Below are 110,897 nucleotides of genomic sequence, written 5' to 3' on the forward strand. Positions count from 1 at the left end.
CCTGGAAAACCCCAGCGGCGGCAGGATCATCGTCGACAACGAGGAAATCACCGCGCTGGACGCCGGCGGCCTGCGCCGCTTCCGCCAGCAGGTCGGGATGATCTTCCAGCACTTCAACCTGCTGGCCTCCAAGACCGTGGCCGATAACGTGGCCCTGCCGCTGCAGCTCTCCGGCGAGCTGTCGCGGACCGAGATCGACCAGCGCGTCACCGAACTGCTGGCCCGCGTGGGCCTGGCCGACCATGCACGCAAGTACCCGGCGCAGTTGTCCGGCGGCCAGAAGCAGCGCGTCGGCATCGCCCGCGCCCTGGCCACCAAGCCCAAGATCCTGCTGTGCGACGAGGCCACCAGCGCCCTGGACCCACAGACCACGGCCTCGGTCCTGCAACTGCTGGCCGAGATCAACCGCGAGCTGAAGCTGACCATCGTCCTGATCACCCACGAGATGGACGTGATCCGTCGCGTCTGCGACCAGGTGGCGGTGATGGACGCCGGCACGATCGTCGAGCAAGGCGATGTGGCCCAGGTGTTCCTGCATCCCAAGCACCCGACCACCAAGCGCTTCGTCCAGGAAGACGAGCAGGTCGACGAGAACGAACAGCGCGATGACTTCGCCCATGTACCGGGACGCATCGTGCGCCTGACCTTCCAGGGCGAGTCCACCTATGCACCGCTGCTGGGCACCGTGGCCCGGGAGACGGGGGTCGACTACAGCATCCTTGCCGGACGCATCGACCGCATCAAGAACACCCCTTACGGGCAACTGACCCTGGCCATCACCGGCGGCGACATGGAAGCGGCCTTCGCCCGCTTCACCGCGGCGGATGTCCACATGGAGGTGCTGCGCTGATGCAAGGCCTACTGAGTTACTTCGACAACATCGACTGGGTCGACATCGGCATCGCCACCAGCGACACCATGATCATGCTCAGCACATCCCTGTTTTTCACCGTACTGGTGGGCTTGCCGCTGGGAGTCCTGCTGTTCCTGTGCAGCCCCAAGCAGCTACTGGAGCAGAAAGGCGTGTATTCGGTGCTGGGCTTCGTGGTCAACGCCATCCGCTCATTGCCATTCATCATCCTGCTGATCGTGATGATCCCCACCACCATCCTGATCACCGGCACCTCCCTGGGAGTGGCTGGCGCGATCCCGCCGCTGGTGGTGGGAGCCTCGACCTTCTTCGCCCGCCTTGTGGAAACCGCACTGCGCGAAGTGGACCGGGGCATCATCGAGGCGACCCAGGCCATGGGCGCCACGACCCGGCAGATCATCATGAACGCCCTGCTGCCAGAAGCCCGTCCGGGCATCATCGCGGCCATCACCGTCACCGCCATCGCCCTGGTCGGCTATACCGCCATGGCCGGCGTGGTGGGTGCGGGGGGCCTGGGCGACCTGGCCATTCGTTATGGCTACCAGCGTTTCCAGGATGATGTGATGTCGGTCACCGTGGTGCTGCTGATCGTGCTGGTTCAGGTTCTGCAGATCATCGGCGATAAGCTGGTAGTGCACTTTTCCCGTAAATAAACGCAATCGCCGGCTGGCCGGCAGGCGCCCGGGGTCGGGCGACTTACAAGGAGCTTGTTCGATGAAAAAACTACTCGTCGCTTTCGCAGCCGTGGCCGCGTTCTCCGCGCATGCCGCCCAAACCCTGACCGTGGCTGCCACGCCAGTGCCCCACGCCGAGATCCTGGAGTTCGTCAAACCGGCCCTGGCCAAGGAAGGCGTGGACCTGAAGGTCAAGGTCTTCACCGACTACGTACAGCCCAACGTGCAGGTAGCCGAAAAGCGCCTGGATGCCAACTTCTTCCAGCACCAGCCGTACCTGGATGAGTTCAACAAGGCCAAGGGCACCCAGCTGGTGAGCGTCGCCGGCGTGCACGTCGAGCCCCTGGGCGCCTACTCGAGCAAATACAAGCAACTGTCGGAGCTGCCCAACGGCGCCACCGTGGTCGTGCCCAACGACGCCACCAACGGCGGCCGCGCCCTGTTGCTGCTGGACAAGGCCGGCGTGATCAAGCTCAAGGACGCCAACAACATCCTGGCCACCGTCAAGGACATCAGCGAGAACACCAAGGGCCTGAAATTCCGCGAGCTGGAAGCCGCCACCATCCCGCGCGTGCTGACCCAGGTCGACCTGGCCCTGATCAACACCAACTACGCCCTGGAAGCCAAGCTGGATCCGGCCAAGGACGCCCTGGTGATCGAAGGCAAGGACTCGCCTTACGTGAACATCCTGGTGGCCCGTGCTGACGACAAGGACTCGGACGCCATGAAGAAGCTGGTTGCCGCCCTGCACAGCCCAGAGGTGAAGAAGTTCATCGAAGAGAAGTACAAGGGCGCGATCGTGCCGGCGTTCTGATCGACTCGCAGAAACAGCAACGGGGCGCCTTGGGGCGCCCCGTTGCGTTTCAGGCATTGCACCGGCGGCGTGTAGCCGCATCCTGAAGTCCCGGCACGCTTCGTGTAGCCGCTGCCGAAGGCTGCGCACGGCCTCGCAGAGGACGCGACCTGGGGATCCTGAAGGCGCTGCACGCCTTGGCACAGCCTGCGGCAGCGGCTACAGGGCAAGCATTACTTGCGTTGCACCATCGCCGGTAGTTGGGCCACCAGCTTCTGGTTGTTCAATGGCGCGCGGATGAAGCCACGCTGGTTGCCGTCCGGGCCGATCACCGCCAGGTTGCCGCTGTGGTCCACGGTGTAGTTGGGCTTGCTGGTGTCGGCGGGGATGAAGGGAATGCTCACGGCATTGGCGAGCTTCTGCAGGTCTTCCACCGAAGAGGCGGTCAGGCCCTTGAAGTCCTTGTCGAAGTAACCCAGGTACTGCTTGAGCTGCTGTGGGGTATCGCGGTTGGGGTCGACGCTGACCAGCACCACCTGCATCTGGTCCACCACCTCCTTGGGCAGTTCGCTCTTGATCTGGCGCAGCTGGGCCAGGGTGGTGGGGCAGATGTCCGGGCAGAAGGTGTAGCCGAAGAACAGCAGCGACCACTTGCCCTTGAGCTCGTCCACCACTACTGGCTGGCCATCCTGGTCGAGCATCTTCACCGCAGGCAGGGTGCGGCTCTGGGGCAGCATGATGATACCGGCGTCGATCAGCGCGGTAGGGTCGCCCTGGCCTTTGCCGGACAGGACTTTGTTGACGGTCAGGCCCAGGATCAGGGCTACCACGGCAACGAGGATGAAGACGGTTTTCTGGGTTCTGGTCATAGGTTCAACAGTAGGTAGTGGTCTACGAGCAAGGCGATGAACAGCAGGAACAAGTAATAGATAGAGTACTTGAAGGTATCGATCGCCGCGTGTGGTCGAGTGCCACGGTACAGCACCCACGCCCATTGCAGGAAGCGTCCGCCCAGGATCAGGGCACAGGCCAGGTACAGCACGCCGCTCATGTGGATCACGAAGGGCAGCAGGCTCACCGCCAGCAGGGCGAAGGTGTAGAGCAGGATATGCACCTTGGTGTACTGCTCGCCGTGGGTCACCGGCAGCATCGGGATATCGGCCTTGGCGTATTCCTCCTTGCGATGGATGGCCAGGGCCCAGAAATGCGGTGGGGTCCAGGCGAAGATGATCAGCACCAGCAACAGCGGCTCGGCGCTCAGGTGGCCAGTGGCGGCGACCCAGCCCAACAGCGGCGGGGCGGCGCCCGCCAAACCGCCGATGACGATGTTCTGCGGCGTCGCGCGCTTGAGAAAGCCGGTGTAGACCACTGCATAACCCAGCAGCGAAGCCAGGGTCAGCCAGGCCGTGAGCGGGTTGGTGAAGGCCAGCAGCAACGCCTGCCCGGCCAGGGCCAAAAGCAGGGCGAAGGCCAGGGCGGCCCGGGGCGAGACCCGGCCCTCGGCCAGTGGACGCTTGTGGGTGCGGGCCATCTGCGCATCGATGCGCCGATCCACCACATGGTTGACTGCCGCCGCGCCTCCCGCGCACAGGCCGATGCCCAGGTTGCCGAACACCAGCACGGTCCAGGGCACCCCGGCCCGGGTGGCGAGGAACATGCCCACCAGGGAGGTGATCAGCATCAGCACCACCACCTTGGGCTTGGTCAGTTCCAGGTAATCGCGCCATAGCGCCTGGGGGTGCTGGCGGGTGCCGATCAGAGTCGCCATGGCATCTCTCCTTTGATAGTGACAAGACCAGACACCGGCTTGCGTGGGCTGAGCCGCCAGCCCAGGGGCCGGCGCTCGCGGACCTGCACCAGGCTGGTCCGGGCGTGATAGTTGACCAGTACCAGGGTCAGCAACAAGGCAGCGCCGCCGGCGTTGTGAGCCACGGCCACCGGCAGCGGCAAGTGCAGCAGGACGTTGCTCACGCCCAGGCCGACCTGGGTCGCCAGCGCCACCAGTACCAAGGCGGCCAGGCGGCTCATGCCCACCTGGCGCAACTGCCAGGCCAGCCCCAGCAGCACCAGGCTCACCAGTACCGCGCCCAGGCGGTGGGTCATGTGGATCGCGGTACGGGCGTCGCTATCCAGCTGCCCGCCCAGGTAATTGGGGCCAATGTGCTGGGTCAGGTGGAAGCCATTGGCGAAATCCATCTGCGGCCACCATTGCCCATGGCAAGTGGGCAGGTCGATACAAGCCACCGCCGCATAGTTGGAGCTGACCCAGCCACCCAGGGCGATCTGTCCGATCACCAGCACCAGGGCGGCCGTGGCCCAGTGCTGCAGGCGCCGCGGCACGATCAGCGCCGGCAGCACCCCGGACAAGCGCAGGGTCAGCAGGAACAGCAGGCTCAGGGTGGCGAAGCCGCCGAGCAAATGCGCGGTCACCACCTGGGGCCAGAGCTTGAGGGTCACGGTCCACATGCCGAAGGCGGCCTGGGCGAACACCACCGCCAGAAGGAACAGCGGCAGCTTCAGCGGCTGCCCGGGATAACGCCGATGGGTCCAGGAACGCGCGGCCAGGAGCACGATCAACAGCCCCAGGGTGCCGGCGAAATAACGGTGGATCATCTCGTTCCAGCCCTTGTGCGCCTCCACCGGCGCCTCGGGAAAGTGCAGCTCGGCATGGGCCAGCTGGGCCTCGCTCTTCGGCACGCTGATGAAGCCGTAGCAACCGGGCCAGTCGGGACAACCGAGGCCGGCATGGGTCAGCCGGGTATAGGCCCCCAGCAGCACCACGATCAACGCCAGCAGGGTGGCGAACAAGGCAAGGCGAAATCCAGGTTTGGCCATGTCGCTGCCCTCATCCGATGTTCGACAGTTTCAGCAGGTGGCGCAGGTCGTCGAGCAGGTCCTTGCCCTTGACCCCGGCGTCATAGCGCAGCACCAGGTTGCTGTGGGGATCGACGATCCACAGCTGCGGCGCCTGGGAGTCCCTGGCGCCCTTGGCGAAGGTCGCCAGGTCCAGCGGATAGCGCTGCAGTTGCGGGTACTCGCGCTGCAACCTGGCCTCGAACCCGGCGTCCAGTGGCTGGGCACTGGCCAGGGCATGGCTGGCTCGCGAGGCATCGCGGCCCAGGGCCACCTGGAGCTGGCGCGCCAGGTACACCAGTTGCTGGCAATCCTCGAGGCAGCCCCGGGGCGCGGTGACCAGGATCTGCCACCGGTTGTCCTCGGCGAAAACCCCGATCTGCGCGCGAGTCTGGCCATTGCCGATCAGCTCGCCGTGGTAGCTGCGGCTGTCCGGCACCCAGAACTGCAGCTTGTACATGCAGGTGGCGAGGATCATCGGGCCGATCACCATCAGCACGATCAGCACCAGTTGCCAGCGACCACGCCGCCGGCTGGGCATCCGGGTTTCAGAGATGTTGGGTGGATTCATGGCCGTTCCCATGGCGTTTCTCCCTTGCGTTGTGCCAGCCGAAGTAGCCGTAGAGGAGCAGCAGCGCCACGGCCATGGCGAACCATTGCGCCGCGTAGGCCTGGTGCTTTTCCGGGCCCATGGCGACCACGGGCCACTGTGTGAGATAGGCGCCGGGGCCGGATTCCTGGCGTACCTCATGGGCAAAACCTGTGCGGCCCAGCTCAGCCCACAGCTTGTCCGGCGCCACCGCCGTCACCAGTCGCGGCCAGCGGGCCCCGTCCGGATCGGCATGCAACTGGAACGCCGCCCCCGGTGCGACATAGACCCAGGCCTCGAGGTCCAGGCTCTGCGAAGGGGTGTCGAAACGCGGTGGCGTGCGCCGGTCGGGCCAAGGCAGCCAACCACGGTTGACCAGCAACCAGCGGCCGCTGGCCTGGTCCAGGAAGGGTTGCAGCAGCTCGACCCCGACCTTGCCCTCGTGCATGCGGTTATCCAGCAGCAGGCTGTGCTCGCCATCAAAATGCCCGTGCAAGCGCACGCGCGCGAAGGCCGGGTCCGGCGCCTCCAGCAGCTCGAACAACGGCACCGGCGCCGCCGTCCGGCGTTCGGCATAGCTGTCCAGCAACTGGCGCTTCTGCTCGCCACGCCCCAGTTGCCAGAACCCCAGCCAGACCAGCACCGGCAGCAACGCAAGCACCACCAGCGTCGGCACCAGGCCCGGGCGAAAGCCCTTCATGGCCGCGCCGCAAGCTTGAGAAATCCACTCGCTATACTGACTTGCATCGCGCTTCCCCCCGGAGTCCACCATGCTCAAAGCAGCCATCGTCCTGATGCTGATTGCCACGGTTATCAGCCTGTTCAGCGGCCTGTTCTTTCTGGTCAAGGACGACAGTCAATCCAAGCGCCTGCTGACCTCGCTGAGTATTCGGGTGTGCCTGGCCGTGATCACCGTCGGCTTGATCGCCTGGGGTTTCTTCAGCGGCCAGCTGGTGTCCCATTCCCCCTGGTAAGGCTGTTCAGAGCACGTAGACGAAAACGAACAGGCCGATCCACACCACGTCGACGAAGTGCCAGTACCAGCTGGCGGCCTCGAAGCCGAACTGGTGCTCGGCATCGAAATGCCCACGCATCACCCGCATCAGCATCACGAACAGGATCAGCGTGCCGATGGTCACGTGGGCGCCGTGAAAGCCGGTGAGCATGAAGAAGGTCGCGCCGTAGATCCCCGAGCCCAGGGTCAGGCCCAGCTCGTGGTAGGCATGGATGTACTCCTGGGCCTGGAAGCCCAGGAAGGCGCAGCCCAGCACCACGGTCAGCGCCAGCCACAACTTCAGCGCCCCGCGATGGCCCTTCTTCAGGGCGTGGTGGGCAATGGTCACGGTGACGCTGGAACTCACCAGCAGCACGGTGTTGAGCAGTGGCAGGCCCCAGGGACTGATGGTCCCCTTGGGCGATGGGAACAGCTTCGGATCGGGGTTCTCGAGCAGCGGCCAGACGAACTGGAAATTCGGCCACAAGGTGTGGGCGATGCCCTTGTGCCCCTCGCCGCCAAGCCAGGGCCCGGACAGGTGCCGCACATAGAACAGGGCGCCGAAGAAGGCCAGGAAGAACATCACCTCGGAAAAGATGAACCAGCTCATGCCCCAGCGAAACGAGCGATCGAGCTGGGCACTGTACAGGCCTGCGCGGCTCTCCTTGATCACCGCGCCGAACCAGCCGAACAGCATGTAGGCCAGTAGCAGGCCGCCGACGAAGAAGATCAGCGGGCCGTGGGATTCCGGGCGCGCCGCCTTGAGGTCGTTGAACCAGGTCGCAAGGCCGGCCACGGTGATGAACATGCCCAGCGTGGCGACGATCGGCCACTTGCTCTGGGCGGGAACGTAATAGTGCTCATGAGTCGCCATTGATTGTTCTCCTTATCGGGCACGCCAGGGCGCCTAGCCGCCAGTCTTGGCGGCGACCGCCACCGGGGGATGACGCGCGGTGATATCGAACAGCGTGTAAGCCAGCGTCAGGTGCTTCACATCCTTGGGCATGTCGCGATCGACGATGAAACGCACCGGCATCTCGATCTGCTCACCGGGCTGCAGTACCTGCTGGGTAAAGCAGAAGCACTCGGTCTTGTGGAAATACACCGCCGCGCTGCTGGGCGAGATGCTCGGGATCGCCTGGGCGCTCATCGGGTGGTCGCTGGGGTTGCGGGCGATGAAGATCATCTCGTTCACCGCTCCCGGGTGGACCACGATGTCATCGGACTTGGGGTAGAAATCCCACACCATGTCGATGGCGTTGGTGGACAGGAACTGCACCCGCACCTGGCGCGAGGCATCGACCTGCTGCTGTTGCGCATCCTGGTACTGCCCGCCGGTCTTGCCATTGATCCCCAGGGCCTTGCACATCACGTCGTAGATTGGCACCAGGGCGAAACCGAAGACGAACATCGCCACCACCACCAGCAACAGGCGCGTGACCAGCTTCTTCAACGAGATCTCAGCCATCCCGATACCCTCCTGCAACAAGTCGGGCGGCGCGCGGCGCCGCCCTGGAGAACAGGCCCGCGCCCGCGCGGGTCATTTCACTTCCGGCGGTGTGACGAAGGTGTGGTAGGGCGCTGGCGACGGAATGCTCCACTCCAGCCCCTCGGCGCCTTCCCAGGGCTTGGCCGGGGCCGGCGCGCCGCCGCGAATGCACTTGATGACGATGAACAGGAAGAAGATCTGCGTCGCGCCGAAGGTGAAGGCACCGATGGACGACACCATGTTGAAATCGGCGAACTGCAGGTTGTAGTCCGGGATCCGGCGCGGCATGCCGGCCAGGCCGACGAAGTGCATGGGGAAGAACGCCATGTTCATGCCGATGAAGGACAGCCAGAAATGCAACTTGCCCAGGGTCTCGTCGTACATGTGCCCGGTCCACTTGGGCAGCCAGTAGTAGGCCGAGGCGAAGATGCCGAAGATCGCCCCGGGCACCAGTACGTAGTGGAAGTGCGCCACCACGAAGTAGGTGTCCTGGTACTGGAAGTCCGCCGGGGCGATGGCCAGCATCAACCCGGAGAAACCGCCGATGGTGAACAGGATGACGAAGGCCACGGCGAACAGCATCGGCGTCTCGAAGGTCAGCGCGCCTTGCCACATGGTGCTCACCCAGTTGAACACCTTGACCCCCGTGGGCACGGCGATCAGCAAGGTGGCGTACATGAAGAACAGCTCGCCCACCAGCGGGATGCCCACCACGAACATGTGGTGCGCCCAGACGATGAACGACAGGAAGGCGATGGCTCCGGTGGCGTAGACCATCGAGGTGTAGCCGAACAGCGGCTTGCGGCTGAAGGTGGGGATGATCGAGCTGACCGCGCCGAAGGCCGGCAGGATCATGATGTACACCTCGGGATGGCCGAAGAACCAGAACACGTGCTGGAACAGGACCGGATCGCCACCGCCGGCGGCGCTGAAGAAGCTGGTGCCGAAGTGGATGTCCATCAGCATCATGGTCACCACGCCCGCCAGCACCGGCATCACCGCGATCAGCAGGAACGCGGTGATCAGCCAGGTCCAGACGAACAGCGGCATTTTCATCAGGGTCATGCCCGGGGCGCGCAGGTTGAGGATGGTGGCGATCACGTTGATCGCCCCCATGATCGAGCTGATGCCCATCAGGTGGATGGCGAAGATGAAGAAGGTCACGCTTTCCGGCGCGTAGGTGGTCGACAGCGGCGCGTAGAAGGTCCAGCCGAAGTTCGGTCCGCCCCCGGCCATGAACAGGGTCGAGAGCAGCAGCAGGAAGGCCGCCGGCAGCAGCCAGAAGCTGAAGTTGTTCATCCGCGGCAGGGCCATGTCCGGCGCGCCGATCATCAGCGGGATCATCCAGTTGGCCAGGCCGACGAAGGCCGGCATCACCGCGCCGAAGACCATCACCAGGCCATGCATGGTGGTCATCTGGTTGAAGAACGCCGGCTCGACGATCTGCAGGCCAGGCTGGAACAGCTCGGCGCGGATCACCATGGCGAAGGTGCCGCCCACCAGGAACATGGTGAAGCTGAACCACAGGTAGAGGGTGCCGATGTCCTTGTGGTTGGTGGTCAGCACCCAGCGCATCAGGCCCTTGGCCGGCCCGTGGGCATGGTCATCATGGCCGGCATGGCCGTGGTCATCGATCACAGCACTCATGTCCTGTCTCCTGCACGCGAATGGACTGGACGATCGGCGGCGGCGCGCCGCGACCGGTTGCGCAGATACCCAAGAAGCCGGCTCATTTGCTTTCCGCCTGTTTCAGCGCCAGGACATCCTTGGGCGTCACCATGTCGCCCTTGTTGTTGCCCCAGGCGTTGCGTTCGTAGGTGACCACGGCGGCGATATCGACTTCCGACAGCTGCTTGCCGAAGGCGGCCATGGCGGTGCCCGGCTTGCCGTGGAACACCAGGCTCAGGTGGGCCTCCTTGGGTCCGGTGGCGATCTTCGAGCCCTTGAGCGCCGGGAACATCGGCGGCAGGCCCTGGCCCTCGGCCTGGTGACAGGCCACGCAGGTGGTGTGGTAGATCTTGTCGCCACGGGCCACCAGTTCGTCGAGGGTCCATTCCTTGCTGGTCAGCTCCTTGAGCTTGGCGGCCTCGGCCTTGCGCTCGCCCATCCAGGCGTCGTAGTCGGCCTGGGACTTGACCTCCACCACGATCGGCATGAAGCCGTGGTCCTTGCCGCACAGCTCGGCGCACTGGCCACGGTAGATGCCGGGCTTGTCGACCCGGGTCCAGGCTTCGTTGACGAAGCCGGGGATGGCGTCGCGCTTGACCGCGAAGGCCGGCACCCACCAGGAATGGATGACGTCGGCGGCGGTCACCAGGAACCGCACCTTGGCGCCCACTGGCAGGACCAGCGGCTGGTCGACCTCCAGCAGGTAGTGCTCGCCCTTGGCGCTCTTGTTGTGGATCTGCTCGGCGGGGGTGGCCAGGTTGCTGAAGAACTCCACATCCTGGCCCAGGTATTTGTAGTGCCACTTCCACTGGTAGCCGGTGATCTGCACGTCCACGTCCGGCTCGCTGGTGTCGTACATCTTGATCAGGGTCGCGGTGGCCGGCACGGCCATGGCCACCAGGATCAGGAAAGGGATGATGGTCCAGAGGATTTCCACCGTGGTGCTTTCGTGGAACCTGGCCGGGACCTGGCCGGTAGAACGACGGTGAACGATCATCGACCAGAACATCGCGCCGAAGACGATGACGCCGATCACCACACAGATCCAGAAGATGGTCATGTGCAGGTCGAATACCGCGTGGCTTATCTCGGTAGCCCCAGGCGCCATATTCACCGTCCAGGCGGCTTGCGCCTGGCTGAATATCGTCCACAACAGGAGGCCCATCCAGACTTGTGGATGTCGCTTCATTGCGGGTTCCCCTTATCGTTCTTGTTATCCCGCCGGCTATACACCTGCGGCAAGGGAGCGACTGCCTAGACTACGAACTTAGACCGTCGAGCCTCGCTGCAATTGCAGTCGGGCATCATCAGCTAACTTCATACATTGGCGAGTATAGCCAGCGACTCCCACCTCGCAACGCAATGGCGTAAACCTGCTGAAACACCCCAGGGAGGCTTTGCAGGCCACGGGAATCAAGGGATTGACGAAAAAGAGGGGGTGCGACGATATAACGCACCCGACTAAGTAATAAGTGAATATTACAAATATGTCTTAAACACTTTGATGAGCAGGCTAACTTATGTTCTCCCCCGAGGGATGGTCGCTAATGGGCGGCAGACCGTCATCCCACCTCGGTTGTCCCGATCGACCGCCCTTGTCCCTGGAGCTTTCATGAACACCGCCGCATTACGCGAGCAGATCCTATTGGCTCAACAGCACGAAGCCAGCACGGGCCACCTGGCCCGCCAACTGGAAGCGCAGCTCCCTCACCTGCACCCCGCCATCCTGCTGCCCGAAGTCGACGCACAAGGCGTCATGACCCGTTTCGTCAGCGCATACATCGATCAGGTGCCAGACCTTCTGGACGCCGCCAACGCCGTTGCCCGTGAAGCGGGCATCGAATCGCAGATCAAGCCGGTGCTCAAGATCGCCGAGCAGTTCTTCCTCCAGCCGCCGGCCATCATGGCCGGGCATGTCGGCCTCGACGGCCTGCTGGACGAAGCCTACCTGGCCCTGCGCCTGGTAGAGGAAGTCAACGACCTGTACATCAAGCATTTCGGCCGTCCACTGATCCCCCTGGACATGACGGTCGCCAATCTCATCGCCCATCAGCTGATCGGCGAGACCTTTGCCAACCAACTGGACGAAGCCGTGCATCACGCAGTCGACGCCATGCTCGACGAAGACAGCTTCGCCCTGGAGTCCGTGGAAACCTACCGCGACCGCCTCGGCAGCCCCGACACCGAGGCAGCCTGGAAACGCTGGCCGTGCCTGTCGCGCCAGCTGGGCGTGGAACTGGAACTCGACCAGCCCGCCGCCTGACCCACTCCTCGCCGGCAAGGCCCACCGTGGGCCTTGTGGCGAAGGGCCTGGCGCCAGGCCCATGCCTCACTCGCGTACCGCCACGCCCATCCCGCCGACACCGCTCAAGCGTCCCTCCAGGCGCCGTTTCAGGCCCCGGGACTCGATCACCAGCCGCGAGCCCTTGGCAGCGCTGGCCCGCTCCCATTCCTCCAGCAATTCCAGGCAAGCATGGTCGATGTAGCCCAGGTGGCTGAGCGGCACATGCAAGGTCGTCCCCGCCGGCACCGTGGCCAGGACCTGGCTCAACGCGGGCACCTTGAGGAAGGTCGCCGTCCCCACCAGGCGCAGTTCCATCTGTCCCGCCTGGGGCAGGTCGACCAGGCTGATCTTCAGGCGCGCGGCCTGGAACGCCAGCTTGAGCAAGGTCAGGGCGAAACCCACCAGCACACCAGTCAGCAGGTCGCTGAAGACGATCGCCAGGGCCGTCACCGCATAGGTGAACATCGGCATCCGCCCGTAGCGTCCCAAACCACGGAAGGCCTTGAGATCCACCAGCTTGAAGCCGGTGTAGACCAGCACGCCGGCCAGGCTCGCCACCGGGATGCGCTGCAGTACGCTGGACAGCAGCAGGACGAACCCCAACAGCCACAGGCCGTGGAAGATGGTCGAGTAGCGCGTGCGGGCACCGGCCTGGACGTTGGCCGAACTGCGCACTATCACCCCGGTCATCGGCAAGGCGCCCAGCAGGCCGCAGAGCATGTTGCCGGTGCCCTGGGCCGACAGCTCGCGGTCGAAATCCGAGCGCTGGCCGTTGTGCATGCGATCCACAGCAGCAGCCGAGAGCAGCGTCTCGGCACTGGCGATGAAGGCCAGGGCCACGGCCGCTACCAGCAGGGCCGGGTCCGCCAGGTGCAGCAGGTCGCCAGGACGCAACCAGTCGATGGCCTCGGCCATGCTGGCCGGCACCTCGACCCGGTTCACCGGCAGCGCCAGCAGCAGGCTGGCCAGGGTCGCCAAGCCCACCCCGAGCAGCGCCCCGGGGACGAATCGCAGCGCCCGGGGCCGCCACTTGTCCCAGCCCCACATCACCGCAATGGTCGCCAGCCCCAGCAGCCCGGCCTGCCAGCCCAGGCCATCGAGGGCCCGGGACAGCGCGGCGGGAAAGCCGGCGAGGTTATCCAGCCCCGAGGCCTGGGGCGCGGCATCCACCAGCACATGGACCTGGGACAACACGATCAGCACCCCGATACCCGCCAGCATGCCGTATACCACTGCCGGCGCCGTGACCCGGAACCAGCACCCCAGGCGCAGGCGCCCGGCCAACCATTGCAACAGCCCGGCCAGCAACAGGACCGGCCCGAGCATGGCTACCCCATGCAGGCGCACCAACTCGAAGACCAGCACCGCCAGCCCCGCGGCCGGGCCGCTGACCTGCAATGGCGATCCTGCCAGCCAACCCACCACCAGGCCGCCGATGATCCCGGTGATCAGGCCCTTGGCCGGCGGCAGGCCCGAGGCGATGGCGATCCCCATGCACAGGGGCAGGGCCACCAGAAACACCACCACCGAAGCCAACAGCTCCCGTGGCAGGACACTTTTAAGCTGTGCTGCACGCATGACAACTCTCCCGACATTTTCTTCAGGCGTGGCAAGGCCGGACTGCTCCCAAGCAGTCCAGGCCAAGACCTCACAAGGAATTGAGGTGGATTCAGAAACGCGCTTTGGGCGTCGCCACGGGAATCGGATGGCTACCGTCGAGCGGCAGGAAACAGCTCTTGTCCGCGTCGTAGGCCTTGATCGAGCTGGTCTCGATGTCATAGACCCAGCCGTGGATGAACAACTGGCCGTTGGCCATGCGCGAGGCAACGGAAGGATGGGTACGCAAGTGCTGCAACTGGGCGATGACGTTCTCTTCGGTCAGGACATGCATGCTCGAAGGCTCGTCGGCGCACGAGCAATTGTCCTGGACCATGGTCCGGGCCACTTCGGCGTGGCGCAGCCAGGCCCTGACCGTGGGCATCTTTTCCAGGCTCTGCGGGTTGAGCACGGCGCGCATGGCCCCGCAGTCCGAATGCCCGCAAACGATGATGTGGTGCACGCCCAGGGCCATTACCGCGTATTCGATCGCCGTGGACACACCACCGTTCATCTGCCCATAGGGCGGCACCACGTTGCCCACGTTGCGGGTCACGAACAGGTCGCCAGGGGAACTTTGGGTGATGAGTTCGGGAACGATCCGCGAATCGGCACAGGCGATGAACATCGCCCTTGGCCGCTGGGCCGTGGCGAGTTTCTTGAACAACTCTTGCTGCTGCGGAAAGACTTCATGATGAAAATGCAAAAAACCGTCGACGATATGCTGCAGCGCTGCATCGGCGGTCTCGGCGGAACCATTGGTAGGGGCTGGAGCCGACGCAGCCAGCGGCTGTTTATCCTTGTCACTCATGATTGATTCCCTCTGTCGGATTTGGTGAATGTCCCAGACATGATCCGGCACGACGCCAACGGCTGATCAAAAAACGACCGAACCGTCGGAAGTGACATCCAGGTCACTTGATGAGCAAGGTAGCCGTGAAAACTTAACTCAAACTGAATGCAGCGCTCTAGAACGCCACTATGGGCCGCGAAACGATGGGCGGCACATCCGTTCGCAAAAGCCGCGGGCCTAAAGCAACGACATCTGCCTGCCCGGCGGACAGAATGCCGAGCAGTCCAGGTCGAAACCGCCACGACGATCGAGCCCCAGGCGCTTGAGTGCCTTGGCGAAACGCTGGGCCAGCAGGTCGGCGAACGGGCCCTCGCCGCGCATGCGGCTGCCGAAACGACTGTCGTAGAGCTCGCCCCCGCGGCTCTGGCGGATCAGGCTCAGCACATGGGCTGCGCGTTGCGGATAGTGGGCCGCCAGCCACTCCTCGAACAACGGCGCCACCTCCAGCGGCAGGCGCAGCATCATGTAGGCCGCGCTTTGCGCGCCGGCGGCCTGGGCCTCGGCCAGCAGGGCCTCCAGCTCGCTGTCGTTGATCATCGGGATCATCGGCGAGCACAACACCCCCACCGGCACGCCCACCCCACGCAGTACCCGGATCGCCCGCAGGCGGGCCTTGGGCGCTGCGGCCCGGGGCTCGAGGATGCGCTTGAGTTCATCGTCCAGGGTGGTGAGGCTGATCATCACCGCCACCAGCCGCTGCCGGGCGAGCTCGGCCAGCAGGTCAAGATCACGCAGGATCAGCGAACCCTTGGTGACGATGGTCACCGGGTGCCGGTAGCGCAGCAGCACCTCCAGGGTGCTCCGGGTCAGCCGTTGTTCACGCTCGATGGGTTGGTAGGGATCGGTATTGGAACCCAGGTTGATCGGCGCGCACTGGTAGCCGGGTTTGGACAGCTGCTGCTCCAGCAGGGTGGCGGTATTACTCTTGGCGATCAGCCGGGTTTCGAAGTCCAGCCCCGGCGACATGTCCCAGTAGGCATGGCTGGGCCGCGCATAGCAGTAGATGCAGCCGTGCTCGCAACCGCGATAGGGATTGATCGAGCGATCGAAGGGCAGGTCCGGCGAATGGTTGCGGGTGATGATCGACTTGGCGGTTTCCAAGCGCACCTCGGTGCCCTGGGTCAGCGGCACTTCCTGGTGCCAGCCATCATCCTCGGCCACCGAGCGGTTGGGGGCGAAACGGTTGTGCGGGTTGCTCGCGGTGCCGCGACCGCGGGGCGGCAAGGGGCTGGACATGGGGACGCTCCATTACTGTATGCACATACAGTAATGGAGCTACGACGAGCTGCCTAGCGCCGTCGAGCAGAACGCTGGCGAGCTTGGTCAGCGAACGGGTCAGTAGCGCCCATCCATCCTTGATGGTTTCCAGCTCCTGGCAACTCCCGCCAAAGCTCGACTTCACCTTCGAATCGAGATCAGGGCCGGTCTGGTCCTTGAGCTCGCAGAAGGCCGACAGGCGCAAAGGCCTGCGAAGGATTCGCGACAACGACGCTGCCTGCGCTATAACGCGGGCGACCATCAAAGGAGTACGGCAATGCCCAGGACACCCGGCACACTGGAAAAGATCTTCTATGCGGCGCACGCCTACCTGCCGAGCTACGGGCAAGGCGCCGACCTGATCATCGTCAGGGCCGCGGATGGCCAGCTCTGGGGCCTGGCCTGCGAGTTCGACCTGTGCACCCGGGACATCCGGCAAGCCGCGGTGAGCGGCCTGCAGCCCTTCGATGCAGCCGAGGCGAAGTTCGCCGAGGCGCACTGGCGCCCTCACCACGACGACATCGGCCTGCTGCCCGCGAGCTGGGAAGACCTGATGAACGCTGGATTGGCGGACTGCATCGCCGGCTACCAGTTGCAAAGCCAGCTGGGGATCCAGCCATTCCCCGGGGGCTGAAGGCCCACGTCGAACCGGCGCCCGTTGCGGGCGCCGGTCCTGCCACTAGTGCCGTGGAATCACGTTGCCCAGGTCGTCGTTGGAGGTGCTCTGCAGGCGCCCGTCACGCAGCCCGGCCACGTCCGCGGCCTTCACCGGCGCGCCCTGGTTGCCCCAGCTGCTGCGGATGAAGCTGACCACGTCGGCCACCTCCTGGTCCGACAACCGCCAGGCGAAGGGCGGCATGGTGAGGGTCGACGGCGCGCTGTGGGTGGCGGGCAGGGTGCCGCCCTTGAGCACGATGTTGATCAGCGAGGTGGCGTCCTCCGATTGCAGCACCGGGTTGCCGGCCAGCGCCGGGAACACCCGGGTGTAGCCATGGCCATCGGTACGGTGGCAGGCGGCGCAGTTGTCGATGTACACCGAGGCACCCGGCTTGCTGTCGTCGCCTTTCCACAGGGCGTCGGCCACTTGCTTGTCGTACTGGTGCGGCTGGTCGGCGGGATCGTTGGCCGGCAGCGACTTGAGATAGCGGGCGATGGCCGTCAGGTCCTGGTCGCTCATGTACTGCATGCTGTGGACCACCACATCGCCCATGCCACCGAACACCGCGCTGCGATCGCTGCGACCGGTCTTGAGGAACTGCACCAGTTGCTCTTCGCTCCAGCTGCCCAGGCCGTCCTTGTGATCGCCACGCAGGCTCTTGGCGATCCAGCCCTCCAGCGGTGCGCTGCCGGACAGGAAGGCACTGCCTTCACTGGCGCTCAGGGCCTTCTCCTGCATGGTCAGCGCCCGTGGCGTATGGCAGGCGCCACAGTGCCCCAGGCCTTCCACCAGGTAGGCGCCACGACTGATCAGCGGGTCGCTGTCGGCAGCCACGGCGGCTGGCGCCACGCTCGGGGCGAACATCCAGCGCCAGATCGACAACGGCCAGCGCATGCTCAGGGGCCAGGGAATGTCGCTGTCCTGGTTGTCCCGCACCACCGGCGCCACGCCGTGCATGAAGTAGGCGTAGAGCGCCTGCATGTCGGCGTCGTTGACCCGGGCGTAGGACGGGAAGGGCATGGCCGGGTACAGCGTGCTGCCGTTCTTGGCCACGCCATGGCGCACGGCCAGGTCGAAGTCCTCGAAGCTGTAGTCGCCGATACCGGTCTTGTCCGGAGTGATGTTGGTGGAATAGATCACCCCGATCGGGGTTTCCATCGGCAGGCCGCCGGCGAACGGCTTGCCGTCCTTGGCGGTGTGGCAGGCGACGCAGTCACCGGCACGGGCCAGGTATTCGCCCTGCTTGACCAGGGCCTGGTCGACCTCGGCGGCCTGGAGGGAGGCGCTGCCCAACAGCGCCAGGCTGGCGATAACGAGTGCTTTCATGGTCATCGCTCCTTATGCCTGGACCAGCGGGCCGGGGTTCTTCAGGTACTGCTCGCGGATCGCCCGCGCCGACCAGTAGGTCAGCGCCGCCACCAGCCCGGTGGGGTTGTAGCCCAGGCCCTGGGGAAAGGCCGAGGCTCCAGGCACGAACACGTTATGCACGTCCCAACTCTGCAAGTAGCGGTTCAAGGCGCTGGTCTTGGGATCGGTGCCCATGATCGCGCCACCGTTCAAGTGAGTGGTCTGGTAGGAGGCGGTGTTGAAGTGCTCACCGACCTGCTTGCCCAGCAGGGCGATGGCCTTGGGGTTCATCGCCTGGGCGATCTTGCCCATCTTCTCGACCATGAAGCGGTTCATCTTGATGTCGTTTTCCTGCCAGTCGAAGGTCATCCGCAGCAGGGGCAAGCCGTAGGCATCGCGGTAGACCGGGTCCAGGTCGAGGTAGTTGCCCCGGTAGGACTGGTGCGCACCGTGGGCGTCCATGGACACCTGGTGGGTGTAGTAGTCGGCCGTGGCCTTCTTCCAGGCGCTGCCCCAGGCCGGGGTGCCTGGCGGGTTGGACGTCCCGGCGATCGGCCGGCTGCCGGCCTGGTTGACCCAGAATGGCGAACCACCGACGAAACCATGGGGGCCGTGGTCGAAGTTGTCGGCGTTGAAGTCGTCCACCGCCACGCCGTTGCCACCGGCGCCGATGAAGTTGTTGGTGTGCACGTCCTTGTCGAAGTAGGCCTTGATGGTGGCCATGTTCTGGTAGGCGAAGTTCTTGCCCACCACGCCTTCGCCGGTGATCGGGTCGTAGGGCTTGCCGATGCCCGAGAGCAGCATCAGGCGCACGTTGTGGAACTGGAAGGCGCCGAGGATCACCAGGTCCGCCGGTTGCTCGATCTCGCGCCCCTGGGCGTCGACGTAGGTGACGCCGGTGGCCAGGGTCTTGCTGCTGTCCAGGTTGACCTTGAGCACATGGGAATTGGCCCGCAACTCGAAATTCGGCAGCGGCTTGAGGGCCGGCAGGATGTTCACGTTGGGCGAGGCCTTGGAATACATGTAGCAAACGTAGCCACTGCAGAAACCGCAGAAGTTGCACGGCCCCATCTGCGCACCATAGGGGTTGGTGTAGGGCCCCGAGGTATTGGCCGACGGCAGGTTGTAGGGCTTGTAGCCCACTTCATTGGCAGCTTTCTGGAACAGCTGGGCGGAATAGGTGTTCTTCTGCGATTCCAGCGGGAAGTGGTCCGAGCGATCCGGCGCGTAGGGGTTGCCGCCCTTGCCTTCGCCTACCAGCTGGCCCTTCACGGTCCAGGCCTGGCCCGAGGTGCCGAAGACCTTTTCCGCATAGTCGAAGAACGGCTCCAGCTCTTCGTACGTGACGCCGAAGTCCTGGATGGTCATGTCCTTGGGGATGAAGTTCTTGCCGTAGCGTTCTTCATAGTGGCTGCGCATGCGCAACTCGATGGGGTCGGCGCGAAAGTGCACGCCAGACCAGTGCAGCCCGGCGCCGCCCACGCCATTGCCCGGCAGGAACGCGCCCAGCTGGCGGTTGGGCAGGGCCACGTCGTTGACGCTGTGGCGGATGGTCACGGTTTCCTTGGAAATGTCCTGGAAGAGCTTCTTGCGCACGCTGTAGGTGAGCTCGTCGATCACCTGGGGATAGCTGCCGTCCGGGTAGGTGTCCTGCATCGGCCCGCGCTCCAGCGCCAGCACGTTGAGCCCCGCCTCGGTCAGTTCCTTGGCCATGATGGCGCCGGTCCAGCCAAACCCGACGATCACTGCGTCGACCTTCTTCATCACTGTCGCCATGCTCAAGCCCTCTCGCCGCGAATCGATACTGCCGGGAAGGGGTACTGCTCGTTACGCTCCACCCAATCCATGAAATCGGCGCGCGCGCCGGGGAAGCCGATCAGGGTCCAGCCCACCAGGCCCTTGTTGCCACCGTGGATCGGGTCGCTGAAGAAACCCTCCTTGGTGTTCTGCAACAGCAGGTTGAAGAACAGCTTGGCCGGAACCGTGTCGAACTGCGGCGTACCCGCCTCCAACTGCTTGAGCAGATCGTCTCGGGTAGCGCTGTCTTGAGCAGCAAATGCTTGGCCCTTGAGCTGCTTGCACCAGGCGTCCGTGGCGGCGATGCCCAGGCGATAGATCTCCTTGGGCACCAGCTTGCTCTGCCAGCCCATCTCTGGCGCGGCATCGGCCTTGAACGGGCCTTGCATGTACCACAGGGCACCGGCGGCGTAGGAGGTGTTCATCTGCCGGTCGATGTATTCCGGCACGCCGGCTTCCAGGGCGCCCGGGCCCAGGTCGTCCGCCGGGATCAGGCGTTCCACCGCCGCCTTGATGAAGGCCCATTCCTCGGCGCTGAAGTAGCTGGGCTCATAGTGGCTGCCACTCGCCTGCTTGCTCGGCGCAGCGGGCTTGTCGGCGGCGACAGCCTCGGGAGCCACGGCCAGCATGCTGCTGCCCAGGCCGGTGCTGGCCACGGTGACTACCGGGATCAAGGTCAGGGATTTACGCAAAAACTCACGCCGCGGGTTGTCTCGATCTTGATCGGACATGGATGCACCTCATCAGGCATTGATGGATTTCAGCCGCGTCATGGCGCGACTTTGTGTTTTGGCAACGCAAAAAGCCGGGCAAAACCCGGTTTTATGAACACATCAGCAAACAATAGTTACAAATGATAGCAGCCTAAGTATCGAGGTGAATCGTTTCAGTTCCAAAAAAAAGATCAGCTGCCTCAAAAAAGACAGGATCAGACCAGCTTCACGATTCTTTGACACAGGCCTCACGGGGCATTGACCGGCACAGACCGACACTGCCGGCCATCGATCCCTCACCCGTGACCGTCCATGTCGAGAACTCGCTTGCTTCCCGCTCTTTGCCTGGCATTGCTGGCCCTGCTCGCTCCTTTGGCGCAGGCCGCCGACCGCCCCGAGCATTGGGCCCAACCGGTGGAAAAACAGTACAACCTGTACCAGATGTCACCGACCCTGTATCGCAGCGCCCTGCCGGACCAAGACGCCGTGCCGTTGCTGGAAAAGCTCAAGGTGGGGACGGTGATCAACTTCCTGCCCGAATCGGATAGCAGTTGGCTGGCGGCGCCAGGCATCCATCAGGTACAGCTGCCTTATCGCACCAACCACGTGGATGACGCCGATGTGCTCAAGGCCTTGCGCGCGATCCAGAGCGCCGAAGCCCAGGGCCCGGTGCTGATGCACTGCAAGCATGGCTCGGACCGTACCGGACTGATGTCGGCGATGTACCGGGTGGTGGTCCAGGGCTGGAGCAAAGAGGAAGCCTTGAGTGAAATGACCCAGGGCGGATTCGGCGACAGCGCCCACTTCAAGGACGGCATTCGCTACATGATGCAGGCCGATGTGGAGAAGCTGCGCACGGCACTGGCCAACGGCGACTGCAGCACCAGCGTGTTCGCCACCTGTTCGGTGAAGAGCTGGTTCGAGACGGTCAGCGCCGGCAAGCCGGCGAACTGATTGCGAGGCGGGAGAGGGCTTTGCTGCAGGAGCCAAGCTTGCTGGCGATGAAGGCGCCGCGATGTGTCTGACACACCGCTATCGCGCGCAAGCTGCACTCCTACAGGGGTTCCCGGTTACTGGGGTTCGTCGGTTTTCTTCTTCAACTTGGGGTTGGGGAAGAACTGCACCGACTGCACCTTGGCATCCGCCACCTTGAGGGCCGCGGTATTCACCCGCGTGCTCAATTCCTTGGGTACCGACAGTCCCTGCTCGTTCAAGGTGTCGGAGTAACCGCAGGCCACGCATTCGCGATGGGGCACGTCGTCTTCGCTCCACATCATCAGCTTGTCCTGCTCACTGCACGCCGGGCAAACCGCACCGGCGATAAAGCGTTTCTTGGTCTTCACGGGGGCTTCACTCATGCTGCCGCGTCCTCGCTGAGGCCGCTGTGGCGCAAGAGTGCGTCAATCGACGGGGCCCGTCCGCGGAAATCGACGAACAGCACCATCGGCTCCTGGGAACCGCCACGGGCCAGGATCGCCTCGCGGAAAGCGCGACCGGTCGCGGCATTGAGCACACCCTCTTCCTCGAAACGCGAGAAGGCGTCGGCCGACAGCACTTCGGCCCACTTGTAGCTGTAGTAACCGGCGGCATAACCACCAGCGAAGATGTGGGCGAAGCTGTTGGCGAAGCGGTTGTAGGCCGGCGGACGCATCACCGAGACCTCGTCGCGCACAGACTCCAGCACCTGCAGCACGCTGCGGCCATCGCCGTGGGTGGCGTGCAGTTCGAAGTCGAACAGCGAGAACTCCAGCTGGCGCACCATCATCATCCCGGACTGGAAGTTCTTGGCCGCCAGCATCTTGTCCAGCAGGTCCTGGGGCAGGGCTTCGCCGGTTTCGTAGTGACCGGAGATCAGCGCCAGGCCCTCGGGCTCCCAGCACCAGTTCTCCATGAACTGGCTCGGCAGCTCCACGGCATCCCAGGCCACGCCGTTGATCCCGGAGACGCCGGCATGCTCGATGCGGGTCAGCAAATGGTGCAGGCCGTGGCCGAACTCGTGGAACAAGGTGGTGACTTCATCGTGGGTCAGCAGCGCAGGCTTGCCAGGCGCGGCCGGAGTGAAGTTGCACACCAGGTTGGCCACCGGGCTCTGCAGGGTACCGCCGGCGGTGCGCCGACGGTCGCGGGCGCCATCCATCCAGGCACCGCCACGCTTGTTGGCGCGGGCGTAGAGGTCGAAGAAGAAACGCCCGACGTGCTGGCCGTTCTCCTTGATCTCGAACAGGCGTACATCCGGGTGCCAGGCATCGAAGCCCTTCTGCTCCGCGATCTCGATGCCGTACAGGCGCTGGACGATGGCGAACAGGCCGGACAGCACCTTGTCGATGGGGAAGTAGGCGCGCAGGGCTTCCTGGGACACGCTGTAGCGCTGCTCACGCAGCTTCTCGCCATAGAAGCCGCTGTCCCAGCTTTGCAGGTCAGGGCAACCTTGCTCGGCGGCATAGGCCTTGAGCTGTACCAGGTCCTGGGCGGCGAACGGCTTGCTGCGCTTGGCCAGGTCCCGCAGGAAACCCAGCACCTGGTCGCTGGACTCGGCCATCTTGGTGGCCAGGCTCAGCTCGGCGAAGCTGGCGAAACCCAGCAGCTTGGCCAGTTCCTGGCGCAAGTCGAGGATCTCCTGCATCACCGGGCCGTTGTCGTGCTGGCCGGCGTTGGGGCCCTGGTCGGAGGCCCGGGTGCAGTAGGCGGCGTAGACCTCTTCACGCAGGGCGCGGTCCTGGGCGTAGGTCATGACTGCGTAGTAGCTGGGGAACTCCAGGGTGATCAGCCAGCCGTCCAGGTCCTTGGCCTGGGCCGCGGCGGCCATCTGCGCCTTGGCCGAGTCGGTGAGGCCAGCCAGCGCCGCTTCGTCGGTGATGTGCTTGGTCCAGGCCTGGGTGGCATCGAGCAACTGGTTGGAGAAGCGGCTGCCCAGCTCGGACAGCTTGCTCTGCACTTGCGCGTAGCGCTTCTGCTGCTCCGGCGGCAAGTCGATGCCCGACAGGCGGAAATCGCGCAGGGAGTGTTCGAGGATAGTCTTTTGCGCCACGTCGAAACCCGCCGCCTCCGGGCTCTTGGCCAGGGCGTCGAAGGCCTGGAACAGCTCGCGGTTCTGGCCCATTTCGGTGGAGTAGGCGCTCAATGCCGGCAGGCAGGCCTCATAGGCCTCGCGCAGTTCGGCGCTGTTGCACACGGCATTGAGATGGCTGACCGGGCTCCAGGCGGCGCCCAGGCGATCGTTGAGCTCGTCCATGGCCAGCACCAGGCCGGCCCAGGTCGGCGCAGTGGCCTGGGTCTTGAGGATCTCGGCGATGGCGGCGCGGTTGTCAGCCAGGATCTGTTCGATGGCCGGCTGTACGTGTTCGGCACGGATCGCCGAGAACGGCGGCAGGTCATAGGGCTGCAGAAGAGGGTTGTTCACACTCACGGTGGGCACCTTGGCTGGAAGAAACATGCTTGGGAAACGTAGCACCATCTTAATTACAATCGACAGCCATGGCAGCTATAGCCCCTATTAATAATCCTAGAGAGGGACCCGCACTTGGCCATCCGCACCTATCAGGACCACAGGCCGAAACTCGGCGAACGGGCCTTCGTCGACCACTCGGCGGTGGTCATCGGCGACGTCGAGATCGGCGCCGACAGCTCGGTCTGGCCCCTGACCGTGATCCGCGGCGACATGCACCGCATCCGCATCGGCGCCCGCACCAGCGTGCAAGATGCCAGCGTGCTGCACATCACCCACGCCGGCCCCTTCAACCCCGAGGGTTTCCCGCTGTTGATCGGCGATGACGTGACCATCGCCCACAAGGTCATGCTCCATGGTTGCAGCATCGGCAGCCGGGTGCTGATCGGCATGGGCAGCATCGTCATGGACGGCGCGGTGGTGGAGGATGACGTGATGGTCGGCGCCGGCAGTCTGGTGCCGCCGGGCAAGCGGCTGGCCAGCGGCTTCCTCTATGTCGGCAGCCCGGTGAAGCAGGTCCGCGCCCTGACCGACAAGGAACGTGCGTTCTTCACCTACAGCGCCGGCAACTACGTGAAGCTCAAGGACCAGTACCTGGCCGAAGGCTACGACCGGCCCTGATCAACCGTTGCACAGCCCAGGAATTCCCATGCATTACCAAACCGTATTGTTCGACCTCGACGGCACTCTCACCGACCCTCGCGAAGGCATCACCCGCTCGATCCAGTTCGCCCTGGGCAAGCTGGGCATCGACGAGCCGGACCTTGCCAAGCTCGAACACTTCATCGGCCCGCCGCTGCTGCAGGCCTTCATGCAGTTCTATGGCTTCGACGAAGCCCGGGCCTGGGACGCGGTGAATTTCTATCGCGAACGCTTCAAGGTCACCGGCCTGTACGAGAACCGTGTCTTCGACGGCGTCATGCCGCTGCTCGAGACCCTCGGCGGCCAGGGCCGGCAGCTGTACATCGCCACCTCCAAGCCCTGGGTGTTCGCCCGGGAGATCGCCCGCCACTTCGACTTCGCCAAGCACTTCAAGGTGATCTACGGCAGCGAGCTGGATGGCACCCGTACCGACAAGGTGGAGTTGATTGCCCACCTGCTGGAACAGGAACGCCTGGATCCGGCCGACACCCTGATGATCGGCGACCGCAAGCACGACCTGATCGGCGCGAGGCGCAATGGCCTGGACGCAGCGGCGGTGGGTTACGGCTTCGGCAGCCACGAGGAACTGAGCGCCGAAGCACCGGCCTATCACTTCCAGACCCTGGAGCAACTGCACCAGGCCTTCCTGCCGCGCTGAGCCACCCCATCGCGGGCCAGCACGCCTACCCGTGGCCAACCCGTTACGCGCGGGGCTGGTGAAGCGGGTTGGCGACTACGCGCTTTGGGATGCGATCTGGATTTGACGATCCGGCCTCATCGCGGGCAAGCCTCGCTCCTACGAAAGCAAGCGTATTCCTTGGCGTGTTTCTAGAGGCCACCCATCAAGGCTGTCAGCGCCGCCTTGCGTTTATCGACCGGCTGGCGGCCGAGCTTTTCAACCGCCCCATAGAAGGCCGGCCAGTCGCCGTGCACTTGCTTGAACAACGCGGCGAAGGCCGGCACCCACTGGTCGTACAGGCCGAAGGGCAAGAGCCGGGCGTTGTTCAACGGGGTGTTGATCCAGGCGTCGTAGCGATTGGAGCCGGCCCATTGGCTGTCCCGTAGCTGACGGTAGTCCTGGCGCATGCGCTCGAACTCCTGGACCTTGCGCTGGCGCATCTGCTCAGCGGGCAAGGGCAGGGCATAGAGCTGTTCCAGGCGCTTGCGAGTGTCGAGCACCAGCTGGGTGAACTGGTCGCGCTGACGCAGCTGGCCATCGGTAGCCGGCGGCAAGCCGCGATAGGCCCGCCATTGCCGGGTGCCTTCCTGCTCGACGAAGGTGGCGAAGGACTCGTTGAACTCGGTGTCGTCCTTCACGTAGAAGCGCTGGTGGGCCAGTTCATGGAAGATCAGGGTCGCCAGGCGCTCGTCGCCCCAGTGCAGCATCGAACTGATGATCGGATCGTCGAACCAGCCCAGGGTCGAATAGGCCTCCACCCCGCCAACGGCCACGTCCAGGCCCTTTAGCTGCAACAGTGCGGCCTCGCCCCGGGCCGCGCCCTGGCTGTAGTAGCCGCGATAGGCCACGCAACCGGCAATGGGAAAGCAATGGGTTTGCGGGGCCAGGGAAAACTCCGGCGTGGCGAACACGTTCCACACCACGTAAGGCCGGCCGATATCGACGTACAACCGATAGCTGCGGTTGTCCGGCAGGTGCAGGTGCTCGCTGGCGAAGGTCCGGGCCCGCTGCGACTGGGCCAGGTGGGCACGCAGGGTGGCATCGCGGGATGGATCGGCCAACACCTGGGTTACTGGTGTACGAGCGCGCAACAACTGTAATTGGCCACTGGCCAGCTGGCTGTAATAGCCGGCGCTGCTGCAACCGTTGAGCAGCAAGAGCATCAGGATCGGAAACCAAACGCGCAAAACGCGATCAAGTACCCCATGGCTTGGACACGGCCTAGTCAAATCGAATCATCCACAGAGAGTCTGCCCGCAAGACTATCTCGCCTGCCTGGAGTTTCGCCATGCGCGTGTTGCTACTGACCACCGGATTGCTGGCCCTAAACGGCTGTGCCAGCCTGCCCGACCCCGACCCGGCGCAAGCCTGGATCGACCTCGCCCCATCCCAGGACACCACCTTGCAAGCCGTGGAAGTGGACGCCAAGGGCGCCGGGGACCCGCGCTACTTCCAGGTCCAGCCCGGTACCCATGAATTGACCCTGCGCTACCAGTTCGCCGTGGCCCCGGGCAACATCGGCGCCGATGTGGAGGAGCCGCTGTGGCGCGACTGCCAGTTGAACGTGAAATTCACCGGTTTCAGCGCTGGCCAGCGCTACCAGGTACGGGCCGGCAACATCGGCTTCCATCCCTGGGCCAGGCTCTACGACGAACAGCGCACCCTGCTGGGCAAGGCGCAACCGGCAGGCTGCCAGCGCAGCTGATCGGCGCTATGCTGGAGCCCCTTCGCCGACCTGGCCCCTTGTTCATGCGCCTGCCACTGCTGATCCTCGCCCTTGCCACCCTCACTGCCTGCAGCACGCCACTGCCCAGCGTCGACCCGCAACAGGCCTGGATCGACCTGGCCACCCCAGCGCCAGGAGGCCGGCTGCTGATGGCCGAGCGCCTGGACAACCAGCGCCTGGGCGATGGCCGGTTCTTCCAGGTCACGCCCGGCAGCCACGAGCTGATGGTGCGTTTCGATTTCGAGGTGTTCGCCGGCGGCATGGGCATGACCACCGACCCACAGGAGCGGCTGTGCTACCTGAGCCTGCGCTACGACCACTTCCAGGCCGGCCAGCGCTACCGGCTGGAGGCCCGCAACCTGGGGTTCACCCCCAGCGCCAGGCTGTACAACGCCCAGCGCGAGATCGTCGCCGAAGAGCGGATGATCAACTGCGTACCCTGAGCCGGTTCAGCGATCGTTCTTCTGGTAGATGATCTTCTTGGTGCCGTTCTCGCAGCTGCCGACCACCATGTTGTCGTCGTGGACCTCGTCATTGGTGACGATTTCCAGGGTGTAGGAGGAGACGCCCCGGGCCTGGATCTTGGCTTCGATCTCGGCCTTGAGTTCCTCGCAGGGCTTGGGCGCGGCCAGGGCCGATGTGGCCAGCGCACAACTTGCTACCGCCAAGGCAAAACGTTTCATGATTGCAAACTCCCTTGTTGCGGCGCGTGCGAACGCACACTCAAGCCGCAGTCAGGTATTCGACCACATTTTCCATGACCCGGTTCTGAACTGGCGCACAGCCTGGGCCTGCCGGCTCCCGATGCGCAAGCCGGCAGCCACGTTCAACCGACCAGGGTCGCGTCCAGCGTGATGCTGGCCTTGAGCACCTTGGATACCGGGCAACCTTCCTTGGCCTTGCGGCTCAGTTCGTCGAACTGCTGCTGGCTGGCTCCCGGGATCCTGGCCTTGAGGACCAGGTGCACGGCAGTGATGGCAAAACCATCGTCGACCTGCTCCAGGGTCACTTCGGCCTGGGTATCGATGCTCTCGGCCTTGAGCCCGGCCTCGCCGAGGATCATGGAAAACGCCATGGAGAAGCAGCCGGCATGGGCCGCGCCGATCAACTCCTCGGGGTTGGTGCCCTTGCCGCCTTCGAAGCGCGCCGTGAAGCCGTAGGGGGCGTCGCGCAGGACTCCGGTTTCGGTGGAGATCGATCCCACGCCGGTTTTCAGGTCGCCTTGCCAATGGGCCGAAGCTTTTTTCTTGATAGCCATGTATCTCTCCTCGAGGAAGCGGTGCAGGGGAATTCCCGCGCCTCAAGGGTTCTGAGGACAGATCCGCGGGCAAAGTTCAGCCGGTCTGCAGCGACCATTTACCCGACAAATTCACTCTGGCTATTGAAACTCGGGTATATGCCCACATTGCATAGTCCTGACTGACAGATTTCGGCAGGTTTTGCGCGTGTAAAAGCCTGCACACCCTAAGGAGAAGCAGGCTTATGCAATCGCTGTCCGCTGTGAAGTTCTCGACCCTCGACCTGGTGCCCGTGCGTGAAGACGCCAGCCCGGCCCAATCCCTGCGCAATTCCCTGGACCTGGCCCAGCATGTGGAAAAGTTCGGCTACACCCGATTCTGGGTCGCCGAGCACCACAACATGGACGGCATCGCCAGCTCCGCCACTTCGGTGCTCATCGGCTACCTGGCCGGTGGCACCTCGACCATCCGCGTCGGCTCCGGTGGAGTCATGCTGCCCAACCATGCGCCACTGGTGATCGCCGAGCAGTTCGGCACCCTGGAGAGCCTGTACCCGGGCCGCATCGACCTGGGCCTGGGCCGGGCTCCGGGCTCGGACCAGATGACCGCGCGAGCCCTGCGCCGGGAACGTTCCGGCAGCGCCGACGACTTCCCCGAGGATGTGGCCGAGCTGATGGCCTACCTGGGCCCACGTTCCCCGGAACAGCGGGTGATCGCGATGCCCGGCACCGGCAGCAACGTGCCGGTGTGGCTGCTGGGTTCCAGCCTGTTCAGCGCGCAGTTGGCCGGGGAGCGGGGCCTGCCCTACGCCTTCGCCTCGCACTTCGCGCCGCGCTACATGCATGAGGCGATCCGCGTATATCGCAATCACTTCAAGCCTTCGGCGGTACTCGACAAACCCTACGTGATGCTCGGCGTACCACTGGTGGCCGCCGATACCGACGAACAGGCCGATTACCTGGCGACCTCGGTGTACCAGCGCATCCTCGCCCTGATGCGCGGCCAGAGCCTGGTCCAGCGCAAGCCGGTCAAGAGCATGGACGGCCTGTGGCTGCCCCATGAGAAGGAAGCGGTGGGGAGTTTCCTAGGCTTGGCGATGATCGGCAGCCCGGCGAAGATCCGCGCCAAGCTGGAAGTGCTGGTGGAGCAGACCGGCGCCGACGAGCTGATCTTCACCTGCGACCTCTACGAGCACGCCGACCGCCTGCACTCCTACGAGCTGCTGTCACAGGTGATGAAGGGCTGAGCGGAGCTGGATCCCAGGCACAAAAAAGCCGACGCCTGGCGTCGGCTTGGTTTTTTCCGGAGGCTACAAGGGATCAACCGCGCTTGTAGACGATCTCCTTGGTACCGGCTTCGCAGGAGCCGACCACCTTGCCATCCGCCGCGGCGCCCTTGTCGACCACTTCCAGCGAGTAGTGAGGGACGCCATTGGCATCGATCTTCGCGGCGATTTCGCCCTTGAGCTCCTCGCATGGCTTGCCGGCGGCAAGGGCAGTTCCCGCAAGACTGAACAAAGCAGCAGCTAAAACTAGTTTTTTCATCGGTCACATTCCCTGGTCGGATCAAAAGAGGCGGCGTGGACGCCAGCCTGACAGAGGCTCAAGACAGTTGTAGCGCTTTGCCATTTCCTATGGCACTCGGCCAGCGCACAAGTTCCAGAGCCTAGCTCAAGCCCTCAACTATTGGCAATGCGGAAGCCGACCTTGAGGGTGACCTGGAAATGCGCCGCCTTGCCGTCCTTGATATGGCCACGGGTCTCGGTGACTTCGAACCACTCCAGGTGCTTGATGCTCTTGTGCGCCTCGGCCAGCGCGTTGTTGATCGCGTCTTCGATGCTGTTGGGCGAAGAACCCACCAGTTCGACCTTCTTGTAGGTGTGATGATCACTCATGGCACTCTCCTTTTGCGGTGATGAACTAAAGCCTAGCAGTGATTGCCCGCTGCACTTGTGGCGCCTTGTCTCAGGGGAAGTTCAGATTTTCTGCACTTTCCCAAGGCCGTGCAGTCGGAACCTACACACTTCATCACCACGTTGCAGGAGAGCCCACATGGCCAATTCGTCGTTACGCAAAGCCTCGCTGGAAAGTATGGAAGCCGAGATCGAGAGCCTGCTCAAATCCCTGGAAAGCCTCAAGGATGATGCTTCCGAGGAGTCGCGCAAAACCCTCAAGACGCTCAAGAGCAATGCCGAGAGCGCGCTGAAACATTCGCGCAGCCTGCTCAGCGATGCCTATGAAGAGGTCAAGGTGAAAACCCGTGAAACCGGGATCGCCACCCGCGACTACGCCCAGGAACACCCCTGGACCACCGCCGGTGTCGCCGTCGGGGCCGTCGGCCTGCTGGCCGCCTACCTGTTGTGCAAGCGCAACAACTGAGTCCGGCTCTTTACAGCAGAACTCAAGCCGGCTGGCGCAGCTCGGTCTTCAGCCACTGCGCCAGCTGCCGGGCGCGCCCGTCGGCGGCGCGCTTGGGCGACCATAGCGCCAGCTGCCCCGGGGTGTCGCAAAAGCCCCAGGGCGCCACCAGCCGCCCCGCCAGCAAGTCCTCGGCCACCAAGGGTTCCGGAGCGATCGCCACTCCCAACCCGGCCACCGCCGCTTCCAGCAAGTAATACAGATGCTCGAACCCCTGGCCGTATTTCAGTGCCTCGGGAGCGATGCCGTTGCGCCGTGCCCAACTGGGCCAGGCCTGGGGTCGTGAGGTGGTATGCAGCAACGGCTCGGCCACCAGCGCCGTTGCCAGCGCCTGGTGCAGGCGCGGATAACCGGCGTAGCGCGGGCTGAGCACCGGGCCGATGCGTTCGCTGGCCAGCTCATGCACCTGCATATCCGCCGGCCAGGGCGGCTCGGCGAATACCAGCAGGGCATCCAGCCCAGGCCGTCGTGGGTCCAGATCGCCTTCGCCGGCGGACAGGTGCAGGCGCAGGTCCGGCAGGTCGGCATTCAGCCGGCCCAGGCGCGGAATCAACCAGCGCGCCAACAGGCTGCCGGAGCAACCGAGGACGAAAGGCGCATCGGCGCTGCCTTGAGTGAGCTCGGCACAGACATCCCGCAAGCGTTCGAAGGCCTCGCTGCTGGCGTCCCGCAGGCGGACCCCGGCATCTGTGAGTTTAATGCCGCGCCCATCCTTGCTGAAAAGGCTCAGCCCCAAATGTTCCTCAAGCACCTTCAATTGCCGGCTGACGGCGCCGTGGGTGACATGCAGCTGCTCGGCGGCCTGGCTGACGCTGTTCAACCGGGCGGTGGCTTCGAAGGCCCGCAGGGCATTGAGGGGGGGCAGGTCGCGGCTCATTTGACGTGTGAGTTTTCCTGACAGATTGTGGCGATCTTATCGGTTTTCAGGGCCCGGTGGCAGGGGTAGAGTGAGGTCCATTGTTTCCACGCTTTCTTCCACGAATCCATCCGGGAGCGCTCCAATGACCCAGTCCCAATTGCGTAATGGTCCTGACGAAAACGGCCTGTTCGGCGGGTTCGGCGGCCGTTATGTCGCAGAAACCCTGATGCCGCTGATCCTCGACCTGGCCCGTGAATACGAAAAGGCCAAGCAGGACCCCAAGTTCCTCGAAGAGCTGGCCTATTTCCAGCGCGACTACGTGGGCCGTCCCAGCCCGCTGTACTTCGCCGAGCGCCTGACTGAACACTGCGGCGGCGCCAAGATCTACCTCAAGCGTGAAGAGCTCAACCACACCGGCGCGCACAAGATCAACAACTGCATCGGCCAGATCCTCCTGGCCAAGCGCATGGGCAAGCAGCGCATCATCGCCGAGACCGGCGCCGGCATGCACGGCGTGGCCACCGCCACCGTGGCCGCGCGCTTCGGCCTGCAATGCGTGATCTACATGGGCACCACCGACATCGAGCGCCAGCAGGCCAACGTGTTTCGCATGAAGCTGCTGGGCGCCGAGGTGATCCCGGTCGTGGCCGGCACCGGCACCCTCAAGGATGCGATGAACGAAGCCCTGCGCGACTGGGTGACCAATGTCGACAACACCTTCTACCTGATCGGCACCGTGGCCGGTCCCCACCCTTACCCCGCCATGGTCCGCGACTTCCAGGCAGTGATCGGCAAGGAAACCCGCGAGCAGATGCAGGCCCACGAAGGGCGCCTGCCGGACAGCCTGGTGGCATGCATCGGCGGCGGCTCCAACGCCATGGGCCTGTTCCATCCGTTCCTCGATGACCAGGGCGTGCAGATCATCGGCGTCGAGGCCGCAGGCCACGGCATCGAGACCGGCAAGCACGCCGCCAGCCTCAACGGCGGGGTGCCCGGCGTACTGCACGGCAACCGCACCTTCCTGCTGCAGGACGACGATGGCCAGATCATCGACGCCCACTCGATTTCCGCCGGCCTGGACTATCCCGGCATCGGCCCGGAACACGCCTGGCTGCATGACATCGGCCGGGTCGAGTACACCTCGATCACCGATACCGAGGCCCTCGAGGCATTCCACCAGTGCTGCCGCCTGGAAGGCATCATCCCCGCGCTGGAGTCCTCCCATGCCCTGGCAGAAGTATTCAAGCGCGCACCCAACCTGCCCAAGGACCACCTGATGGTGGTCAACCTCTCGGGCCGTGGCGACAAAGACATGCAGACCGTGATGCACCACATGCAACAGTCCCAGCAGGAGAAACACTGATGAGCCGCCTGCAAACGCGCTTTGCCGAACTCAAGCAGCAGAACCGCGCCGCCCTGGTGACCTTCATCACCGCCGGTGACCCGAACTACGACACGTCCCTGGCGATCCTCAAGGGCCTGCCGGCCGCTGGCGCCGACGTGATCGAACTGGGCATGCCCTTCACCGACCCCATGGCCGACGGCCCGGCGATCCAGCTCGCCAACATCCGAGCCCTGGGGGCCAAGCAAAACCTGGCGAAAACCCTGCAGATGGTCCGCGAGTTCCGCGTGGACAACAGCGACACGCCACTGGTGCTGATGGGCTATTTCAACCCGATCCACCACTACGGCGTACCGCGCTTCATCGCCGATGCCAAGGCCGCCGGGGTCGATGGCCTGATAGTGGTGGACATTCCGCCGGAACATAACAGCGAGCTGTGCGACCCGGCCCAGGCCGCGGGCATCGATTTCATCCGCCTGACCACGCCGACCACCGACGACGCGCGCCTGCCCAAGGTGCTCGATGGCAGCTCGGGGTTCGTCTACTACGTGTCGGTGGCCGGGGTGACCGGCGCCGGCGCCGCGACCCTGGAACATGTGGAGCAAGCCGTGGCCCGCCTGCGCCGGCATACCGACCTGCCCATCAGCATCGGTTTCGGCATCCGCACCCCGGATCAGGCCGCAGCCATCGCCCGCCTGGCCGACGGCGTGGTGGTGGGTTCGGCACTGATCGACCACATCGCCAGCGCCGAATCCCCCGCCCAGGCGGTGGATGGCGTGCTGAGCCTGTGTTCGGCGCTGTCCGAGGGCGTGCGCAAGGCCCGGCTCGGCTAAGACCGGGCCCGCAGCGAAAAAGGGTTCCAGGAGCAGTCCTGGAACCCTTTTTTCATTGCCGGGCGCCTCAGAACACGCTCAGGTCCAGAGGCCGCAGCGCCCCCATCCAGATCGCATGGTCGGTGTGGTCCTGTAGCTCGTCGCCGGTTTCCGGATGCAGGAACACCACCAGTCCCTGGCGATTGAGCGCCAACCAGGGCACCACCTGGCCGAACAGTTCCGGTCCGAAGGCCAGCTGGCAACTCCAGTCCGGATGCGGCCCGACTTGCCGCTCGTGGACCCGGCCCATGCGCAGGTCGAACAACTGCGCCGCCTGCTCGCACAGGGCCCGGGCCTGCTCGATGGTGCTGGCGTCAAAATAGACGTGGGCGTGGTAGCCCTTGATTCGTTGCATGCAAACCCTCGCGATATAAGACGAACCCTCAGGGCCCGCCACAGGTCACAAGCCTACCTGTAGGAAACAAGAGGAGGCCCGGCCATGAAAAATGCCGAAACCCCAGTGGTCAAGCTGGCGCTCTATGGTGCCACGAGCAGCCTGGGCAGTGCGCTGATGGCGGAGAGCCTGAGGCGCCAGCACGAAGTCATCGCCATTCTCGACGATCTTACCGCCCTGGCCCCGCGCCCTGGCTTGCGCACCAAGGGCGGCAACCTGTTCGATGCCGACGGAGTGCAGCAGAGCGTGGCCGGCTGCTCGGCGGTGATCTGCCTGCTGGATGCTCCCGGCCTGCCGGGCAGTGCGATGCCGGGCCGGGTCGCCGATCCGCTGGCGCAGGTGCAGGCGGCCGATGCGCTGGTTGCAGGCCTGCAAGCGGCCAAGGTCCAGCGGCTGGTCCTGGTGGGCAATTTCGCCATTCTCGACGACCCGCCCGTCTACACCAGCCTGCCTCATCACGCTGCCGAGGAGATCCTCGAAGCCCTACGCAGCAGCCCCCTGGACTGGACCCTGGTCAACGCCCCGCGCTCCGTGGCCGGGCTGGGTATCGAACACTTCAACCAGGTGGGCGACAACCTCGAGCCCGGGCTCGCCGAGCCCCTGCGGCGGCTCAATGGCGTGGCCGTGGGCATCAATGACGAACTGCGCCTGAATCTGCACCTGCGCGAGCATGTGGAGTTCGTCGGCATCCACGAAAACGCTTGATCCTCAGGGCTGGCAGGCCAGGGTCGCCGCCACGTCCAGCAACTGCCGGCGCAACCACAGGTGGGCCGGATCGGTGTCGTTGCGCCCATGCCAGATCGCCAGCAGCGGCGATGGCTCGAGCGCCAGCGGCAAGGGCCGCTGGCACAGGCCCAAGCGCTGCTCAAGATCCCGGGCCAGGGGTTGCGGCACGATCGCCACCAACGGCGACTGCTCCAGCAACTGCGGCAGCACCAGGGAGTGGGGCAGGGTGAGCTTGTACCGGGGCCGGCGACCGATCGCCGCCATGGCCTGTTCCAGCTGCTGGCGGTGGAACATCTCCGATTGCCGGGCGATGCCGCGTTCGAGGATGTAGCCGTTGACCGCGCCTTCCTCCTGGCCACCGACCGAGAGGATGACCAAGGGGCAGTCCGCCAGGGCCGGCAGCGTCACCTGCGGCAGGTCGAGCAGCGGGTGACCGGGGCACATCAGCAATACATCGCGCTGCTCCCACAGGCAGGCGCTGTGCACCCGCCGCGGCAACTCGGCGAACATGCCGATGGCGAGGTCGATGCGCCCGACATCGATCTGTTCGGCCAGGTCCAGGCGGGTCGAGGGCCGGACCACCAGGTCCACTCCCGGCGCCTGCCGGGCCAGGCGCTGCAGCAATGGCGCCAGCAGCACCGAACTCAGGTAGTCGTTGCTCGCCAGGGTGAAAGTGCGCACGGCACTGGCCGGGTCGAAGGCCTCCACGCCCACGGTGCGCTGGATGCTCAGCAACGCTTCGCGCAAAGGGCCGGCGATCGCCTCGGCCCGGGCCGAGGGCTGCATGCCCCGGGCAGTCCGGATGAACAGCTCGTCCTGCAGGGATTCGCGCAGCCGGGTCAGGGCATGGCTGACCGCCGATTGGCTCAAATGCAAGCGCTTGCTGGCCAGGAGGATGCTGCGATCCTCGTAGATGGCAGCGAAAACCCGCAGCAGGTTGAGGTCGAAACGCGGGAGACCGGGTACTTCGTCACGGAGCATATTGCATATCCTGCAGGAGGCTATTGCGGATTGTTCGCTTGCCGCCGGAGGCGGGCGCGGGCAACTTTAGCAGCATCCGACCCGCACCCAGAACGCCCGGCGACCACGCCCGGCGATCACGCCGGCGGCTTGCCCGAAGCTCGCTGAAAGCCCCCTGCGCCCCCTGGATTGCAGGGCCCCGCAGCGGCCATGGAAGACCACCCTGGAACCGAACATGAACGCCCCCGATCTCAACGACATCCCGGCCCGGGACTGGGTCGCCACCCGGCTGCCCCGCACCTGGCAACCCTACGCCCGGCTGATGCGCCTGGACCGGCCCATCGGCACCTGGCTGACCCTGCTGCCGGCCCTGGCTTCGCTGGTGCTGTCTGCCGGGCAGGTGCCCCCGGCCTGGCTGGTGCTGGTGTTCTGCCTCGGCGCGCTGCTGATGCGCAGCGCCGGTTGCAGCATCAACGACATCCTCGACCGGCGCTTCGATGCCCAGGTCAACCGCACCCGCCAGCGCCCCCTGGCCAACGGCTCGTTGAGCCTGCATCAAGCCCTGGCCTGCCTCGCGATCCAGCTGTTGTTGGCCGCCGCCTTATTGTTGACCCTGCAGCCGCTGACGGTGCTGCTGGCCCTGTGCTGCGTGCCCCTGACCCTGGTCTATCCGCTGCTCAAGCGCTTCACCCACTGGCCCCAGGCGTTCCTCGGCGCGGTGTTCAATTGGGGCGTGCTGATGGCCAGCGTGGAGACCACCGGCGCCCTGCAACCCGGCGCCCTGGCGTTGTGGCTCGGTTGCCTGTTCTGGCAACTGGGCTACGACACCTTGTATGCCTACAGCGACCGTGAAGACGACCTGAAGATGGGACTGCGCTCCACCGCGACCCTGTTCGCTGGCCAAGGCAAGGCCTGGATCGGCGCTTTCTACACCATGACGCTGTTGTGCTGGGGCGCGGCAGGGTTGCTGGCCGGGGCCAATCCCGGGTTCTTCATCCTGCTGCTGCCGATCGGGCTATCCCTGGCCTATCAGCTCAGCCTGTTCAGCCCCGACGATCCGGGGCCCTGCAACCACCTGTTCCGCAGCAACTGCCATATCGGCGTCCTGCTGCTGGCCGGGGCCTCGGTGGCCATCGTCTAGCCACGGCTTTCGCCATACCCGCACCAACCACGACCTCCAACTACACAAGGATTTGTCATATGCCTGCCCGTTCGTTCGCCCCCGCAATGCCCTCGCCAACCTCCGGCAACCCGCCGCAACAGTGGGCGACCCTGCTGCTGCGCCTGGCCCTGGGGGCCATGTATTGTGCCCACGCGCTGTTCAAGATCCTGGTGCTGGGCTGGCCGGGGACGATCAAGCTGTTCAGCCTCACCGGCATGCCCGAGTGGCTGACCTACCCGGCGGTGGCGGCGGAACTGCTGGGCGGCTTGCTACTGATCCTGGGGATTGGCGTGCGCTGGGTGGCCCTGGCGCTGCTGCCGATGCTGCTGGGAGCCATCGCCTTCGTCCATGGCGCCCACGGCTGGATCTACACCAGCCCGGGCGGTGGCTGGGAATACCTGGCCTTCCTGGCCGTGGTGTCGCTGGCGTTGGTCTGCCTGGGCAACGGCGCGCTGTCCCTGGCCGGATTGTTCAAGGCCCCGGTCAAAGGGCAATGGACGGCAACGCCAGCCCCTTGAGGGTCTGGGCGCTGATGGCTTGCTCGGCCATCAACCAGTCGACGAAACGCTGGATCAATGGCCCCGGCGCTTACGCTGGGGCAGCACCACGTAATAGCCGTAGCTGGAGATCACCGTCTCGGCGATAGGCCGGCACAACAGGCCCTGGGCCAGCAGGTCGTCCACCAGGTGGCGCCAGCCGATGGCCACGCCCTGGCCACCGATCGCCGCCTGGATCAACAGGGTGTAGTTATCGAAGCGCAACTGCCCCGGCGCTGGCGCGGAGGCGATGCCCAGTTCGCGAAACACTCCGCTCCAGTCGAACCAGTGGCTGCTGGCCTCGCCGCGCAAGTGCAGCAATGGCAATTGCAAAAGCGCTTGGGCGGGCAGGGGCAACGTGCGCTCCTTGAGCAATGCCGGGCTGCACACTGCGAACACTTCTTCGTTGAACAGCCAGTGGCTTTGCCCATGCTTGAAGCGCCCATCGCCGAACAGCACCGCCACGTCGATATCGCTGCGCAAGCTGGCGTGGCTGCGTTCGCTGGTCACCAGGCTGACATCCACCTGCGGATTGGCTTCATGGAAACGATGCAGGCGCGGCATCAGCCAGTAGGCGGCGAAGGCAAAGTCCGTCGCCACTTGCAGCACCTCATGCTGGTGCTGCTGGCGCAGGGCGCCCAGGCCGGCGTCGATGCTCTGCAAGCCGGCCTGGACCTGCTCCAGCAGCAGGCTGGCGGAGTCGGTCAGCTCGATGCCACGGTAGATCCGGTCGAACAGCCGCACCCCCAGCTGTTCTTCCAGCCGCTTGACCTGCTGGCTGATGGCCGGCTGGGTGGTACCCAGCTCCAGTGCAGCGGCGGTGAAGCTGCGCAGACGGGCCGCCGCTTCGAACACCCGCAGCAGGTCCAGGGACAGGTCACCCAGGGCTTCATACATAAGCTGTGCTTATCCTAGTCATTGTCGCGCATGGGCTTTACCGCCACCGGCATGGAATCCATCCTCGATCGCAGCACTCTCGCATAACCATCGACTATGGAATGCCGCGATCCCATGAAGCGCAAGAACATTCTTTTCATCATGGCCGACCAGATGGCCGCGCCCTTGCTGCCGTTCTACGGTCCATCGCCGATCCGCCTGCCGCACCTTGCGCGCCTGGCCGCCGAGGGCGTGGTGTTCGAGGCGGCCTACTGCAACAGCCCGTTGTGCGCACCCTCGCGCTTCACCCTGGTCAGCGGGCAGTTGCCGAGCAAGATCGGCGCCTACGACAACGCCGCCGACTTTCCCGCCGATGTACCGACCTACGCCCACTACCTGCGGCGCCTGGGCTACCGCACGGCGCTGTCGGGCAAGATGCACTTTTGCGGCCCGGACCAGCTGCACGGCTATGAAGAGCGCCTGACCAGCGACATCTACCCCGCCGACTACGGCTGGGCGGTGAACTGGGACCAGCCAGGCGTACGCCCCAGTTGGTACCACAACATGTCCTCGGTATTGCAGGCCGGTCCCTGCGTGCGCACCAACCAGCTGGACTTCGACGAGGAGGTGCTGTTCAAGGCCCGGCAGTACCTGTTCGACCATGTCCGCGAGGCCGGCGACCAGCCGTTCTGCCTGACCGTGTCGATGACCCACCCCCACGATCCGTACACCATCGCCAAGGCCTACTGGGGCCTGTATCGCGACGAGCAGATCCCCATGCCCCAGGCGCTGGCCCAGGACCAGCAGGACCCGCATTCCCAACGCCTGCTCAAGGTCTACGACCTGTGGGACAAACCACTGCCCGAGGACAAGATCCGCGATGCCCGGCGGGCCTACTTCGGCGCCTGCAGCTACATCGACGATAACGTTGGCCGGTTGCTGCAGACCCTGGAGGAGACCGGCCTGGCGGACGACACCATCGTGGTGTTCTCCGGCGACCACGGCGACATGCTGGGCGAGCGTGGCCTCTGGTACAAAATGCACTGGTTCGAAATGGCCGCCCGGGTGCCGCTGCTGATCCATGCCCCCGGGCAATTCGCCGCCGGCCGGGTCAGCCAGGCGGTGTCCACCGCCGACCTGCTGCCGACCCTGGTGGAACTGGCCGGTGGTGCCCTTGAACCTGACCTGCCCTTGGACGGGCGCTCGTTGCTGCCGCACCTGCAAGGGCAGGGCGGGCATGACGAGGTATTCGGCGAATACATGGCCGAAGGCACCATCGGCCCGCTGATGATGATCCGCCGTGGCGCCTACAAGTTCATCTACAGCGAGGACGACCCATGCCTGTTGTTCGACGTGGCCAACGACCCACACGAACGCGAGGAACTGTCCCGCTCGGCGGAGCATCGCCAGCTGTTCGCCGACTTCCTCCAGGAGGCCCGCAACCGTTGGGACATGCCTCGGATCCACCAACAAGTGCTCGCCAGCCAGCGGCGCCGGCGTTTCGTCGCCACGGCCCTGGGCATCGGCAAGCTCAAGAGCTGGGACCACCAGCCGCTGGTGGACGCCAGCGCGCAGTACATGCGCAACCATATCGACCTCGATGACCTGGAGCGCAAGGCTCGTTATCCACAACCCTGCCAAGACCAATGACAAAAACCCAAGGGGAAGAGCATGCAGAAGTTATCCACAGCAGCGATCGCCACGCTGGTGCTTTTGACCAGCGCACCGACCTGGGCCGAGCCTGGATGCGAGACGGTGAAGATGGCCGACCCGGGCTGGAGCGACATCGCCGCCACCAACGCCATCACCGGCTTCTTGCTCGAGGGCCTGGGCTACAAACCCAAGGTCGATACCCTGGCGGTGCCGATCATCTTCGGCGGACTCAAGGACGGCCGGGTGGACGTGTTCCTGGGCAACTGGATGCCGGCGCAACAGGGCTTCCATGACAAGTTCGTGGCCAACGGCGATGTCACCCGGCTGGCGCAGAACCTGGAGGGCACCCAGTTCACCCTGGCCGTGCCGGACTATGTATGGGACGCCGGGGTACATGACTTCAACGACCTGAACAGATACGCCGAACAGCATCCCCGGGAAGTCGACAAGAAGCTCTACGGCATCGGCTCCGGAGCTCCGGCCAACCTGTCGTTGCAGGAGATCATCAAGCACGACGACTTCGCCCTCGGCCAGTGGAAGCTGGTGGAATCCAGCGAGCAGGCGATGCTCGCCGAGGTGTCGCGGGCGGTGAAAAAACACAAGTTCGTCACCTTCCTCGGCTGGACGCCGCACCCGATGAACGCGCAACTGAACATGCGCTACCTCACCGGGGGCGAGAAGTACTTCGGCGCCAGCGGCAGCGTCTACACCCTGACCCGCAAGGGGTATGCCCAGGCTTGCCCGAACGTCGGCAAGCTACTGGGCAACCTGCGGTTCACCCAAGACATGGAGAACGGCATCATGGCCGAGGTGGCCAACCGCAAGGTCAGCTATGCCGAGGCCGCCCGGGCCTGGATCAAGGCCAACCCGGCGGTGCTGGGCCAATGGCTGGACGGTGTGACGACCCTCGATGGCAAGGATGCGCTGCCAACCGTGCAAGCCCGCCTCTAGCACCCATCGTAGGAGCGAGGGGTGGGCGCCCCTTGCTCCTACAGGGATGGGGTAAGCCCTGCGGCAATGCTTTACCCTGACGCCTCTGAACACGCTGAACGCGAGGACCCATGGCCTGGCCCGACCGCCATTCACTGCTGCCGTTCCTGAGCTGGCTGCCACGCCAGAGCCGCGCCAGTGTCGGCCGCGACCTGCTGGTGGGCCTGAGCGGGGCGATCCTGGCGCTGCCGCAATCGATCGCCTATGCCCTGATCGCCGGGCTGCCGCCGGAGTACGGGCTGTACGCGGCCATAGTCCCGGTGCTGGTGGCCTGCCTGTGGGGCTCGTCCTGGCACTTGATCTGCGGCCCCACGGCGGCCATTTCCATCGTTCTCTACACCAGCGTCAGCCCCTTGGCGGTGCCGGCTTCGGCGGACTACATCACGCTGATCCTGCTCTTGACCCTGCTGGCCGGGATCTTCCAGTGGCTGCTGGGGATGCTGCGCTTCGGCGCCCTGGTGAACTTCGTCTCGCATTCGGTGGTACTGGGCTTCACCCTCGGCGCGGCGGTGGTCATCGCGCTGGGCCAACTGCCCAACCTGATGGGCCTGGACCTGGCGAACCAGGCCACCGCCCTTGGCAGCCTGGGCCTGCTGTTGCAGCACCTGGGCGACCTCGACCGGCCGTCCCTGCTACTGGGGCTCGGCACCCTGGCGCTGGGGGTCGGCTTCAAGCTGCTGACCCCGCGCTGGCCAGGCCTGCTGCTGAGCCTGGTGCTCAGTGCGCTGGCGGTCTGGCTGCTGCCGGGACTGTTCGGCCAGGTACGGCTGGTGAGCGCCTTCGCCGGCCACTTGCCGCCCCTGAGCCCTCTGCCGCTGGACCTGGAGCTGGTCCTGCGGCTGCTGCCCAGCGCCGTGGCGGTGGGCATGCTGGGGCTGGTGACCAGCCTGTCGATCGCCCGCTCGCTATCGGCCCGCTCGGAGCAGCTGCTCGACGCCAACCAGGAAGTGCGCGCCCAGGGCCTGTCGAACATCGTCGGCGCCTTCTTCTCCGGCTATCTGTCCTCCGGCTCCTTCACCCGCTCGGGGCTGAGCTACGAGGCCGGCGCCCGTTCGCCCCTGGCCGGGGTGTTCTCGGCGCTCTGGGTGGCGCTGTTCGCAGTGGCCGGCGCCGGGCTGATCGCCCATATCCCGATCCCCGCCATGGCCGGCAGCATCCTGCTGATCTGCTGGGGCCTGGTGGACCACCGGGCGATTCGTGCGTTGTTCCGGGTCAGTCGCGCCGAATTCGCCGTGATGAGCCTGACCTTCGTCGCCACCTTGCTCCTGGAATTGCAGACCGCGATCTATGCCGGGGTCCTGGCGTCGCTGTTCTTCTACCTCAAGCGCACCTCGCAACCCCGGGTGCAGTACAGCCGCGAAGGCGACGAGGACATCCTGCGGGTCGGCGGCTCGATCTTCTTCGGCGCCAGCCATTACCTGCAGGTACGCATGCAGCGCTGCCACGGGGCGAAACTGGTGATCGACGCGCGGCAGATCAACTTCATCGACTATTCGGGAGTGGCGATGCTGCACCAGGAGGCGCGCCGGCTCAGGCGCCAGGGTGGCAGCCTGACCCTGCGCCGGGCGCGGGCCTCGGTGATCGAGGAATTGCGCAAGCTCGAAGGCACGGAGCAATGCCCGATCCGCTTTGAGGATTGAGCATGGGTTGCTGTGGGGTCATAGCGACGCGCCCATCGCCAGCCGGCTATCGCTCTGAACGATGAGACGATCGGTCAGAGCGCCAGCTGGCGCCGCAGCTCGGCCAGTACCGGGGCGCTGTCCGGGCGCACGCCACGCCACAGGAAGAAGGCTTCTGCCGCCTGCTCGGCGAGCATGCCCAGGCCATCGAGCACCTGGGCCGCGCCCTGTGCGCTGGCCCAACGGCAGAAGGTGGTCGGCTCCTTGCCGTACATCATGTCGTAGCACACCGTCCTGCCCGGCTCGACCAGGCTGGCGGAGATCGCCGGCAACTCACCCGACAGACTGGCGGAAGTGGCGTTGATGATCAGGTCCACCGACTCTTCCAGCCAGTCGTAACCGCTGGCCGATACCGGCCCCAGGTCGGCGAAGGCCGCGGCCAGTTGCTCGGCCTTCTCCACGGTGCGGTTGGCGATCACCACCGAGGCTGGTTGCTCGGCCAGCAACGGCTCCAGGGCACCACGCACCGCGCCACCGGCGCCCAGCAGCAGGATGCGCTTGCCCTTGAGGCCGACCCCGGCGTTGACCCTGAGGTCGCGCACCAACCCGGCACCGTCGGTGTTGTCTCCCAGCAAGCTGCCATCGGCCTGTTTGCACAGGGTGTTCACTGCGCCGGCGCGCTGCGCTCGACGGGTGAGGCTGTCGCACAGGCGATAGGCTTCCTCCTTGAACGGCACGGTGACGTTGGCCCCGCGTCCGTGGGCGAAGAAGCGCCGGGCGGTGCCGGCGAAATCGTCCAGGGGCGCCAGCAGGGTGGCGTATTCCAGCTGCTGGCCGGTCTGTTCGGCGAACAGCCGGTGGATCAACGGCGACTTGCTGTGGCCGATCGGATTACCGAAGACAACGTACTGGTCCATCTCTTCCCCCTTTGTGCAATGCCGATTCATCCGCCCGGTCCGCTCAGTTGGCGCCGGCCAGCCAGTCGCGATCCTTGAGGAAGTACTCGGTCAGGCGCGCTTCCTCGCTGCCCGGCTCGGCCTTCCAGTCATAACCCCAGCGCACCTGCGGCGGCAGCGACATGAGGATCGACTCGGTGCGGCCGCCCGATTGCAGGCCGAACAGGGTGCCGCGGTCGTAGACCAGGTTGAATTCCACGTAGCGGCCCCGGCGGAACTCCTGGAATTCGCGCTGCTGCTCGGTGTAGGGGGTGGCCTTGCGGCGCTGGATGATGGGCAGGTAGGCCTCGATGTAGGCATCGCCGATGGCGCGCATGAAAGCGAAGCTGGTGTCGAAGTCCCATTCGTTCAGGTCGTCGAAGAACAGGCCGCCGATGCCCCGCGGCTCGTTGCGGTGCTTGATGTGGAAGTAGCTGTCGCACCAGGCCTTGTAGCGTGGATAGACATCGGGGCCGAAGGGCGCGCAGGCGCGTTCGGCGACCCGGTGCCAGTGCACGCAGTCTTCCTCATTGGCGTAGTAGGGGGTCAGGTCGAAGCCGCCGCCGAACCACCAGACCGGTTCCTCGCCTTCTTTCTCGGCGATGAAGAACCGCACGTTGGCGTGGGAAGTCGGTACATGGGGGTTATGCGGATGGATCACCAGGGACACGCCCAGGGCCTCGAAACCGCGACCGGCCAGTTCCGGCCGGTGGGCACTGGCCGATGGCGGCAGGCCGCTGCCGAACACATGGGAAAAGTTGACCCCGCCTTTCTCGATCACCGCGCCATCGCCGATCACCCGGGTACGACCGCCACCGCCGGCAGGGCGGGTCCAGGCGTCCTCGATGAAACGGGCGCCGCCGTCTTCGGTTTCCAGTGCGGCACAGATACGGTCTTGCAGGTCGAGCAGGTAGGCCTTCACGGCCTCGGTGCGGGTAGTCATGGCATCACCTTGGGTCGGGCAAAGCTACGCGGCGCTAGGGATGACGCGCAGGCCGGCGCAAATGGGCGCGTAGCATAACACCGCGCCGGGGCCTGCCGCAGTTGACGAAGGTCAAGCAGAGGAGTCCGATAGGGCACTTTTAACAGGCCGTTCAAAAATGTAGGCGGGCAGCCAGCGCAAGGCGAAAAAAGACGAAAAAAACGCAGTTTACGAGTGTAAATGAGCATTTTGACCGGGCTGGCGCACCAGCCTGTTTTCAACACAGCGATGGCAACGCAGGCAGTTTTTCAACGCCCTGTTCAACATGCGATCGAGGAGAGAGGAAAGATGGCCAAACGTATCCAGTTCCGCGCCCATGGCGGCCCCGAAGTACTTGAGTATGTGGATTACCAGCCGGCCGAGCCGGGCCCGCAGGAAGTGCGGGTCAGCAACCGGGCCATCGGCCTGAACTTCATCGACAACTACTACCGCAGTGGCTTGTATGCGCCACCGGCCTTGCCCTCGGGCATGGGTTTCGAAGGCGCGGGGGTGGTCGAGGCGGTGGGCAGCGCGGTGACCCGCTTCAAGGTCGGCGACCGGGTGGGCTACGGCAGCGGCCCGCTGGGCGCCTACAGCGATGTGCATGTACTGCCCGAAACCAACCTGGTGCTGCTGCCTGAGGGCATCAGTTTCGAACAAGCGGCGGCGGTGATGCTCAAGGGCCTGACCGTGCAGTACCTGCTGCGCCAGACCTACGAACTCAAGGGCGGCGAGACCGTGCTGTTCCACGCGGCGGCAGGTGGCGTCGGCGCCCTGGCCTGCCAGTGGGCCAAGGCCCTGGGGGTGAAGCTGATCGGTACCGTCAGCTCGCCGGAAAAAGCCGCCCTCGCCAAGGGCCTCGGCGCCTGGGAAACCATCGACTACAGCCATGAGAACGTGGCCCAGCGGGTGCTGGAGCTGACCGGCGGACGCAAATGCCCGGTGGTCTACGACGGCGTCGGCAAGGACACCTGGCTGACTTCCCTGGACTGCCTGGCGCCACGCGGCCTGATGGTCAGCTTCGGCAACGCCTCGGGGGCGGTGGAAGGGGTGAATCTGGGAATCCTGGCGGCCAAGGGTTCGCTGTACGTGACCCGGCCGACCCTGGGCAGCTACGCCAACAGCGCCGAGAACCTGCAACGCATGGCCGACGACCTGTTCGGCATGATCACCAGCGGCCACATCAAGGTCGAGATCAACCAGCGTTTCGCCCTGGCGGACGCGGCCAAGGCCCACGTCGAGCTGTCGGCGCGGCGCACCACCGGCTCCACGGTACTGCTGCCCTAGTCAGGGGAAACAGTGGGCGAGGGTGGCGCGCTCCAATCGGCGCCGCAGCCCTCGCCAGCGCGGCTCAGGAAGGCCGGATCACCTTGCCGGTGGCCAGGTCGCGGATCAGGCTGGGGTTCTTGCGTCCACCCAGGCTGCCGCTCAGGACCAGGTCCAGCTGCCCCCGGAAGTACTGTTCGACCCGCAACCGGGTCCGCGCCGCTGGCCGCCCCTGGGGGTTGGCCGAGGTAGAGATCAATGGCCCCACCAGGGCACAGAGCTCACGCACCAACGGATGGTCGCTGACCCGCAGGGCCACGGTGTCGTGGAGCCCGGTGACCCATTCGGGCAACAGGTTCTGATGGGGCACCAGCCAGGTATTGGGACCCGGCCAGGTGCTGGCCATGCGTTCGATCCAAGTGTCGGGGAAATCCTCGAACAGGAAGTCGAACTGGTGGATATTGTCGGCGATCAGGATCAAGCCCTTGTCCACCGACCGCGACTTGATCGCCAACAGGCGATCCACCGCCTCTTCGTTCCACGGATCGCACCCCAGGCCCCAGACCGCTTCGGTTGGATAGGCAATCACCGCCCCTGCGCGAATCTCTCGTGCGGCTTGTTGCACACGCCAACTGCTGACCATTGCCGACTCTCCAGATAAAAGCTGTGCGCAGTTTACCGATCCTGCTTATAAAACCTAGCTCAGGCGCGCAAACCAGCGCCCGTTTTCATTGACCGCGCGACCATCGACCTCCAGCTCGGTCAGGCTCGCCAGCACCCGGGGCAGGGGCCAGCCACTGGCCAGCGCCAGGGCCTCGCTGCCCTGGGGAGCGGCTTGCAGCAGGACCAGCAGCGGATGGGAATCGATGGCGACCGGCTCGACTGACGGCGGCAAGCGTTGCCAGCCCTGTAACGTCTCGAGGATGTGCTGGACGCTTTCCACCAGTACCGCGCCATCGCGGATCAGTTGGTGACAACCGCGGGCTCCGGGGTGATGGATCGAACCGGGAATGGCATACACCTCGCGCCCCTGCTCCGCCGCCAGCCGGGCAGTGATCAGCGAGCCGCTGGCGACACTGGCCTCCACCACCAGCACCCCCAGGGACAGGCCGCTGATGATCCGGTTGCGCCGGGGAAAATGCTCCGGGCGCGGCCCGGTATCCAGGGCGAACTCGGACACCAGCGCACTGCCTTGCTCGACCATCGCCCGGGCCAGCTCCCGGTGACGCTGTGGATAACAATTTTCCAGGCCGGTGCCGAGCACCGCCACGGTGCGTCCGCCGACCTCCAGCGCAGCTCGGTGCGCGGCCCCGTCGATGCCCAGGGCCAGGCCGCTGGTGATGACGAAACCGGCCTCGGCCAGGCTCCTGGAAAACGCCGCCGCAGTATCCAGGCCCGGCCGCGAGGCACGCCGGCTGCCCACCAGCGCCAACTGCGGCGACTCGAGGATCGTCGGATCGCCGGCCACGAACAGCAGGGGCGGGGCATCCTCCAACTGGGCCAGCAACGCCGGGTAGCCAGGCTGGTCCCACATCAGCAAGTGCCTGGCCTGGCCGTCTATCCAGGCCAACGCGCGCCGAGCGCCCTCGCGCACTGTAGCGCTGCGCCGGGCCTCGGCACAGGCCGCCGGCAGCCCCAGGGACTGCCAGGCAGCGGCCGGGGCGCTGAGGGCCTTGGCCGCACCACCGAAAGCCTGGAGCAGGCGCTTGAAACGCATGGGGCCAAGACCAGGCAGTCCATGCAAACGTAGACGAGCCTCCAGTTCCGCTGGGGAAATGGCGCCAATGGTCGGGTGCGACATGGATCATCCTTGATCGTCATGGCTCCGGCGAATACCGGAACAACCTGTGGATAAGTCTGTTGGTAACTTGTTGAGGAACGCCTTCCCTCAAGATCCCGGGCGCTTGCCCTGGCACTCTTGGCCAGGCCAGGCCGGCACGGATGCGCATGGAGGGGGAAAAGCGCCGACGATCCGCCTGCAGCCCAGGGACAGCAAGGCGAACAGTGATTTCCTCAGGGGCTGAATCCCTTTATCATGTGCGTTCGCGTGAAACGCCAGAGCCTGCACGGCTCGCTCCCTTGCAGAGCACGTTTTACATCGGCGGCCCAGGTCCAGGACCTGCCAGGACGCCGGATCCGCCCTCATTTCACACGTGTAGCAATTACGCCTATGGCCATTTTAAACATCCTCGAATTCCCCGATTCGCGCCTGCGCACTATCGCCAAACCCGTGGCCGTAGTGGACGACGAAGTGCGTCAGTTGGTCGACGACATGTTTGAAACAATGTATGAGGCCCCGGGCATCGGCCTGGCGGCGACCCAGGTCAACGTGCACAAGCGCGTCGTGGTCATGGACCTGTCCGAAGACCGCAGCGAGCCCCGGGTCTTCATCAACCCCGAGTTCGAACCCCTGACCGACGAGATGGACCAGTACCAGGAAGGTTGCCTGTCGGTACCCGGCTTCTACGAAAACGTCGACCGCCCGCAGCGGGTCAAGGTCAAGGCCCTGGACCGCGACGGCAAGCCCTACGAGTTGATCGCCGAAGGCCTGCTGGCGGTGTGCATCCAGCACGAGTGCGACCACCTGAACGGCAAGCTGTTCGTCGACTACCTGTCCACGCTCAAGCGCGACCGGATCAAGAAGAAGCTGGAAAAGCAGCATCGCCAGCAGGCTTGATGGCCGTCTTGCAAAGGCTTGCCATGGCAAGCCTTTTTCTTTTTCGCATCTTCAGCAAGCGAGATTCCCCATGACTGAGCCATTGCGCATCGTCTTTGCCGGCACCCCCGAATTCGCCGCCGAACACCTCAAGGCCCTGCTCGCCAGCCCCTACGAGATCGTGGCCGTCTATACCCAGCCCGATCGCCCGGCCGGCCGTGGGCAGAAGCTGATGCCCAGCGCGGTCAAGGCCCTGGCCGTGGAGCATGCGATCCCGGTCTATCAGCCGCAGACCCTGCGCAACGCCGAGGCCCAGGCCGAACTGGCCGCACTCAAGCCGGACCTGATGGTGGTGGTGGCCTACGGCCTGATCCTGCCCCAGGCAGTGCTGGATATCCCTCGCCTGGGCTGCATCAACAGCCATGCCTCGCTGCTGCCACGCTGGCGTGGTGCGGCGCCGATCCAGCGCGCCGTGCAGGCCGGCGACGCCGAGAGCGGCGTGACCGTGATGCGCATGGAAGCGGGCCTGGACACCGGGCCGATGCTGCTCAAGGTAGTCACCCCGATCAACGCCGAAGACACCGGCGGCACCCTGCACGACCGCCTGGCCGCCATGGGCCCGGGCGCCGTGGTGCAAGCCATCGCCGGCCTGGCTGCCGGCACCCTGCAAGGCGAAGTGCAGGACGATAGCCTGGCCACCTACGCCCACAAGCTGAACAAGGATGAAGCACGCATCGACTGGAGCCGTCCCGCCGTGGAACTGGAACGCCTGGTCCGCGCCTTCAACCCATGGCCGGTGTGCCATAGCACCCTTGATGGCGAAAGCGTGAAGGTACTGGCCGCCAACATATCCACAGGCCAGGGCACCCCAGGCGAAGTCCTATCCGCCAGCAAGGACGGCCTGGTCGTCGCTTGCGGTGCCGGCGCCCTGAGCCTGACTCGCCTGCAATTGCCCGGTGGCAAGGCCCTGGCCTTCAGCGACCTGTTCAACAGTCGCCGCGAGAAGTTCGCCAGCGGCAAGGTACTCGGCCAATGAATCCACGCCTGGCCGCCGCCCGTGCCCTGGCCGCCGTACTCAGCGGCAAGGCCTCGCTCAACAGCTCACTGCCCGCGCAGCTGGACAAGGTCGAGGAGCGTGATCGCGGCCTGACCCAGGACCTGGCCTTCGGCACCGCCCGCTGGCAACCGCGCCTCGAGCTGCTGGCCGCGCAATTGCTGCAGAAGCCCTTCAAGGCGGCCGACGCCGATGTCCAGGCGCTGCTGCTGGTGGGCCTGTACCAGCTGTTCTACAGCCGAATCCCGGCCCACGCCGCCATCGGCGAGACCGTCGGTTGTGCCGACAAGCTCAAGAAACCCTGGGCCAAGGGCCTGCTCAATGCCGTGCTGCGCCGCGCCCAGCGTGAGGGTGAGGAACTGCTCGCCGGCATGGAGCGCGACCCGGTGGTGCGTACTGCCCACCCGCGCTGGCTGCAGAAATCGCTCAAGGCCTTCTGGCCCGAGCAGTGGGAAGCCATCTGCGCCGCCAACAACGCCCATCCGCCGATGATCCTGCGGGTCAACCGCCGCCACCACAGCCGCGATGCCTACCTGGCACTGCTGGCCGAAGCGGGCGTTGGCGCCAGCGCCTGCCAGTACAGCCCAGACGGCATCGTGCTGGCCGAAGCCTGCGACGTGCGCGGCCTGCCAGGCTTCGCCGAAGGCTGGGTGAGCGTGCAGGACGAAGCCGCGCAACTGGCCGCCGACCTGCTGGACCTGGCCCCCGGGCAGCGGGTGCTGGACGCCTGCTGCGCCCCTGGCGGCAAGACCTGCCACATCCTCGAAGCCGAGCCGGCCCTGGCCGGCGTGGTGGCCGTGGACCTGGAAGCCAAGCGCCTGGTCCGCGTGCGGGAAAACCTCGAGCGCCTGGGGCTGGACGCGCAATTGATCGCCGCCGACGGCCGCGACACCCAGGCCTGGTGGGACGGCAAGCCGTTCCAGCGCATCCTGCTGGACGCGCCCTGTTCGGCTACCGGGGTGATCCGCCGGCATCCGGACATCAAGCTGACCCGCCAGCCCGACGACATCGCGGCCCTGGCGCAACTGCAAGGCGAGCTGCTGGATACCCTGTGGCAAACCCTCGAGGTGGGCGGCATCCTGCTCTACGCCACCTGCTCGACCCTGCCCACCGAGAACACCGAGGTGATCGGTGCCTTCCTCGCCCGTACCCCGGGCGCCCGGGAGCTGGACCTGGCCACTGAAGCCGGCCTGCGCCAGCCCCACGGCCGCCAGTTGCTGGCCCAGGAGGGCGGCCACGACGGCTTCTACTATGCCAAGCTGATCAAGATCGCCGCATCGCGCGGGTAAGCACAAGAATCTAGGGAGTAGTGGATGAAGATCATCATCCTCGGCGCCGGCCAAGTAGGCGGCACGCTGGCCGAACACCTGGCCAGCGAAGCCAACGACATCACCGTGGTGGACACCGATGGCGAACGCCTGCGCGATCTCGGCGATCGCCTGGACATCCGTACCGTGCAGGGCCGCGGCTCCTTCCCCACGGTGCTGCGCCAGGCCGGGGCGGACGATGCCGACATGCTGGTGGCGGTGACCAACAGCGACGAAACCAACATGGTGGCCTGCCAGGTCGCCCACACCCTGTTCCACACCCCGACCAAGATCGCCCGGGTGCGCGAGGCCGCCTACCTGACCCGTGCCGGCCTGTTCGACAACGATGCCATTCCGGTGGACGTGCTGATCAGCCCGGAACAGGTGGTGACCAACTACATCAAGCGCCTGATCGAGCACCCCGGTTCGCTGCAGGTGATCGACTTCTACGAGGGCAAGGCCCAGCTGGTGGCGGTGAAGGCCTATTACGGCGGCCCGCTGGTCGGCCAGCAACTGCGCCAACTGCGCGAGCACATGCCCAACGTCGACACCCGGGTGGCGGCGATCTTCCGCCGCGACCGGCCGATCATGCCCACCGGCGACACGGTGATCGAGGCCGACGACGAAGTGTTCTTCATCGCCGCCAAGGCCCACATCCGCGCGGTGATGAGCGAGATGCGCCGGCTCGAGGAGTCCTACAAGCGCATAGTCATCGCCGGTGGCGGGCAGATCGGCGAGCGCCTGGCCGAGGCCATCGAAAGCCGCTACCAGGTCAAGATCATCGAGATGAACCCGGCCCGCTGCCGCTATCTCTCCGACACCCTGGACAGCACCGTGGTCCTGCAAGGCAGCGCCTCGGACCGCGACCTGCTGCTGGAAGAGAACATCGCCGACGCCGACATCTTCCTGGCCCTGACCAACGACGACGAGGCCAACATCATGTCCTCGCTGCTGGCCAAGCGCCTGGGGGCGAAGAAGGTCATGACCATCATCAACAACCCGGCCTACGTCGACCTGATCCAGGGTGGCGATATCGACATCGCTATCAGCCCACAACTGGCCACCATCGGCACCCTGCTGGCCCACGTGCGCCGTGGCGATATCGTCAGCGTGCATTCCCTGCGCCGGGGTGCGGCGGAAGCCATCGAGGCCGTCGCCCATGGCGACGCCAAGTCGAGCAAGGTGATCGGGCGGGCCATCGGCGACCTCGGCCTGCCGCCGGGGACCACCATCGGCGCGGTCATCCGTGATGAAGAGGTGCTGATCGCCCACGACGATACGGTGATCGAGGCCGGGGACCACGTGATCCTGTTCCTTGTGGATAAAAAACATATCCGCGATGTGGAGAAGCTGTTCCACGTGGGCCTGAGCTTCTTCTGATCGAACGCTGTCTTGTCCACAGGAGTGACGACAATGCTGGAATCGCTGGAAAAAATGCTCGCCAAGGGTGTGGATAACCCACTGCTGCGCTTCGGCCTGGGCAAGGGTTACCTGGACCAGGGCGAACACGCCCGGGCCGCCACCCACCTGCAACAGTGCGTGACCCTGGACCCGAAGTATTCCGCGGCCTGGAAGCTGTTGGGCAAGGCCTTGCAAGGGCAGGGCGAGCTACAAGCGGCGCGCCAGGCCTGGGAGCAGGGCCTGGAGGCGGCCCGGAGCCAGGGCGACAAGCAGGCGGAAAAGGAAATGACCGTGTTCCTGAAAAAACTCGACCGCCAGTCCCAAGGCTGACCATCACCCTGTAACCGCTGCCGCAGGCTGCGAACGAGCGCAACGCTCGCGAGGCTCTGAAGACCAGCGAGGCTCGACAAGAGACCGCCAAGCGAGGCCCTGTAGTCCTTTTCGCCGCCTCGCGGGATCGGCAGCGGCCACTGGACCGGCTTAGAGATAACGCAGGGCGATGCCCTCGGCGTCCACCTGCACCACTTCCATGCGCACCCGCGGCGCGGCCACCGGCAAGCCCTGCACCTGGCCATAGACCACGGCGCCCTTGGGCAGCCGCGCCAGCTGCGGGCTTTGCACATAGACGCCGCTGGCCGAGAGGTTGCGGGTCTGCCCCAGGCATTCGCCGATGCTCTCGTGGGAAATCTTGATACGGAACGACTTGCGGTGATCGGACATCTTCTGCGCCCTTGTCCAGTGTCCTGTGGATAATCCTCGAGCGAGGTTATCCACAGATCGTGCCAGCTCTGTCAGTACCAGCGCGCCTCGCCAGGAGGGCGCTTCTTGAAACGCTTCATGCTCCACATGTACTGGCTCGGGTAGGCCGCCACGTAACGCTCGACCACCTTGCTCATGGCCGCGCAGGAGACTTCGGTGTCGGTGCTGTACATGTCTTCCGGGGCCGCCTCGAGGATCACCTTGTAGCCCGAGCCGTCGGGCAGGCGCAGGGCATGCAGGAACACGCCAACGGCCTTGCCGCCGGCCAACATGTTGGGCACGAACTTGCTGGTCAGGGCCTGGGTGGCGAAGAAGGGCACGAAGATCCCGGCGGACTCGGCTGGTTCCGGGTCGGCGGGAATGCCCACCGAGCCGCCCTTGCGCACTTCCTTGATGACGCTGAGGATGCCTTCCTTGGTGGAGGCTGCCACGCGGTTGCCCAGTTGCACCCGCTGCTTGCGCAGCAGTTCGTCCACCGCCTTGAGCTTGGGCGGACGATAGAAAATGATCGGTTTGCACTGGCTGCAATAGAAGTGGTTGAGCACTTCCCAGTTGCCCAGGTGGCTGGTGATGCCCACCACGCCCTTGCCCGAGGCCAGGGCCTGCTGGAGCACTTCCAGGCCCTGGACTTCGCGCACCAGGGCAATGGAGCGTTCGGCCGGCCAGATCCAGGCACAGGCGCTTTCGGTCAGGGACTTGCCGATGTCCTTCAGGCTCTGGCCGACCAGACGCTCGCGCTCGGCGGGGTCCATCTGGGGAAAACACTTGGCGAGGTTGATCCGCACCACGTCGCGGGAGCGGTTGGGAGTCTTCCACATGATCCAGCCGATGGCCGCGCCGACCGCCTGCACCGCGCGCCAGGGCAGCAGGGCAAACAACCGCAGAGCTCCCACCAGCAGGGCGCCTTTGAACTTATCCACAGATGACTCCTGATCTCTTGGTCATGGCCTAGTCGCAGCCGGCTATTCTAACCGGCCATCGGCGCCTGTGCGAAAGCGCCTGCCGTGGCGCTCATGGCGCCGGCGAGCCCAGGCTGGAGTAGCGATCGCAGTCGCGGGTGTGGTCCATGACCATGCCCGAAGCCTGCATCAGGGCGTAGCAGATGGTCGGGCCGACGAAGGTGAAACCAGCCTTGCGCAGGCCACGGCTCATGGCCTCGGCCTCGGGCGTCACCGCCGGGACCTCGCTGCGATCGGCGAAATGGTTGATCTTCGGCACACCGCCGACGAAGGACCAGAGGAACGCCACCGGATCGTCCAGCTCCAGCCAGGCCTGGGCATTGCGCCGCGCGGCCTCGAGCTTGAGGCGGTTGCGGATGATGCCCGGATCGAGCATCAGCTCGTCGATCTCGGCATCGCTCATCTGTGCCACCCGCTGCACATCGAAGCCGAACAGCACCTGCCGATAGCGCTCGCGCTTCTTCAGCACGGTGATCCATGACAACCCGGCCTGGAACCCTTCGAGCAATAACAACTCGAACAAGCGCTGCCCATCGCGCAGCGGTACGCCCCATTCCTGGTCGTGATAAGCCATGTACAACGGATCTTCGGTACACCAAAAGCAGCGTGGCATAAGGCTCCAGGGGGCGTGCGCAGGACCGAATCGGGTATACTCCCGCTCCTTAAATCGCAGCCCAAGTAACAGGTGAATTTCGTGAGCCAGCCTACGCCAGCCGTGCGTACCTTCCAAGACTTGATCCTCGCCCTCCAGCAGTACTGGGCCGAGCAAGGTTGTGTGGTACTTCAGCCCTACGATATGGAAGTAGGCGCCGGCACTTTCCACACCGCCACATTCCTGCGGGCCATCGGCCCGGAAACCTGGAACGCCGCCTACGTGCAGCCAAGCCGCCGCCCCACTGACGGCCGCTACGGCGAGAACCCCAACCGCCTGCAGCACTACTACCAGTTCCAGGTGGTCCTCAAGCCCAACCCGGAAAACTTCCAGGAGCTGTACCTGGGCTCGCTCAAGCACGTGGGCCTGGACCCACTGGTGCACGACATCCGTTTCGTCGAGGACAACTGGGAATCGCCGACCCTGGGCGCCTGGGGCCTGGGCTGGGAAGTCTGGCTCAACGGCATGGAAGTGACCCAGTTCACCTACTTCCAGCAGGCCGGCGGCATCGAGTGCTACCCGGTGACCGGCGAAATCACCTATGGCCTGGAACGCCTGGCCATGTACCTGCAGGGCGTGGACTCGGTCTACGACCTGGTCTGGGCCGACGGCCCGTTCGGCAAGGTCACCTATGGCGATGTGTTCCACCAGAACGAGGTGGAGCAATCGACCTACAACTTCGAGCACGCCAACGTCGACAAGCTGTTCGAACTGTTCGATTTCTATGAAAGCGAAGCCAAGCGCCTGATCGAGCTGGACCAGCCGCTGCCGTTGCCGAGCTATGAAATGGTCCTCAAGGCCTCGCACACCTTCAACCTGCTGGATGCACGCCGGGCCATCTCGGTGACCGCGCGCCAGCAGTACATCCTGCGTGTGCGCACCCTGGCGCGTTCCGTCGCGCAAGCCTACCTGCTGGCCCGGGCCAAGCTGGGCTTCCCGATGGCGACCCCGGACCTGCGTGATGAAGTGTTGGCTAAGTTGGAGGCGGCACAATGAGTGCGCAAGATTTTCTGGTTGAACTGGGCACTGAAGAACTGCCACCCAAGGCCCTGGCGACCCTGGCCGAAGCCTTTCTGGCCGGCATCGAAAAAGGCCTGCAGAGCGCTGGCCTGAGCTTTGAAGCCAAGCACGTCTACGCCGCGCCACGGCGCCTGGCGGTACTGATCACCCAGCTGGCCACCCAGCAGCCGGACCGCAGCATCAACCTCGACGGCCCGCCACGCCAGGCGGCCTTCGATGCCGAGGGCAACCCGACCCAGGCCGCCCTGGGCTTCGCCAAGAAGTGCGGCGTGGACCTGAGCGAGATCGACCAGAGCGGTCCGAAACTGCGCTACAGCCAGAGCATCAAGGGCAAGCCTACCGCCAGCCTGCTGCCGACCATCGTCGAGGATTCGCTCAACGACCTGCCGATTCCCAAGCGCATGCGCTGGGCCGCGCGCAAGGAAGAGTTCGTGCGTCCGACCCAGTGGCTGGTCATGCTCCTGGGCGATGAAGTCATCGACTGCACCATCCTGGCCCAGAAGGCCGGCCGCGACTCTCGTGGCCATCGTTTCCACCACCCGGAAAACGTGCGAATCACCGCGCCGGCCAACTACCTGGCCGACCTGCGTGCTGCCTACGTGCTGGCCGATGCCAACGAGCGCCGCGAGCTGATCAGCAAGCGCACCGAAGAGCTGGCGCGCATGCAGGAAGGCACCGCCATCGTCCCGGCCGATCTGCTGGACGAGGTCACCGCCCTGGTGGAATGGCCAGTGCCGCTGGTGTGCTCGTTCGAGGAGCGGTTCCTGGAAGTGCCCCAGGAAGCCCTGATCACCACCATGCAGGACAACCAGAAGTACTTCTGCCTGCTGGACGTGGATGGCAAGCTGCTGCCGCGCTTCATCACCGTGGCCAACATCGAGAGCAAGGACCCGCGCCAGATCATCGAGGGCAACGAGAAAGTCGTGCGCCCACGCCTGACCGACGCCGAGTTCTTCTTCAAGCAAGACAAGAAGCAGAAGCTCGAGGACTTCAACCAGCGCCTGCAGAACGTGGTTTTCCAGGAGAAGCTGGGCAGCGTCTACGACAAGGCCGAGCGCGTTTCCAAGCTGGCCGCCTTCATTGCCCCGCGCATCGGTGGCGACGCCCAGCGCGCAGCCCGTGCCGGCATCCTCTCCAAGTGCGACCTGGCCACCGAGATGGTCGGCGAGTTCCCCGAGATGCAAGGCATCGCCGGCTACTACTACGCCCTCAATGACGGCGAGCCGCAAGACGTGGCCCTGGCCCTCAACGAGCAATACATGCCTCGTGGCGCCGGTGCCGAGCTGCCCAGCACCCTGACCGGTGCCGCCGTGGCCATCGCCGACAAGCTCGATACCCTGGTGGGCATCTTCGGCATCGGCATGCTGCCTACCGGTAGCAAGGACCCTTACGCCCTGCGCCGTGCGGCCCTGGGCGTGCTGCGGATCCTGATCGAGAAGAAGCTCGACCTGGACCTGAACGAAGCGGTGGCCTCTGCCGTCAGCGCCTTCGGCAGCAAGGTCAAGGCCGCCGGCCTGGCCGAGCAGGTGCTGGAGTTCATCTTCGACCGCCTGCGCGCACGCTACGAGGACGAAGGCGTGGACGTGGCCACCTACCTGTCGGTACGGGCCCTGAAACCGGGTTCGGCCCTGGACTTCGACCAGCGCGTACAGGCCGTGCAGGCCTTCCGCAAGCTGCCGGAAGCCGCGGCGCTGGCAGCGGTGAACAAGCGCGTGTCGAACCTGCTGAGCAAGATCGAAGGCAACGTGCCGACCACCATCGAAGCCAAATACTTCGACAATGCCAACGAGTTCTCCCTGTACTCGGCGATCCAGCAGGCGGACCAGGCTGTCCAGCCAATGGCCGCAGCCCGCCAGTACAGCGAGACCCTGGCCCGCCTGGCCGCCCTGCGCGAGCCGGTGGATGCCTTCTTCGAGGCGGTGATGGTCAATGCCGAGGACACCAACGTACGGGCCAACCGCTATGCGCTGCTGGCGCGCCTGCGTGGCCTGTTCCTGGGCGTGGCCGACATTTCGGTACTGAGCTGAGCGGATAGGGAACTGCTGTGAAACTGCTGATACTCGATCGCGACGGCGTGATCAATCACGACTCCGATGCCTATATCAAATCGGTGCAGGAGTGGATACCGATCCCCGGATCGATCGAAGCCATTGCGCAGTTGAGCAAGGCCGGCTGGACGGTGGCGGTGGCCACCAACCAGTCCGGCATTGCCCGCGGCTACTACGACCTGGCCACCCTCGACGCCATGCACGCGCGCCTGCGCGAGCTGGTGGCGGAGCAGGGCGGCGAAGTCGGGCTGATCGTCCATTGTCCCCATGGTCCGGATGAAGGCTGCGACTGCCGCAAGCCCAAGCCGGGAATGCTGCGGACCATCGCCGAACACTACCAGGCCGATCTCGGCCATCTATGGTTCGTAGGTGACAGTCTCAGTGACCTGGAGGCGGCAAGAGCCGTCGACTGTCAGCCCGTATTGGTAAAGACCGGAAAAGGCGAAAAGACCCTGGGGAAAACCCTGCCGGTAGGCACCTTGATTTTTGACGACTTGGCGGCCGTTGCCGCTGAACTTATCCACAATTAGGCCCCTTCTGGCATCCTGACCAAGGACCGTTCGGGAGAGCGCTTTTTAAAGCGGGCACGCCCGCAATGGTAAATGCCGCTATGTCGATCCTGCAGGCCATCAGAACCTTCTTCTTTTACCTGCTGTTGAGCACCAGCGCCTTGCTGTGGTGCTCCCTGAGCTTTTTCATCGCGCCGTTCCTGCCTTTCAAGGCGCGCTATCGCTTTATCAATGTCTACTGGTGTCGCTGTGCCCTGTGGCTGACCAAGGTATTGCTCGACATCCGCGTGGAAGTGAAGGGCGCGGACAATGTTCCGGAACGCCCCTGCGTGATCGTCTCGAACCACCAGAGCACCTGGGAGACCTTCTTCCTCTCGGCCTACTTCCAACCCTTGAGCCAAGTACTCAAGCGTGAACTGCTGTACGTGCCGTTCTTCGGTTGGGCCATGGCCATGCTGCGCCCCATCGCCATCGACCGGGACAACCCCAAGGCCGCCCTCAAGCAAGTGGCGAGCAAGGGCGATGAACTGCTCAAGGACAATGTCTGGGTACTGATCTTCCCCGAAGGCACCCGCGTGCCCTATGGCCAGGTCGGCAAGTTCTCCCGCAGTGGCAGCGCCCTGGCGGTGAACGCCGACTTGCCAGTCCTGCCGGTGGCCCACAATGCCGGCAAGTTCTGGCCCAAGACTGGCTGGAGCAAGCGCCCTGGAACCATCACCGTGACCATTGGCGCGCCCATGTACGCCGAAGGCAGCGGCCCACGGGCCATCGCCGATCTCAACGACCGGGTGGCAGCCTGGAACGAGCAGGCCCAGCGGGAAATGGGTTCATTGCCACCATTGGACTCTGCCACGGATAAGCTTGCTGTATGAACAACTGTGGATAACCTGTGCACGAATTTTCCTGGGACGCTTGAAACAAATATATAACTCACTGATTTATATGCATATTTCAGAAGCTCATAAAATATGGAAAAAGGTGCATAAGTTTTACGCCTAAAGAAAAAAACCGGCTTTTGTGCCGGTTTTTTCGTCTCGTTATTTCCTGCGGTGCTATTCCTCCAGCAGAGGCAGCTCGAGGATGAAGCAGGAGCCTTGGCCCACCACGCTTTGGCAACTGACCCGCCCCTGGTGGCGGTCCATCACCGCCTTGACCATCGACAAGCCCAGGCCCAGCCCATCGATGCCCCGGGCCGAGGCAAAGCGCTGGTACTGGCCGAACAGCTGGGGCAAGTCCGCGGCAGCGATACCCTGGCCTTCATCGCGGACTTCACAACGCAGCCAGCCTTCGGCGCAACTGACCCCGACACTCACGGTGGAACCTTCCGGGCTGTACTTGATGGCGTTCTCCAGCAGGTTGAACAACGCCCGGGTCAACAACGACTGGTCCGCCAGCACCAGGCTTTCGGCCTGCTCGTCCAGGCTATGGCGTAGCTGGATATGCTTGAGCTGGGCCAGGGTATTGGCCTGGTCGAAGGCATCCAGCACCAGCATGGCGAACATGCTCGGCTCGAATTGATAGACCTCCGACTCGGCCTTGGCCAACTGCACGAAAGCCTCGGTCAGGGTCAGGGCCCGGCGCACCTGCTGCTCGATCTGGCCATAGACCTGCTTGGGCAGCGACGGCTGGCGCTGCTGCACATCCAGCAAGGCGAGGATCGCCGAGTGGGGCGCACGCAGGTCATGGGACAGGAACCGTAGCAACACCCCGCGCTGCTGTTCGGCATCGCGTTCGACGCTCAGGTCGGTCAGGCTCAGCAACCAGCCAATGGGGGTTTCGCTGTCCACCGGCAACAACGGCGCCAGTTCCACCCGCAGGCTGCGTTGCTGGATATCGCGGAACTCCACGATGGGCAACTGCCCCAGGCCGGGATACTGCGCCGGCTCGGCCAGCCCCGGATACCCCAGGGCCGCCAGTTGTTCCAGCAACGAATGCCCCACCAGCGAATGCGCGAACACTTCGCGAGCATTGCGGTTGGCCAGCAGGATCCGCCCCTCCGGATCACTGATCAGGGTCGCCACCGGCAGGCATTCCAGGCCGTCGGCGATAAAGCGCCGGGTGTCCCGGGTCCGGCCCAGGGCCTGTTCCAGGGCGACGATCTGGCCTTGCAGCACATCGCCCACCGGTTCCCGGGGGCGCCGGCGTTCGGGCAACACCTTGGGTTCGCTGTCCAGGCGCTGCAGCTCCCAGCCGAAGTAACTCAAGATGACCTGCAGGCGCCGCCAGTTCCAGATCAGGTACGCCAGCAACATGCCCAGCAAGCTGGCCACCGGCGACCACCAGTAGCCCAGGCGCAGCATCGATACCGAGCCCAGCAACGCCAGGCCCATGCAGCCCAGGGTTATCCACAGGGCATGACGCGGGCGCCAAAGCAGCAGGCCGAGCAAGGCGGCGGTCAGGATCACCGACAGCAGCACTCCCGACCACTGCCCCAGCGCCAGCACGGTGCGGTGCTGCAACAGGCCATTGAGCAGGTTGGCCTGGATCTCGACGCCCGGGGTGGTGCCCTGGCTGCCGGATTGCGCGGTCACGTAGCGATCTCCCAAGCCCGGGGCCGTGGACCCCACCAGGATCAGCCGATCCCGCAGCAGCTCCGGCGGGACTTCACCGCGCAACACGCTGACGTAGGGCACGCTGGGAAACCCCGCAGCCTTGGCAATGAAAGGGATGCGCACCGGGTTGGCCCGCAACCAGCCCCGGGTCAGCTCCGGCTCGCCGCTGCCCGGCATCCGTGGCACCAGCGAGTCGGCTTCGGTGAGCTGGTACATCAGCCAGGTCAGTTGCGCCCGGGGCGCCTGTTGCGGTCCTTCGCGCAGGTAGACGCTGCGCACCGTACCGTCGGGGTCGGCCTCGGCGTTGATATGGCCCAGGCCACGGGCACAGTTGCGCAACGGCGCCACCGGCAGCAGCTCGCCCAGGTCCTGGCCATAACGGGCCACGCCTTCGCGCAGTACCGGCAGGAACACGTTGCCGGCACGGCACAGGGCCGCGGCCAGGCGAGTGTCGTTTTCCACGGTGCTGCCAGGTTCGCTGAGGATCACGTCGAACAACACGCCCTTGGCTCCGGCCGTCGTCAGTCGGTCGAGCAACTGGCCATGGATCGCCCTTGGCCAGGGCCAGCGCCCCAACTGCTGGAGGCTGTAGTCGTCGATGGTCACCAAGAGGATCCGCGAATCCACCGCCAGCGGGGTAAAGCGGCGCAACTGATCATAGAACAGGTTGTTCAGCGCCAGCCCATGGCTCAGGGACAGTGCCGCCGTCAGCGGCAACAAGAGCAGGCTGACCCACAGCCACTCGCGCACCAGGCGATGGAACAGCTGCTGGGCCAGGGACAGTTCACGACCGTCGCGACGACGGCTCCACAGGCTCATCGGCAACCCGTTGGCGGGTTACTGGACACGGCTGCTCCTGGGGTAATAGAAAATGTCATAGACCCCGGTTTCTCCTTCCAGGCCATGCTCGTCGAATGCCGAGAGGCGTACATGATAGAAAAACGCCTGCAACCCAGTGAAGTTGACTTGCGGGGTACTGGAGAACTGTTCTTGCTTGATGTTCAGGAAATCCTTGTCGGTAGCCACCTGGGCCCGATAGCGCCGGGCACCGGGCAATGGCTCGAGGATCAGCTGCCAGGCGGGCAGCGCGCCGGTTTGCCCAGCCTGCCCCAGCAGCCGGGGTGCGGCCAGCAATTGCACCGGCTTGAGCTCACCCTCCTTGCGCACCCGCATGCCCTGGCGCGCCATCACCTGCACTTCTCCCGGCTGCGGGCCGGCCGGTTTATCCACAACCCGCTTGCGCGAACGAGGGGAGGGCGGGGTGATGGCTTCCTCGTCCCGGTTCACCGCCACCTGGCCATTGAGCACCTCCACCAGGGATTGCTGGTCGTCGTTGCGCACGCGGAAGTGGGTTCCGCGTACACCCAGCACTCCCACCGGGGTCACGATCTGGAAACGGTCGTGATCGCTATTGCGCTTGATCACGTAGGACTCGATCTGGCCCTGCTCCAATACCAGCTGGGGAATGCCGTACTGCTCGTTCAACCGCAGGGTGACCTGGGAGCTGGATGGCAACACCACCCGCGAGCCATCGCCCAGGGACAGGCTGACGAACGCCGAGGGCGAAGTCTTCACGCTTTCCTTCTCGTCGATATCCATGCCTTCTTCCAGGGCGGTCTCGCGGCCCTTGGCGTCCAGCTTCCAGGCTTCGCCAGTCAGGTGCTCGACCGTCGCCGGCAACGGTTGGCCACGGCACTGCTGGTTATCGTCGATATAGGGCAGGCGCTTGGCTGGAGAAACGGCGGCATTGGCCATCGAGTCGGACAAGGCCAGCACCACGCCGAACAGGAGCGGGACGAACATGGCCCGGTGGCGAATAGGTAAGTACGTCATGAAATCATCGGATCCGTGGTCGCGCTCTGCTGAAGTCCGTGACATTAGAACTAGATTGTTGGCGTGCTGGCCATAGCTCTCGACCGAAACCGGTCTATAGCCATTCATCCCTGTGGGAACGGCACAACCGCTCAAGAGCGGTTGTGCGTGCGTAGCCTTGGGTCACCGGTCGGGCCTGGGGCCCTCCGGCGCTACGGGTCAGTCCCGACCAGTAGCGATCAGACGATAGGCCAGGGCTCCCAGGCTCGCACCCAGCAGCGGAGCGACCCAGAACAGCCAGAGTTGGGACACAGCCCACTCGCCGGCAAAAAATGCCACTGCGGTACTGCGAGCCGGGTTGACCGAAGTATTGGTGACCGGAATGCTGATCAGGTGGATCAGCGTCAGGGTCAGGCCAATGGCGATCGGGGCGAAACCGGGAGCGGCACGCTTGGAGGTGGCGCCCAGGATGACCAGCAGGAACATCGCCGTCAGCACCACTTCACACAGCAGGGCCGCGAGCATCGAGTAACCGCCGGGCGAGTGTTCGCCATAGCCGTTGGCGGCAAAACCGGCCGAAGCGTCGAAGCCAGCCTTGCCCGAAGCGATCAGGAACAATACCGCACCGGCTGCCAGGCCACCGAGCACCTGGGCGACGATGTACGGCAACAGGCGGTTACCAGGGAAGCGGCCGCCCAACCACAGGCCCAGCGACACTGCAGGGTTGAAGTGCGCGCCGGAAATCGGCCCCACGGCATAGGCCATGGTCAAGACGCTGAGGCCAAAGGCCAGGGCGACGCCCAGGTAGCCAATACCCAATTGTGGAACGCCGGCAGCCAATACGGCACTGCCGCAGCCGCCCAGCACCAACCAGAACGTACCAAAGAATTCCGCGCCGAGTGTTTTCATCAGAGGCCTTCACAGATGTTCGAAATGAGAGGGAGAGTGTCAAGATCGCCGACAACCAGCGGAGGAGGGAGACACATCCTTGTGTCGAGCATTACGTCCTGAGGAGGCACTCCCTGTTTTCCCCTGTACGGTGAATCGAAGCGAGCTTCGGTCCGCAGCCGCCAAACCGGCGGATGACACTCCTTGTGTCGGAGCACTTCCGATTGCCCCCGTGTGCCACTCAGCGAGTGCGAATTTACCGGTAGGACGCAGCCTGGTGTCGCTTTGCAATATTTCTTCAGAATGTTCGGCCCCACGGTTAGAACACCCACCGTTGCTGGTCCTGGTACACCACCGATGGCACCGACGGCGCAATGGTCGCGGGGGCGAAGCCCAATGAGTCACTGAAGCCGACCTGATCCACCGAGGGACTGAAATAACGCTGCACCGGAAGGGCGTAGTGCGGGGGTGGCGGAACGACGGCAGCTGTAGAAAAAGCTTCGAAACCCAAGAGCGCAGCAAGAGACAGGGTGACGAACTTCGCCAGATCCGCTCCTTTGGAGATTTTTTTCCACCCCATATCCATCATCCCCGACATGTTGCCCATTGCCCTTTTCCTTGCTCGTTCGAGCCGGTATCGTCCTTCAAGGAGTTCGGCGCTGGGGATGTTCCCAACAGCTACCGGCTATTTGATATCAGCGTACCGAGGGAGCAGCGCCCCTAGAGCAATTCGCCACAATTGTTCAGATTCGCCCCCGGCGCCTAAACTTCTCCCCAGCCCGAGGCTTGCCTCGGACCGCATTCACCCCCCTAAGGACCTGCCTCGCATGCGTGTCGCGATACTGGATGACGAACCCGCAGAACTGGCGCGGGTGGAACAGACACTGCGAGATATACCCGGGCCGGGCGAACAGCCCTGGACCCTGCACCGTTTCGAGCGCGGCGAAGACCTGCTGCGCCAGTTACGGCGGGAAACCTTCGACCTGATGATCCTCGACTGGCAAGTACCGGACCTCAGCGGCCTGTCGCTCTTGCGCTGGACCCGGGAGCACATGGACTCGCCACCGGCCGCCATCATGCTCACCAGCCGCGATGCCGAGAGCGATATCGTCCAGGCCCTCAACACCGGCGCTGACGACTACCTGAGCAAGCCCTTCCGTCCCAACGAGCTCAAGGCCCGGGTCAACGCGGTGCTGCGCCGCCATGGCCTGCAGCGCAGCAACAGCGAGGAAGTGCTGAACTTCAACGACCTTTCATTCGACGACGCCGAGCTGACGGTGACCCGCGCCGGGGTGCCCATCAGCCTCACCGAACGCGAGTACCGCCTGGCCCGTTGCCTGTTCGCCAACCTGGGCCGGCCGCTGTCTCGAGAATACTTGTACGAGCGGTTCTGGACCCATGAGGAAATTCTTTCCTCCAGGCCACTGGATACCCACATCTACCGGTTGCGTAACAAGCTGGGGCTGACTGCGGAACGGGGTTGGCAGTTGTTGACCATCTACGGTTATGGCTACCGCCTGGAAAGCGTCACGTCACCTGGCGAGCAGGACAACTGACGGCGGGCCGCCATAAGCGGCTCGATATCATTCCGGGTTCTGCCAGACATCTTCATAGCCAGCGCGGTCGATGATGAAACGCGTCCCGCTCGGCAAATACAGATAATCGATCACCTCCGGCAACAGCTCGACCAGGTGTTCGGTACACAAGGGTTGGTAGAAATCCACAGCGGTGGAATGTTCGCCGCAGTGGATAAACCAACTGACCGTACCGTTCTGCGGCAACTCGATCCTTGTGCCATAGATGGGCGAGTGCGCAAGGGAGCCGGTGGCCAGTGCAATCATCGGCTCCGGCACCTGGGGAGCGAGGTCGTAGCGTTCACAGATAAGCTGCTGTCTTTCGTTCATTGGCCCAACCATCAAGGGGAAATAGGGGAGGTCCTGCCCAGCGCAAAGACCTGTTCGAGTGTTACCTCGTCGTGGCTGTCACCGTCCTCGAAACATCTGAAACGGTGCCCCTGCATTGCCCGGTCCAGGCACTCGTGCAATGCCGCGGTTCGGAACAGCAGCTCCATCCAGAGCGCCTGGTCGTTCTCGAAGGTCAGGCGCAGATCATAGTCGGCGCTGCTGCCCAGGCCAGGATCCTTGAAGTCGACTACCTGCTCTGCCGCCTGCACACAGTCCGCTCTGCCGCGCAGCTTATCCATGACCTGCCGCGCGCCCAGCGGCTCATCAAACACCAACCGATATTCGTAGCTCATGCTCGCCTGCACTCCGTTCGCGATCAGCTATCCAGCCACCAATTGAGCAACGTCTCGTCATCGCTGTCATCGAGGTTCTTATAGATGTTGGCGTAGTACCACTCGATGCCCGTGACATCACGGAAGCGGTTGAAGAACAGGGCGATCCTATCCATGCCGTTTCGAGCTGGCACCGACAATGTCAGATTGCCCTTGTAGCGCCCGTCGAGCATGCCGCCCAATTCGGTCGCCACATCTGCCTCCAGGGCACTGATGTGTTGTTCCGGAATGTAATCCGAATAAATGTGGATGCAGAAGTTGCCGCCACGCTTGAGTACCACCGCCGGGGCCTGTGGGTCCTTGATCGAAATAATGTCGCCCTTGGCCAGGTTGAGCGTGAGCCCCGGTGAGTAGAGAATCTCGTAACTGTGCTCATCAATCCGCCGTACATGCAGCGGTTCATAGACCGGGCCGCGGTCGTTTTGCCCCGCGACAACCCTGATCGATATTTCCTGGCTTTGATCATCCATAACAAATTTCCGAGCGATTACTGTTTTAAAAAAGGGTGGCAAGGGCCGAGGCAGTACCTGCCGAGGTCGACGTCCATTATCCAATTAGTCTTCCACTTGCCAGGCCAGACCGGGATCAGTCGCGCCACAAGCCGAAAAATAAACCAGGGCCTGTCTCGCCTGCTCTTTAGTCACACACTGATGCCGCGGGTAACTGCCGGATTGGCCGCCCGCGACCAAGTCGACCCACTGGTCGTCGGGGCTGTCTGCGCTGAGCAGGGTCTGCAACGATTGGTCGACATCCTGGGCGATGAAGACCACATACCGATCGGCCGCACCGCCCCCGATATGCATCAGGGTCTCGTCGCTGAAGAAAAAAACCGTCGAGCTGAAAGCTTTTCCGTCGAGGCGGTTGAATGCGGACAGCACCTGCGCCGAGTCGGGATTTAACCATTCATGGGTGTGGCAACGGTTACCGGCATGTTCATCTTCAATGATTTTCTTGAGCATTCGCCATGCCTGCCTTGGCTGGATAAATGGATGAGGGATTGAACAACCTGCCAATAAAAAAGGCCAACGCAAGCGTCGGCCTTTTTTATTTTCAGCTGCGTCCCCTGGTCAGAAGTCCAGGTTGGACACCGCCAGGGCGTTGCTTTCGATGAAGTCGCGACGAGGTTCGACCGCATCACCCATCAGGGTGTTGAAGATCTGGTCGGCGGCGATGGCGTCTTCCACAGTGACCTTGAGCATGCGGCGCATGGTCGGGTCCATGGTGGTTTCCCACAGCTGGTCAGGGTTCATCTCGCCCAGACCTTTGTATCGCTGGATGGTGTGGCGCTTGGTGCTTTCGGCCATCAGCCAGTCCAGGGCTTCCTTGAACTCGGTCACTGGCTTCTTGCGCTCGCCACGCTGCACGTAGGCGCCTTCATCCAGCAAGGTGCTCAGCTGAGCGCCAAGGGATACGACGGTCTTGTAGTCATTGCTACCGAAGAAGTCGCGGTTGAAGGTGACGTAGCTCGACAGGCCGTGGGAAATCAGCTCGACCTCTGGCAGCCAGAGATTACGCTCGCGGTCTTCGCGCAGGCTGGCCTTGTAGACCAGGCCCGACTTCTCGGAACTGCGCAGGCGGGCGTCGTACTTGGCCAGCCATTCCTGCATGGCGGCGTGGTCGGACAGTTGCTCCAGGCTCACCGGCGGCAGGTAGATGAAGTGCTCGGTCAGCTCCTGTGGGTACAGGCGCGACAGGCGCTTGAGGGTCTTCATCACCATGCGGAAGTCGTTGACCAGGCGTTCCAGGGCTTCGCCGGAAATACCAGGGGCGTCTTCGTTCAAGTGCAGGCTGGCATCTTCCAGAGCCGACTGGGTCATGTAGTCTTCCATGGCGTCGTCGTCTTTGATGTATTGCTCTTGCTTGCCTTTCTTGACCTTGTACAGCGGCGGCTGGGCGATATAGATGTAGCCGCGCTCGATCAGCTCCGGCAGCTGGCGGAAGAAGAAGGTCAGCAGCAGGGTACGGATGTGCGAACCGTCGACGTCAGCATCGGTCATGATGATGATGTTGTGATAGCGCAGCTTGTCGATGTTGTACTCTTCACGCCCAATGCCACAGCCCAGGGCGGTGATCAGGGTGCCGACCTCCTGGGAGGAGATCATCTTGTCGAAGCGGGCCTTCTCGACGTTGAGGATCTTGCCCTTGAGCGGCAGGATCGCCTGGGTCTTGCGGTTACGGCCCTGCTTGGCAGAACCGCCCGCGGAGTCACCCTCCACCAGGTAGAGTTCGGACAGCGCTGGATCCTTCTCCTGGCAATCAGCCAGCTTGCCTGGCAGGCCGGCGATATCCAGGGCGCCTTTACGGCGGGTCATTTCACGAGCCTTGCGCGCGGCTTCACGAGCCCGGGCGGCGTCGATCATCTTGCCGACCACCAGCTTGGCTTCGTTGGGGTTTTCCAGCAGGAAGTCGGAGAAGTACTTGCCCATCTCCTGCTCGACCGCGGTCTTCACTTCAGAAGACACCAGCTTGTCCTTGGTCTGGGAGCTGAACTTCGGATCCGGCACCTTCACCGAAATGATCGCGGTCAGACCTTCACGGGCGTCGTCACCGGTGGTGGCGACCTTGTGCTTCTTGGCCAGGCCTTCTTGTTCGATGTAGTTGTTCAGGTTACGGGTCAGGGCCGAACGGAAGCCCACCAGGTGGGTACCGCCGTCGCGCTGGGGAATGTTGTTGGTGAAGCACAGCAGGCTTTCGTTGAAGCTGTCGTTCCACTGCAGGGCGACTTCCACGCCGATGCCGTCGTCACGCTGGACGTTGAAGTGGAATACCTGGTTCACCGCAGTCTTGTTGGTGTTCAGGTATTCGACGAAGGCGCGCAAGCCGCCCTCGTACTTGAACAGCTCTTCCTTGCCGGTGCGCTCGTCCTTGAGGACGATGCCGACGCCGGAGTTGAGGAAGGACAGTTCACGGATCCGCTTGGCCAGGACATCCCAGCTGAAATGAATGTTCTTGAAGGTCTCGGCCGAAGGCTTGAAGTGGATCTGGGTACCGGTGGTCTCGCTGTCGCCAACGATCTTCATCCGCTCCTGGGGTACGCCATGGACATAGGTCTGTTCCCAGATCTTGCCGCTACGACGCACGGTGAGCACCAGCTCCTCGGACAGGGCGTTCACCACCGACACACCCACGCCGTGCAGGCCGCCGGAAACCTTGTAGGAGTTGTCGTCGAACTTACCGCCGGCGTGCAGTACGGTCATGATGACCTCGGCTGCGGAAACGCCTTCTTCCTTGTGCACATCCACCGGGATACCGCGACCGTTGTCGCGTACGGTGATGGATTCGTCCGGGTGGATGATGACGCTGATGTCGTCGCAATGGCCGGCCAAAGCTTCGTCGATCGAGTTGTCGACCACCTCGAACACCATGTGGTGCAGACCGCTGCCGTCATCGGTGTCGCCAATGTACATACCGGGACGTTTGCGTACGGCATCCAAACCTTTCAGCACCTTGATGCTGTTCGAGTCGTACGTATTTTCTTCGCTCATGCCTTCACTCCCGATGGTCGTGGGTCTGGGTGATACGGCCTTGTTCCACGTGGAACAAAGCAACTGGCGTTTCCGTCTGCCAGCCTTCCCTCAATAATTCGTGGTCTACACAGGTGATGAACACCTGGCAGCGTAAGTCTTCCAACAAGCGGCAAAGTGCGCGGCGGTGCTGCTCGTCCAACTCGGACGGCAAGTCGTCCACCAGATAAATACACTGACCGCGGCGGGCCTGGCTGACCAGGTGCCCCTGGGCGATGCGCAAGGCGCAGACCACCAGCTTCTGCTGGCCCCGGGACAAGATGTCCGCGGCGTTATGTCCACCTAGGCGCAAGCGCAAATCAGCGCGTTGCGGGCCGGCCTGGGTATGGCCCATTTGCTGATCACGGTGCAGGGCAGTCGCGAGGACTTCACTCAGCTCGCGGTCCTTGTCCCAGCCACGGTAATAGCTAAGCGTCAGGCCCTCGAGCTCCAGCAGTTCGCTCAAGGTCCGCTCAAAGACTGGTTTCAAGGCTTTGATATAAGCGCGGCGGTATTCATCGATTTCAGCGCTGGCCTGGCACAGTTCCCGGTCCCAGGCCGCTTGCGAAGCGGCGTCAAGTGTACCATGCCGCAGCCATGAGTTCCGCTGCCGCAGGGCCTTCTGCAAGCGCTGCCAGGTGGACATGAAGCGAGGTTCCACATGGAACACTCCCCAATCCAGGAACTGTCGGCGGATCTTCGGCGCCCCTTCCAACAGGCGGAAGCTGTCGGGGTTGATCAACTGCAGTGGCAAGATTTCCGCCAACTGCGCCGCGCTGCGGGCATTCTGGCCGTCGATGCGGATCTGGAATTCCCCTTGGCGGTCGCGGGATATCCCCAGGTTGCTGTGCCCTCCCTCGGATAACTCGACCTGCCCGAATACCGTGCAAGCCAGCTGCTCGTACTGGATTACCGGTAACAGGCGCGCACTGCGAAACGAGCGGGCGAGCCCCAGCAGGTGGATGGCTTCCAGCACGCTGGTCTTGCCACTGCCGTTGGCGCCGTAGAGGAGGTTGATGCGGGGGGAGGGGGAGAAGGTCACCGGGTGCAGATTGCGCACCGCGGTGACCGAGACGCGACTGAGGGACATCTAGCTTCTGCTGAGCATGATTACAGGCGCATCGGCATGACAACGTAAGCCGAGTCGTCGTTGTCGGACTCTTGCAGCAGTGCACTGCTGTTGGAGTCGGACAGGATCAGGCGAACCTGCTCGGTGGTCATCACGCCCAGCACGTCCAGCAGGTAGCTGACGTTGAAGCCGATTTCCAACGAGCCTCCGTTGTACTCCACGCCTACTTCTTCTTCCGCTTCTTCCTGTTCCGGGTTGTTGGCCTGGATCTTCAACTGACCGCTGGCCAGTTGCAGGCGAATACCGCGGTACTTCTCGTTGGAGAGGATCGCGGTACGACTGAAGGCCTCGCGCAGGACCTGGCGGTCACCCAATACCAGCTTGTCGCCGCCTTTGGGCAGCACGCGCTCGTAGTCCGGGAACTTGCCGTCCACCAGCTTGGAGGTGAAGGTGAATTCACCGGTGGTGGCGCGGATGTGATGCTGGCCCAGGACGATACTGACGTTGCCATCCGGCTCGGTGAGCAGCCGGGCCAGCTCCAGGATACCTTTGCGCGGCACGATCACCTGGTGACGATCTTGCTGGCCGATGTCAGCCTGCATCGAGCACATGGCCAGGCGGTGGCCATCGGTGGCCACGGCGCGGATGATCCCGGCGGAGACTTCCAGCAACATGCCATTGAGGTAGTAGCGCACATCCTGCTGGGCCATGGCGAAGCTGGTGCGTTCGATCAAGCGGCGCAGCTTGCTCTGCTCCAGCTGGCAGGTCAGGGAGCCTGGGCCTTCTTCCACGGTAGGGAAGTCGTTGGCCGGCAGGGTCGACAGGGTGAAGCGGCTACGGCCGGCCTTCACCACCAGCTTCTGCTCGTCGACCTTGATGTCGATCAAGGCGTCATTGGGCAGGCTCTTGCAGATGTCCATCAGCTTGCGCGCGGGAACGGTGATTTCCCCTTGCTCGGCTGGTTCTTCAAGTTGCACGCGACCGACCAGTTCGACTTCCAGGTCGGTACCGGTCAGCGACAACTGCTGGCCTTCGACAACCAGCAGCACGTTGGAAAGCACCGGCAAGGTCTGGCGGCGTTCGACGACGCCGGCGACCAGTTGCAGGGGTTTCAACAGGGCTTCGCGTTGAATGGTGAAATGCATGGTCTAGTCCCTTGCCTTAATAAGCTGCGTTGGAATCATCAAGTGGTCAGGGTACGCAGCAGGTTCTTGTAGTCCTCGCGGATGTCCGCGTCGGATTCCTTAAGTTCATTGATCTTGCGGCAGGCGTGCAGGACCGTGGTGTGGTCACGGCCGCCGAACACATCGCCGATTTCCGGCAGGCTGTGGTTGGTCAGTTCCTTGGACAAGGCCATGGCCACCTGGCGCGGGCGGGCGACAGAGCGCGAACGCCGCTTGGACAGCAGATCGGAAATCTTGATCTTGTAGTACTCGGCGACGGTACGCTGGATGTTATCCACGGACACCAGCTTGTCCTGCAATGCCAGCAGGTCCTTCAGGGATTCGCGAATCAGCTCGATGGTGATATCGCGGCCCATGAAGTGCGAGTGGGCAATCACCCGCTTGAGCGCGCCTTCCAGTTCACGGACGTTGGAACGGATCCGCTGGGCGATGAAGAACGCCGCATCGTGAGGCAGCTCGACCTTGGCCTGGTCGGCCTTCTTCATCAGGATCGCCACCCGGGTTTCCAGCTCCGGCGGTTCTACCGCCACCGTCAGGCCCCAGCCGAAGCGGGACTTGAGGCGCTCTTCCAGGCCCTCGATCTCCTTCGGATAACGGTCGCTGGTGAGAATCACCTGCTGGCCGCCTTCAAGAAGGGCGTTGAAAGTGTGGAAGAACTCTTCCTGGGAACGCTCTTTTCGCGCGAAGAACTGGATATCGTCGATCAGCAGTGCGTCCACCGAACGGTAGAAGCGCTTGAATTCGTTGATGGCGTTGAGCTGTAACGCCTTGACCATATCCGCCACGAAGCGCTCGGAATGCAGGTACACGACCTTGGCATTCGGGTTCTTCTTCAGCAGGTGGTTACCCACAGCGTGCATCAAGTGGGTCTTACCCAGGCCGACGCCCCCATAAAGGAAAAGCGGGTTGTAGCCATGCTTGGGGTTGTCCGCTACCTGCCAGGCCGCAGCACGGGCCAGCTGGTTGGACTTGCCCTCGACGAAGTTCTCGAAAGTGAAGGTGCGATTCAGGTAGCTGGTGTGCTTGAGCGCGCCTTCCACCTGAACGGTGCGCTGTTCGGTGCGTACCGGAGCCTGTTGCGAACTAGCCCCCGCCATGGGGTCGAAGCTGTCTCGAGAGGGTTCTTCGCTGGTTTCCTCGACCTTCTGCTCGACGGCCTTCCTGGCCGGGGCAGGAGTCGGTGCCGGCGCTACAGGCTCGGCAGCCGCTTTGGCCGCAGCAGCTGCCTGCAACGCCTGGGAAGCAGCTGCAGCCAACGGCGCATTGGGCGCGGCACGCGGAGCCGAGCTGCGCTTGCTGCCTATTAATAAGGAAAGAACCGGCGCCATACCGTTGCCGTGTTCATCCAGCAACTCGAGCACGCGGCCCAGGTACTTTTCATTGACCCAATCGAGAACGAAACGATTCGGTGCGTAGACACGCAACTCGTCGCCTTCGGCTTCGACCTGTAGCGGACGGATCCAAGTGTTGAATTGTTGGGCAGGCAGCTCATCACGCAGAAGCTCCACGCACTGCTGCCAAAGTTCCACTGACACGGATATCCCCTGAGTTGAAAGCCGGTGAGGCAAAAACAAGCGGCCATTGTAACGGTCGGCCGTCCACTTATCCACATGTAGCGTGTCGCCAGGGGACTAAGAATCAATGCCTTAACCCGAATAAACACGACCAGCGGTATGTGCATAAGCTCTGTGGATAACCAAGCTTGAGATCTATGCACAACTCGGGGTGAAACCCAGTGGATAAATCACCTGTGGATAACAAACCATTCCGCACACAGCTTTTCCGCCCTCGCAGCACAGGTAAAGCACGGTTTCTCAACCGTGTTGTCATTCTCTGTACAGTACGAAATAGAAGGGCTTAAGCTAGTTATCCACAGACAGGGCCTTACTAAGCTTTTATAAGCTCTACAGAAAAGCTTTAAATACTTTCCTTCTCTATTTTTATATCTGGCTGGACCTGGTCCACAAGCCCGAAATCCGGACATACATAGATAAAGGAAAGCTTGGTTGGAAATTGACCTAGAGGCTTGCTTTCTCTAGAATCGCCGATCTCTTAAAACGGGGGCCATTCCGGCCCGTTGTGGACGAACCAGGTAACACGACATGAAACGTACTTTCCAACCAAGCACTATCAAACGCGCTCGTACCCACGGTTTCCGTGCTCGCATGGCCACCAAGAACGGTCGTGCCGTCCTGTCGCGTCGTCGCGCCAAAGGCCGTGCACGTCTGGCAGTTTGATAATCCGGCACTGGAGGTGAGTCAGGACTTCAGTCGGGAAAAGCGTCTGCTTACTCCTCGACACTTCAAGGCAGTCTTTGACTCCCCTACCGGCAAGGTTCCGGGGAAGAATCTCCTGCTCCTTGCTCGCGACAACGATCTTGATCATCCCCGCCTGGGGCTCGTGATCGGAAAGAAGAGCGTAAAGCTCTCCGTTGAACGCAATCGTCTCAAGCGTCTGATGCGCGAATCGTTTCGTCTTCACCAGGATTCACTGGTTGGATGGGACATCGTTATCGTCGCGCGCAAAGGTTTGGGCGACGTAGAAAACCCTGAATTGATCCAGCATTTCGGTAAACTCTGGAAACGCCTGGCCCGTAACAAGCCGGCATCCCCAGTCAAATCCGAAACTGTAGGGGTAGACAGTCCCGATGCGTAAACTGGCACTCGTTCCGATCCAGTTTTACCGCTATGCCATTAGTCCTCTGATGGCCGACCACTGTCGTTTTCACCCCAGTTGTTCCTGCTATGCGTTGGAAGCCATCGAAACCCATGGCCTTCTGCGCGGTGGTTGGCTGACCTTTCGTCGTTTAGGTCGCTGTCATCCATGGAATCCCGGTGGTTATGACCCGGTTCCACCTATTCCCACCTCCCGTTCTTCTTCGATGGCCGAGTAATCATGGATATCAAACGCACGATCCTGATCGTCGCCCTGGCAATCGTGTCCTATGTCATGGTTCTGAAATGGAACCAGGATTATGGCCAGGCTGCCCTGCCGACTCAGAATGTTGCTTCCAGCACGACCACCCCGGGCTTGCCGGACACGCCAACCGGCACTCCAGCCGCCAATGACGACATTCCGCGTGCGGCCAGCGATACCGCTGCCCCTGCCGAAGTGCCAGTGGCTGCAAGCAAAGATCTCATCCAGATCAAAACGGATGTGCTCGACCTCGCCGTCGATCCACAAGGTGGGGATATCGCACAACTGCGCCTGCCTCTGTACCCACGTCGCCAGGACCATCCGGAAATTCCTTTCCAGCTGTTCGACAACGGCAACGAGCGGACCTACCTGGCCCAAAGCGGCCTGATCGGCAGCAACGGCCCGGACGCCAATCCGGCTGGCCGACCGATCTACTCCTCGGAGAAGAAAAGTTATCAACTGGCTGACGGTCAGGACCAACTCGTGGTCGACCTGAAGTTCAGCAAGGACGGCGTCAACTACATCAAGCGTTTCACCCTCAAGCGCGGCCTGTACGACATCACCGTTTCCTACCTGATCGACAACGAAAGTGCACAACCCTGGACTGGTGCGATGTTCGCCCAGCTCAAGCGCGACGCCAGTTCCGATCCATCCTCCAGCACCGCCACCGGCACTGCGACTTACCTGGGCGCCGCCCTGTGGACAAGTTCCGAGCCGTATAAAAAGGTGTCCATGAAAGACATGGACAAGGTGAACGAGGACAAGAGCAAGGCCCCGATCACTGAAAGCGTGCAAGGTGGCTGGGTAGCCTGGCTGCAGCACTACTTCGTGACCGCCTGGATTCCGCCAAAGGGCGAGAACAACCAGGTACTGGCGCGCAAGGACAGCAAAGGCAACTACATCATTGGCTACACCGGTCCTTCGATCACCGTAGCTCCTGGTGCCAAGCTCGAGACCAGCGCCATCCTGTATGCCGGTCCGAAGAGCCAAGCCGTCCTGAAAGAGTTGTCCCCAGGTCTGGAACTGACCGTGGACTACGGTTTCCTGTGGTTCATTGCCCAGCCGATCTTCTGGCTGCTGCAACATATCCACAGCCTGGTGGGTAACTGGGGCTGGTCGATCATCTTCCTGACCATGCTGATCAAGGGCATCTTCTTCCCGCTGTCGGCTGCCAGCTACAAATCCATGGCCCGCATGCGTGCAGTAGCGCCGAAGTTGGCCGCGCTGAAAGAGAAGTTCGGTGACGATCGCCAGAAGATGTCCCAGGCGATGATGGAGCTGTACAAGAAAGAGAAGATCAATCCGCTGGGCGGCTGCTTGCCGATCCTGGTCCAGATGCCGGTCTTCCTGTCCCTGTACTGGGTACTCCTGGAAAGCGTGGAAATGCGCCAGGCGCCGTTCATGCTGTGGATTACCGACCTGTCGATCAAGGATCCGTTCTTCATCCTGCCGATCATCATGGGCGCCACCATGTTCATCCAGCAGCAGCTGAACCCGACTCCGCCGGATCCGATGCAGGCCAAGGTGATGAAAATGATGCCAATCATCTTCACCTTCTTCTTCCTGTGGTTCCCAGCTGGCCTGGTGCTGTACTGGGTAGTGAACAACTGCCTGTCGATCGCCCAACAGTGGTACATCACCCGTAGGATCGAAGCTGCTACCAAGAAAGCAGCGGCCTGACCTACTCTGTGGATAACCACACAAGACGCCCCCTAGTGGGGCGTTTTGCTATCTGTCACTTTTGTCTGGATGTCTGGTTATGAATGTCCCTCGTGAAACCATCGCCGCCATCGCCACCGCCCAGGGACGCGGTGGCGTGGGCATCGTGCGGATCTCCGGGCCGTTGGCGGCAACGGCTGCCGCGGCCATCAGCGGCCGTGAACTCAAGCCGCGGTTTGCCCATTACGGAGCCTTTCTCGGCGGGCAAGGTGAAGTCCTGGACGAGGGCATCGCCCTGTATTTCCCGGGCCCTAACTCCTTCACTGGTGAAGATGTACTGGAATTGCAGGGCCATGGCGGCCCCATCGTCCTCGACATGCTCCTGCAACGTTGCCTGGAACTGGGCTGCCGGCTGGCCAGGCCTGGGGAGTTCAGCGAACGCGCCTTCCTCAACGACAAGCTCGATCTGGCCCAGGCCGAGGCGATCGCCGATCTGATCGAGGCCAGTTCTGCACAGGCGGCCCGCAATGCCCTACGCTCGCTGCAGGGGGCTTTCTCCCAGCGCGTACATCACTTGACCGAACAGCTGATCGCACTGCGCATCTATGTCGAAGCCGCCATCGATTTTCCCGAGGAGGAAATCGACTTCCTTGCCGATGGCCATGTACTCGGCATGCTCGATGCCGTACGCGAGGAGTTGTCCACAGTACTGCGCGAAGCCGGGCAGGGCGCCTTGCTGCGCGATGGCATGACCGTGGTGATTGCCGGTCGTCCGAATGCCGGCAAGTCGAGCCTGCTCAATGCCCTGGCCGGCCGCGAAGCGGCCATCGTCACCGACATCGCCGGTACTACCCGGGACATCCTGCGCGAACATATCCACATCGATGGCATGCCGCTGCATGTAGTGGATACCGCTGGCCTGCGGGATACCGAGGACCAGGTGGAAAAAATCGGTGTCGAACGAGCGCTCAAGGCCATTGGTGAAGCCGACCGAGTATTGCTGGTGGTCGACGCTACTGCCGCCGAGGCGGTCGATCCCTTCGCCTTGTGGCCCGAGTTCCTGCAGCAGCGCCCGGATCCGGCCAAGGTCACTCTGATTCGCAACAAGGCCGACCTGAGTGGCGAACCCATCGCCCTGGAAACCTGTGAAGACGGCCATGTCACCATCAGCCTCAGTGCAATGGCCGCAGGCCCGGGCCTGGAATTGTTGCGCGAGCACCTGAAGGCTTGCATGGGATATGAACAAACTTCCGAAAGCAGCTTCAGTGCACGCCGCCGGCATCTGGAAGCCCTGCGCTACGCCAATGCAGCGCTGGAGCATGGCCGGGCCCAGCTGACCCAGGCTGGTGCGGGCGAATTGTTGGCCGAAGACCTGCGTCAGGCCCAGCAATTCCTCGGAGAAATAACCGGGGCCTTCAGCTCCGATGACTTGCTGGGACGAATCTTCTCCAGCTTCTGCATCGGCAAGTAGTCCTGCCCTTTCCTACCCGGCCAACAGGCCGGGTAGCGCCTGTAGACCGGCACCAGCTGGCCCTGTCTACGGCATTTCCTACCCCTGTGCGGTTATCCCGCTGCCTCCACTCATATGCCAAAGGCATCTGGGTTGCCCTGCAATTTTTCGATCCATACCTCTGGAAAGGCTTGCGCTCTGAGCGCTAGCGCATCGACGAGGCATTTTTCTGTGGATTAAGCCCTGTGAATAACTGCCCTTCAGCACAGTTGATAACCCAGCCTCAAAGCTGAGGAGAATCGGCTCTGTGGATAAGCAGCACATTAATCCACAGGCTTAAACCGGTTATCCAACGGCCTCCGCAACACCTAACCACAGAGTTTAAAATCTCTGTACACCATGAAAATAAAGGCTTGTAGAAATCTATCCACAGATAGGTGGAGGTATAAGAATAAACATAAAAACAAGGTTTTAATAAATTTCTCTCTTTTTAATTTCTATTGTTCGCCAGTCATCCACAAGCTGGTTAAATTTTGTGCAAAGGGTTCTTTAGAAAGGGCGAAGTCCCTATACTTGCCCCCTTGGTCGAAAAACCAACCCAACAACCATTCCTAATTACTCCTACTTGAAGCAGGCACGAGGTGCGTGGTGGATTTCCCTTCCCGTTTTGAAGTGATCGTCATCGGCGGCGGTCATGCCGGTACCGAGGCAGCACTTGCATCAGCACGCATGGGGGCAAAGACCCTGTTGCTGACGCATAACGTGGAAACCCTCGGAGCCATGAGCTGCAATCCCGCGATCGGCGGGATCGGCAAGAGCCATCTGGTCAAGGAAATCGACGCCCTGGGCGGCGCGATGGCCATGGCTACAGATAAAGGCGGCATCCAGTTCCGTGTATTGAACAGCCGCAAAGGCCCGGCAGTACGTGCGACCCGGGCCCAGGCCGACCGCATCCTGTACAAGGCTGCGGTACGCGAGATTCTTGAGAACCAGCCGAACCTGTGGATATTTCAACAGGCGGCGGACGACCTGATCGTCGAGCAGGATCAGGTCCGTGGTGTAGTGACCCAGATGGGCCTGCGTTTCTTCGCCGATTCGGTGGTATTGACCACCGGTACCTTCCTCGGCGGACTTATCCACATCGGCTTGCAGAACTACTCCGGCGGTCGTGCTGGTGACCCACCTTCGATTGCACTGGCACAACGCCTGCGGGAACTGCCACTACGGGTCGGGCGCCTGAAAACCGGTACCCCACCGCGTATCGATGCCCGTTCCGTGGATTTCTCGGTGATGACCGAGCAGCCGGGCGATACGCCCATCCCGGTGATGTCGTTCCTGGGTTCCAAGGAACAGCATCCGCGGCAGATCAGCTGCTGGATTACCCACACCAATGCGCGCACCCACGAGATCATCGCGTCGAACCTCGATCGTTCGCCGATGTACTCCGGGGTCATCGAAGGCATTGGCCCGCGCTACTGCCCATCGATCGAAGACAAGATCCACCGCTTTGCCGACAAGGAAAGCCACCAGGTCTTCATCGAGCCCGAAGGCCTGACCACCCACGAGCTGTACCCGAACGGGATATCCACATCTCTGCCGTTCGATGTGCAGTTGCAGATCGTGCAATCGATCCGGGGCATGGAAAATGCCCATATCGTGCGCCCGGGCTACGCCATCGAATACGACTATTTCGACCCGCGGGACTTGAAGTACAGCCTCGAAACCAAAGTCATCGGCGGTCTGTTCTTCGCTGGCCAGATCAATGGCACTACCGGTTACGAAGAAGCTGGCGCACAAGGCCTGCTGGCCGGGGCCAACGCGGCATTGCGTGCCCAGGGCAAGGACAGCTGGTGCCCGCGTCGCGACGAAGCCTACATCGGGGTGTTGGTCGATGACCTGATTACCCTGGGTACCCAGGAACCGTACCGCATGTTCACTTCGCGGGCGGAGTACCGCCTGATCCTGCGCGAAGACAACGCCGATTTGCGCCTGACCGAAAAAGGTCGCGAGCTGGGCCTGGTGGATGACGTGCGCTGGGCGGCGTTCTGCAAGAAACGCGAGGGCATAGCCCTGGAAGAACAGCGCTTGAAGTCCACCTGGGTTCGCCCCGGTACTGAGCAGGGCGATGCGATTGCACAAAAATTCGGCACACCGCTGACCCACGAGTACAACCTGTTGAACCTGCTGAGTCGTCCGGAGATCGACTACGCTGGGCTGGTCGAAGTGACCGGGCATGGCGCGGAGGATCCACAGGTGGCGGAACAGGTCGAGATCAAGACCAAGTACGCCGGCTACATCGATCGCCAGCAGGATGAAATCGCTCGCCTGCGGGCCAGCGAGGACACCAAGCTGCCTGTGGATATCGATTACGCCACCATCTCCGGCCTGTCCAAGGAGATCCAGGGCAAGCTGGGCGCGACCCGTCCGGAAACCCTGGGCCAGGCATCACGGATTCCCGGCGTGACTCCTGCGGCCATTTCCCTGTTGATGATTCACTTGAAAAAACGCGGCGCCGGCCGTCAGTTGGAGCAAAGCGCTTGAGTTCACTGGTCACCTCGCAACACGCGGATGAATTATCCACAGGCGCCCGCCAACTCGGTGTCGAGCTGAGCCCGGCCCAGCATGAATCGCTGCTGGGCTACCTGGCGCTGCTGATCAAGTGGAACAAGGCCTATAACCTGACCGCCGTGCGCGATCCCGATGAAATGGTTTCGCGCCACTTGCTCGACAGCCTGAGCGTGATGTCGTTCATCGAGGACGGCCGCTGGCTGGATGTAGGCAGTGGCGGCGGGATGCCGGGTATTCCCCTGGCGATCCTGTTTCCCGGATCCCAGGTCACCTGCCTGGACAGCAACGGCAAGAAGACCCGCTTCCTGACCCAGGTCAAACTCGAGCTCAAGCTGGATAACCTGCAAGTTATCCACAGCCGGGTCGAGGCCTTCACTCCTGAACAGCCTTTCAACGGGATCATTTCCCGGGCGTTCAGCAGCATGGAGAACTTCACCAGCTGGACCCGCCACCTTGGGGACAGCGATACACGCTGGCTGGCAATGAAGGGCGTCCATCCCTCTGATGAGCTGTTAGCATTGCCGGCAGACTTCCACCTCGATAGCGAACACGCCCTGGCCGTACCCGGTTGCCAAGGCCAACGCCATCTGCTGATACTGCGCCGCACGGCATGATTGGGAACACAAGCAAGAATGGCTAAGGTATTCGCGATAGCGAACCAGAAAGGTGGTGTGGGCAAGACCACCACCTGCATCAACCTCGCGGCATCCCTGGTAGCGACCAAGCGCCGGGTGCTGCTGATCGACCTTGATCCACAGGGCAACGCCACCATGGGTAGCGGTGTGGATAAACATGGCCTGGAAAACTCGGTCTACGACTTGCTGATCGGCGAGTGCGACCTGGCCCAGGCCATGCACTTCTCCGAACACGGCGGCTACCAGCTGTTGCCGGCCAACCGCGACCTGACCGCGGCGGAAGTGGTCCTGCTGGAAATGCAGATGAAGGAAAGCCGGCTGCGCAGTGCCCTGGCCCCGATCCGCGAGAACTATGACTACATCCTGATCGATTGCCCGCCGTCGCTGTCGATGCTGACCCTCAACGCCCTGGTGGCTGCCGATGGCGTCATCATCCCCATGCAGTGCGAGTACTACGCTCTGGAAGGCTTGAGCGACCTTGTGGATAACATCAAGCGCATTGGCGAACTGCTCAATCCCGAGTTGAAGATCGAAGGCTTGCTGCGCACCATGTTCGACCCGCGCCTGAGCCTGATGAACGATGTTTCCGCACAGCTCAAGGAACACTTCGGCGACCAGCTGTACGACACCGTGATCCCGCGCAACATCCGCCTGGCCGAGGCTCCGAGCTATGGCATGCCGGCATTGGCGTACGACAAACAATCCCGCGGCGCACTGGCCTACCTGGCCCTGGCCGGCGAGATGGTTCGCCGGCAACGTAAACAAGCGCGCATCGCAGCCGCCCAGCCAACTTAAGGAATCCCCATGGCCGTCAAGAAACGTGGTCTCGGACGTGGACTGGATGCACTGTTGAGTGGTCCGACTGTCAGCGCCCTGGAAGAACAAGCCGCGCAGATCGACCAGCGTGAACTGCAACACCTGCCGCTGGACCTGATCCAGCGTGGCAAGTACCAGCCTCGTCGGGACATGGACCCACAGGCCCTGGAGGAACTGGCGAATTCGATCAGGACCCAGGGTGTGATGCAGCCCATCGTGGTGCGTCCCATCGGCGCCGGTCGGTTTGAAATCATCGCCGGTGAACGCCGTTGGCGCGCCAGCCAGCAGGCTGGCCAGGAAACCATTCCGGCGATGGTCCGCGATGTGCCCGATGAAACCGCCATTGCCCTGGCGCTGATCGAGAACATCCAGCGCGAAGATCTCAATCCCATCGAGGAAGCACTGGCCCTGCAGCGCCTGCAGCAGGAGTTCCAGCTGACCCAGCAACAAGTTGCCGAAGCCGTGGGCAAGTCCCGCGTCAGCGTGGCCAACCTGCTGCGCCTGATCTCCCTGCCCGAGGTGATCAAGACCATGTTGTCCCATGGCGACCTGGAAATGGGACATGCCCGCGCATTGCTCGGATTGCCGGAAAATCAACAGGTTGAAGGGGCGCGACACGTTGTCGCACGAGGCCTGACGGTGCGTCAGACCGAGGCCTTGGTTCGCCAGTGGCTCAGCGGCAAGCAAGAGCCTGCTGAACCGGTCAAGCCCGATCCGGATATCGCCCGCCTGGAGCAGCGTTTGGCCGAGCGCCTAGGCTCTGCGGTGCAGATTCGCCACGGCAAGAAGGGCAAGGGGCAACTGGTGATCGGCTACAACTCCCTGGATGAACTGCAAGGCGTCCTCGCTCACATCCGTTGAAACATTTCCTTGTGTAGCGCGCAGTCGGAAATCACTACCCGGCAGTTGAATAGGGGCTGAACCGCCCCTATACTCTGCGCGCATTTTGTCGGCACAAATTATGCCAAGTCACAGAATTCTGGCAGCCGACCCTTGAGGAGCAAGAGTGATGGAAACCCGCACGCCAAACCGCCTGCCGTTCCATCGCTTGGCGGTTTTCCCGGTTCTACTGGCTCAGTTGGTCATTTTACTGATAGCCGCTCTGGCGCTTTGGCAATGGCGTGGAGTCGTAGCCGGATATTCAGGCCTTTGCGGAGGACTGATAGCCTTGCTACCCAATGTGTATTTCGCTCACAGGGCATTTCGGTTTTCCGGCGCCCGAGCGGCCCAAGCCATCGTCCGGTCTTTTTATGCCGGCGAGGCGGGCAAATTGATTTTGACGGCAGTGCTGTTCGCGCTGACGTTTGCAGGTGTGAAGCCTTTGGCGCCGTTGGCAGTATTCGGCGTCTTCGTGCTGACCCAGCTGGTCAGCTGGTTCGCTCCCCTGCTAATGAGAACAAGACTTTCGAGACCTTAGGGCGTTTGAGGCAACCATGTCAGCAGAAACAACCGCTTCGGGCTATATCCAGCACCACTTGCAGAACCTGACCTTCGGTCAGCTACCCAATGGGAGCTGGGGCTTTGCCCACTCCGCAGCAGAAGCCAAGGAAATGGGCTTCTGGGCATTCCACGTCGATACCCTCGGCTGGTCTGTCGCACTGGGTGTGATCTTCATTCTTCTGTTCCGCATGGCGGCCAAGAAGGCGACTTCCGGTGTGCCGGGCGCTTTGCAGAACTTCGTCGAAGTGATGGTCGGCTTCGTCGATGGCAGCGTGAAGGACAGCTTCCACGGTCGCAGCCCGGTCATCGCACCGCTGGCTCTGACCATCTTCGTCTGGGTGTTCCTGATGAACGCCATTGACCTGGTTCCTGTGGACTGGATCCCGCAACTGGCGATGCTGATTTCCGGCGACCCGCACATTCCATTCCGTGCCGTTTCCACCACTGACCCGAACGCTACCCTGGGCATGGCCCTGTCGGTATTCGCGTTGATCATCTTCTACAGCATCAAGGTCAAGGGCATCGGCGGCTTCATCGGCGAACTGACCCTGCATCCGTTCGGTAGCAAGAACATCCTGGTCCAGGCCCTGCTGATTCCAGTGAACTTCCTGCTGGAGTTCGTGACCCTGGTGGCCAAGCCAATCTCCCTGGCACTGCGTCTGTTCGGCAACATGTACGCCGGCGAGCTGGTGTTCATCCTGATTGCCGTGATGTTCGGCAGCGGCCTGCTGTGGCTCAGCGGCATGGGTGTGGTTCTGCAATGGGCGTGGGCTGTGTTCCACATCCTGATCATCACCCTGCAGGCGTTCATCTTCATGATGCTGACCATCGTCTACCTGTCGATGGCTCACGAAGAGAATCATTAAGACCAGTCTCGACTAGTCTGATGTCCCTCTCGTTGCGGCGTGAGGGGCCCATCTCGGGCACGATGAAACGATTTGTTTTACCGCTTTAATCTAAAAAACCTAAACCATACGACGTAAAAGTCGGGAGGAAAGATGGAAACTGTAGTTGGTCTAACCGCTATCGCTGTTGCACTGTTGATCGGCCTGGGCGCACTGGGTACCGCAATTGGTTTCGGCCTGCTGGGCGGCAAGTTCCTGGAAGGCGCTGCGCGTCAACCAGAAATGGTTCCAATGCTGCAAGTTAAGATGTTCATCGTTGCCGGTCTGCTCGACGCCGTAACCATGATCGGTGTTGGTATCGCTCTGTTCTTCACCTTCGCGAACCCCTTCGTTGGTCAACTCGCTGGCTAATCACTCGAGTATTCGAGTTGATTGGTGTGACGGACAACGAACGAGCGAGGTGTTGGCGTGAACATTAATGCAACCCTGATTGGCCAGTCCGTTGCGTTCTTAATTTTTGTACTGTTCTGCATGAAGTTCATTTGGCCTCCGGTCATTGCAGCTCTGCACGAACGTCAAAAGAAGATCGCGGATGGATTGGACGCTGCCAGCCGAGCAGCTCGTGACCTGGAACTGGCCCAAGATAAAGTGGGTCAGCAACTGCGCGAAGCCAAAGCTCAGGCAGCTGAAATCATCGAGCAAGCCAAGAAGCGCGGTTCTCAGATCGTCGACGAAGCCCGTGAACAGGCCCGTGTCGAAGCTGAACGTGTGAAGGCTCAGGCTCAGGCCGAGATCGAACAGGAACTGAACAGCGTCAAAGACGCGCTGCGCGCCCAACTGGGTAGCCTGGCAGTCAATGGTGCAGAGAAGATCCTGGGCGCCACAATCGATCAAAACGCGCACGCAGACCTGGTTAACAAACTGGCTGCTGAAATTTAAGCGAGGGCGATCATGGCAGAACTGACCACGTTGGCCCGACCTTACGCTAAGGCGGCCTTCGAGCACGCTCAGGCCCACCAGCAGCTGGCCTCTTGGTCAGCCATGCTCGGCCTGGCTGCAGCGGTGTCACAAGATGACACCATGCAGCGCGTGCTTAAGGCCCCGCGACTGACGAGCGCAGAAAAGGCCAACACTTTTATCGAAGTGTGTGGCGACAAGTTTGATGCACAGGCACAGAATTTCATTCAAGTTGCCGCCGAGAACGACCGTCTCCTGCTGTTGCCGGAGATCTCCGCTCTGTTCGACCTGTACAAGGCCGAGCAAGAGAAGTCGGTGGACGTGGATGTGACCAGTGCTTTCGCATTGAACCAAGAACAGCAAGACAAACTCGCCAAGGTTCTCAGTGCACGGCTCGGCCGGGAAGTGCGCCTGCACGCTGCGGAGGATGCCAGCCTGATTGGTGGCGTCGTGATTCGCGCCGGCGACCTGGTTATCGATGGCTCGATTCGCGGCAAACTCGCGAACCTTGCCGAAGCATTGAAATCTTGAGTTTGAAGGGGCAGCAGAGCAATGCAGCAACTCAATCCTTCCGAAATAAGTGAAATTATCAAGGGCCGCATCGAAAAGCTCGATGTGACCTCCCAAGCCCGTAACGAAGGCACTGTCGTCAGCGTTTCTGACGGCATCGTGCGGATTCACGGTCTGGCCGACGTAATGTACGGCGAGATGATCGAGTTTCCGGGCGGCGTCTACGGTATGGCCCTCAACCTCGAGCAAGACTCTGTAGGTGCCGTAGTACTGGGCGCATACACCACTCTGGCTGAAGGCATGAGCGCCAAGTGCACCGGCCGCATCCTCGAAGTTCCAGTTGGTAAGGAACTGCTGGGTCGCGTAGTCGACGCACTGGGTAACCCAGTCGACGGTAAAGGTCCGCTGAACAACACCGAGACCGACGCGGTCGAGAAAGTTGCTCCAGGCGTGATCTGGCGTAAGTCGGTAGACCAGCCTGTACAGACTGGCTACAAGGCTGTCGATGCCATGATCCCAGTCGGCCGTGGCCAGCGTGAGCTGATCATCGGTGACCGTCAGATCGGTAAGACCGCTCTGGCGATCGACGCGATCATCAACCAGAAAGACAGCGGCATTTTCTGCGTCTACGTAGCGATCGGTCAGAAGCAATCGACCATCGCCAACGTGGTTCGCAAGCTGGAAGAAAACGGCGCCCTGGCCAACACCATCATCGTGGCTGCCAGTGCTTCGGAATCGGCTGCCCTGCAGTTCCTGGCTCCGTACTCCGGTTGCACCATGGGTGAATACTTCCGCGACCGCGGTGAAGACGCGCTGATCGTTTATGACGATCTGTCCAAGCAGGCCGTGGCTTATCGCCAGATCTCCCTGCTGCTGCGCCGTCCACCAGGCCGTGAAGCCTACCCAGGTGACGTGTTCTATCTCCACTCCCGTCTGCTGGAGCGCGCTTCCCGCGTTTCGGAAGAGTACGTAGAGAAGTTCACCAATGGCGCAGTGACTGGCAAGACCGGTTCCCTGACCGCCCTGCCGATCATCGAAACCCAGGCTGGCGACGTTTCCGCGTTCGTTCCGACCAACGTGATCTCCATCACCGACGGTCAGATCTTCCTGGAATCGGCCATGTTCAACTCGGGCATCCGTCCTGCAGTTAACGCCGGTGTTTCGGTATCCCGTGTAGGTGGTGCCGCTCAGACCAAGATCATCAAGAAGCTGTCCGGTGGTATCCGTACCGCCCTGGCTCAGTACCGTGAACTGGCGGCATTCGCCCAGTTCGCTTCTGACCTGGACGAAGCGACCCGTAAGCAACTTGAACACGGTCAGCGCGTTACCGAGCTGATGAAGCAGAAGCAATACGCGCCAATGTCCATCGCTGACATGTCGCTGTCGCTGTATGCCGCTGAGCGTGGGTTCCTGACTGACGTCGAAATCGCCAAGATCGGTAGCTTCGAACAAGCGCTGATTGCTTACTTCAACCGCGATCACGCCGACCTGATGGCGAAGATCAACGTGAAGGGTGACTTCAATGACGAAATCGACGCTGGCCTCAAAGCCGGTATCGAGAAGTTCAAGGCCACCCAAACCTGGTAAGCCGCAGCGGGAGCCGCAAGGCTCCCGCTTGCTAACCTGATAGGTGTTACATGGCAGGCGCAAAAGAGATTCGCAGTAAGATTGCGAGCATCAAAAGCACGCAAAAAATTACCAGCGCCATGGAAAAAGTGGCGGTCAGCAAAATGCGCAAGGCACAAATGCGCATGGCAGCTAGCCGTCCTTATGCGGAGCGCATCCGCCAGGTTATTGGTCATCTGGCCAACGCCAACCCGGAATATCGTCACCCGTTCATGATCGACCGCGCCATCAAGCGCGTCGGTTACATCGTGGTGAGCAGTGACCGTGGTCTGTGTGGTGGCTTGAACACCAACCTGTTCAAGGCCCTGGTCAAGGACATGGCGGTAAACCGCGAACAAGGCGTCGAGATCGATCTGTGCGTGGTCGGTAGCAAGGGTGCGGCCTTCTTCCGCAACTTCGGCGGTAACGTCGTTGCAGCTATCAGCCACCTGGGTGAAGAGCCGTCGATCAATGACCTGATCGGCAGCGTCAAGGTGATGCTGGATGCTTACCTGGAAGGCCGGATTGACCGCCTGTCCGTGGTATCCAACAAGTTCGTCAACACCATGACCCAGCAGCCGACCGTGGAACAGTTGATTCCACTGGAGGCAACCCCGGATCAAGAACTCAAGCACCACTGGGACTATCTCTACGAACCGGATGCCAAGGAGCTGCTGGACGGCTTGATGGTCCGTTACGTGGAGTCGCAGGTCTACCAGGCGGTGGTCGAGAACAACGCAGCTGAACAAGCCGCGCGGATGATTGCAATGAAGAACGCCACCGACAACGCCGGTGATTTGATCAGCGATTTGCAGCTGATCTACAACAAGGCGCGTCAGGCTGCGATCACCCAAGAGATCTCGGAAATCGTCGGCGGCGCTGCCGCGGTTTAACGGTTCAAATATTCAGAGGATCCAGCTATGAGTAGCGGACGTATCGTTCAAATCATCGGCGCCGTTATCGACGTGGAATTTCCACGCGACAGCGTACCGAGCATCTACGACGCCTTGAAGGTTCAAGGCGCCGAAACCACTCTGGAAGTTCAGCAGCAGCTGGGCGACGGCGTGGTTCGTACCATTGCGATGGGCTCCACCGAAGGCTTGAAGCGCGGTCTGGACGTCAACAACACTGGCGCAGCCATCTCCGTACCGGTCGGTAAAGCGACCCTGGGCCGGATCATGGACGTACTGGGCAACCCAATCGACGAAGCCGGCCCGATCGGCGAAGAAGAGCGCTGGGGTATCCACCGCGCCGCTCCTTCCTTCGCAGAACAGGCAGGCGGCAACGACCTGCTGGAAACCGGGATCAAGGTAATCGACCTGGTTTGCCCGTTCGCCAAGGGCGGTAAAGTAGGTCTGTTCGGTGGTGCCGGTGTGGGCAAGACCGTGAACATGATGGAACTGATCCGTAACATCGCCATCGAGCACAGCGGTTATTCCGTGTTCGCCGGTGTGGGCGAGCGTACTCGTGAGGGTAACGACTTCTACCACGAGATGAAGGACTCCAACGTTCTGGACAAGGTTGCCCTGGTCTACGGTCAGATGAACGAGCCACCAGGAAACCGTCTGCGCGTAGCGCTGACCGGCCTGACCATGGCCGAGAAGTTCCGTGACGAAGGTAACGACGTTCTGCTGTTCGTCGACAACATCTATCGTTACACCCTGGCCGGTACCGAAGTATCCGCACTGCTGGGCCGTATGCCTTCGGCAGTAGGTTACCAGCCGACCCTGGCTGAAGAGATGGGCGTGCTGCAAGAGCGCATCACTTCGACCAAGCAAGGTTCGATCACCTCGATCCAAGCGGTATACGTACCTGCGGACGACCTGACCGACCCGTCGCCAGCGACCACCTTCGCCCACTTGGACGCCACCGTCGTTCTGTCCCGTGACATCGCTTCCCTGGGTATCTACCCAGCGGTAGACCCACTGGACTCGACTTCCCGCCAGCTGGACCCGAACGTGATCGGCAACGAGCACTACGAGACCGCTCGCGGCGTTCAGTACGTACTGCAGCGTTACAAAGAGTTGAAGGACATCATCGCGATCCTGGGTATGGACGAGCTGTCGGAAGCCGACAAGCAGTTGGTATCCCGCGCTCGTAAGATCCAGCGCTTCTTGTCGCAGCCGTTCTTCGTGGCTGAAGTCTTCACTGGTTCTCCAGGCAAATACGTTTCCCTGAAAGACACCATCGCTGGCTTCAAAGGCATCCTCAACGGTGACTACGACCACCTGCCAGAACAAGCGTTCTACATGGTCGGCGGCATCGACGAAGCGATCGAGAAAGCCAAGAAACTGTAATCCCGGCGCCCGGCAACGGGCGCTAATTTAGGTTGAGGCAAGCAGATGGCTATGACAGTCCATTGCGATATCGTCAGCGCGGAAGGGGAAATCTTCTCCGGTCTGGTGGAGATGGTGGTTGCGCACGGTGAACTGGGTGATCTTGGTATCGCTCTGGGTCACGCACCGCTGATCACCAACCTGAAGCCAGGTCCGATCCGCTTGATCAAGCAGGGCGGGGAAGCCGAGGTGTTCTACATCTCCGGTGGTTTCCTCGAGGTTCAGCCGAACATGGTCAAGGTTCTTGCCGACACCGTGCAACGCGCTGCCGACCTGGACGAAGCCTCCGCTCAGGAAGCCGTCAAGGCTGCTGAGAAGGCCCTGAATGAAAAAGGCGCAGATTTCGACTACGGATCTGCCGCCGCACGTCTGGCCGAGGCCGCAGCCCAGCTGCGTACCGTCCAGCAGATCCGCAAGAAGTTCGGCGGCTAAGCCGCAGGCTTTCTGTGTGATTGATTAAAAAGGGTAGCCTCGGCTACCCTTTTTATTTTCCGCATTCCCCCCTCTAGCAGGCCGTTGAAAAACGTAGGCGAGGCAGTCAGCGCAAGGCAAAAACAGGCGAAAAAGCGCAGTTTACGAGTGGTAAATGAGCATTTTGAGCTTGTTTTTAACGCAGCGATGACAACGCAGTTAGTTTTTCAACGGCCTGCTAGGTCACACTCGCGGACCACCCAGGATTGGTAGCCAGTCATGTCTCTCGAAATCGTTATCCTCGCAGCAGGCCAGGGCACTCGCATGCGCTCGGCACTGCCCAAGGTCCTTCATCCGGTCGCTGGCAACTCCATGCTCGGGCATGTTATCCACAGCGCTCGCCAGCTCGATCCACAGCGCATCCACGTGGTGATCGGCCACGGCGCGGATGCAGTGCGCGAGCGTCTGGCCGCCGACGATCTGAATTTCGTGTTGCAGGACAAGCAACTCGGCACCGGTCATGCAGTGGCCCAGGCTGTGCCTTTCATCCAGGCCGATACCGTGCTGATCCTCTACGGCGACGTGCCGCTGATCGAGGTCCAGACCCTGCAGCGCCTGCTCAAGCAGGCCGGCCCCGAGCAACTGGGCCTGCTCACCGTCGAGCTGGACGACCCTACCGGCTATGGGCGTATCGTGCGTGACGCCAATGGCAAGGTCGCCGCCATCGTCGAGCAGAAGGACGCCAACCAAGCCCAGCGCGCCATCACCGAAGGCAATACCGGCATTCTCGCCGTGCCGGGCAAGCGCCTCGGCGAATGGACCAGCCGTCTTTCGAACAACAACGCCCAGGGTGAGTACTACCTGACCGACGTGATCGCCATGGCGGTCAGCGATGGCCTGGAGGTTGCTACCGAGCAGCCCCTGGACGCCATGGAAGTGCAGGGCGCCAACGATCGCAAGCAACTCTCGGAACTGGAGCGCCACTACCAGCTGCGCGCCGCCCGCCGCCTGATGGCCGAGGGCGTGACCCTGCGCGATCCGGCGCGCTTCGATGTGCGTGGCGAGGTGACGGTCGGGCGCGACGTGCTGATCGATATCAACGTGATCCTCGAGGGCCGGGTGGTCATCGAAGACGACGTGGTGATCGGCCCCAACTGCGTGATCAAGGACAGCACCCTGCACAAGGGCGTGGTGATCAAGGCCAACAGCCATATCGACGGCGCGGTGATGGGCGAGGGCAGCGATGCCGGCCCGTTCGCCCGCCTGCGGCCCGGCAGTGTGCTGGAGGCTCGCGCCCATGTGGGTAACTTCGTCGAGTTGAAGAACGCCCACCTGGGCCAGGGGGCCAAGGCCGGTCACCTGAGCTACCTGGGCGATGCGGTGATCGGTGCGCGCACCAACATCGGTGCCGGCACCATCACCTGCAACTACGATGGGGTGAACAAGCACAAGACGGTGATGGGCGAAGACGTGTTCATCGGCTCCAACAACTCCCTGGTGGCGCCTGTGGATATCTCTTCCGGGGCCACTACCGCCGCCGGTTCCACCATCACCCAGGATATCCCGTCAGCGCAGCTGGCCGTGGGCCGTGCGCGGCAGAAGAACATCGATGGCTGGAAGCGACCGCAGAAAATCAACAAGGACTGAGGTTATCCACAAGCACGGATGACCCATGCAGCATCAACCGGCCTCTGCACTCGAACAGCAAGGGCCGGTTTTTTATGCTCTCGTGCTTGACGAAGTTTCGATCATGGGTTTTTATTGCCGACATTATCTTTCGAATCGAAACTTAAATGCTCATCTCGAAACGCAACACTCCACAGCGCCGTCACAACATCCTGGCCTTGCTCAACGAACAAGGCGAGGTGAGTGTGGATGAGTTGGCCAAGCGTTTCGAAACCTCTGAAGTTACGATTCGTAAGGATCTGGCGGCCCTGGAAAGCAATGGCCTGTTGCTGCGCCGTTATGGCGGGGCGATCACCATGCCCCAGGAACTGGTCAGCGACCTCGGCCAGCCAGTGTCCCGACATAAGCAAGCCATTGCCCGGGCGGCGGTGCAGCGCATTCGTGAACATGCGCGGATCATCATCGACAGCGGCAGCACCACCGCGGCGATGATCCCGCAGTTGGGCCAGCAGCCAGGCCTCGTGGTCATGACCAACTCGCTGAACGTGGCCAACGCCCTGAACGAACTGGAACACGAGCCGGTGCTGTTGATGACCGGTGGCACCTGGGACCCGCACTCCGAGTCCTTCCAGGGCCAGGTGGCCGAGCAGGTCCTGCGCTCCTACGACTTCGACCAACTGTTCATCGGCGCCGATGGCATCGACCTGGCCCGTGGTACCACCACCTTCAACGAATTGCTGGGCCTGAGCCGAGTGATGGCCGAGGTGGCCCGCGAAGTTGTAGTGATGGTCGAATCCGACAAGATCGGCCGCAAGATTCCCAACCTGGAGCTGCCGTGGAGCAGCGTCCATACCCTCATTACCGATGATCGCCTGCCTCTCGAGGTCCGCGACCAGATCCAGGCCCGCGGCATAACTCTGATTTGCGCGGCTGTCAGCTAGGAGAAATACCATGTGTGGAATTGTTGGCGCCGTTGCTGAACGCAATATCACCGCCATTTTGCTCGAAGGCCTCAAGCGCCTCGAATACCGCGGCTACGACAGCGCCGGCGTGGCGGTTTTCACCAATACCGGCAAGCTCGAGCGCATGCGCCGTCCGGGCAAGGTCGCCGAGCTGGAACAAGCCCTGGCCGGCGAGCCGCTGGTGGGTCGCCTGGGCATCGCCCACACCCGTTGGGCCACCCACGGCGCGCCTTGCGAACGCAATGCCCACCCGCATTTCTCCGGCGATCTGGCGGTAGTGCACAACGGCATCATCGAGAACCACGAAGCCCTGCGTGAACAACTCAAGGCCCAGGGCTACGAGTTCACCTCGGACACCGATACCGAAGTCATCGCCCACCTGCTGAATCACAAGCTCAAGGACCTGGGCGACCTGACCGTGGCCCTCAAGGCCACCGTCAAGGAACTGCACGGTGCCTACGGTCTTGCCGTGATCAGCGCCAGCCAGCCGGATCGCCTGGTGGCGGCCCGTAGCGGCAGCCCGCTGGTGATCGGCCTGGGCTTGGGGGAAAACTTCCTGGCCTCCGACCAGCTGGCCCTGCGCCAGGTCACCGACCGGTTCATGTACCTGGAAGAGGGCGATATCGCCGAGATCCGCCGGGACAGCGTGCAGATCTGGGACATCGGCGGCAAGGCCGTGGAGCGCGAGGCGGTGCAGTACCGCGATGGTGCCGAAGCGGCGGACAAGGGCGAATACCGCCACTACATGCTCAAGGAAATCCACGAGCAGCCATCGGTGGTGCAGCGCACCCTGGAAGGTCGCCTGAGCGCCAACCAGGTACTGGTCCAGGCCTTCGGTCCACAGGCCGCCGAGTTGTTCGCCAAGGTGCGCAATGTACAGATCGTCGCCTGTGGCACCAGCTACCACGCCGGCATGGTCGCCCGTTACTGGCTGGAAGAACTGGCCGGCATCCCCTGCCAGGTGGAAGTCGCCAGCGAGTTCCGCTACCGCAAGGTGGTGGTGCAGCCCGACACCCTGTTCGTGACCATTTCCCAGTCCGGCGAGACTGCCGATACCCTGGCCGCCCTGCGCAACGCCAAGGAGCTGGGCTTTCTCGCCAGCCTGGCGATCTGCAACGTCGGCATCAGCTCCCTGGTGCGTGAATCGGACCTGACCCTGCTGACCCAGGCCGGTCGCGAAATCGGCGTGGCCTCCACCAAGGCCTTCACCACCCAACTGGTGAGCCTGCTGCTGCTGACCCTGTCCCTGGGCCAGGTACGTGGCACCCTGGCCGCTGGTGTCGAAGCCGAGCTGGTGGAAGAGCTGCGGCGCCTGCCGATTCGCCTCGGCGAAGCCCTGGCCATGGACAACGTGGTGGAGAAGACCGCCGAGCTGTTCGCCGACAAGCACCACACCCTGTTCCTCGGTCGTGGCGCCCAGTACCCGGTAGCGATGGAAGGCTCCTTGAAGCTCAAGGAGATTTCCTATATCCACGCCGAAGCCTACCCGGCCGGTGAACTCAAGCACGGCCCGCTGGCCCTTGTGGATAACGACATGCCAGTGGTCACCGTGGCGCCGAACAACGAACTGCTGGAGAAGCTCAAGTCCAACCTGCAGGAAGTCCGCGCCCGTGGTGGCGAGCTGATCGTGTTCGCCGACGAGAAGTCGGGCATGACCAACGGCGAAGGCACCCATGTTATCCACATGCCGCACATCCACGACATTCTCTCGCCAATCCTCTACACCATCCCGTTGCAGCTGCTGTCCTACTACGTAGCCGTGCTCAAGGGCACTGACGTCGACCAGCCACGCAACCTGGCCAAGTCGGTAACCGTGGAGTGAGTTATCCACAGTTGAGTATCACCCGGCTGTAGATAACGGCAACTGCTGCAACCAACAGGGAGCCTGTCCAGGCTCCCTTTTTTGTCCATGCGCCTTTACCTCTCCCTGGGCTTTTTCACTGAACCCCATGGATTCACGCCGCTACCCGGGCTCTGGATAATCCCGGCCGGCCCCTGCCAAAAGACCTGCTTGAGTGGCGCAGGATCGACTTACGCCGGGTTTTCGCAAAAACTAGGCAGCTTCACAGCTGTTGCGCCCTGGCCTGCTCCCAGGTCGATACTTTTATCCAGCGGATGGAAAACCAATGAAGCTTCGCTTGATTCATGGATGGATAATCGTGCTGATCCTGGTTGTCCTGGGGCTGGGGACGCTGACGCCGGTGCTGTCCAATGGCCTGTTGCTGCTGATGGATCGGGACAACTTCATTCCGGCGGAGTCCTCGATCTGGACCTTTGAACCGACCCTGATCAACCAGGGCTCATCTTCCTACTGGTTGTACGGGGAGGATCGGCAGTACTACTTCTACTTTTCCTATGCTGAAGACCAGCCGTATAGGTTGATCGCCAAAAACAACCGGTGCCCGGGATTCCATCGGCACGATGTGCAGACCTGGTGCGCCCCCTGACGCCATGGCGGTGGATTATGCTGCTGGCTCGTGGCGCCCGTCGGCTGGGCGCCGCCATTCGAGATAAGCCATGGACAGATTTCAGGAAATGCAGGTGTTCGTCTGTGTCGCCCAGGAGCAGGGGTTCGCTGCCGCGGCGCGGCGCCTGAACCTGTCGGCGGCCAGCGTCACCCGGGCCGTGGCGGCCCTGGAGCAACGCATCGGCACCCAGTTGCTGGTGCGTACCACGCGCAATGTGCACCTGAGCGAAGCCGGGCAACGCTACCTGGAGGATTGCCGACGCATCCTCGCCGAGGTCCAGGATGCCGAGGCCTCGGCTGCCGGCATCCATGCCCAGCCCCGGGGCCAACTGAGCCTGACTGCGCCGGTGCTGTTCGGCGAACTCTTCGTCACCCCGCTGCTGGTGCGCTACCTGCAACGTTATCCACAGGTCAGCGTCAACGCCCTGTTGGTGGATCGGATGGCCAACATGGTGGACGAGGGCATCGACGTGGCGGTGCGCATCGGCGAGCTGCCGGACAGCGGCCAGCACAGCATCCGCGTCGGTGAGGTACGCCGGGTGATCTGCGCCTCTGCGGCATTCCTGGCCAACCATGGCCGACCGCAGCACCCCGAAGACTTGCGCCAGGCGCCGGTGATCGCTCCGTCTTCCATTGGCCAGGCGCGCAACTGGCAGTTCAACGTCGCCGGCCGCGCCTTGAGCATTCGCCCCGAGCCTCGCTTGCTGGTGAGCGCCAGCCAGGCCGCCATCACCGCCGCCAGCCTGGGGCTGGGCCTGACCCGGGTGCTGTCCTATCAAGTGGCCGACAAGGTCGCGGCAGGGCAGCTGGAAATCGTCCTCGAGGCCTTCGAGCAGCCTCCCTTGCCCATCCATGTGGTGTACCAGGGTGGGCGCAAGGCGCCAGCGCGGGTGCGCAGCTTCGTCGATTTCGCGGTACAGGCCCTGCGCGAGCATCCATCGCTCAATCCTTGAGCAAGATTGTTTCACCAGATGAAATGATGGTTTGTGATTTCTGGTGATTCTGTTGTTTTTGCCCTGGCAGGAAGATAGCCCCTCCAGCGCGGCGCTTCGACCGTGCACCTGCCCGTGGAGTCGTCCATGTCCCAGCCCGCCATCAAGTTCTACAACTTTCCTCGCTCCGGCCATGCCCACCGCGTCGAGCTGATGCTGTCCCTGTTGGAGTTGCCGGTCGAAACGATTTTCGTCGACCTGGCCAAGGGTGCCCACAAGCAGCCCGAGTTCCTGGCCCTCAACGCCTTTGGCCAGGTGCCGGTCATCGACGACCAGGGCGTGGTGATCGCCGATTCCAACGCCATCCTGGTGTACCTGGCGCAGCGCTATGGCGATGGTCGCTGGCTGCCCACCGATCCAGTGGGAGCGGCGCAGGTGCAGCGCTGGTTGTCGGTGGCCGCGGGGCCGATCGCCTTCGGGCCGGCGGCGGCACGCTTGATCACCGTATTCGGCGCAACCTTCAACCCCGAGGAAGTCATCGCCCGCGCCCATGTCCTGCTCAAGGTCATGGACCAGGAACTGGCCGGCAGGCCGTTCCTGGTCGGCCAGCAGGCGACCATCGCCGATGTCGCCGGCTACAGCTACATCGCCCACGCGCCGGAGGGCAACGTGTCGCTGGCCGACTACCCCCATGTGCGTGCCTGGCTGGAACGCATCGAAGCCCTGCCGGGTTTCGTCGCCATGCCATCCACGGCGGCGGGCCTGAAAAGCGCCTGAGGCGCCCCGAGGGAGGTTTGCATGAGCACCCAGTCGCCCTGGCACGCCGGTGAACGGCAGCTGCAGGCCCAGGCCGGGGTGGCCGAGCGCATGGAAGCCTTCGGGGCCAAGGTCATCCGCCAGGCCATGCCCGACCAGCATCGGCAGTTTTACCAACAGCTGCCGTTCATCCTGGTGGGCGCGGTGGATGCCGATGGCAGCCCCTGGGCGAGCATTCTCGAAGGGCCCCCCGGTTTTGCCCGGGCCCCGCAGGACACCCGGCTGCGCCTGGACAGCCTGCCGGCCAGCGATGACCCGTTGCAGTTGCACGAGGGCGCGGCGCTGGGCCTGTTGGGGATCGAGTTGCATACCCGGCGGCGTAACCGCCTCAACGGGCAGATCGCCACCCTCGACGCCCAGGGGTTCGAGGTGAGGGTGCAGCAGTCCTTCGGCAACTGCCCGCAGTACATCCAGCTGCGCGAGCTGCAACAGGTGCCCCTGGGCGACCCCGCCAGCCGCCCGGCCCAGCATCACCGGGGCCTGGACGATGCGGCGCGGGCATTGATCGCTGCCGCCGACACCTTCTTCGTCGCCAGCTACGTCGATTTGGAGGGCCAGCGTTCGGTGGATGTATCCCACCGTGGCGGCCAGGCCGGTTTCGTCCGGGTCGAGGGCGATTGCCTGACCATCCCGGATTTCGCCGGCAACCTGCATTTCAACACCCTGGGCAACCTGCTGCTCAACCCTCGGGCCGGCCTGTTGTTCATCGATTTCCACAGCGGCGAGCTGCTGCAACTCACCGGCTCCACCCAGATCATCCTCGACGGTCCACTGGTCAGTGCCTTCCAGGGGGCCGAGCGGCTGTGGCGGGTCCAGGTGGAGCGCATGGTGCGGCGCCCGGCGGCCTTGTCCCTGCGTGGGCCGTTGCGCGGGGTGTCCCCCAACAGCCTGCTGACCGGCTCCTGGCTCGAGGCCGAGGCGCGCCTGCGGGCCCAGGCCCTGGGCAAGCAATGGCGGCCGCTGCGGGTGGTGCGGATCGAGGATGAAAGCCGCAACATCCGTTCGTTCTACCTGGAACCGGCGGACGGCGCGGGCTTGCCGTCTTTCCTGCCCGGCCAGCACCTGCCGTTGCGGATCGGGCTCGACCCACAGCCGCTGATCCGCACCTACAGCCTGTCCAGCGCCCCGTCCGATGGATTCCTGCGCATCAGCGTCAAGCGCGAAGGGCGGGTGTCCAGCTACCTGCACGATGGGGTCGAGGTGGGCGACCTGCTGCACGCCAGGGCGCCCCAGGGCCAGTTCAGCATCGACCCCCACGGGCTGCGACCACTGGTACTGCTGGCGGCCGGGGTGGGTATCACGCCCTTGCTGTCGATGCTGCGCGAGGTGGTCTACCAAGGCCTGCGTACCCGGCGCATGCGCCCCACCTGGTTGTTCCTGGGCTCGCGCACTCTTGCCGAACAGCCCTTTGCCGGGGAGCTGCGAACCCTCGGTGAACAAGTCGGGGAGGCGCTGCAGGTGCTGCGCCTGCTAAGCCAGCCGGAGGCGACGGCGCAGCCGGGCGTGTCCTTCGATCGGCAGGGGCGGATCGACACCCAGTTGGTGCTTGAGCATCTGCAACTGGATGACTACGACGCCGTGGATTTCGTGCTGTGTGGTCCCGGTGCCTTCACCCAAGCGTTGTACGACCAGTTGCGGGACCTGGATATTGACGATCGGCAGATCCATGCCGAGACCTTCGGCCCTTCGACCCTACGTCGGCGGCCCGATGCCCAGGCCGTGCCGTTGCAGCAGCCGGCGGCGGCCACGAGCACGGTGCCGGTGCGCTTTGAGCGTTCTGGCCTGGTACATCACTGGCAACCCGCTGGCGGCAGCCTGCTGCAACTGGCGGAGCGCGCCGGCCTGCACCCGGAATTCAGTTGCCGGGGTGGTTCTTGCGGCACCTGCCAGACCCGCCTGCTCAGTGGCCAGGTCAATTATCCACAACCTCCGGCGCAGTTGCCGGAAGCCGGGCAGGTGCTGATCTGCTGCGCGGTTCCCGCTGCTGTGGATAACTCATCTTCACCCCTGGTGCTGGACCTGTAGAGCGAAGAAAAAATCCTCCCCGACGATTGCCGCCAACCCGCCCCCTGCGTAGGCTGACGCGAATTTTCTCGCCGCTGCCGCAGGCTGTGGGTGGCGGTTGCCGGGCCTATCGACCCGGCGATATTCCAGGGTTTTCAGCGTTAAAGGGAATCAACGATCCATGCTCCCCCGGGTTCTGCTCCGTCTCTGCGCCGTGTTCCTTTGCGGGCTGTCGCTCAGCGCCTGCCGCCAGGAGCAGGCGCCCGCGCTGGATCAACAGCTGTACATCTGGCAACGCCAGTGGACCCCGGCCCACGCTGCGGCCCTGGCAGGGTCCCGGGCAGACTTTTCCACAGTCCGGGTGCTGGCCTTGCAGGCTTTTCCACAGGCTGGCTGGAGTCGGGCGCGGATCGATGCCGATATGCTGCGCCAGGATGGCCGGCGGCTGATCGCGGTAGTTCGCCTCGATGGGCAGTTGCCAGCGCTGGACCAGGACGAAATCCTCACCCAGGTGCAGCAACTGCTGGCCGATTGGCAAGGGCAGGGCCTGGTCCTGGCCGGCCTGGAGATCGATCACGATGCCGCCACCGCGCGGCTGCCGGGTTATGCCGCGTTGCTGGCGCGCTTGCGGGCCCGGTTACCGGCGTCCCTGGCCCTGAGCATCACCGCGCTTCCGGCCTGGCTTGGCAGCTCTGAATTGCCGAGGCTGCTGGGCCAGGTCGATGGCAGCGTGCTCCAGGTGCATGCGGTGAGCGACCCGCGCAAGGGCCTGTTCGACCCCGGGCAAGCCGAGCAATGGGCCCGGCGCTGGGCGCAGGTCACCGACAAACCCTTCTACCTGGCTCTACCCGCCTATGGCGTGGCCCTGCTGGCAGGCGGTGAGGGCGCGCCGCTGGTGGAGAGCGAGGCGCCCATCGCCCAGCGCGGCGAACGTCGCGAACTGATGGCCGACCCCGAACAACTGAGCCTGCTGGCCAAGACCCTGCGCAACGATCCGCCGGCGCACCTGGCCGGCTTGATCTGGTTTCGCCTGCCGCTCAAGGGTGATGTCCGGGCCTGGAGCCTGGACACCCTCAAGGCGGTGGCCCGGGGCGAGGTATTGGCCAGCCGGCTGGACATCGGCCTGACTGAGCAGGATGGCTTGTTCGACATTCGCTTGAGCAACTCGGGCAACCTCGATCGTCTCCTGCCTGAACAACTGTCCCTGGCCATTGCCCAATGCGACGGATTCGACGGGCTGGGTGGCTATACCGCCCAGTTGCGCGACGGCCAGCTGCTACTGACCCGCCAGCAGACCGGCCGCCTGGCGGCAGGTGGCACCCGGGCCGTGGGTTGGGCCCGCTGTACAAAAATTGACCAAGGAGCTGTGCATGTTCGTCCCTAGATCTCGCCACCTGTTGTGCCTGAGTCTGTTCCTGCCCCTGGCTCCGGCCCTGGCGTGCGGGCCGACTTTCCCCATGCGCCTGCTTGCGGACCGTCCGCAAACCCTGGCGGAACTGCCCGAAGGCAGCTTCAAGTTCGAGATCAGCCGCCTGGGCCAGGCCGTTGCCGGGCTCAAGCCGGTGGCCAAGGACGCCTTCAACTCCGACTACAGCCTGCCCGAGAGCTACGAGGTGCAGCAGCGTAACTGGGCGGAACGACAGGGGTTGGACGAGGCGCAGCGGACCCTGGTCGGCCAGTTGCGCAAGCTCGACGACGGCCGCGCCGCCGAGCAGCAGGGCGCCAGCTTGCCGGCCGAGATCCGCCTCTATACCGCCGGTGCGGTGGCTTTCAATGCCGGGGACAGCCAACTGGCCGCGGAGTATTTCCGCAAGGTGCTGGAGCTGCCGACTCAACAGCGCGCATTGCGCAGTACCTGGGCCGCCTATTCCCTGGGCCGGGCCTTTAGGTCCATCCATGCAGAAGCCAACGAACTGGACGAGCAGGGCCGGCGCGAGACCTTGCAGGCGGCGCGCCAGGCATTCATCCAGGCGCGCCAGCTGAGCGTCGACGGCTTCAGCGACCCGCTGGAACTGGGCATCGCCAGCCTCGGCGAAGAGGCCCGGATCCTCAAGGACCAGGGGGACTGGAGCCAGGCCATCGACCTGTATGCCAGCCAGAGCCTGCAGGGCTCGGAGGTTGGCTACAGCTCCCTGAAACAAGTGGTGAACGAGCTGGGCAGCCTGCCGGACGAGCAGTTGCTGGAGCAACTCAAGAAGCCTGCGGTGGCGCGCCTGCTCACCGCTTCGCTGGTGTCCCACCAGGGATGGTCCTTTGGCGAAAAGCCGGACTCCGAGCGCAACCTGATCAAGCTCTTGAGCCAGGGCACCGCCGGCAGTTTCGACAATGCCGACCGGCTGGCGGCGCTGAATTACCAGAATGGCGATTTCGCCACCACCAAGCTCTTGCTCGAGCACGCCGGCGATGGCGGCCTGGCCTGGTGGCTGCGGGCCAAGATGGCCGTGCGCGAAGGTGACAAGGTGGCCGCCGCGGCCGCCTACGCCAAGGCCTCCGCGGCCTTTCCCCGGGATGAGAACTGGGGCTTTCGCGGCGACTACGATGGCAACTACGAAGACCTCAAGCCGGGCTGCCGGGTAGAAGGCGAAAGCGCCGTGCTGGCCCTGGAGCGTGGCGACTACGTACAGGCGTTCGAGTTGCTCTACCGCAGTGGCGAGATCTACTGGCACGACGCGGCGACCGTGGCGGAGCGGGTGCTGACCGTGGATGAACTCAAGCGTTTCGTCGACGCCCAGGTCCCGGCGCCGCCATCGACGCCCAAGCAGGCGGACGACTACTACGAGCACTTGCCGATCGCCGCGCAGCTACGCGAGCTGCTGGGACGGCGCTTGCTGCGCGAAGGCCGTTACCAGGAAGGCTGGGGCTATTTCGACAGTCCCGAGCGCCAGGCCATCGCCAAGGCCTACGGCGAGTATCGCGAGCGGGCCGAGTCGGCCTGGCTGCCTACCCGCCGTGCCGAGGCCTACTACCAGGCCGGCCAGTTGGCGCGGACCTCGGGCATGGAGATCCTTGGCTACGAGATGGGGCCGGATTACCACAGCCTCTGGGGCAGCTATAACCTGGAGATCCCACCGGTGCAGGCCGGGCCTTTCCTCAGCGCCGACGAAGTACAGCGCCAGCAGGCCAGTACCGCCGATCCTGATGTGCGCTATCACTATCGCTACGTGGCCGGGGAGCTGGGCAACCGCGCGGCGGATTACCTGCCGCACACCAGCCAGGCCTTCGCTGCGGTGCTGTGCAAGGCTGCGCGCTGGACCCGGGGCTCGGATCTGGAGATCGACTACTACAAGCGCTACGTGGAGCACGGGCCGTTCGTGGAGTGGGCCGGCAACTTCGGCATGAACTGCCAGGAGCCGGACTTCGGCAGCGCCAACAAGCGCTATGTGACCCAGTGGATCGACGCCACCCGCTCCAGCCTCGGGCAGCACAAGCTGGCCAGCGCCGGTGGCGCGGCGCTCCTGCTGCTGGGCGGCGCCTACCTGATCCGCCGCCGGAAGGCATAGCCGCCAGATCGGGTTGCGCGGTATGCCTGTTGGATCGCGGTGCCTGGTTTTACGGGCGCTGCGCGCCAGGCCAGGTCGTACGGTTTGCCTGATGCCCTATGGCCAAATCAGGCTTGCTGGACGAAGGTCAGGCGCAGGGCGAAGCCGATCAGCAGGCTGCCGAACAGCCATTGCTGCAGGCGTTGCGCCGAAGGGCTGCGTTGCATCCAGCGACCCAGCCCGGCGCCGGCCAGGGCGTAGCAGCAGTCGAACAGCCCACCGACGCCCACCAGCAACACGCCCAGGGTAATGAACTGTGGCGCCACCGCCCCGGCCTGGGGATCGACGAACTGCGGCAACAGCACCGAGCAGAACAGCAGGGCCTTGGGGTTCAGCAGGTTGGTCAGCACTCCGCGCTGGATCGCCTGGCGCCAGCGCAAGGGCGTGGCCGCCGCGCCGCTGCCGTCCAGCGCGGGCAGCAGGTTGCTCCTCAGGCACTGGATGCCGATCCACAGCAGGTAGGCCGCACCGGCCAGGCGCACCACGTCGAAGGTCCAGGGCGCGGCCTTGAACAGCGCCGCCAACCCCAGGGCCGCCAGGGCCACATGGCAGCCCCGGGAGATGGCCAGGCCCAGGGCCGTGGCCAATGCCTGGGCCTTGCCCTGGCGGGCGCCGGTCTGCAACAGCAGGATCATGTCGGGCCCGGGCAGCAGGTAGACCACCGCCAGGGCCAGGAAAAACATCCACAGTTGCGCCACCTTGCACCCCCATTCGTTGTCGAGTCGGTGCCCACAGTTTAGGGCTGGAGGGCAGGGCAGGTGCTTGCGTAATCAGCCAGCAAAGAAGCAGAAGTTGGCATAATCTTCCAGGATTCACCCAAGGGACCAGCCGGATATGCCAAACATTAAACTCGACGCCTACGACCGCAAGATCCTCGCCGCCCTGCAGCGCGACGGCCGCCTGAGCAATGTGCAACTGGCGCAGGAGATCGGCCTGTCGCCATCGCCCTGCCTGCGCCGGGTACGGATGCTGGAGGAGGCCGGGGTGATCCGCGGCTACCAGGCGGTCCTGGCCCGGGATGAAGTGGGGCTTGGGCTGACGGTGTTCGTCGGGGTCAAGGTCGAGCGGCACAACGATGCGGAAGCCGAAGCCTTCCGCCAGGCGGTGTTGCAGTTGCCGGAGGTGATCTCGGCATTCCTGGTATCCGGCGAGTCGGACTTCCTGCTGCAAGTGGTGGTGCCCGACCTGCGGGGTTACGACCGCTTTCTTACCGGCCAACTGCTGAAGATCCCGGGGGTCAGCGATATCCGCAGCAACTTCGCGATCCACACGGTGAAGACCCCAGGCCCCTTGCCGCTGGGCCACCTGCCGGGCTGACCTGGTTCGTGGCGAGGGTGCTTGCGCACGCTCGCCACAGGGCAAGCTGCTAGTGCCTGGTCAGGTCCACCAGTAGCGCACCAGGTGGAAGAAGATCGGTGCGGCGAAGCATACCGAGTCCAGGCGATCGAGCATGCCGCCGTGGCCTTCGATCATGTGCCCCCAGTCCTTGACCCCGCGATCGCGCTTGATCGCCGACATCACGATGCCGCCGGCAAAACCCAGCAGGTTGATCAGCAGGGCGATGAGGAACGACTGCCAGATGCTGAACGGGGTGATCCACCACAGTGCGCCGCCGATCAGCGAGGCCAGCAGGATGCCGCCGACAAAACCCTCGACGGTCTTGGACGGCGATAGGTTGGGGGCGATCTTGCGCTTGCCGAAGAGTTTTCCACAGACGTACTGCAACACGTCCGAAAGCTGCACCACGATCACCAGGTAGGCGATCAGCAGCAGGTTGCGGCCCTCGTAGCCGGCGATGTCCAGGGTCAGCAGGGCCGGGACGAAGGATACGCAGAACACCGCGATCATCAGGCCCCACTGGACCTTGGAGGCGCGCTCCAGGAAGTGCGTGCTGTCGCCGCCCAGGGAGGCGAGGATCGGCAGCAGCAGGAACACGTACACCGGGATGAAGATCGAGAACAGCCCGTACCAGTCCGAATAGATCAACAGGTACTGCAGGGGCAGGGCCAGGTAGAACGCCGCCACCAGCGCCGGGTAGTCGCTGCGCCGGGTCGGGGTCAGGGTCAGGAACTCGCGCAGGGCATAGAACGACACGGCATAGAACAGCAGGATCACCGCCGCGGTGCCGAGCCAGAAGGCGATGCCGATCACCAGCACCATCACCCACCAGGCGTTGATCCGCGCGTTGAGGTTGTCGATCACCGGGTTGGGGCTGCCCCGGGTACGCCACTTGAGGATCAATCCGATCAGCGAGGCCAGCACCAGGATGGCGCCAATGCCGCCGAACAACATCAGGGTCTGCTTATCCATTTCAGGCGTGCTCCGGAGCCAGGGCCAGCAGCGCGGCGCGGCTGCGTTCGAGAAAGTCTTCCTTGCTTTCGCCGTCTTCCACCGCCAGGGGCGCGCCGAAGCTGGTGGTGCACAGCAGCGGCAAGGGCAGGAAGCGTCCCTTGGGCATGACCCGGTTGAGGTTGGCGATCCACACCGGGATCACCTCCACCTGTGGATAACGCTTGGCCAGGTGATACAGGCCGCTCTTGAACGGCAGCAGGCCGTCTTCCGGGTTGCGTGTGCCCTCGGGAAAGATGATCAGCGAATCGCCCTGCCCCAGGGCATCGAGCATCGGCTGCAGGGGGTTGTTATCCACAGCCTCCTTGCGCTCGCGGTCGATCAACACGCCGTTGAACACCCGGTTGATGATGTAGCGCCGCACGCCGCTTTTCTGCCAGTAGTCGGCGCCGGCCACGGGGCGGGTCAGGCGTCGCAGTGCCGGCGGCAGCGAGGCCCACAGCAGCACGAAGTCGCCGTGGCTGCTGTGGTTGGCGAAGTAGATGCGTTGCACCGCCTGCGGCGCCGAGCCCAGCCACAGGCTACGGGCGCCGGTGATGCTGCGGGCGGCGGAGGTGATGAGATTGGCAACCAGGGGTTCGAACATGGGCATTCCTTATCCGGCAAAGGCCAGCCAGGGGCTGATCAGGATCACGCTCAACAGCACCAGCACTTGGGTCGCCAGCAGCAGCGCCTGGCGCCGCAGCAGGCCCAGGGCACCCTGGCTGCGTTCGTGCCAGGGCCGTCCGCCGCGCTCGGCCGGTTGCAGGCCGAGCGCGCTCAGGGCCTGGTCCAGGGCGCGGGTGCTGTGCTCCAGGGAGGTCGGGGCATCGGCCACCCGCTGGAACAGGTCGGCATCGAAGGCCACCCGCAGCGCCAGGTACTTTTCCACAACCCCCAGGGCCACCAGGGCGAGGCTCAGCAGCAGCCCGGCGAGGGTGACGCTGGCGAGCAGGTACTGGCCCAGGCCATACAAGCCGCCGAGCAGCGTCAGGCCTGTGGATAACTGGTCCAGGGCCTGGCCTCGGCGCAGCAGGCTGGCGACGCTGTACAACTGCATGTCAGTGGTGAGCGCGGGCATGGGCTTGGCTCCTGGCGTTGGCCAGGCTTTCCAGGGCCTGGCGATGGGCGGCATGCAGGACGATTTGCGGCCGCGCCCTGCGCAGCTGGACCAGTGCGCTGTCCACCGTGGCCGCGCGTCCGCTGTGCAACAGCCAGGCGGCAATCGCCGTGGCGCTGCGCGAATAACCCAGGGCGCAGCACACCAGTAGCGGGCCGTACTGGCGCTGGCGCTCGATGGCTTGGGCCGCGGCCAGGCATTGGGCCGGGCTCGGCGCGCACAGGTCGAGCAGCGGCAGGCTCTGGTAGGCCGCCAGCGAGCGGCCGTCCAGGGATAGCTCGGCGCACAGGTCGAGCACCGCGGCGAACGGGCTGGCGTCCAGTTCGGCGGGCGTCGGCAAGCGTCCCAGCCAGACGTTATCCACAACCTGGTCCGGTTGTGGATGATTTCTTGTCCACAACCGCGAGTTGATCCACGCCGCTGCCAGGTAAGGCGCCAGCAGCCAGCGGGCGGCGGGGCTCAGGCGGCCATTGGCGCGTTTCTGGAAGCCGGCGGCATCCAGCAAGGCATAGTTCACCGCCACCAGCAGCAGCGCCACCGCCGGCCACAGCAGCCACAGGCCGATGCCGCCCCAGGCCCAGGCCGCCAGGGTGAATGCCGCAGCTCCCAGGGCATAGCGCAGGGCCAGTCGGCGGCGCTGCGGGTCATGGCTGAAGCGGGCGCTGGCCAGCGGGCTGGGACGATCCAGCGGCCACAACCAGACGCACAGCCAGCCGGCCAGGGCGCCTGTGGGCACATCGATGAAGTGGTGTTGATAAGTGGTCAGTACCGAAATCCCGATCAGCGCGAACCAGCCATGCACCAGCCAGCGCCAGGCCCCGTGGATATGCCGCGCATAGCAGACCCACAGCACCACCAGCAGGGCGATGTGCAGGGACGGCGCCTGGTTGAAGGGCTTGTCGAAACCTGCCAGCACCGCGAACAACCAGCCGAACAGCCCGTCCAGTTCCGGCCGGGGGAAGGTGAACCGCAGCGGCCAGAGCAGGAAGCAACTGACGGCGATCACCTGGGCACTGAGCAGGCGCAGGGCATGGCGCTTGAGTTCGTCGCGGCTGCGCGGCAGCAGCAATGACAGGCCGTAGAGCAGGTCGATGGACCAGTAGGGGACGATGGTCCAGGCCCAGAACGGCATGTGCCGCTCCCAGTCGAAGACCAGGCTGGCGACGTCGTCGCGCTGCGCAGTGACCCAGGTGGCGAAGCCATAGGTGCCGAAGAACAACGGTGCCAGCAACAGCAGCCAGAGCACCGCGGGCTTGAGCAATCCGGGTTCGCGCGCCGGCAGGGCGCCTGTGGCCATCATTGCACCCGCTGCGCCAGGGATACGCTGAAGATGCCCCATTCATCCACGCGCATCGTCACCTTGCGAAAGCCTGCGGCCTCCACCAGTTGGTCCATCTCTGCCTGGGTCCGGCGACGCATGACCCAGGCCTGGCCCTCGCGGTGGCTGGTCAGGGCCCGGGCGATCAGCTCCAGCTGCGGGTGCCAGGGCTGGCCGGTGTACACCAGGTAGCCGCCAGGCTCCACGGCGCTGGCCAGGCCGGCCAGGGAGTCGCCGACCATCTGGTTGTCGGCGAACAGCTCGTACAGGCCGGAAACCACCGCCAGGGTCGGCTTGGGGTCCAGGGCAGCGAGATCGTCACGATCGAAGGCGTTGCCTTTGACGAAGCGGGCGATGTCGCCCAGGCCTTTTTCCTGGATCAGGGCGCTGCCGTCGCGCACGTTGATGTCGCTGTAGTCGCGCAGCAGGATCGATTCCGGCAGCGGCGCGACGCCTTGCAGGGCCTCGAGGATGTAGCGGCCATGGCCGGCGGCGATATCGACGATGCGCACCTCGCTGCCTTGCCCACGCAGCTGTTCCATGGCCAGGCGCAGCAGTTCTTCCACATGCAGCTTGCGCTGGCGAATGCCGCGCCAGCCGATGGAGTTCAGGTAGTTCTGGTCGATCAAGCGCCCCACCGGGGTATGTCCGGTTGGGCGATTGCGGTAGACGTAGTCCAGGGTGCTGCCGGAGTCGAAGCCGGTGTCGAACCCCAGCTTGACCCCCGCCGATAACTGGCTGCCCAGGCGCATGCTGGCGCGGGTGGCCCGCCAGTACAGGTCGCGCAGGGAGTTGCGCGGCAGCGGCGCGGCCAGGGCCTCGGATTCGGCGCAGGTGGCGCCCAGGCGGTCGGCGTCCAGCAGGGCAGGGCGCTGCAAAGGAAGGGTGAAGTTGTGCAGGATGAAACGGCGGATGCTGGCCATGGCCGGGGCGCGTTCCTTTTCGCCCAGGGTGTCGTGGAAGAAGCCGGGGAGGATGTGCTTTTCCTTGCGCAGGCTGCCCAGGCGCTCGAAGAACTGCTCCTGGGGCTTGCGATGCACCACGAAGTCGGCGCCGGAGATCAGCAGCTGGGTCGGCACCTGGATCGCCTGGGCATCGGCCACCACCCGGTCTGCCGCTTCATACAGGCCCAGCAGGACGTTGACCGAAATCGCCTTGGTGATCAGCGGATCGCTGTCATAGCTCTCGACTCGTTGCGGGTCGTGGCTCAAGAAGCGCGCCTTGACGTAGCTGTTGACGAAGAAGTTGCCGCGAAAGCGCCGCATCAGGGCCAGGCCGGGACGGGCGAACGGTACGTAGAGCTTGACCTTGAAGGCCGGGGAGGCCAGCACCAGGGAGCGGATCCGCGGTGCGTAGTCGTGGACCCAGGTGGCGGCAATCACCGCGCCGACGCTCTGGGCCACCACGGCGATGTTTTCCTCGGCGATCTGGTGGGCGCTGCCCAGGTGGCCGCAGAAGGTCTGCACGTCGCGCACGCTGGTGGCGAAGCTCGGGCTGTCGCCCCGGGCACCCGGAGACTGGCCGTGGCCCCGGGCATCCCAGGCGAAGAAATCGATGTGCGGCAGGTCCAGCTCGTCCACCAGGTGGGCGATGCGCCCGGAGTGCTCGTGGCCGCGGTGGAACAGCATCACCGCCTGGCGCGGCTCGCCAGGAGCCACTTCGGTGGCTGGCCAGTGGCGGTAGAACAGTTCGACACCATCATGGGTCCGGAACGTCTGGTGTTGGGCTTCGCGCATAGCCATTTCCTTATGCAGAGGGAGCGTTGTGCTGAACTTCTTTGAGGCCCTGGCGGACCCGGTTGATCAGGGTGTAGACCAGCAAGGCGGCGACCAGCGCCAGCGCGGCGTTTATCCACAGGGCGCCGAGCCAGCCCAGGGCGATGCCGGTGGCCAGCACGCCGAGGACGAAGGCCCGGTCGCTCTTGCCCATGGGGCCGTCATAGCGTCGGGAGGCGCCGACCATCGGCCCCAGTACCCCGGCGTACTCGCTGAACAACGCCAGCAGGGTCACCGCCAGCACCAGCGGCAGGTTGATTCCGGGCAGCAGGGCGAAGGGCAGGATCAGGGCACTGTCGGCCACTACGTCGCAGAGTTCGTTCAGGTAGGCGCCCAGGCGCGACTGCTGGCCGAATTCCCGGGCCAGCATGCCGTCGATGGCGTTGAGCGCCATGCGCAGGATCATCCACAAGGGGATCAGGGCGAAGAGCCAGGCGTGGTTGGCGAACAAGGCCACCAGCGCGCCCACCAGCAGGGAAACCACCGCGGCCAGCACGGTGACCTGGTTGGCCGTGGTGCCGTTGGCGTAGAGGCGTTGCACCAATGGCCGCAGCAGGTTCTGAAAGCGTGGTTTGAGCTGGTAGATCGAAAGCATGATGGGACGTTTCCTTGTCGCACGCGGGAAGCAGGGCTGGATTATTGCCGTAAATGCCGGGGGCCGACATCACAAGTTGTGGCATTTGAGCAAACAGCGATCTTTCGGTTCTACGACGCACGCATTGGATGAAAAGACATGGCGGGCGACAAAAATTTCACCAGAACCGTTATACAGTAACGAGTTGTATCCAAAAATTTCGGCGGTGGGTCCCTCCACAGGGCCGGAGCAGAGCGGCGGGGTGGTATGCAGGTCGATCTTGAGACGCAAAGGGTGGATGTGGCCGGCTTGCCACGCTTCCAGCGCGCGGCGTTCCATGCCGGGCGTTTGCAGCGCTGGGGCGGTGGCCTGCTGGGGTTGGCGGTGTTGGGGCTGGTGGCGGCGCTGTTCGTCGATTTGTTCGCCGCGCTGACCCTTTGGCCAGTAGTGCTGGTGAACCTGTCCTGTGCCTTGCTGGTGGTAGTGGCGGGCCTGCAGTCGGCGTGCTGGGTGAGCCGCTGGCGGGAGGACGTGCTGGCGCCAGCCACGCTGGTGGAGACGCCCGAGACGGCGCCTGCCGGGTTCTTCGCTGCCATCCTGGGTGCCCGTGCCCGGCGCCCGTTGCAGCAGATCGGCGCCCCGACCCTGTGGCTCGCTGGCTGGTCGCTGCTGGCCCTGTACTGCCTGGCGCAGGTCTTCAACCTGGCGCTGCCCGCCACGGCCCTGGGCCTGAGCGCCAGTGTCTTCGCCGTGCTGCTGTTGTTGCTGGCTTTCGCCTTGCTGGTGCTGGAGCGCCAGCTGGCCCAGGAGCACCCGAGTGAATGGCCGGAGGCCGGGGCCGTGGCGCAGCTGCTGCGGGTGGCCATCCTGTGCTTGCTGGTGGGCGCCTTGTGCTTGTTGTTCGGCAGCGACAGCGCGCTGTGGCCGGTGCGCTTGGCGGTATTGATGGGCCTGTTGCCGGCGTTGGTGGCCGGCGAGTTGCTGCTACGGGCGCTGTTGTCGTTGTTCAGTCCCCAGCGTGAGGCCCTTGAGCCACGGCTGTTGGCCCATAGCTTCGTTGCCGACTTGTTGCGCTGGCCACCGCAACCGCTGCTCAGCCTGCAAAACGAACTGCACAACCGGTTCGGTATCGATCTGCGCCAGGTCTGGGCCTTTGCCTACATGCGCCGGGCGTTTCTGCCGGTACTGGGGCTGATCCTGGCGGTAGGCTCGTTATTGACCGGGGTTCATGAGATTACGCTGCACAATCGCGGTATTTACGAGCGTTTCGGCAAGCCGGTAACGGTTTTCGGCCCAGGCCTGCACCTGGGTTTGCCCTGGCCCCTGGGGCGGGTGCTGACGGTGGAAAACGGCGTGGTCCATGAGTTGGCCACCAGCGTGGGCGAAACCCCGCAACCGATCGAGCCGGCAGCGGCGGAAGGGCCGGCACCGGCGATTGCCAATCGTTTGTGGGACGCCAGCCACGTGAATGACAAATCCCAGGTGATCGCCAGTGGCGATGACCACCAGCAGAGCTTCCAGATCGTCAACATGGACGTGCGCTTCGTTTACCGCATCGGCCTGGATGACGCAGCAGCGCTGGCAGCGACCTACAACAGCAACGATGTGCCGTCGCTGATCCGCAGTACCGCCAGCCGGGTACTGGTGCACGATTTCGCCTCGCGCACCCTCGATGGCCTGCTGGGCGAAGACCGCACGCGCCTGGCCGAGGATATCGGCCACGCGGTGCAGGCCGATCTGTCCAGGCTCGACAGTGGCGTGGAGATTCTCGCCACCGTGGTCGAGGCCATTCACCCACCGGCTGGTGCAGCCAATGCCTATCACGCTGTACAAGCCGCGCAGATTGGCGCCCAGGCGCTGATTTCCCGGGAGCGTGGAGCCGCGG

The 110,897-nt window shown here is 63.6% G+C and carries 111 protein-coding genes and 3 pseudogenes (2 of these 114 running past the window's edge); 62 read left to right on the forward strand and 52 right to left on the reverse strand.

All coding sequences use genetic code 11. The features are described from left to right. The 3 genes from CAG11_RS00275 to CAG11_RS00285 form a co-directional block, all read left to right on the forward strand. Positions 1–850 carry the 3' portion of a methionine ABC transporter ATP-binding protein gene (locus tag CAG11_RS00275; protein ID WP_085593929.1) on the forward strand. 158 nt of this gene lie to the left of the window's left edge, so 850 of the gene's 1,008 nt are visible here — the last part of the coding sequence; its start codon lies off the left edge, out of view; its stop codon occupies positions 848–850. Then, positions 850–1,524 carry a methionine ABC transporter permease gene (locus CAG11_RS00280; RefSeq protein ID WP_085593931.1) on the forward strand — a complete coding sequence of 225 codons (675 nt, stop codon included), beginning with the start codon at positions 850–852 and terminating at the stop codon, positions 1,522–1,524. The genes CAG11_RS00275 and CAG11_RS00280 overlap by 1 nt, the downstream gene beginning before the upstream one ends. A 61-nt stretch (positions 1,525–1,585) precedes the next feature. Continuing rightward, positions 1,586–2,359, forward strand: a complete 774-nt coding sequence (locus tag CAG11_RS00285; RefSeq protein WP_022642268.1) for a MetQ/NlpA family ABC transporter substrate-binding protein — start codon at positions 1,586–1,588, stop codon at positions 2,357–2,359. A 212-nt stretch (positions 2,360–2,571) separates the two neighbouring features. On the opposite strand, the gene CAG11_RS00290 is transcribed toward CAG11_RS00285, so the two are convergent. The 5 genes and pseudogenes from CAG11_RS00290 to CAG11_RS00310 form a co-directional block, all read right to left on the reverse strand. After that, positions 2,572–3,207 (reverse strand): SCO family protein, encoded by a 636-nt coding sequence (locus tag CAG11_RS00290; protein ID WP_022642267.1) that lies wholly within the window; start codon positions 3,205–3,207, stop codon positions 2,572–2,574. Further along, positions 3,204–4,106 (reverse strand): heme o synthase, encoded by a 903-nt coding sequence (gene cyoE, locus CAG11_RS00295; protein WP_085593933.1) that lies wholly within the window; start codon positions 4,104–4,106, stop codon positions 3,204–3,206. Before cyoE ends, CAG11_RS00290 begins: the two co-directional genes overlap by 4 nt. A 63-nt stretch (positions 4,107–4,169) precedes the next feature. Beyond that, positions 4,170–5,173: pseudogene (locus CAG11_RS00300) on the reverse strand (heme A synthase); the annotation flags it as partial. 10 nt (positions 5,174–5,183) lie between these two features. Next, positions 5,184–5,774: a hypothetical protein gene (locus tag CAG11_RS00305; protein WP_085593937.1), complete on the reverse strand. Its 591-nt coding sequence runs from the start codon at positions 5,772–5,774 to the stop codon at positions 5,184–5,186. Beyond that, positions 5,740–6,480 carry an SURF1 family protein gene (locus CAG11_RS00310; RefSeq protein ID WP_085593939.1) on the reverse strand — a complete coding sequence of 247 codons (741 nt, stop codon included), beginning with the start codon at positions 6,478–6,480 and terminating at the stop codon, positions 5,740–5,742. Before CAG11_RS00310 ends, CAG11_RS00305 begins: the two co-directional genes overlap by 35 nt. A 70-nt stretch (positions 6,481–6,550) precedes the next feature. Here CAG11_RS00310 and CAG11_RS00315 point away from each other — a divergent pair, with 70 nt between their 5' ends. Next, positions 6,551–6,754 (forward strand): twin transmembrane helix small protein, encoded by a 204-nt coding sequence (locus tag CAG11_RS00315; RefSeq protein WP_022642262.1) that lies wholly within the window; start codon positions 6,551–6,553, stop codon positions 6,752–6,754. A 6-nt stretch (positions 6,755–6,760) separates the two neighbouring features. On the opposite strand, the gene CAG11_RS00320 is transcribed toward CAG11_RS00315, so the two are convergent. The 4 genes from CAG11_RS00320 to coxB all read right to left on the reverse strand — a co-directional run bounded on the left by CAG11_RS00320 (position 6,761) and on the right by coxB (position 11,120). After that, entirely contained in the window at positions 6,761–7,648 is an 888-nt protein-coding gene (locus CAG11_RS00320; protein ID WP_022642261.1) for a cytochrome c oxidase subunit 3, read from the reverse strand. A 33-nt stretch (positions 7,649–7,681) separates the two neighbouring features. Continuing rightward, complete coding sequence (locus tag CAG11_RS00325) at positions 7,682–8,242, reverse strand: cytochrome c oxidase assembly protein (protein ID WP_085593941.1); 561 nt, start codon at positions 8,240–8,242, stop codon at positions 7,682–7,684. 72 nt (positions 8,243–8,314) lie between these two features. Next, positions 8,315–9,910: a cytochrome c oxidase subunit I gene (gene ctaD, locus CAG11_RS00330; RefSeq protein WP_022642259.1), complete on the reverse strand. Its 1,596-nt coding sequence runs from the start codon at positions 9,908–9,910 to the stop codon at positions 8,315–8,317. 82 nt (positions 9,911–9,992) lie between these two features. Then, positions 9,993–11,120 carry a cytochrome c oxidase subunit II gene (coxB, locus tag CAG11_RS00335; protein ID WP_031320870.1) on the reverse strand — a complete coding sequence of 376 codons (1,128 nt, stop codon included), beginning with the start codon at positions 11,118–11,120 and terminating at the stop codon, positions 9,993–9,995. Between the two features lie 423 nt (positions 11,121–11,543). Between coxB and CAG11_RS00340 the strand changes: the two genes are divergently transcribed. Then, entirely contained in the window at positions 11,544–12,194 is a 651-nt protein-coding gene (locus CAG11_RS00340; RefSeq protein WP_022642257.1) for a hypothetical protein, read from the forward strand. 66 nt (positions 12,195–12,260) lie between these two features. Here the strand turns inward: CAG11_RS00340 and CAG11_RS00345 are convergent, their stop codons facing one another. From CAG11_RS00345 to CAG11_RS00355, 3 genes are all read right to left on the reverse strand, one after another. Beyond that, entirely contained in the window at positions 12,261–13,793 is a 1,533-nt protein-coding gene (locus CAG11_RS00345) for a SulP family inorganic anion transporter (protein WP_085593943.1), read from the reverse strand. 91 nt (positions 13,794–13,884) lie between these two features. Further along, positions 13,885–14,622, reverse strand: a complete 738-nt coding sequence (locus CAG11_RS00350; protein ID WP_022642256.1) for a carbonic anhydrase — start codon at positions 14,620–14,622, stop codon at positions 13,885–13,887. A gap of 219 nt (positions 14,623–14,841) precedes the next feature. After that, positions 14,842–15,900 (reverse strand): PA0069 family radical SAM protein, encoded by a 1,059-nt coding sequence (locus CAG11_RS00355; RefSeq protein ID WP_085593945.1) that lies wholly within the window; start codon positions 15,898–15,900, stop codon positions 14,842–14,844. Positions 15,901–16,198: 298 nt separating this feature from the next. On the opposite strand from CAG11_RS00355, the gene CAG11_RS00360 reads away from it, so the two are divergent. Then, the gene (locus CAG11_RS00360; RefSeq protein ID WP_085593947.1) at positions 16,199–16,555 is read left to right on the forward strand and encodes a hypothetical protein; all 357 of its coding nucleotides are present in this window, start codon (positions 16,199–16,201) and stop codon (positions 16,553–16,555) included. 45 nt (positions 16,556–16,600) lie between these two features. Here CAG11_RS00360 and CAG11_RS00365 read toward each other — a convergent pair whose 3' ends face one another. From CAG11_RS00365 to CAG11_RS00375, 3 genes are read right to left on the reverse strand one after another with little or no spacing between them, the layout of a single operon-like run. After that, complete coding sequence (locus CAG11_RS00365) at positions 16,601–17,905, reverse strand: cytochrome c (protein WP_085593949.1); 1,305 nt, start codon at positions 17,903–17,905, stop codon at positions 16,601–16,603. 12 nt (positions 17,906–17,917) lie between these two features. Next, complete coding sequence (locus CAG11_RS00370; protein WP_031320868.1) at positions 17,918–19,702, reverse strand: GMC family oxidoreductase; 1,785 nt, start codon at positions 19,700–19,702, stop codon at positions 17,918–17,920. Positions 19,703–19,704: 2 nt separating this feature from the next. Beyond that, positions 19,705–20,454 (reverse strand): gluconate 2-dehydrogenase subunit 3 family protein, encoded by a 750-nt coding sequence (locus tag CAG11_RS00375; protein ID WP_022642250.1) that lies wholly within the window; start codon positions 20,452–20,454, stop codon positions 19,705–19,707. 294 nt (positions 20,455–20,748) lie between these two features. Here CAG11_RS00375 and CAG11_RS00380 point away from each other — a divergent pair, with 294 nt between their 5' ends. Further along, entirely contained in the window at positions 20,749–21,390 is a 642-nt protein-coding gene (locus tag CAG11_RS00380) for a tyrosine-protein phosphatase (RefSeq protein ID WP_031320866.1), read from the forward strand. Positions 21,391–21,506: 116 nt separating this feature from the next. On the opposite strand, the gene CAG11_RS00385 is transcribed toward CAG11_RS00380, so the two are convergent. Together CAG11_RS00385 and prlC are read right to left on the reverse strand one after the other, a co-directional pair. Then, the gene (locus CAG11_RS00385) at positions 21,507–21,794 is read right to left on the reverse strand and encodes a YheV family putative zinc ribbon protein (RefSeq protein WP_022642248.1); all 288 of its coding nucleotides are present in this window, start codon (positions 21,792–21,794) and stop codon (positions 21,507–21,509) included. After that, positions 21,791–23,842, reverse strand: coding sequence for an oligopeptidase A (gene prlC / locus CAG11_RS00390; RefSeq protein WP_085594604.1), 2,052 nt, complete (start codon positions 23,840–23,842; stop codon positions 21,791–21,793). The genes CAG11_RS00385 and prlC overlap by 4 nt, the downstream gene beginning before the upstream one ends. Before the next feature lie 114 nt (positions 23,843–23,956). Between prlC and CAG11_RS00395 the strand changes: the two genes are divergently transcribed. The 3 genes and pseudogenes from CAG11_RS00395 to CAG11_RS00405 form a co-directional block, all read left to right on the forward strand. Then, on the forward strand, positions 23,957–24,502 hold the full coding sequence (locus CAG11_RS00395) for a gamma carbonic anhydrase family protein (RefSeq protein WP_085593951.1): 546 nt from the start codon (positions 23,957–23,959) through the stop codon (positions 24,500–24,502). Positions 24,503–24,530: 28 nt separating this feature from the next. Next, entirely contained in the window at positions 24,531–25,181 is a 651-nt protein-coding gene (locus CAG11_RS00400) for an HAD family hydrolase (protein WP_053137882.1), read from the forward strand. Between the two features lie 13 nt (positions 25,182–25,194). Then, positions 25,195–25,287: pseudogene (locus tag CAG11_RS00405) on the forward strand (transposase); the annotation flags it as partial. Positions 25,288–25,351: 64 nt separating this feature from the next. Here the strand turns inward: CAG11_RS00405 and CAG11_RS00410 are convergent. Continuing rightward, the gene (locus tag CAG11_RS00410) at positions 25,352–26,431 is read right to left on the reverse strand and encodes an aminopeptidase (protein WP_085593953.1); all 1,080 of its coding nucleotides are present in this window, start codon (positions 26,429–26,431) and stop codon (positions 25,352–25,354) included. Positions 26,432–26,490: 59 nt separating this feature from the next. Between CAG11_RS00410 and CAG11_RS00415 the strand changes: the two genes are divergently transcribed. Further along, positions 26,491–26,907: a hypothetical protein gene (locus tag CAG11_RS00415; protein WP_085593955.1), complete on the forward strand. Its 417-nt coding sequence runs from the start codon at positions 26,491–26,493 to the stop codon at positions 26,905–26,907. A gap of 44 nt (positions 26,908–26,951) precedes the next feature. Further along, entirely contained in the window at positions 26,952–27,371 is a 420-nt protein-coding gene (locus CAG11_RS00420) for a hypothetical protein (RefSeq protein WP_022642241.1), read from the forward strand. A 6-nt stretch (positions 27,372–27,377) separates the two neighbouring features. Here CAG11_RS00420 and CAG11_RS00425 read toward each other — a convergent pair whose 3' ends face one another. Both CAG11_RS00425 and CAG11_RS00430 read right to left on the reverse strand, forming a co-directional pair. Continuing rightward, positions 27,378–27,611, reverse strand: coding sequence for a DUF1161 domain-containing protein (locus tag CAG11_RS00425; protein WP_022642240.1), 234 nt, complete (start codon positions 27,609–27,611; stop codon positions 27,378–27,380). A 143-nt stretch (positions 27,612–27,754) separates the two neighbouring features. Continuing rightward, positions 27,755–28,186, reverse strand: coding sequence for an OsmC family protein (locus tag CAG11_RS00430; protein WP_085593957.1), 432 nt, complete (start codon positions 28,184–28,186; stop codon positions 27,755–27,757). Positions 28,187–28,410: 224 nt separating this feature from the next. Between CAG11_RS00430 and CAG11_RS00435 the strand changes: the two genes are divergently transcribed. Beyond that, positions 28,411–29,412, forward strand: a complete 1,002-nt coding sequence (locus CAG11_RS00435; RefSeq protein WP_022642238.1) for an LLM class flavin-dependent oxidoreductase — start codon at positions 28,411–28,413, stop codon at positions 29,410–29,412. Positions 29,413–29,485: 73 nt separating this feature from the next. On the opposite strand, the gene CAG11_RS00440 is transcribed toward CAG11_RS00435, so the two are convergent. Then, complete coding sequence (locus CAG11_RS00440) at positions 29,486–29,710, reverse strand: DUF1161 domain-containing protein (protein ID WP_031320863.1); 225 nt, start codon at positions 29,708–29,710, stop codon at positions 29,486–29,488. A gap of 134 nt (positions 29,711–29,844) precedes the next feature. Beyond that, positions 29,845–30,060, reverse strand: coding sequence for a dodecin (locus CAG11_RS00445; protein WP_022642236.1), 216 nt, complete (start codon positions 30,058–30,060; stop codon positions 29,845–29,847). A gap of 157 nt (positions 30,061–30,217) precedes the next feature. Between CAG11_RS00445 and CAG11_RS00450 the strand changes: the two genes are divergently transcribed. After that, positions 30,218–30,544, forward strand: coding sequence for a YqjD family protein (locus CAG11_RS00450; RefSeq protein WP_085593959.1), 327 nt, complete (start codon positions 30,218–30,220; stop codon positions 30,542–30,544). Between the two features lie 22 nt (positions 30,545–30,566). Here the strand turns inward: CAG11_RS00450 and CAG11_RS00455 are convergent, their stop codons facing one another. Beyond that, positions 30,567–31,460 (reverse strand): LysR family transcriptional regulator, encoded by an 894-nt coding sequence (locus CAG11_RS00455; protein WP_085593961.1) that lies wholly within the window; start codon positions 31,458–31,460, stop codon positions 30,567–30,569. Between the two features lie 124 nt (positions 31,461–31,584). Between CAG11_RS00455 and trpB the strand changes: the two genes are divergently transcribed. Continuing rightward, complete coding sequence (gene trpB, locus CAG11_RS00460; RefSeq protein WP_022642233.1) at positions 31,585–32,805, forward strand: tryptophan synthase subunit beta; 1,221 nt, start codon at positions 31,585–31,587, stop codon at positions 32,803–32,805. Beyond that, positions 32,805–33,617 carry a tryptophan synthase subunit alpha gene (gene trpA, locus CAG11_RS00465; protein ID WP_085593963.1) on the forward strand — a complete coding sequence of 271 codons (813 nt, stop codon included), beginning with the start codon at positions 32,805–32,807 and terminating at the stop codon, positions 33,615–33,617. The genes trpB and trpA overlap by 1 nt, the downstream gene beginning before the upstream one ends. Positions 33,618–33,684: 67 nt before the next feature. Here the strand turns inward: trpA and CAG11_RS00470 are convergent, their stop codons facing one another. Further along, positions 33,685–34,011 (reverse strand): DOPA 4,5-dioxygenase family protein, encoded by a 327-nt coding sequence (locus tag CAG11_RS00470; RefSeq protein ID WP_053137869.1) that lies wholly within the window; start codon positions 34,009–34,011, stop codon positions 33,685–33,687. Positions 34,012–34,095: 84 nt separating this feature from the next. Here CAG11_RS00470 and CAG11_RS00475 point away from each other — a divergent pair, with 84 nt between their 5' ends. Continuing rightward, a complete protein-coding gene (locus CAG11_RS00475) occupies positions 34,096–34,755 on the forward strand; it encodes an NAD(P)-dependent oxidoreductase (protein WP_085593965.1) in 660 nt (219 codons plus the stop codon). Positions 34,756–34,758: 3 nt separating this feature from the next. Here CAG11_RS00475 and CAG11_RS00480 read toward each other — a convergent pair whose 3' ends face one another. Continuing rightward, on the reverse strand, positions 34,759–35,757 hold the full coding sequence (locus CAG11_RS00480) for a LysR family transcriptional regulator (RefSeq protein WP_085593967.1): 999 nt from the start codon (positions 35,755–35,757) through the stop codon (positions 34,759–34,761). A gap of 214 nt (positions 35,758–35,971) precedes the next feature. Here CAG11_RS00480 and ubiA point away from each other — a divergent pair, with 214 nt between their 5' ends. Both ubiA and CAG11_RS00490 read left to right on the forward strand, forming a co-directional pair. After that, a complete protein-coding gene (gene ubiA, locus CAG11_RS00485; RefSeq protein WP_022642229.1) occupies positions 35,972–36,877 on the forward strand; it encodes a 4-hydroxybenzoate octaprenyltransferase in 906 nt (301 codons plus the stop codon). Positions 36,878–36,936: 59 nt separating this feature from the next. Continuing rightward, positions 36,937–37,416 carry a DoxX family protein gene (locus CAG11_RS00490; protein WP_085593969.1) on the forward strand — a complete coding sequence of 160 codons (480 nt, stop codon included), beginning with the start codon at positions 36,937–36,939 and terminating at the stop codon, positions 37,414–37,416. Here the strand turns inward: CAG11_RS00490 and CAG11_RS00495 are convergent. After that, positions 37,382–38,331 (reverse strand): annotated as a pseudogene (locus CAG11_RS00495) (LysR family transcriptional regulator). The gene CAG11_RS00490 and the pseudogene CAG11_RS00495 sit on opposite strands and share 35 nt — an antisense overlap. 114 nt (positions 38,332–38,445) lie before the next feature. Here CAG11_RS00495 and betC point away from each other — a divergent pair. The 3 genes from betC (at position 38,446) to CAG11_RS00510 (ending at position 42,593) form a co-directional block, all read left to right on the forward strand. Then, entirely contained in the window at positions 38,446–39,960 is a 1,515-nt protein-coding gene (betC, locus tag CAG11_RS00500) for a choline-sulfatase (protein WP_085593971.1), read from the forward strand. Between the two features lie 21 nt (positions 39,961–39,981). Then, positions 39,982–40,914 (forward strand): choline ABC transporter substrate-binding protein, encoded by a 933-nt coding sequence (gene choX, locus CAG11_RS00505; RefSeq protein ID WP_085593973.1) that lies wholly within the window; start codon positions 39,982–39,984, stop codon positions 40,912–40,914. Positions 40,915–41,024: 110 nt separating this feature from the next. After that, positions 41,025–42,593: a SulP family inorganic anion transporter gene (locus tag CAG11_RS00510; RefSeq protein ID WP_085593975.1), complete on the forward strand. Its 1,569-nt coding sequence runs from the start codon at positions 41,025–41,027 to the stop codon at positions 42,591–42,593. A gap of 74 nt (positions 42,594–42,667) precedes the next feature. Here the strand turns inward: CAG11_RS00510 and aroE are convergent, their stop codons facing one another. Both aroE and hemF read right to left on the reverse strand, forming a co-directional pair. Beyond that, positions 42,668–43,489, reverse strand: coding sequence for a shikimate dehydrogenase (aroE, locus tag CAG11_RS00515; protein ID WP_085593977.1), 822 nt, complete (start codon positions 43,487–43,489; stop codon positions 42,668–42,670). 43 nt (positions 43,490–43,532) lie between these two features. After that, positions 43,533–44,450, reverse strand: a complete 918-nt coding sequence (gene hemF / locus CAG11_RS00520) for an oxygen-dependent coproporphyrinogen oxidase (RefSeq protein WP_022642223.1) — start codon at positions 44,448–44,450, stop codon at positions 43,533–43,535. Between the two features lie 327 nt (positions 44,451–44,777). Between hemF and CAG11_RS00525 the strand changes: the two genes are divergently transcribed. Then, positions 44,778–45,755, forward strand: coding sequence for an NADPH:quinone reductase (locus CAG11_RS00525; RefSeq protein ID WP_085593979.1), 978 nt, complete (start codon positions 44,778–44,780; stop codon positions 45,753–45,755). 64 nt (positions 45,756–45,819) lie between these two features. On the opposite strand, the gene CAG11_RS00530 is transcribed toward CAG11_RS00525, so the two are convergent. After that, positions 45,820–46,377 carry an L-threonylcarbamoyladenylate synthase gene (locus CAG11_RS00530; protein ID WP_022642221.1) on the reverse strand — a complete coding sequence of 186 codons (558 nt, stop codon included), beginning with the start codon at positions 46,375–46,377 and terminating at the stop codon, positions 45,820–45,822. Between the two features lie 54 nt (positions 46,378–46,431). Beyond that, positions 46,432–47,535 carry a DNA-processing protein DprA gene (gene dprA / locus CAG11_RS00535; protein WP_085593981.1) on the reverse strand — a complete coding sequence of 368 codons (1,104 nt, stop codon included), beginning with the start codon at positions 47,533–47,535 and terminating at the stop codon, positions 46,432–46,434. A gap of 369 nt (positions 47,536–47,904) precedes the next feature. Between dprA and def the strand changes: the two genes are divergently transcribed. The 5 genes from def (at position 47,905) to CAG11_RS00560 (ending at position 52,482) form a co-directional block, all read left to right on the forward strand. After that, on the forward strand, positions 47,905–48,411 hold the full coding sequence (gene def / locus CAG11_RS00540; protein ID WP_022642219.1) for a peptide deformylase: 507 nt from the start codon (positions 47,905–47,907) through the stop codon (positions 48,409–48,411). Positions 48,412–48,481: 70 nt separating this feature from the next. Next, positions 48,482–49,426, forward strand: a complete 945-nt coding sequence (gene fmt, locus CAG11_RS00545) for a methionyl-tRNA formyltransferase (protein WP_031320859.1) — start codon at positions 48,482–48,484, stop codon at positions 49,424–49,426. After that, a complete protein-coding gene (rsmB, locus tag CAG11_RS00550) occupies positions 49,423–50,733 on the forward strand; it encodes a 16S rRNA (cytosine(967)-C(5))-methyltransferase RsmB (RefSeq protein WP_085593983.1) in 1,311 nt (436 codons plus the stop codon). Before fmt ends, rsmB begins: the two co-directional genes overlap by 4 nt. A gap of 24 nt (positions 50,734–50,757) precedes the next feature. Further along, positions 50,758–52,131, forward strand: coding sequence for a Trk system potassium transporter TrkA (gene trkA, locus CAG11_RS00555; protein WP_053137831.1), 1,374 nt, complete (start codon positions 50,758–50,760; stop codon positions 52,129–52,131). A 33-nt stretch (positions 52,132–52,164) separates the two neighbouring features. Then, complete coding sequence (locus CAG11_RS00560; protein WP_022642215.1) at positions 52,165–52,482, forward strand: tetratricopeptide repeat protein; 318 nt, start codon at positions 52,165–52,167, stop codon at positions 52,480–52,482. A gap of 150 nt (positions 52,483–52,632) precedes the next feature. On the opposite strand, the gene CAG11_RS00565 is transcribed toward CAG11_RS00560, so the two are convergent. The 3 genes from CAG11_RS00565 to tag all read right to left on the reverse strand — a co-directional run bounded on the left by CAG11_RS00565 (position 52,633) and on the right by tag (position 54,483). Beyond that, complete coding sequence (locus CAG11_RS00565; protein ID WP_022642214.1) at positions 52,633–52,872, reverse strand: PilZ domain-containing protein; 240 nt, start codon at positions 52,870–52,872, stop codon at positions 52,633–52,635. 71 nt (positions 52,873–52,943) lie between these two features. Beyond that, positions 52,944–53,831: a lysophospholipid acyltransferase gene (locus CAG11_RS00570; protein ID WP_022642213.1), complete on the reverse strand. Its 888-nt coding sequence runs from the start codon at positions 53,829–53,831 to the stop codon at positions 52,944–52,946. Between the two features lie 91 nt (positions 53,832–53,922). Beyond that, a complete protein-coding gene (gene tag / locus CAG11_RS00575) occupies positions 53,923–54,483 on the reverse strand; it encodes a DNA-3-methyladenine glycosylase I (protein ID WP_022642212.1) in 561 nt (186 codons plus the stop codon). 81 nt (positions 54,484–54,564) lie between these two features. Between tag and glyQ the strand changes: the two genes are divergently transcribed. The 4 genes from glyQ (at position 54,565) to CAG11_RS00595 (ending at position 58,971) form a co-directional block, all read left to right on the forward strand. Next, positions 54,565–55,518: a glycine--tRNA ligase subunit alpha gene (glyQ, locus tag CAG11_RS00580; protein ID WP_022641565.1), complete on the forward strand. Its 954-nt coding sequence runs from the start codon at positions 54,565–54,567 to the stop codon at positions 55,516–55,518. After that, entirely contained in the window at positions 55,515–57,569 is a 2,055-nt protein-coding gene (glyS, locus tag CAG11_RS00585) for a glycine--tRNA ligase subunit beta (RefSeq protein ID WP_085593985.1), read from the forward strand. Before glyQ ends, glyS begins: the two co-directional genes overlap by 4 nt. Positions 57,570–57,586: 17 nt before the next feature. After that, positions 57,587–58,120 (forward strand): D-glycero-beta-D-manno-heptose 1,7-bisphosphate 7-phosphatase, encoded by a 534-nt coding sequence (gmhB, locus tag CAG11_RS00590; RefSeq protein WP_053137825.1) that lies wholly within the window; start codon positions 57,587–57,589, stop codon positions 58,118–58,120. Between the two features lie 80 nt (positions 58,121–58,200). Further along, the gene (locus CAG11_RS00595; RefSeq protein WP_022641563.1) at positions 58,201–58,971 is read left to right on the forward strand and encodes a 1-acyl-sn-glycerol-3-phosphate acyltransferase; all 771 of its coding nucleotides are present in this window, start codon (positions 58,201–58,203) and stop codon (positions 58,969–58,971) included. Between the two features lie 180 nt (positions 58,972–59,151). Here CAG11_RS00595 and CAG11_RS00600 read toward each other — a convergent pair whose 3' ends face one another. From CAG11_RS00600 to CAG11_RS00615, 4 genes are all read right to left on the reverse strand, one after another. Then, positions 59,152–61,470, reverse strand: a complete 2,319-nt coding sequence (locus CAG11_RS00600) for a CHASE2 domain-containing protein (protein ID WP_085593987.1) — start codon at positions 61,468–61,470, stop codon at positions 59,152–59,154. A gap of 18 nt (positions 61,471–61,488) precedes the next feature. Beyond that, positions 61,489–62,484, reverse strand: a complete 996-nt coding sequence (locus CAG11_RS00605; protein WP_085593989.1) for a FecR domain-containing protein — start codon at positions 62,482–62,484, stop codon at positions 61,489–61,491. Between the two features lie 198 nt (positions 62,485–62,682). Continuing rightward, the gene (gene aqpZ / locus CAG11_RS00610; protein ID WP_022641560.1) at positions 62,683–63,372 is read right to left on the reverse strand and encodes an aquaporin Z; all 690 of its coding nucleotides are present in this window, start codon (positions 63,370–63,372) and stop codon (positions 62,683–62,685) included. Between the two features lie 298 nt (positions 63,373–63,670). Beyond that, complete coding sequence (locus tag CAG11_RS00615; RefSeq protein ID WP_085593991.1) at positions 63,671–63,958, reverse strand: hypothetical protein; 288 nt, start codon at positions 63,956–63,958, stop codon at positions 63,671–63,673. A 220-nt stretch (positions 63,959–64,178) separates the two neighbouring features. On the opposite strand from CAG11_RS00615, the gene CAG11_RS00620 reads away from it, so the two are divergent. Beyond that, the gene (locus CAG11_RS00620) at positions 64,179–64,907 is read left to right on the forward strand and encodes a response regulator transcription factor (RefSeq protein WP_053137814.1); all 729 of its coding nucleotides are present in this window, start codon (positions 64,179–64,181) and stop codon (positions 64,905–64,907) included. Between the two features lie 27 nt (positions 64,908–64,934). Here the strand turns inward: CAG11_RS00620 and CAG11_RS00625 are convergent, their stop codons facing one another. From CAG11_RS00625 to dnaA, 8 genes are all read right to left on the reverse strand, one after another. Next, positions 64,935–65,255, reverse strand: a complete 321-nt coding sequence (locus CAG11_RS00625) for a hypothetical protein (protein WP_177409101.1) — start codon at positions 65,253–65,255, stop codon at positions 64,935–64,937. An 11-nt stretch (positions 65,256–65,266) separates the two neighbouring features. After that, positions 65,267–65,608: a hypothetical protein gene (locus CAG11_RS00630; RefSeq protein ID WP_085593995.1), complete on the reverse strand. Its 342-nt coding sequence runs from the start codon at positions 65,606–65,608 to the stop codon at positions 65,267–65,269. Between the two features lie 23 nt (positions 65,609–65,631). Next, on the reverse strand, positions 65,632–66,117 hold the full coding sequence (locus CAG11_RS00635; protein WP_085593997.1) for a DUF4265 domain-containing protein: 486 nt from the start codon (positions 66,115–66,117) through the stop codon (positions 65,632–65,634). 84 nt (positions 66,118–66,201) lie between these two features. Continuing rightward, the gene (locus tag CAG11_RS00640) at positions 66,202–66,606 is read right to left on the reverse strand and encodes an Imm1 family immunity protein (RefSeq protein WP_085593999.1); all 405 of its coding nucleotides are present in this window, start codon (positions 66,604–66,606) and stop codon (positions 66,202–66,204) included. 108 nt (positions 66,607–66,714) lie between these two features. Next, complete coding sequence (gyrB, locus tag CAG11_RS00645; RefSeq protein WP_022641554.1) at positions 66,715–69,132, reverse strand: DNA topoisomerase (ATP-hydrolyzing) subunit B; 2,418 nt, start codon at positions 69,130–69,132, stop codon at positions 66,715–66,717. Positions 69,133–69,136: 4 nt separating this feature from the next. After that, on the reverse strand, positions 69,137–70,240 hold the full coding sequence (gene recF, locus CAG11_RS00650; RefSeq protein ID WP_022638828.1) for a DNA replication/repair protein RecF: 1,104 nt from the start codon (positions 70,238–70,240) through the stop codon (positions 69,137–69,139). 20 nt (positions 70,241–70,260) lie between these two features. Beyond that, positions 70,261–71,364, reverse strand: a complete 1,104-nt coding sequence (gene dnaN, locus CAG11_RS00655) for a DNA polymerase III subunit beta (RefSeq protein WP_022638827.1) — start codon at positions 71,362–71,364, stop codon at positions 70,261–70,263. A 38-nt stretch (positions 71,365–71,402) separates the two neighbouring features. After that, entirely contained in the window at positions 71,403–72,938 is a 1,536-nt protein-coding gene (gene dnaA / locus CAG11_RS00660) for a chromosomal replication initiator protein DnaA (protein ID WP_085594001.1), read from the reverse strand. A gap of 567 nt (positions 72,939–73,505) precedes the next feature. Here dnaA and rpmH point away from each other — a divergent pair. The 27 genes from rpmH (at position 73,506) to CAG11_RS00795 (ending at position 101,858) form a co-directional block, all read left to right on the forward strand. Next, positions 73,506–73,640, forward strand: coding sequence for a 50S ribosomal protein L34 (gene rpmH / locus CAG11_RS00665; protein WP_003213577.1), 135 nt, complete (start codon positions 73,506–73,508; stop codon positions 73,638–73,640). Positions 73,641–73,656: 16 nt separating this feature from the next. After that, on the forward strand, positions 73,657–74,058 hold the full coding sequence (gene rnpA / locus CAG11_RS00670; protein ID WP_218191778.1) for a ribonuclease P protein component: 402 nt from the start codon (positions 73,657–73,659) through the stop codon (positions 74,056–74,058). After that, positions 74,051–74,296, forward strand: coding sequence for a membrane protein insertion efficiency factor YidD (gene yidD / locus CAG11_RS00675; protein ID WP_083235628.1), 246 nt, complete (start codon positions 74,051–74,053; stop codon positions 74,294–74,296). Before rnpA ends, yidD begins: the two co-directional genes overlap by 8 nt. Positions 74,297–74,298: 2 nt before the next feature. Next, a complete protein-coding gene (gene yidC / locus CAG11_RS00680) occupies positions 74,299–75,999 on the forward strand; it encodes a membrane protein insertase YidC (RefSeq protein WP_085594006.1) in 1,701 nt (566 codons plus the stop codon). Positions 76,000–76,078: 79 nt separating this feature from the next. Beyond that, complete coding sequence (mnmE, locus tag CAG11_RS00685) at positions 76,079–77,449, forward strand: tRNA uridine-5-carboxymethylaminomethyl(34) synthesis GTPase MnmE (protein WP_085594008.1); 1,371 nt, start codon at positions 76,079–76,081, stop codon at positions 77,447–77,449. A 627-nt stretch (positions 77,450–78,076) separates the two neighbouring features. Continuing rightward, positions 78,077–79,969, forward strand: coding sequence for a tRNA uridine-5-carboxymethylaminomethyl(34) synthesis enzyme MnmG (gene mnmG / locus CAG11_RS00690; RefSeq protein ID WP_031320777.1), 1,893 nt, complete (start codon positions 78,077–78,079; stop codon positions 79,967–79,969). Beyond that, positions 79,966–80,610, forward strand: coding sequence for a 16S rRNA (guanine(527)-N(7))-methyltransferase RsmG (rsmG, locus tag CAG11_RS00695; protein WP_022641993.1), 645 nt, complete (start codon positions 79,966–79,968; stop codon positions 80,608–80,610). The genes mnmG and rsmG overlap by 4 nt, the downstream gene beginning before the upstream one ends. Before the next feature lie 18 nt (positions 80,611–80,628). Continuing rightward, the gene (locus tag CAG11_RS00700) at positions 80,629–81,426 is read left to right on the forward strand and encodes a ParA family protein (RefSeq protein WP_031320775.1); all 798 of its coding nucleotides are present in this window, start codon (positions 80,629–80,631) and stop codon (positions 81,424–81,426) included. A gap of 9 nt (positions 81,427–81,435) precedes the next feature. Further along, a complete protein-coding gene (locus CAG11_RS00705; RefSeq protein ID WP_022641991.1) occupies positions 81,436–82,308 on the forward strand; it encodes a ParB/RepB/Spo0J family partition protein in 873 nt (290 codons plus the stop codon). Between the two features lie 148 nt (positions 82,309–82,456). Next, positions 82,457–82,864, forward strand: a complete 408-nt coding sequence (locus CAG11_RS00710; protein WP_016964883.1) for a F0F1 ATP synthase subunit I — start codon at positions 82,457–82,459, stop codon at positions 82,862–82,864. Positions 82,865–82,880: 16 nt separating this feature from the next. Beyond that, the gene (gene atpB, locus CAG11_RS00715) at positions 82,881–83,753 is read left to right on the forward strand and encodes a F0F1 ATP synthase subunit A (protein ID WP_053137789.1); all 873 of its coding nucleotides are present in this window, start codon (positions 82,881–82,883) and stop codon (positions 83,751–83,753) included. Between the two features lie 132 nt (positions 83,754–83,885). Continuing rightward, a complete protein-coding gene (atpE, locus tag CAG11_RS00720; protein ID WP_002555987.1) occupies positions 83,886–84,143 on the forward strand; it encodes a F0F1 ATP synthase subunit C in 258 nt (85 codons plus the stop codon). Between the two features lie 57 nt (positions 84,144–84,200). After that, positions 84,201–84,671: a F0F1 ATP synthase subunit B gene (locus tag CAG11_RS00725; protein WP_053137783.1), complete on the forward strand. Its 471-nt coding sequence runs from the start codon at positions 84,201–84,203 to the stop codon at positions 84,669–84,671. A 12-nt stretch (positions 84,672–84,683) separates the two neighbouring features. Further along, positions 84,684–85,220, forward strand: a complete 537-nt coding sequence (locus CAG11_RS00730) for a F0F1 ATP synthase subunit delta (protein WP_053137780.1) — start codon at positions 84,684–84,686, stop codon at positions 85,218–85,220. Between the two features lie 21 nt (positions 85,221–85,241). Beyond that, entirely contained in the window at positions 85,242–86,786 is a 1,545-nt protein-coding gene (atpA, locus tag CAG11_RS00735; protein ID WP_053137777.1) for a F0F1 ATP synthase subunit alpha, read from the forward strand. A gap of 50 nt (positions 86,787–86,836) precedes the next feature. After that, positions 86,837–87,697, forward strand: a complete 861-nt coding sequence (gene atpG, locus CAG11_RS00740) for a F0F1 ATP synthase subunit gamma (protein WP_031320767.1) — start codon at positions 86,837–86,839, stop codon at positions 87,695–87,697. A 27-nt stretch (positions 87,698–87,724) separates the two neighbouring features. Beyond that, positions 87,725–89,101, forward strand: coding sequence for a F0F1 ATP synthase subunit beta (gene atpD / locus CAG11_RS00745; protein WP_047290153.1), 1,377 nt, complete (start codon positions 87,725–87,727; stop codon positions 89,099–89,101). A 45-nt stretch (positions 89,102–89,146) separates the two neighbouring features. Next, entirely contained in the window at positions 89,147–89,572 is a 426-nt protein-coding gene (locus tag CAG11_RS00750) for a F0F1 ATP synthase subunit epsilon (RefSeq protein ID WP_011064380.1), read from the forward strand. A gap of 258 nt (positions 89,573–89,830) precedes the next feature. Then, complete coding sequence (gene glmU, locus CAG11_RS00755; protein ID WP_085594010.1) at positions 89,831–91,198, forward strand: bifunctional UDP-N-acetylglucosamine diphosphorylase/glucosamine-1-phosphate N-acetyltransferase GlmU; 1,368 nt, start codon at positions 89,831–89,833, stop codon at positions 91,196–91,198. A 146-nt stretch (positions 91,199–91,344) separates the two neighbouring features. Next, entirely contained in the window at positions 91,345–92,118 is a 774-nt protein-coding gene (locus CAG11_RS00760) for a DeoR/GlpR family DNA-binding transcription regulator (RefSeq protein WP_022641984.1), read from the forward strand. A 10-nt stretch (positions 92,119–92,128) separates the two neighbouring features. Next, positions 92,129–93,961 carry a glutamine--fructose-6-phosphate transaminase (isomerizing) gene (gene glmS, locus CAG11_RS00765; protein ID WP_085594012.1) on the forward strand — a complete coding sequence of 611 codons (1,833 nt, stop codon included), beginning with the start codon at positions 92,129–92,131 and terminating at the stop codon, positions 93,959–93,961. A gap of 304 nt (positions 93,962–94,265) precedes the next feature. Next, entirely contained in the window at positions 94,266–94,586 is a 321-nt protein-coding gene (locus CAG11_RS00770; RefSeq protein ID WP_022641983.1) for a hypothetical protein, read from the forward strand. Positions 94,587–94,656: 70 nt separating this feature from the next. Then, on the forward strand, positions 94,657–95,559 hold the full coding sequence (locus tag CAG11_RS00775) for a LysR family transcriptional regulator (protein WP_053137766.1): 903 nt from the start codon (positions 94,657–94,659) through the stop codon (positions 95,557–95,559). Positions 95,560–95,685: 126 nt separating this feature from the next. Then, positions 95,686–96,315: a glutathione S-transferase family protein gene (locus tag CAG11_RS00780; RefSeq protein ID WP_022641981.1), complete on the forward strand. Its 630-nt coding sequence runs from the start codon at positions 95,686–95,688 to the stop codon at positions 96,313–96,315. Positions 96,316–96,336: 21 nt separating this feature from the next. Further along, complete coding sequence (locus CAG11_RS00785) at positions 96,337–98,379, forward strand: pyridoxamine 5'-phosphate oxidase family protein (RefSeq protein ID WP_085594014.1); 2,043 nt, start codon at positions 96,337–96,339, stop codon at positions 98,377–98,379. Between the two features lie 160 nt (positions 98,380–98,539). Continuing rightward, positions 98,540–99,742: a DUF3142 domain-containing protein gene (locus CAG11_RS00790; RefSeq protein ID WP_085594016.1), complete on the forward strand. Its 1,203-nt coding sequence runs from the start codon at positions 98,540–98,542 to the stop codon at positions 99,740–99,742. Further along, positions 99,729–101,858 (forward strand): hypothetical protein, encoded by a 2,130-nt coding sequence (locus tag CAG11_RS00795; protein ID WP_085594018.1) that lies wholly within the window; start codon positions 99,729–99,731, stop codon positions 101,856–101,858. The genes CAG11_RS00790 and CAG11_RS00795 overlap by 14 nt, the downstream gene beginning before the upstream one ends. 107 nt (positions 101,859–101,965) lie before the next feature. Here CAG11_RS00795 and CAG11_RS00800 read toward each other — a convergent pair whose 3' ends face one another. Beyond that, the gene (locus CAG11_RS00800) at positions 101,966–102,595 is read right to left on the reverse strand and encodes a LysE family translocator (RefSeq protein ID WP_031320755.1); all 630 of its coding nucleotides are present in this window, start codon (positions 102,593–102,595) and stop codon (positions 101,966–101,968) included. Between the two features lie 145 nt (positions 102,596–102,740). Between CAG11_RS00800 and CAG11_RS00805 the strand changes: the two genes are divergently transcribed. Beyond that, positions 102,741–103,214 (forward strand): Lrp/AsnC family transcriptional regulator, encoded by a 474-nt coding sequence (locus tag CAG11_RS00805; protein WP_085594606.1) that lies wholly within the window; start codon positions 102,741–102,743, stop codon positions 103,212–103,214. A 60-nt stretch (positions 103,215–103,274) separates the two neighbouring features. Here CAG11_RS00805 and CAG11_RS00810 read toward each other — a convergent pair whose 3' ends face one another. Genes CAG11_RS00810 through CAG11_RS00835 form a run of 6 tightly spaced genes read right to left on the reverse strand, consistent with a single transcriptional unit; the run spans position 103,275 to position 109,033 of the window. Further along, positions 103,275–104,207 carry a phosphatidate cytidylyltransferase gene (locus CAG11_RS00810; RefSeq protein WP_053137755.1) on the reverse strand — a complete coding sequence of 311 codons (933 nt, stop codon included), beginning with the start codon at positions 104,205–104,207 and terminating at the stop codon, positions 103,275–103,277. 1 nt (position 104,208) lies between these two features. Next, on the reverse strand, positions 104,209–104,832 hold the full coding sequence (locus CAG11_RS00815; protein WP_085594020.1) for a 1-acyl-sn-glycerol-3-phosphate acyltransferase: 624 nt from the start codon (positions 104,830–104,832) through the stop codon (positions 104,209–104,211). Between the two features lie 9 nt (positions 104,833–104,841). Next, positions 104,842–105,306, reverse strand: coding sequence for a hypothetical protein (locus CAG11_RS00820; protein WP_085594022.1), 465 nt, complete (start codon positions 105,304–105,306; stop codon positions 104,842–104,844). Continuing rightward, a complete protein-coding gene (locus tag CAG11_RS00825; protein ID WP_085594608.1) occupies positions 105,287–106,642 on the reverse strand; it encodes a phosphatase PAP2/dual specificity phosphatase family protein in 1,356 nt (451 codons plus the stop codon). The genes CAG11_RS00820 and CAG11_RS00825 overlap by 20 nt, the downstream gene beginning before the upstream one ends. Beyond that, the gene (locus CAG11_RS00830) at positions 106,642–108,399 is read right to left on the reverse strand and encodes a bifunctional alpha/beta hydrolase/class I SAM-dependent methyltransferase (protein ID WP_085594024.1); all 1,758 of its coding nucleotides are present in this window, start codon (positions 108,397–108,399) and stop codon (positions 106,642–106,644) included. The genes CAG11_RS00825 and CAG11_RS00830 overlap by 1 nt, the downstream gene beginning before the upstream one ends. 10 nt (positions 108,400–108,409) lie before the next feature. After that, the gene (locus CAG11_RS00835) at positions 108,410–109,033 is read right to left on the reverse strand and encodes a CDP-alcohol phosphatidyltransferase family protein (RefSeq protein WP_085594026.1); all 624 of its coding nucleotides are present in this window, start codon (positions 109,031–109,033) and stop codon (positions 108,410–108,412) included. A 246-nt stretch (positions 109,034–109,279) separates the two neighbouring features. On the opposite strand from CAG11_RS00835, the gene hflK reads away from it, so the two are divergent. Then, positions 109,280–110,897, forward strand: partial view of a protease modulator HflK gene (hflK, locus tag CAG11_RS00840; RefSeq protein ID WP_085594028.1) — the 5' portion only. The gene runs 323 nt beyond the window's last position; the window shows 1,618 of its 1,941 coding nt (coding positions 1–1,618); the start codon lies at positions 109,280–109,282; the stop codon falls past the right edge of the window.

Source organism: Pseudomonas sp. B6(2017), assembly GCF_002112765.1.
Lineage (GTDB): Bacteria > Pseudomonadota > Gammaproteobacteria > Pseudomonadales > Pseudomonadaceae > Aquipseudomonas > Aquipseudomonas piscis.

What these genes read in the sequence shown, in the direction of transcription:
- CAG11_RS00280 (WP_085593931.1), top strand. Translation starts at nt 850, where the DNA reads ATGCAAGGCCTACTGAGTTACTTCGACAACATCGACTGGGTCGACATC.
- CAG11_RS00285 (WP_022642268.1), top strand. Translation starts at nt 1,586, where the DNA reads ATGAAAAAACTACTCGTCGCTTTCGCAGCCGTGGCCGCGTTCTCCGCG.
- CAG11_RS00290 (WP_022642267.1), bottom strand. Translation starts at nt 3,207, where the DNA reads ATGACCAGAACCCAGAAAACCGTCTTCATCCTCGTTGCCGTGGTAGCC.
- cyoE (WP_085593933.1), bottom strand. Translation starts at nt 4,106, where the DNA reads ATGGCGACTCTGATCGGCACCCGCCAGCACCCCCAGGCGCTATGGCGC.
- CAG11_RS00305 (WP_085593937.1), bottom strand. Translation starts at nt 5,774, where the DNA reads ATGGGAACGGCCATGAATCCACCCAACATCTCTGAAACCCGGATGCCC.
- CAG11_RS00310 (WP_085593939.1), bottom strand. Translation starts at nt 6,480, where the DNA reads ATGAAGGGCTTTCGCCCGGGCCTGGTGCCGACGCTGGTGGTGCTTGCG.
- CAG11_RS00315 (WP_022642262.1), top strand. Translation starts at nt 6,551, where the DNA reads ATGCTCAAAGCAGCCATCGTCCTGATGCTGATTGCCACGGTTATCAGC.
- CAG11_RS00320 (WP_022642261.1), bottom strand. Translation starts at nt 7,648, where the DNA reads ATGGCGACTCATGAGCACTATTACGTTCCCGCCCAGAGCAAGTGGCCG.
- CAG11_RS00325 (WP_085593941.1), bottom strand. Translation starts at nt 8,242, where the DNA reads ATGGCTGAGATCTCGTTGAAGAAGCTGGTCACGCGCCTGTTGCTGGTG.
- ctaD (WP_022642259.1), bottom strand. Translation starts at nt 9,910, where the DNA reads ATGAGTGCTGTGATCGATGACCACGGCCATGCCGGCCATGATGACCAT.
- coxB (WP_031320870.1), bottom strand. Translation starts at nt 11,120, where the DNA reads ATGAAGCGACATCCACAAGTCTGGATGGGCCTCCTGTTGTGGACGATA.
- CAG11_RS00340 (WP_022642257.1), top strand. Translation starts at nt 11,544, where the DNA reads ATGAACACCGCCGCATTACGCGAGCAGATCCTATTGGCTCAACAGCAC.
- CAG11_RS00345 (WP_085593943.1), bottom strand. Translation starts at nt 13,793, where the DNA reads ATGCGTGCAGCACAGCTTAAAAGTGTCCTGCCACGGGAGCTGTTGGCT.
- CAG11_RS00350 (WP_022642256.1), bottom strand. Translation starts at nt 14,622, where the DNA reads ATGAGTGACAAGGATAAACAGCCGCTGGCTGCGTCGGCTCCAGCCCCT.
- CAG11_RS00355 (WP_085593945.1), bottom strand. Translation starts at nt 15,900, where the DNA reads ATGTCCAGCCCCTTGCCGCCCCGCGGTCGCGGCACCGCGAGCAACCCG.
- CAG11_RS00360 (WP_085593947.1), top strand. Translation starts at nt 16,199, where the DNA reads ATGCCCAGGACACCCGGCACACTGGAAAAGATCTTCTATGCGGCGCAC.
- CAG11_RS00365 (WP_085593949.1), bottom strand. Translation starts at nt 17,905, where the DNA reads ATGAAAGCACTCGTTATCGCCAGCCTGGCGCTGTTGGGCAGCGCCTCC.
- CAG11_RS00370 (WP_031320868.1), bottom strand. Translation starts at nt 19,702, where the DNA reads ATGGCGACAGTGATGAAGAAGGTCGACGCAGTGATCGTCGGGTTTGGC.
- CAG11_RS00375 (WP_022642250.1), bottom strand. Translation starts at nt 20,454, where the DNA reads ATGTCCGATCAAGATCGAGACAACCCGCGGCGTGAGTTTTTGCGTAAA.
- CAG11_RS00380 (WP_031320866.1), top strand. Translation starts at nt 20,749, where the DNA reads ATGTCGAGAACTCGCTTGCTTCCCGCTCTTTGCCTGGCATTGCTGGCC.
- CAG11_RS00385 (WP_022642248.1), bottom strand. Translation starts at nt 21,794, where the DNA reads ATGAGTGAAGCCCCCGTGAAGACCAAGAAACGCTTTATCGCCGGTGCG.
- CAG11_RS00400 (WP_053137882.1), top strand. Translation starts at nt 24,531, where the DNA reads ATGCATTACCAAACCGTATTGTTCGACCTCGACGGCACTCTCACCGAC.
- CAG11_RS00415 (WP_085593955.1), top strand. Translation starts at nt 26,491, where the DNA reads ATGCGCGTGTTGCTACTGACCACCGGATTGCTGGCCCTAAACGGCTGT.
- CAG11_RS00420 (WP_022642241.1), top strand. Translation starts at nt 26,952, where the DNA reads ATGCGCCTGCCACTGCTGATCCTCGCCCTTGCCACCCTCACTGCCTGC.
- CAG11_RS00425 (WP_022642240.1), bottom strand. Translation starts at nt 27,611, where the DNA reads ATGAAACGTTTTGCCTTGGCGGTAGCAAGTTGTGCGCTGGCCACATCG.
- CAG11_RS00430 (WP_085593957.1), bottom strand. Translation starts at nt 28,186, where the DNA reads ATGGCTATCAAGAAAAAAGCTTCGGCCCATTGGCAAGGCGACCTGAAA.
- CAG11_RS00435 (WP_022642238.1), top strand. Translation starts at nt 28,411, where the DNA reads ATGCAATCGCTGTCCGCTGTGAAGTTCTCGACCCTCGACCTGGTGCCC.
- CAG11_RS00440 (WP_031320863.1), bottom strand. Translation starts at nt 29,710, where the DNA reads ATGAAAAAACTAGTTTTAGCTGCTGCTTTGTTCAGTCTTGCGGGAACT.
- CAG11_RS00445 (WP_022642236.1), bottom strand. Translation starts at nt 30,060, where the DNA reads ATGAGTGATCATCACACCTACAAGAAGGTCGAACTGGTGGGTTCTTCG.
- CAG11_RS00450 (WP_085593959.1), top strand. Translation starts at nt 30,218, where the DNA reads ATGGCCAATTCGTCGTTACGCAAAGCCTCGCTGGAAAGTATGGAAGCC.
- CAG11_RS00455 (WP_085593961.1), bottom strand. Translation starts at nt 31,460, where the DNA reads ATGAGCCGCGACCTGCCCCCCCTCAATGCCCTGCGGGCCTTCGAAGCC.
- trpB (WP_022642233.1), top strand. Translation starts at nt 31,585, where the DNA reads ATGACCCAGTCCCAATTGCGTAATGGTCCTGACGAAAACGGCCTGTTC.
- trpA (WP_085593963.1), top strand. Translation starts at nt 32,805, where the DNA reads ATGAGCCGCCTGCAAACGCGCTTTGCCGAACTCAAGCAGCAGAACCGC.
- CAG11_RS00470 (WP_053137869.1), bottom strand. Translation starts at nt 34,011, where the DNA reads ATGCAACGAATCAAGGGCTACCACGCCCACGTCTATTTTGACGCCAGC.
- CAG11_RS00475 (WP_085593965.1), top strand. Translation starts at nt 34,096, where the DNA reads ATGAAAAATGCCGAAACCCCAGTGGTCAAGCTGGCGCTCTATGGTGCC.
- CAG11_RS00480 (WP_085593967.1), bottom strand. Translation starts at nt 35,757, where the DNA reads ATGCTCCGTGACGAAGTACCCGGTCTCCCGCGTTTCGACCTCAACCTG.
- ubiA (WP_022642229.1), top strand. Translation starts at nt 35,972, where the DNA reads ATGAACGCCCCCGATCTCAACGACATCCCGGCCCGGGACTGGGTCGCC.
- CAG11_RS00490 (WP_085593969.1), top strand. Translation starts at nt 36,937, where the DNA reads ATGCCTGCCCGTTCGTTCGCCCCCGCAATGCCCTCGCCAACCTCCGGC.
- betC (WP_085593971.1), top strand. Translation starts at nt 38,446, where the DNA reads ATGAAGCGCAAGAACATTCTTTTCATCATGGCCGACCAGATGGCCGCG.
- choX (WP_085593973.1), top strand. Translation starts at nt 39,982, where the DNA reads ATGCAGAAGTTATCCACAGCAGCGATCGCCACGCTGGTGCTTTTGACC.
- CAG11_RS00510 (WP_085593975.1), top strand. Translation starts at nt 41,025, where the DNA reads ATGGCCTGGCCCGACCGCCATTCACTGCTGCCGTTCCTGAGCTGGCTG.
- aroE (WP_085593977.1), bottom strand. Translation starts at nt 43,489, where the DNA reads ATGGACCAGTACGTTGTCTTCGGTAATCCGATCGGCCACAGCAAGTCG.
- hemF (WP_022642223.1), bottom strand. Translation starts at nt 44,450, where the DNA reads ATGACTACCCGCACCGAGGCCGTGAAGGCCTACCTGCTCGACCTGCAA.
- CAG11_RS00525 (WP_085593979.1), top strand. Translation starts at nt 44,778, where the DNA reads ATGGCCAAACGTATCCAGTTCCGCGCCCATGGCGGCCCCGAAGTACTT.
- CAG11_RS00530 (WP_022642221.1), bottom strand. Translation starts at nt 46,377, where the DNA reads ATGGTCAGCAGTTGGCGTGTGCAACAAGCCGCACGAGAGATTCGCGCA.
- dprA (WP_085593981.1), bottom strand. Translation starts at nt 47,535, where the DNA reads ATGTCGCACCCGACCATTGGCGCCATTTCCCCAGCGGAACTGGAGGCT.
- def (WP_022642219.1), top strand. Translation starts at nt 47,905, where the DNA reads ATGGCCATTTTAAACATCCTCGAATTCCCCGATTCGCGCCTGCGCACT.
- fmt (WP_031320859.1), top strand. Translation starts at nt 48,482, where the DNA reads ATGACTGAGCCATTGCGCATCGTCTTTGCCGGCACCCCCGAATTCGCC.
- rsmB (WP_085593983.1), top strand. Translation starts at nt 49,423, where the DNA reads ATGAATCCACGCCTGGCCGCCGCCCGTGCCCTGGCCGCCGTACTCAGC.
- trkA (WP_053137831.1), top strand. Translation starts at nt 50,758, where the DNA reads ATGAAGATCATCATCCTCGGCGCCGGCCAAGTAGGCGGCACGCTGGCC.
- CAG11_RS00560 (WP_022642215.1), top strand. Translation starts at nt 52,165, where the DNA reads ATGCTGGAATCGCTGGAAAAAATGCTCGCCAAGGGTGTGGATAACCCA.
- CAG11_RS00565 (WP_022642214.1), bottom strand. Translation starts at nt 52,872, where the DNA reads ATGTCCGATCACCGCAAGTCGTTCCGTATCAAGATTTCCCACGAGAGC.
- tag (WP_022642212.1), bottom strand. Translation starts at nt 54,483, where the DNA reads ATGCCACGCTGCTTTTGGTGTACCGAAGATCCGTTGTACATGGCTTAT.
- glyS (WP_085593985.1), top strand. Translation starts at nt 55,515, where the DNA reads ATGAGTGCGCAAGATTTTCTGGTTGAACTGGGCACTGAAGAACTGCCA.
- CAG11_RS00595 (WP_022641563.1), top strand. Translation starts at nt 58,201, where the DNA reads ATGTCGATCCTGCAGGCCATCAGAACCTTCTTCTTTTACCTGCTGTTG.
- CAG11_RS00600 (WP_085593987.1), bottom strand. Translation starts at nt 61,470, where the DNA reads ATGAGCCTGTGGAGCCGTCGTCGCGACGGTCGTGAACTGTCCCTGGCC.
- CAG11_RS00605 (WP_085593989.1), bottom strand. Translation starts at nt 62,484, where the DNA reads ATGACGTACTTACCTATTCGCCACCGGGCCATGTTCGTCCCGCTCCTG.
- aqpZ (WP_022641560.1), bottom strand. Translation starts at nt 63,372, where the DNA reads ATGAAAACACTCGGCGCGGAATTCTTTGGTACGTTCTGGTTGGTGCTG.
- CAG11_RS00615 (WP_085593991.1), bottom strand. Translation starts at nt 63,958, where the DNA reads ATGGGCAACATGTCGGGGATGATGGATATGGGGTGGAAAAAAATCTCC.
- CAG11_RS00620 (WP_053137814.1), top strand. Translation starts at nt 64,179, where the DNA reads ATGCGTGTCGCGATACTGGATGACGAACCCGCAGAACTGGCGCGGGTG.
- CAG11_RS00625 (WP_177409101.1), bottom strand. Translation starts at nt 65,255, where the DNA reads ATGAACGAAAGACAGCAGCTTATCTGTGAACGCTACGACCTCGCTCCC.
- CAG11_RS00630 (WP_085593995.1), bottom strand. Translation starts at nt 65,608, where the DNA reads ATGAGCTACGAATATCGGTTGGTGTTTGATGAGCCGCTGGGCGCGCGG.
- CAG11_RS00635 (WP_085593997.1), bottom strand. Translation starts at nt 66,117, where the DNA reads ATGGATGATCAAAGCCAGGAAATATCGATCAGGGTTGTCGCGGGGCAA.
- CAG11_RS00640 (WP_085593999.1), bottom strand. Translation starts at nt 66,606, where the DNA reads ATGCTCAAGAAAATCATTGAAGATGAACATGCCGGTAACCGTTGCCAC.
- gyrB (WP_022641554.1), bottom strand. Translation starts at nt 69,132, where the DNA reads ATGAGCGAAGAAAATACGTACGACTCGAACAGCATCAAGGTGCTGAAA.
- recF (WP_022638828.1), bottom strand. Translation starts at nt 70,240, where the DNA reads ATGTCCCTCAGTCGCGTCTCGGTCACCGCGGTGCGCAATCTGCACCCG.
- dnaN (WP_022638827.1), bottom strand. Translation starts at nt 71,364, where the DNA reads ATGCATTTCACCATTCAACGCGAAGCCCTGTTGAAACCCCTGCAACTG.
- rpmH (WP_003213577.1), top strand. Translation starts at nt 73,506, where the DNA reads ATGAAACGTACTTTCCAACCAAGCACTATCAAACGCGCTCGTACCCAC.
- yidD (WP_083235628.1), top strand. Translation starts at nt 74,051, where the DNA reads ATGCGTAAACTGGCACTCGTTCCGATCCAGTTTTACCGCTATGCCATT.
- yidC (WP_085594006.1), top strand. Translation starts at nt 74,299, where the DNA reads ATGGATATCAAACGCACGATCCTGATCGTCGCCCTGGCAATCGTGTCC.
- mnmE (WP_085594008.1), top strand. Translation starts at nt 76,079, where the DNA reads ATGAATGTCCCTCGTGAAACCATCGCCGCCATCGCCACCGCCCAGGGA.
- CAG11_RS00700 (WP_031320775.1), top strand. Translation starts at nt 80,629, where the DNA reads ATGGCTAAGGTATTCGCGATAGCGAACCAGAAAGGTGGTGTGGGCAAG.
- CAG11_RS00705 (WP_022641991.1), top strand. Translation starts at nt 81,436, where the DNA reads ATGGCCGTCAAGAAACGTGGTCTCGGACGTGGACTGGATGCACTGTTG.
- CAG11_RS00710 (WP_016964883.1), top strand. Translation starts at nt 82,457, where the DNA reads ATGGAAACCCGCACGCCAAACCGCCTGCCGTTCCATCGCTTGGCGGTT.
- atpB (WP_053137789.1), top strand. Translation starts at nt 82,881, where the DNA reads ATGTCAGCAGAAACAACCGCTTCGGGCTATATCCAGCACCACTTGCAG.
- atpE (WP_002555987.1), top strand. Translation starts at nt 83,886, where the DNA reads ATGGAAACTGTAGTTGGTCTAACCGCTATCGCTGTTGCACTGTTGATC.
- CAG11_RS00730 (WP_053137780.1), top strand. Translation starts at nt 84,684, where the DNA reads ATGGCAGAACTGACCACGTTGGCCCGACCTTACGCTAAGGCGGCCTTC.
- atpA (WP_053137777.1), top strand. Translation starts at nt 85,242, where the DNA reads ATGCAGCAACTCAATCCTTCCGAAATAAGTGAAATTATCAAGGGCCGC.
- atpG (WP_031320767.1), top strand. Translation starts at nt 86,837, where the DNA reads ATGGCAGGCGCAAAAGAGATTCGCAGTAAGATTGCGAGCATCAAAAGC.
- atpD (WP_047290153.1), top strand. Translation starts at nt 87,725, where the DNA reads ATGAGTAGCGGACGTATCGTTCAAATCATCGGCGCCGTTATCGACGTG.
- CAG11_RS00750 (WP_011064380.1), top strand. Translation starts at nt 89,147, where the DNA reads ATGGCTATGACAGTCCATTGCGATATCGTCAGCGCGGAAGGGGAAATC.
- glmU (WP_085594010.1), top strand. Translation starts at nt 89,831, where the DNA reads ATGTCTCTCGAAATCGTTATCCTCGCAGCAGGCCAGGGCACTCGCATG.
- CAG11_RS00760 (WP_022641984.1), top strand. Translation starts at nt 91,345, where the DNA reads ATGCTCATCTCGAAACGCAACACTCCACAGCGCCGTCACAACATCCTG.
- glmS (WP_085594012.1), top strand. Translation starts at nt 92,129, where the DNA reads ATGTGTGGAATTGTTGGCGCCGTTGCTGAACGCAATATCACCGCCATT.
- CAG11_RS00770 (WP_022641983.1), top strand. Translation starts at nt 94,266, where the DNA reads ATGAAGCTTCGCTTGATTCATGGATGGATAATCGTGCTGATCCTGGTT.
- CAG11_RS00775 (WP_053137766.1), top strand. Translation starts at nt 94,657, where the DNA reads ATGGACAGATTTCAGGAAATGCAGGTGTTCGTCTGTGTCGCCCAGGAG.
- CAG11_RS00780 (WP_022641981.1), top strand. Translation starts at nt 95,686, where the DNA reads ATGTCCCAGCCCGCCATCAAGTTCTACAACTTTCCTCGCTCCGGCCAT.
- CAG11_RS00785 (WP_085594014.1), top strand. Translation starts at nt 96,337, where the DNA reads ATGAGCACCCAGTCGCCCTGGCACGCCGGTGAACGGCAGCTGCAGGCC.
- CAG11_RS00790 (WP_085594016.1), top strand. Translation starts at nt 98,540, where the DNA reads ATGCTCCCCCGGGTTCTGCTCCGTCTCTGCGCCGTGTTCCTTTGCGGG.
- CAG11_RS00795 (WP_085594018.1), top strand. Translation starts at nt 99,729, where the DNA reads ATGTTCGTCCCTAGATCTCGCCACCTGTTGTGCCTGAGTCTGTTCCTG.
- CAG11_RS00810 (WP_053137755.1), bottom strand. Translation starts at nt 104,207, where the DNA reads ATGGATAAGCAGACCCTGATGTTGTTCGGCGGCATTGGCGCCATCCTG.
- CAG11_RS00815 (WP_085594020.1), bottom strand. Translation starts at nt 104,832, where the DNA reads ATGTTCGAACCCCTGGTTGCCAATCTCATCACCTCCGCCGCCCGCAGC.
- CAG11_RS00820 (WP_085594022.1), bottom strand. Translation starts at nt 105,306, where the DNA reads ATGCCCGCGCTCACCACTGACATGCAGTTGTACAGCGTCGCCAGCCTG.
- CAG11_RS00825 (WP_085594608.1), bottom strand. Translation starts at nt 106,642, where the DNA reads ATGGCCACAGGCGCCCTGCCGGCGCGCGAACCCGGATTGCTCAAGCCC.
- CAG11_RS00830 (WP_085594024.1), bottom strand. Translation starts at nt 108,399, where the DNA reads ATGCGCGAAGCCCAACACCAGACGTTCCGGACCCATGATGGTGTCGAA.
- CAG11_RS00835 (WP_085594026.1), bottom strand. Translation starts at nt 109,033, where the DNA reads ATGCTTTCGATCTACCAGCTCAAACCACGCTTTCAGAACCTGCTGCGG.